Annotated in this window: 83 protein-coding genes (1 of these 83 running past the window's edge); 21 read left to right on the top strand and 62 right to left on the bottom strand. The window is 70.9% G+C overall.

All coding sequences use genetic code 11. The annotated features are described in order from the left end of the window. Positions 1 to 475 precede the first annotated feature (475 nt). Genes AB0H93_RS27415 through AB0H93_RS27405 form a run of 3 tightly spaced genes read right to left on the bottom strand, consistent with a single transcriptional unit; the run spans position 476 to position 3,340 of the window. The gene (locus tag AB0H93_RS27415) at positions 476 to 775 is read right to left on the bottom strand and encodes a hypothetical protein (protein WP_358576167.1); all 300 of its coding nucleotides are present in this window, start codon (positions 773 to 775) and stop codon (positions 476 to 478) included. Further along, complete coding sequence (locus AB0H93_RS27410) at positions 762 to 2,069, bottom strand: acyclic terpene utilization AtuA family protein (RefSeq protein ID WP_358576165.1); 1,308 nt, start codon at positions 2,067 to 2,069, stop codon at positions 762 to 764. The genes AB0H93_RS27415 and AB0H93_RS27410 overlap by 14 nt, the downstream gene beginning before the upstream one ends. Continuing rightward, entirely contained in the window at positions 2,069 to 3,340 is a 1,272-nt protein-coding gene (locus AB0H93_RS27405) for a citrate:proton symporter (protein ID WP_358576164.1), read from the bottom strand. The genes AB0H93_RS27410 and AB0H93_RS27405 overlap by 1 nt, the downstream gene beginning before the upstream one ends. A 91-nt stretch (positions 3,341 to 3,431) precedes the next feature. Between AB0H93_RS27405 and AB0H93_RS27400 the strand changes: the two genes are divergently transcribed. Further along, positions 3,432 to 4,355, top strand: a complete 924-nt coding sequence (locus AB0H93_RS27400) for a LysR family transcriptional regulator (RefSeq protein WP_358576163.1) — start codon at positions 3,432 to 3,434, stop codon at positions 4,353 to 4,355. Between the two features lie 12 nt (positions 4,356 to 4,367). Here the strand turns inward: AB0H93_RS27400 and AB0H93_RS27395 are convergent, their stop codons facing one another. From AB0H93_RS27395 to AB0H93_RS27385, 3 genes are all read right to left on the bottom strand, one after another. Then, positions 4,368 to 5,057 (bottom strand): demethylmenaquinone methyltransferase, encoded by a 690-nt coding sequence (locus AB0H93_RS27395; RefSeq protein ID WP_132492356.1) that lies wholly within the window; start codon positions 5,055 to 5,057, stop codon positions 4,368 to 4,370. Between the two features lie 104 nt (positions 5,058 to 5,161). Next, on the bottom strand, positions 5,162 to 5,650 hold the full coding sequence (locus AB0H93_RS27390; RefSeq protein WP_358576162.1) for a GNAT family N-acetyltransferase: 489 nt from the start codon (positions 5,648 to 5,650) through the stop codon (positions 5,162 to 5,164). 82 nt (positions 5,651 to 5,732) lie between these two features. Then, complete coding sequence (locus tag AB0H93_RS27385; RefSeq protein ID WP_358576161.1) at positions 5,733 to 6,857, bottom strand: glycosyltransferase family 1 protein; 1,125 nt, start codon at positions 6,855 to 6,857, stop codon at positions 5,733 to 5,735. A gap of 198 nt (positions 6,858 to 7,055) precedes the next feature. Between AB0H93_RS27385 and AB0H93_RS27380 the strand changes: the two genes are divergently transcribed. Continuing rightward, the gene (locus AB0H93_RS27380) at positions 7,056 to 7,916 is read left to right on the top strand and encodes an inositol monophosphatase (protein ID WP_358576160.1); all 861 of its coding nucleotides are present in this window, start codon (positions 7,056 to 7,058) and stop codon (positions 7,914 to 7,916) included. Positions 7,917 to 7,919: 3 nt separating this feature from the next. Here AB0H93_RS27380 and AB0H93_RS27375 read toward each other — a convergent pair whose 3' ends face one another. From AB0H93_RS27375 to AB0H93_RS27365, 3 genes are all read right to left on the bottom strand, one after another. Next, complete coding sequence (locus AB0H93_RS27375) at positions 7,920 to 8,516, bottom strand: hypothetical protein (RefSeq protein WP_358576159.1); 597 nt, start codon at positions 8,514 to 8,516, stop codon at positions 7,920 to 7,922. A 191-nt stretch (positions 8,517 to 8,707) separates the two neighbouring features. Further along, on the bottom strand, positions 8,708 to 9,583 hold the full coding sequence (gene paaC, locus AB0H93_RS27370) for a 1,2-phenylacetyl-CoA epoxidase subunit PaaC (RefSeq protein WP_358576158.1): 876 nt from the start codon (positions 9,581 to 9,583) through the stop codon (positions 8,708 to 8,710). Positions 9,584 to 9,759: 176 nt separating this feature from the next. After that, positions 9,760 to 10,257: a DUF3592 domain-containing protein gene (locus tag AB0H93_RS27365; RefSeq protein WP_358576157.1), complete on the bottom strand. Its 498-nt coding sequence runs from the start codon at positions 10,255 to 10,257 to the stop codon at positions 9,760 to 9,762. A gap of 88 nt (positions 10,258 to 10,345) precedes the next feature. Between AB0H93_RS27365 and AB0H93_RS27360 the strand changes: the two genes are divergently transcribed. Continuing rightward, positions 10,346 to 11,644: an isochorismate synthase gene (locus AB0H93_RS27360; RefSeq protein ID WP_358576156.1), complete on the top strand. Its 1,299-nt coding sequence runs from the start codon at positions 10,346 to 10,348 to the stop codon at positions 11,642 to 11,644. 4 nt (positions 11,645 to 11,648) lie between these two features. Here the strand turns inward: AB0H93_RS27360 and AB0H93_RS27355 are convergent, their stop codons facing one another. The 3 genes from AB0H93_RS27355 to menD form a co-directional block, all read right to left on the bottom strand. Further along, positions 11,649 to 13,148 carry a M1 family metallopeptidase gene (locus AB0H93_RS27355; RefSeq protein ID WP_358576154.1) on the bottom strand — a complete coding sequence of 500 codons (1,500 nt, stop codon included), beginning with the start codon at positions 13,146 to 13,148 and terminating at the stop codon, positions 11,649 to 11,651. A gap of 369 nt (positions 13,149 to 13,517) precedes the next feature. Further along, on the bottom strand, positions 13,518 to 14,138 hold the full coding sequence (locus tag AB0H93_RS27350) for a hypothetical protein (protein WP_358576153.1): 621 nt from the start codon (positions 14,136 to 14,138) through the stop codon (positions 13,518 to 13,520). A gap of 40 nt (positions 14,139 to 14,178) precedes the next feature. Continuing rightward, positions 14,179 to 15,849, bottom strand: a complete 1,671-nt coding sequence (gene menD / locus AB0H93_RS27345) for a 2-succinyl-5-enolpyruvyl-6-hydroxy-3-cyclohexene-1-carboxylic-acid synthase (protein ID WP_358576151.1) — start codon at positions 15,847 to 15,849, stop codon at positions 14,179 to 14,181. A gap of 134 nt (positions 15,850 to 15,983) precedes the next feature. Between menD and AB0H93_RS27340 the strand changes: the two genes are divergently transcribed. The 3 genes from AB0H93_RS27340 (at position 15,984) to AB0H93_RS27330 (ending at position 19,304) form a co-directional block, all read left to right on the top strand. Further along, complete coding sequence (locus AB0H93_RS27340; protein ID WP_132492376.1) at positions 15,984 to 16,907, top strand: 1,4-dihydroxy-2-naphthoyl-CoA synthase; 924 nt, start codon at positions 15,984 to 15,986, stop codon at positions 16,905 to 16,907. A 281-nt stretch (positions 16,908 to 17,188) separates the two neighbouring features. Continuing rightward, positions 17,189 to 18,379, top strand: coding sequence for an o-succinylbenzoate--CoA ligase (gene menE / locus AB0H93_RS27335; protein ID WP_358576150.1), 1,191 nt, complete (start codon positions 17,189 to 17,191; stop codon positions 18,377 to 18,379). Positions 18,380 to 18,431: 52 nt separating this feature from the next. Further along, a complete protein-coding gene (locus tag AB0H93_RS27330) occupies positions 18,432 to 19,304 on the top strand; it encodes a 1,4-dihydroxy-2-naphthoate polyprenyltransferase (RefSeq protein WP_358576149.1) in 873 nt (290 codons plus the stop codon). A 127-nt stretch (positions 19,305 to 19,431) separates the two neighbouring features. On the opposite strand, the gene AB0H93_RS27325 is transcribed toward AB0H93_RS27330, so the two are convergent. Genes AB0H93_RS27325 through AB0H93_RS27315 form a run of 3 tightly spaced genes read right to left on the bottom strand, consistent with a single transcriptional unit; the run spans position 19,432 to position 21,435 of the window. Beyond that, positions 19,432 to 19,998: a DUF3558 family protein gene (locus tag AB0H93_RS27325; protein ID WP_358576147.1), complete on the bottom strand. Its 567-nt coding sequence runs from the start codon at positions 19,996 to 19,998 to the stop codon at positions 19,432 to 19,434. A gap of 34 nt (positions 19,999 to 20,032) precedes the next feature. Beyond that, complete coding sequence (locus tag AB0H93_RS27320; protein ID WP_358576146.1) at positions 20,033 to 21,136, bottom strand: PLP-dependent cysteine synthase family protein; 1,104 nt, start codon at positions 21,134 to 21,136, stop codon at positions 20,033 to 20,035. Then, complete coding sequence (locus tag AB0H93_RS27315; RefSeq protein WP_358576145.1) at positions 21,133 to 21,435, bottom strand: DUF4229 domain-containing protein; 303 nt, start codon at positions 21,433 to 21,435, stop codon at positions 21,133 to 21,135. Before AB0H93_RS27315 ends, AB0H93_RS27320 begins: the two co-directional genes overlap by 4 nt. Positions 21,436 to 21,631: 196 nt before the next feature. Here AB0H93_RS27315 and AB0H93_RS27310 point away from each other — a divergent pair, with 196 nt between their 5' ends. Beyond that, entirely contained in the window at positions 21,632 to 21,856 is a 225-nt protein-coding gene (locus tag AB0H93_RS27310) for a BldC family transcriptional regulator (RefSeq protein ID WP_093269525.1), read from the top strand. 220 nt (positions 21,857 to 22,076) lie between these two features. Next, positions 22,077 to 22,268: a hypothetical protein gene (locus tag AB0H93_RS27305; RefSeq protein ID WP_358576143.1), complete on the top strand. Its 192-nt coding sequence runs from the start codon at positions 22,077 to 22,079 to the stop codon at positions 22,266 to 22,268. A gap of 43 nt (positions 22,269 to 22,311) precedes the next feature. On the opposite strand, the gene AB0H93_RS27300 is transcribed toward AB0H93_RS27305, so the two are convergent. The 15 genes from AB0H93_RS27300 to hemB form a co-directional block, all read right to left on the bottom strand. Next, entirely contained in the window at positions 22,312 to 23,907 is a 1,596-nt protein-coding gene (locus AB0H93_RS27300; RefSeq protein WP_358576142.1) for an AAA family ATPase, read from the bottom strand. A gap of 236 nt (positions 23,908 to 24,143) precedes the next feature. Then, positions 24,144 to 25,142, bottom strand: coding sequence for a c-type cytochrome biogenesis protein CcsB (gene ccsB, locus AB0H93_RS27295; RefSeq protein ID WP_358576141.1), 999 nt, complete (start codon positions 25,140 to 25,142; stop codon positions 24,144 to 24,146). After that, positions 25,142 to 26,764, bottom strand: a complete 1,623-nt coding sequence (locus AB0H93_RS27290; protein WP_358576139.1) for a cytochrome c biogenesis protein ResB — start codon at positions 26,762 to 26,764, stop codon at positions 25,142 to 25,144. Before AB0H93_RS27290 ends, ccsB begins: the two co-directional genes overlap by 1 nt. After that, entirely contained in the window at positions 26,764 to 27,546 is a 783-nt protein-coding gene (locus AB0H93_RS27285; protein ID WP_358576138.1) for a cytochrome c biogenesis CcdA family protein, read from the bottom strand. The genes AB0H93_RS27290 and AB0H93_RS27285 overlap by 1 nt, the downstream gene beginning before the upstream one ends. 266 nt (positions 27,547 to 27,812) lie before the next feature. After that, a complete protein-coding gene (locus tag AB0H93_RS27280; RefSeq protein ID WP_358576137.1) occupies positions 27,813 to 28,409 on the bottom strand; it encodes a TlpA disulfide reductase family protein in 597 nt (198 codons plus the stop codon). Continuing rightward, positions 28,406 to 29,041: a histidine phosphatase family protein gene (locus AB0H93_RS27275; protein WP_358576135.1), complete on the bottom strand. Its 636-nt coding sequence runs from the start codon at positions 29,039 to 29,041 to the stop codon at positions 28,406 to 28,408. The genes AB0H93_RS27280 and AB0H93_RS27275 overlap by 4 nt, the downstream gene beginning before the upstream one ends. Further along, positions 29,038 to 30,324 carry a glutamate-1-semialdehyde 2,1-aminomutase gene (gene hemL / locus AB0H93_RS27270; RefSeq protein ID WP_358576173.1) on the bottom strand — a complete coding sequence of 429 codons (1,287 nt, stop codon included), beginning with the start codon at positions 30,322 to 30,324 and terminating at the stop codon, positions 29,038 to 29,040. Before hemL ends, AB0H93_RS27275 begins: the two co-directional genes overlap by 4 nt. A gap of 97 nt (positions 30,325 to 30,421) precedes the next feature. Further along, positions 30,422 to 30,784, bottom strand: a complete 363-nt coding sequence (locus AB0H93_RS27265; RefSeq protein WP_358576133.1) for a hypothetical protein — start codon at positions 30,782 to 30,784, stop codon at positions 30,422 to 30,424. A 64-nt stretch (positions 30,785 to 30,848) separates the two neighbouring features. Then, complete coding sequence (locus AB0H93_RS27260) at positions 30,849 to 31,283, bottom strand: hypothetical protein (protein WP_358576132.1); 435 nt, start codon at positions 31,281 to 31,283, stop codon at positions 30,849 to 30,851. Then, complete coding sequence (locus AB0H93_RS27255; RefSeq protein WP_358576130.1) at positions 31,276 to 31,695, bottom strand: hypothetical protein; 420 nt, start codon at positions 31,693 to 31,695, stop codon at positions 31,276 to 31,278. Before AB0H93_RS27255 ends, AB0H93_RS27260 begins: the two co-directional genes overlap by 8 nt. Then, on the bottom strand, positions 31,695 to 32,366 hold the full coding sequence (locus tag AB0H93_RS27250; RefSeq protein WP_358576128.1) for a hypothetical protein: 672 nt from the start codon (positions 32,364 to 32,366) through the stop codon (positions 31,695 to 31,697). Before AB0H93_RS27250 ends, AB0H93_RS27255 begins: the two co-directional genes overlap by 1 nt. A gap of 393 nt (positions 32,367 to 32,759) precedes the next feature. Continuing rightward, positions 32,760 to 33,323: a hypothetical protein gene (locus tag AB0H93_RS27245; RefSeq protein ID WP_358576126.1), complete on the bottom strand. Its 564-nt coding sequence runs from the start codon at positions 33,321 to 33,323 to the stop codon at positions 32,760 to 32,762. 46 nt (positions 33,324 to 33,369) lie between these two features. Then, positions 33,370 to 33,885: a hypothetical protein gene (locus AB0H93_RS27240; RefSeq protein WP_358576124.1), complete on the bottom strand. Its 516-nt coding sequence runs from the start codon at positions 33,883 to 33,885 to the stop codon at positions 33,370 to 33,372. 40 nt (positions 33,886 to 33,925) lie between these two features. Further along, positions 33,926 to 34,516 carry a hypothetical protein gene (locus AB0H93_RS27235; RefSeq protein WP_358576123.1) on the bottom strand — a complete coding sequence of 197 codons (591 nt, stop codon included), beginning with the start codon at positions 34,514 to 34,516 and terminating at the stop codon, positions 33,926 to 33,928. Then, positions 34,513 to 35,496 carry a porphobilinogen synthase gene (gene hemB / locus AB0H93_RS27230; RefSeq protein WP_358576121.1) on the bottom strand — a complete coding sequence of 328 codons (984 nt, stop codon included), beginning with the start codon at positions 35,494 to 35,496 and terminating at the stop codon, positions 34,513 to 34,515. Before hemB ends, AB0H93_RS27235 begins: the two co-directional genes overlap by 4 nt. A 223-nt stretch (positions 35,497 to 35,719) precedes the next feature. Between hemB and AB0H93_RS27225 the strand changes: the two genes are divergently transcribed. Then, positions 35,720 to 37,384, top strand: coding sequence for a hypothetical protein (locus tag AB0H93_RS27225; RefSeq protein ID WP_358576120.1), 1,665 nt, complete (start codon positions 35,720 to 35,722; stop codon positions 37,382 to 37,384). 707 nt (positions 37,385 to 38,091) lie between these two features. Further along, positions 38,092 to 38,871 (top strand): trypsin-like serine protease, encoded by a 780-nt coding sequence (locus AB0H93_RS27220; protein ID WP_358576118.1) that lies wholly within the window; start codon positions 38,092 to 38,094, stop codon positions 38,869 to 38,871. A gap of 747 nt (positions 38,872 to 39,618) precedes the next feature. On the opposite strand, the gene AB0H93_RS27215 is transcribed toward AB0H93_RS27220, so the two are convergent. The 5 genes from AB0H93_RS27215 to AB0H93_RS27195 form a co-directional block, all read right to left on the bottom strand. Beyond that, positions 39,619 to 41,151, bottom strand: a complete 1,533-nt coding sequence (locus AB0H93_RS27215) for a bifunctional uroporphyrinogen-III C-methyltransferase/uroporphyrinogen-III synthase (protein ID WP_358576117.1) — start codon at positions 41,149 to 41,151, stop codon at positions 39,619 to 39,621. Positions 41,152 to 41,165: 14 nt separating this feature from the next. Next, positions 41,166 to 42,104 (bottom strand): hydroxymethylbilane synthase, encoded by a 939-nt coding sequence (gene hemC / locus AB0H93_RS27210; RefSeq protein ID WP_358576115.1) that lies wholly within the window; start codon positions 42,102 to 42,104, stop codon positions 41,166 to 41,168. Next, complete coding sequence (locus AB0H93_RS27205; RefSeq protein WP_358576113.1) at positions 42,101 to 43,486, bottom strand: glutamyl-tRNA reductase; 1,386 nt, start codon at positions 43,484 to 43,486, stop codon at positions 42,101 to 42,103. The genes hemC and AB0H93_RS27205 overlap by 4 nt, the downstream gene beginning before the upstream one ends. Further along, positions 43,483 to 44,337, bottom strand: coding sequence for a redox-sensing transcriptional repressor Rex (locus AB0H93_RS27200; protein ID WP_358576111.1), 855 nt, complete (start codon positions 44,335 to 44,337; stop codon positions 43,483 to 43,485). Before AB0H93_RS27200 ends, AB0H93_RS27205 begins: the two co-directional genes overlap by 4 nt. 393 nt (positions 44,338 to 44,730) lie before the next feature. Then, positions 44,731 to 44,967, bottom strand: coding sequence for a glutaredoxin family protein (locus tag AB0H93_RS27195; RefSeq protein WP_358576109.1), 237 nt, complete (start codon positions 44,965 to 44,967; stop codon positions 44,731 to 44,733). 361 nt (positions 44,968 to 45,328) lie between these two features. Between AB0H93_RS27195 and AB0H93_RS27190 the strand changes: the two genes are divergently transcribed. Both AB0H93_RS27190 and AB0H93_RS27185 read left to right on the top strand, forming a co-directional pair. Continuing rightward, the gene (locus AB0H93_RS27190; protein WP_358576107.1) at positions 45,329 to 45,973 is read left to right on the top strand and encodes a sigma-70 family RNA polymerase sigma factor; all 645 of its coding nucleotides are present in this window, start codon (positions 45,329 to 45,331) and stop codon (positions 45,971 to 45,973) included. Between the two features lie 261 nt (positions 45,974 to 46,234). After that, entirely contained in the window at positions 46,235 to 47,098 is an 864-nt protein-coding gene (locus AB0H93_RS27185; protein WP_235883984.1) for an HAD-IB family hydrolase, read from the top strand. 108 nt (positions 47,099 to 47,206) lie between these two features. On the opposite strand, the gene AB0H93_RS27180 is transcribed toward AB0H93_RS27185, so the two are convergent. The 8 genes from AB0H93_RS27180 to proC all read right to left on the bottom strand — a co-directional run bounded on the left by AB0H93_RS27180 (position 47,207) and on the right by proC (position 55,116). Next, the gene (locus AB0H93_RS27180; RefSeq protein ID WP_358576105.1) at positions 47,207 to 47,614 is read right to left on the bottom strand and encodes a VOC family protein; all 408 of its coding nucleotides are present in this window, start codon (positions 47,612 to 47,614) and stop codon (positions 47,207 to 47,209) included. Between the two features lie 165 nt (positions 47,615 to 47,779). Next, positions 47,780 to 48,367: an HdeD family acid-resistance protein gene (locus AB0H93_RS27175; RefSeq protein WP_358576103.1), complete on the bottom strand. Its 588-nt coding sequence runs from the start codon at positions 48,365 to 48,367 to the stop codon at positions 47,780 to 47,782. Between the two features lie 174 nt (positions 48,368 to 48,541). Continuing rightward, positions 48,542 to 51,073 carry an ATP-dependent Clp protease ATP-binding subunit gene (locus AB0H93_RS27170; RefSeq protein ID WP_358576101.1) on the bottom strand — a complete coding sequence of 844 codons (2,532 nt, stop codon included), beginning with the start codon at positions 51,071 to 51,073 and terminating at the stop codon, positions 48,542 to 48,544. Positions 51,074 to 51,305: 232 nt separating this feature from the next. Then, positions 51,306 to 52,220: a lysophospholipid acyltransferase family protein gene (locus AB0H93_RS27165; protein WP_358576099.1), complete on the bottom strand. Its 915-nt coding sequence runs from the start codon at positions 52,218 to 52,220 to the stop codon at positions 51,306 to 51,308. Between the two features lie 48 nt (positions 52,221 to 52,268). Continuing rightward, entirely contained in the window at positions 52,269 to 53,303 is a 1,035-nt protein-coding gene (locus tag AB0H93_RS27160; protein ID WP_358576097.1) for an NAD-dependent epimerase/dehydratase family protein, read from the bottom strand. 162 nt (positions 53,304 to 53,465) lie between these two features. Next, positions 53,466 to 53,567, bottom strand: coding sequence for an AURKAIP1/COX24 domain-containing protein (locus AB0H93_RS27155; protein WP_010241351.1), 102 nt, complete (start codon positions 53,565 to 53,567; stop codon positions 53,466 to 53,468). A 237-nt stretch (positions 53,568 to 53,804) separates the two neighbouring features. Next, positions 53,805 to 54,029, bottom strand: coding sequence for a helix-turn-helix domain-containing protein (locus AB0H93_RS27150; RefSeq protein WP_029535864.1), 225 nt, complete (start codon positions 54,027 to 54,029; stop codon positions 53,805 to 53,807). 265 nt (positions 54,030 to 54,294) lie between these two features. After that, complete coding sequence (proC, locus tag AB0H93_RS27145; protein ID WP_358576095.1) at positions 54,295 to 55,116, bottom strand: pyrroline-5-carboxylate reductase; 822 nt, start codon at positions 55,114 to 55,116, stop codon at positions 54,295 to 54,297. Between the two features lie 141 nt (positions 55,117 to 55,257). Between proC and AB0H93_RS27140 the strand changes: the two genes are divergently transcribed. Next, a complete protein-coding gene (locus AB0H93_RS27140; RefSeq protein ID WP_358576093.1) occupies positions 55,258 to 56,886 on the top strand; it encodes a long-chain fatty acid--CoA ligase in 1,629 nt (542 codons plus the stop codon). Positions 56,887 to 57,191: 305 nt separating this feature from the next. Here the strand turns inward: AB0H93_RS27140 and AB0H93_RS27135 are convergent, their stop codons facing one another. The 13 genes from AB0H93_RS27135 to AB0H93_RS27075 form a co-directional block, all read right to left on the bottom strand. Next, positions 57,192 to 57,980, bottom strand: a complete 789-nt coding sequence (locus tag AB0H93_RS27135) for a thioesterase family protein (RefSeq protein ID WP_358576092.1) — start codon at positions 57,978 to 57,980, stop codon at positions 57,192 to 57,194. Between the two features lie 184 nt (positions 57,981 to 58,164). Further along, positions 58,165 to 59,022 (bottom strand): sugar phosphate isomerase/epimerase family protein, encoded by an 858-nt coding sequence (locus tag AB0H93_RS27130; RefSeq protein WP_358576090.1) that lies wholly within the window; start codon positions 59,020 to 59,022, stop codon positions 58,165 to 58,167. A 49-nt stretch (positions 59,023 to 59,071) separates the two neighbouring features. Next, positions 59,072 to 60,217 carry a hypothetical protein gene (locus tag AB0H93_RS27125; protein ID WP_358576088.1) on the bottom strand — a complete coding sequence of 382 codons (1,146 nt, stop codon included), beginning with the start codon at positions 60,215 to 60,217 and terminating at the stop codon, positions 59,072 to 59,074. Then, on the bottom strand, positions 60,214 to 61,248 hold the full coding sequence (locus AB0H93_RS27120) for a Ppx/GppA phosphatase family protein (protein ID WP_358576086.1): 1,035 nt from the start codon (positions 61,246 to 61,248) through the stop codon (positions 60,214 to 60,216). The genes AB0H93_RS27125 and AB0H93_RS27120 overlap by 4 nt, the downstream gene beginning before the upstream one ends. 200 nt (positions 61,249 to 61,448) lie before the next feature. Further along, positions 61,449 to 62,486 carry a DUF418 domain-containing protein gene (locus AB0H93_RS27115; RefSeq protein ID WP_358576084.1) on the bottom strand — a complete coding sequence of 346 codons (1,038 nt, stop codon included), beginning with the start codon at positions 62,484 to 62,486 and terminating at the stop codon, positions 61,449 to 61,451. A gap of 177 nt (positions 62,487 to 62,663) precedes the next feature. Then, a complete protein-coding gene (locus AB0H93_RS27110; protein WP_010312341.1) occupies positions 62,664 to 63,344 on the bottom strand; it encodes a response regulator transcription factor in 681 nt (226 codons plus the stop codon). Continuing rightward, the gene (locus tag AB0H93_RS27105) at positions 63,341 to 64,582 is read right to left on the bottom strand and encodes an ATP-binding protein (RefSeq protein ID WP_358576082.1); all 1,242 of its coding nucleotides are present in this window, start codon (positions 64,580 to 64,582) and stop codon (positions 63,341 to 63,343) included. Before AB0H93_RS27105 ends, AB0H93_RS27110 begins: the two co-directional genes overlap by 4 nt. A 261-nt stretch (positions 64,583 to 64,843) precedes the next feature. Then, positions 64,844 to 65,587 carry a phosphoglyceromutase gene (locus AB0H93_RS27100; protein WP_358576080.1) on the bottom strand — a complete coding sequence of 248 codons (744 nt, stop codon included), beginning with the start codon at positions 65,585 to 65,587 and terminating at the stop codon, positions 64,844 to 64,846. Positions 65,588 to 65,645: 58 nt separating this feature from the next. Next, on the bottom strand, positions 65,646 to 66,077 hold the full coding sequence (locus AB0H93_RS27095; protein ID WP_358576078.1) for an OsmC family protein: 432 nt from the start codon (positions 66,075 to 66,077) through the stop codon (positions 65,646 to 65,648). 545 nt (positions 66,078 to 66,622) lie between these two features. Continuing rightward, positions 66,623 to 67,474, bottom strand: a complete 852-nt coding sequence (locus AB0H93_RS27090; protein WP_358576076.1) for a DUF4349 domain-containing protein — start codon at positions 67,472 to 67,474, stop codon at positions 66,623 to 66,625. 84 nt (positions 67,475 to 67,558) lie between these two features. Continuing rightward, a complete protein-coding gene (locus tag AB0H93_RS27085) occupies positions 67,559 to 68,071 on the bottom strand; it encodes a YbjN domain-containing protein (protein WP_358576074.1) in 513 nt (170 codons plus the stop codon). Then, complete coding sequence (mshA, locus tag AB0H93_RS27080; RefSeq protein WP_358576072.1) at positions 68,068 to 69,360, bottom strand: D-inositol-3-phosphate glycosyltransferase; 1,293 nt, start codon at positions 69,358 to 69,360, stop codon at positions 68,068 to 68,070. Before mshA ends, AB0H93_RS27085 begins: the two co-directional genes overlap by 4 nt. A 175-nt stretch (positions 69,361 to 69,535) precedes the next feature. Beyond that, entirely contained in the window at positions 69,536 to 70,909 is a 1,374-nt protein-coding gene (locus AB0H93_RS27075) for an MFS transporter (protein WP_358576070.1), read from the bottom strand. A 126-nt stretch (positions 70,910 to 71,035) separates the two neighbouring features. Between AB0H93_RS27075 and AB0H93_RS27070 the strand changes: the two genes are divergently transcribed. Beyond that, a complete protein-coding gene (locus tag AB0H93_RS27070) occupies positions 71,036 to 71,341 on the top strand; it encodes a helix-turn-helix transcriptional regulator (protein ID WP_358576068.1) in 306 nt (101 codons plus the stop codon). Between the two features lie 72 nt (positions 71,342 to 71,413). Here the strand turns inward: AB0H93_RS27070 and AB0H93_RS27065 are convergent, their stop codons facing one another. Next, positions 71,414 to 72,568 (bottom strand): Ig-like domain-containing protein, encoded by a 1,155-nt coding sequence (locus AB0H93_RS27065; RefSeq protein ID WP_358576066.1) that lies wholly within the window; start codon positions 72,566 to 72,568, stop codon positions 71,414 to 71,416. Between the two features lie 228 nt (positions 72,569 to 72,796). Between AB0H93_RS27065 and AB0H93_RS27060 the strand changes: the two genes are divergently transcribed. Beyond that, positions 72,797 to 73,546 (top strand): SDR family oxidoreductase, encoded by a 750-nt coding sequence (locus AB0H93_RS27060; RefSeq protein ID WP_358576064.1) that lies wholly within the window; start codon positions 72,797 to 72,799, stop codon positions 73,544 to 73,546. Between the two features lie 113 nt (positions 73,547 to 73,659). On the opposite strand, the gene AB0H93_RS27055 is transcribed toward AB0H93_RS27060, so the two are convergent. After that, positions 73,660 to 74,667 carry a hypothetical protein gene (locus tag AB0H93_RS27055; protein WP_358576062.1) on the bottom strand — a complete coding sequence of 336 codons (1,008 nt, stop codon included), beginning with the start codon at positions 74,665 to 74,667 and terminating at the stop codon, positions 73,660 to 73,662. 89 nt (positions 74,668 to 74,756) lie between these two features. Next, positions 74,757 to 75,917 (bottom strand): UDP-N-acetylmuramate dehydrogenase, encoded by a 1,161-nt coding sequence (locus AB0H93_RS27050; RefSeq protein ID WP_358576060.1) that lies wholly within the window; start codon positions 75,915 to 75,917, stop codon positions 74,757 to 74,759. A gap of 16 nt (positions 75,918 to 75,933) precedes the next feature. Between AB0H93_RS27050 and AB0H93_RS27045 the strand changes: the two genes are divergently transcribed. The 3 genes from AB0H93_RS27045 (at position 75,934) to AB0H93_RS27035 (ending at position 78,168) form a co-directional block, all read left to right on the top strand. Next, the gene (locus AB0H93_RS27045; RefSeq protein WP_358576058.1) at positions 75,934 to 76,452 is read left to right on the top strand and encodes a DUF2505 domain-containing protein; all 519 of its coding nucleotides are present in this window, start codon (positions 75,934 to 75,936) and stop codon (positions 76,450 to 76,452) included. Beyond that, a complete protein-coding gene (locus AB0H93_RS27040; RefSeq protein ID WP_358576172.1) occupies positions 76,449 to 77,300 on the top strand; it encodes a class I SAM-dependent methyltransferase in 852 nt (283 codons plus the stop codon). Before AB0H93_RS27045 ends, AB0H93_RS27040 begins: the two co-directional genes overlap by 4 nt. A 127-nt stretch (positions 77,301 to 77,427) precedes the next feature. Continuing rightward, entirely contained in the window at positions 77,428 to 78,168 is a 741-nt protein-coding gene (locus tag AB0H93_RS27035) for a maleylpyruvate isomerase N-terminal domain-containing protein (RefSeq protein WP_358576056.1), read from the top strand. Between the two features lie 13 nt (positions 78,169 to 78,181). Here the strand turns inward: AB0H93_RS27035 and AB0H93_RS27030 are convergent, their stop codons facing one another. Then, positions 78,182 to 79,732, bottom strand: coding sequence for an MFS transporter (locus tag AB0H93_RS27030; RefSeq protein WP_358576054.1), 1,551 nt, complete (start codon positions 79,730 to 79,732; stop codon positions 78,182 to 78,184). 82 nt (positions 79,733 to 79,814) lie between these two features. Between AB0H93_RS27030 and AB0H93_RS27025 the strand changes: the two genes are divergently transcribed. Both AB0H93_RS27025 and purU read left to right on the top strand, forming a co-directional pair. Next, positions 79,815 to 80,699, top strand: a complete 885-nt coding sequence (locus AB0H93_RS27025) for an AraC family transcriptional regulator (protein WP_358576052.1) — start codon at positions 79,815 to 79,817, stop codon at positions 80,697 to 80,699. Positions 80,700 to 80,868: 169 nt separating this feature from the next. Next, positions 80,869 to 81,741 (top strand): formyltetrahydrofolate deformylase, encoded by an 873-nt coding sequence (purU, locus tag AB0H93_RS27020; RefSeq protein ID WP_358576050.1) that lies wholly within the window; start codon positions 80,869 to 80,871, stop codon positions 81,739 to 81,741. A gap of 1 nt (position 81,742) precedes the next feature. Here purU and AB0H93_RS27015 read toward each other — a convergent pair whose 3' ends face one another. After that, complete coding sequence (locus AB0H93_RS27015; protein WP_358576048.1) at positions 81,743 to 81,922, bottom strand: hypothetical protein; 180 nt, start codon at positions 81,920 to 81,922, stop codon at positions 81,743 to 81,745. A gap of 105 nt (positions 81,923 to 82,027) precedes the next feature. Further along, a complete protein-coding gene (locus AB0H93_RS27010) occupies positions 82,028 to 82,558 on the bottom strand; it encodes a hypothetical protein (RefSeq protein ID WP_358576046.1) in 531 nt (176 codons plus the stop codon). A gap of 63 nt (positions 82,559 to 82,621) precedes the next feature. Between AB0H93_RS27010 and AB0H93_RS27005 the strand changes: the two genes are divergently transcribed. Further along, positions 82,622 to 82,669: the 5' portion of a MerR family transcriptional regulator gene (locus tag AB0H93_RS27005; RefSeq protein ID WP_358576044.1), read on the top strand. 312 nt of this gene lie beyond the right edge of the window; only the first 48 of its 360 coding nucleotides appear in the window; it begins with the start codon at positions 82,622 to 82,624; the stop codon falls past the right edge of the window.

Here is an 82,669-nt window from a genome sequence, read left to right as displayed (position 1 = left end):
ACACTAACCAAAACAGTCCGCTGTTGAGTTCTCAAAGAACACACCCACACCATCACCCCGACCCCTTATCAGGACCGCAGCTCCGGGGAGCATTTCCTCGTTTTCGCTTTCGTGTTTACCACTGTAGAGCATCGTGTTTTCCCGTGTCAAACCGGGGGGGTTCGCTTTCTCAACCGACCCAATTCGTTATCTTTCGGGACCACTTGGCTCTTCAGTTATCAACACGCGTAAGCGTTTCGCTTTATCAAGTCTTGCCTTTCGGGCTCGCCCACTCTACCACTCAGTCGTGGGAGCTTGGTTCGCGACCCCGCGTCAGGCTCGGCCCGGTTTTCCCGGCCCGTGTCGCGCTGACTTGGATAAATTTACACACCCCCGAAACACCCCTTGCAACCACCCCCCTTTAAACGCCTTGGAGGCTCATCAACAGGCCGTTCGTCTGCGAAAACAGGCTTGTCGCCACTCTCCATGCGCCTTCTCAGAGGACCAGCGACAGGAGACGGGAACTCAGGGACTTTCCGTGGGTGTCGAGGGCCAGCGATGTAGTCACCCCGCCGTCGAGCGCTTGACGGCAGGTGAACTGCAGCCCGCACAGGTTCGGGAGTTCGTAGCGCAGCACCTCGCCCCGGATGTGACCGGCGAGGTGTTCTCGGACCCGTTCCGCCGTGACCTCCCGGACCAAGAGGAGGAAGTCGTCGTCGCGATAGGGGAACAGCGACAGCGTCGAGGTGTCCCCCTTGTCGCCGGCCCGGCAATGGGCGATTTCATGCAGCAGCATCGTCGGCCTCCAGCACCGTCACCCGCGTCTCGACGTCCGACCGGGGAATGAGCGCCGACACGATGCCGATCACCTCGCGGACCTCGGCGCGAACACCGCCGCCGCCCGCCGGCCCGTTCGTGTAGAGCGCTTCGACCTCGTGGCACACGACGTCGGCCGCCGTCGGATCCGGTGCCATCGCCGCCACCCGCAGGCGGCACTCATCCGTCGGCTCGCCTGAGTCCTCGAGCGCGCCGAGGACTTCCGCTCTGATGCGCAGTCCGGTGCCGCGCAGCCTGGTGGTGACCACATCCGCTGCCAACCGCGCCCGGCCGGCGGCGTTCGGCCCCGCATAGCTGATGCCGCACTCCGCTCGGTACCCGGCGCGGTAGCCGACGCTCACCTTCAACTCGGCCGGGCGGGCCTGACCGGCGGCGCCGCTGATGCGGACCCGGTCGGCGCCGGTCTGCTCCGCGCGCACCGGGCGGAAGTCCAGCACCACGTCGGGAGTGCGGTAGCCGGTCGGGTCGGTCACCTCGTAGAGCAGCTGCTCGCGCACCGTCGCCGTGGAGACGACGCCTCCGGTGCCCGCGAGCTTGCCGATGGTCGCAGTGCCGTCCGATGCCACTTCCGCGAACGGGAACCCCAGCTCCGCCAGGTCCGGCACGTCCTTCACCCCGGGGTCGGCGAAGTAGCCGCCGGTCACCTGCCCCGCGCACTCCAGGACGTGCCCGACGAGCGTCCCCGCCGCGATCCGCGGCCAGTCGTCGAGCTCCCAGCCCAGCCGGTGCGCCAGCGGCGCGACGAACAGCGACGGATCAGCGACCCGACCGGTCAGCACCACGTTCGCCCCGGTGTCCAGCGCCGGAAGCAGCGCGTCCGCGCCCAGGTAGGCGTTCGCGGAGACGACCGCGCCGTGGTCGGCGAGCGGGACCCCGTCCTCCAGCGCCGGAAGCCGCAGGTCGAGCCGGTCCAGCACGTCGTCCCCGGTGACCACTGCGATCTTGCCGCGCACGCCCAGGTCCACCAGCAGGTCACGGGTGACCTCACCCGCCGCCAAGGGATTCGCCGCGCCCATGTTCGTCACCACCCGCACGCCGTGCGCGCCGGCGATCGGCAGCAGCCGCTCGAAGCGCGCACGCAACCGCGGGTCGTAGCCGACCGCCGGGTCGCGCAGCTTCCGCTGCTGGCCGAGCGCGATGGTGCGTTCTGCCAGGCATTCCAGGACCAGGTCGTCCAGGCCGGCCCGCGCCGCGAGGTCCACCGCCGGTCCGATCCGGTCGCCGGCGAACCCGGCTCCGCTGCCGATGCGCATCACAGCACCCCCGTGACCAGCGCGACCGCGGTCATCACCAGCGTCGTGCCGAACGCCCACTTGAAGATGAACCGCTGGTGGTCGCCGAGGTCGACCTTGCTCATCCCGAGCAGGATGAACGTCGAGGCGGTCAGCGGGCTGAGCGGGAAACCGGTGGTCATCTGGCCGAGGATCGCGGCCCGCCCGATGGCGGCCGGATCGCCGCCGAGCGCCGCGGTGGTCTCGGCGAGCACCGGTACCACGCCGTAGTAGTACGCGTCCGGGGTGAACACCAGGCTGAACGGCATGCTGGTGATCGCGGTCGCCACCGGCAGCAGCCCGGCGGCGGAGTCCGGGATGACCGACACCAGGCTCTCGGCCATCGCCTTGATCATCCCGGTGCCGGTCATGATCCCGGTGAACACTCCGGCGGCGAAGATCACCGCGACGACCAGCACCACGTTGTACGCGTGCTTGGTCAGCAGTTCTTGCTGGCCCTGCCAGGACGGCCGGTTGATCAGCAGCGCCGCCAGGAAGGCCAGCAGGAAGAGCACTTCCAGGTCCGCGAGCTGGGCGAGCAGGCACACGACGAGCACCAGCGTCAGGGCCGCGTTGGTCCAGTACCGCACCCGGTCGGCCCCGGTCGGACGGGCGCGGTCCGCGACCGCCACCTCGATGACGCCGAGCCGCTTCCGCTCCGCACGGCCGATCAGGTAGGCCGCCAGCAGCACCCAGAGGATTCCGGCCAGCATCGCGGGGAGCACCGGGAGGAACAGCTGGCTGCTGTCCAGCTTCAGCGCGGCCATCGCCCGTGCCGTGGGGCCACCCCACGGCACCATGTTCATCACGCCCGCGGCCAGGCAGATCACGCCCGCCAGCACGATGCGCCGCATGCCCAACCGCTGGTAGATCGGCAGCAGCGCGGACACCGCGATGAGGAACGTCGACGCGCCGTCGCCGTCGAGCGCGACGAGCAGCGTGAGCAGCGCCGTGCCCAGCGTGATCTTCAGCGGGTCGCCCTTGGCCCAGCGCAGGATGCGGGTCACCGCCGGGTCGAACAGCCCGGCGTCGACCATCAGGCTGAAGTAGAGCACCGCGAACGTGATCATGATGGCCACCGGTGCGACGGTGATCAGGCCGTCGGCGATCAGCGAGCCGAGCCGGCCGCCGAAGCCGCTCGCCACCGCGGCGGCGATGGGCACCAGGGTCAGTGCGAAGAGCACCGAAACGCGTCGGGACAGCACCAGGGCCAGGAAGACCCCGATGGTCAGGAACCCACTCGCGGCGAGCATGCAGCACCTCCGTTGCCGAACGGACGTACTGTGATCCGCGTCGCTCATGCACGTCAAGCAAGGGTTACTGATAGATTAATGCGCTGTGGGCATGGATCTGACGCTTCAGCAGCTCCGGCTGGTGCTCGCCGTGCACGACGCCGGCAGCTTCACGCTCGCCGGCGATCAGCTCCACCTGGCGCAGTCGTCGATGAGCCGCACCGTCCGCGAGGTGGAGCGCAAGCTCGGCATCACGCTGTTCGAACGCACCACGCGGAACCTGGTCATCACGCCGGAGGGCAGCGAGTTCTGCCGGGTGGCGCGGCGCGTGGTCGAGTCCTTCGACGCCGGGATCAACCACTTCGAGGGGTTCCTGGCCGGCAGCCGCGGCCGGGTGCGGATCGCGGCGCTGCCGTCGCTGGCGGCGATCCTGCTGCCGCCCGTGGCCTCCGCCTACCGGGCGGCGCACCCCGAGGTCGAACTGTCCATTGAGGACGGCATGTCGGACGAGGTGCTGCAGCGGGTCCGTAGCGGCGCGGTCGACCTGGCCGTCACAGTGGTGCCCGAACCGCTGCCGGACCTGCAGGTCCATCCGATCGCGACCGACCGGTTCTGCTGCGTTTTCCCGCCGTCGCACCGGTTTTCCGAACGCCAGCGGCTCGACTGGGCGGACCTCGCCGACCAGCCGCACATCGCCTTCGACCCGACCAGCAGCATCCGGCAGCACGCCGAACGCGCCTTCGCCGCCGCGCGGGTGAGCCCGGACGTCGTGCTGGAATCGCGGAACATCACCACCGTCGCGGGGCTGGTGGCGGCCGGGCTCGGCGTAGCGGTGATGCCCGGGTTGGTGCTGCCGCTGGTCCAGTTCGCCGGGCTCGAACACCGGGCGCTCGGCGGCCCCGAAGTCCGCCGCCGCATCGCCGTGGTCCGCGACCCGCACCGCCCGCTCGCCGCGGCATCGGAAGCGTTCATGACCGCGATCGGCCAGGGCCAGCACTCAGCCGAGGCCGCGCCGCCGGAGACGATCTGGCTCTGAAGCCGCGAGGGATCAGGAGGGCTTGACCGCGCGGTGGACGGCGACGACACCGCTGGTGAGGTTGCGCCACTGCACGCCGCTCCAGCCGCTCTCGGCGATCAGCTCCGCCAGCGCGCGCTGGTCCGGCCACTCGCGGATGGACTCCGCGAGGTAGACGTAGGCGTCCGGGTTGGACGACACCGCTCGGGCGATCGGCGGCAGGGCCCGCATCAGGTAGTTCATGTAGATCGTCCGGAACGGCTGCCAGGTGGGTGTCGAGAACTCGCACACCACCAGCCGACCGCCGGGACGCACCACCCGCAGCATCTCCCGCAGGCCGGCGGCCGTGTCGACCAGGTTCCGCAGCCCGAACGAGATCGTCGCGGCGTCGAAGGATTCGTCGGCGAACGGCAGCCGGAGCGCGTCGGCCGCGACCATCGGCACGCCTCGATCCCGGCCGACCGACAGCATGCCCAGCGAGAAGTCCGCGGCCACGCACCACGCGCCGGAACGGGCGAACTCCACCGTCGACACGCCGCTGCCCGCCGCCAGGTCGAGCACCCGCTCGCCCGGCTTCGGAGCCAGAGCCCGCCGGGTCACTTCCCGCCAGCGCCGGTCCTGTCCGAAGGACAGCACCGTGTTGGTCAGGTCGTACCTGCGCGCGACGCCGTCGAACATCGCGGCGACCTCGTGAGGCTTCTTGTCCAAACCGGCCCGAGACACACCCGAAGAGTACGTGGCGGGATCAGCGAGATCACCAGCACGCCCATGTAGTCCGCATTGCGGAATTCCTATTCCATCCCCCTTCCCTCGATGCCTGGCCACGCTCAGGAACCGGACCGCAACTCGATTCGCAGGCACTCCCTGAACTGCCCTGTCTTCTCGGGGTGCGGCTCCCGCCGCCCCACCGGACGGAATCCGACGCGCTCGTAGAAACGCCGGGCAGCCGAGTTCCCGTCGAAGACCCACAACGCCACGGAGGTCGCACCCCTGCTCCGCGACCACGCCAAGACCGCATCGACCAGGACTTCCGCGACGCCCTCGCCCCGCCACGCCCGGTCGACCCACATCGCCTCGAGCCGGTACTCCGCCCGGGTCGGCGTCGGCACCGCCGAGACGACACCCACGGCCTCCTGCCCAGCCCAGGCCACGAACCACGGGCCGCGGGCGAGCCGCTCCCGCCAGAACGCCATCGGCCGCGCCCGCTCACCATCCAAAGTGGATCCGAACGCGACGGGGTCCGCCGCGAGCGCACGCAGTCGCACCTCCCGCAAGGCGGCCAGCTCGCCGTCGACCACCTGACGCACGGAGATCACGACACTCATGATGAACGGGAGAAGCGTTGTGGCGCAACGGATTTATTGCACCGGGCGATGGGTTCGCCGACGATCCGGCCCGTCAGGCGGCCAAGGGCTCCACGCGCGTCGCAACCTCGGAGTAGTGCCCGATCAGCTGCTGGCACAGCGCGGGCCAAGTCCGCCCAGCGACGGCGACACGCGCTGCCTCGCCGAACCCCGCCCGCAGCTCCGGATCGCGCAACTCCGCGACGGCGGCGCGCAGCGCATCCGCGTGCACAGCAGGATCTTCGGCCGGCAGCAGGTAACCCGTGCGGCCGTGGTCGACGAGATCCCGGGGCCCGCCGGCATCCGGGGCGACAACCGGCACGCCCGAAGCCATCGCCTCCTGAACCGCCTGGCAGAACGTCTCGTGCGGCCCGGTGTGCACGAAAACGTCCAGGCTCGCGTAGATCCGTGCCAGCTCGTCGCCGGTCCGCTGCCCGAGGAAAGCCGCACCCGGCAGCGCCGCACCGAGGTTCTGGCGTTCCGGACCGTCACCCACGACGACGAGCCGCACGCCCGGCATTCCGCCCAGCGCCGCCAGCCGCTCGATGCGCTTCTCCGGCGCCAACCGCCCGACGTACCCGACGAGCAGCTCGCCGTTCGGCGCCAACTCGCGGTGCAGATCCGGATCCCGGCGATGCGGCGAGAACCGGTCGGTGTCCACGCCCCGCCCCCACCGGTGAACGCGCGGAACTCCGTGCTCCCGCAACGTTTCCACGGCCCACGTCGACGGGGCCAACGTCCGGTCGGCGGCACCGTGCAGGCGGCGGATCCAGCGCCACGCGGCGCGGGCGGTCAGGCCCAGGCCGTACGACTCGGCGAAGCCCGCGACATCGGTCTGGTAAACGGCAACGGTCGGGACGCCGATCCGCCTGGCAGCAGCCAGGCCGCGCGCCCCGACGATGAACGGCGACGCCAGATGCACTACATCCGGGCGGAATTCCTGCAACCCGCGCAGCAACCGGCGCGTCGGGAAGCCGATCGGCAACGATGAGACCAGCGGCAGGTCCATCGCGGGCAGCCGGATCACCGGGAAACCCGCGTACTCCTCCGGGCCCGCTCCCGGCGCGATCACCAGCGCCGCATCACCCCGTCGCCGCAAGTGCTCCAGCACTCGCAGCACGGAATTCGTCACCCCGTTGATTTGCGGCAGGAAGCTCTCGGTCACGATCGCTATGCGCACGCGGCACACCGTGACGGCCCGGACCGGCGAACAGTCGACCGCAACGTGACGGCACCGCCAACGCCAACCGAAGAGCACGCCAACTCGCCGACCGGACCACTCGCCGCGTGCGGCAACTCGCAATCGTGACCTGTAACTCCACAACCGGTCACCTGAGTGTTGCGCTCCAGTCACCCACCGCACGGAGCCTGGGACGGCATGACGGTCCTGCCCTCCCCGCCCGCGCAGATCGACCCCGCCCTGGTTTCGCGGGCGTTCGAAGTCGCCGGCCGACTCGCGAACGATGCCGCTGACGTGATCATCGCGACCGCGGGCCGGGGAGCGCGCCCCGAGCCCACCGAATCGCCGTTCGACTGGGTCACCGACACCGGCCGCACCCTCGAACGGCACACCCGCCGGATCCTCGCCGACGAGTTCCCCGGAATCCCGGTGTTCGGCGAGGAATTCGACGCCGCGCCCACCACCGTCGCAGAGCACTGGGCCGCTCGCGCCGGTTCCGCGCGGTTCCGCTGGTCGGTCGACCCGGTCGACGGCACCGCCAACTACGTGGCGGGCCTGCCCTGGTGCGCCTACAGCCTGGCCATGCTCGACGAGCACGGGCCGGTCGTCGGGGTGGTCGCCGATCCCTACCGCACGCAGATCTACGCCGCGGCCCGCGGCCGCGGCATGCGCGCCAACGGCACCCCGGTTCGGTTGCCCGTGCAAGGCGAAGCGCGCGGCGGCATCGTGTGCACGGAGCTGACCAAGAACGGGCCGTGGCGCGGCATGGACCGGTTCATCACGAACGCCGCGAGCGCCCAGGTCGGGGTCCGGCTGCTGGGCTCGCCGGCGCTGGCCATCACCCAGGTCGCACTCGGCCACGCGATCGCCGCGGTCCTCGACTCGTACGAGGAGTGGGACGTCGCTGGTGCGCTCGCGCTGGCCACCGAATCCGGCGCCACCGTGCTGGACCGCCGCGGCGGCACGACCGCGCTCCCACTGGACGGGCTGCTGGTGGCCGCGCCCGGCGTCGCCGCCGATGTGCACGACTGGTGGCGGCAGGCCACCGAACGGAGCTGATCGTCAGGCGGCCGTCATCAGCGCGCGGGCGGGAGCCGAACCCGGGGGCGGACCGAACACCGCCGACATCGGCCGCAGCAGCGGGAACTGATCGCGCAGCACCAACACCTGCTCGTGGACCCGGCTGAGATCGGGGGCGGCGACCAGTTCCACGACCGCCTCCAGCACGTGATCGGTGACCATCCCGAACCTGGCGACGGCGTCGTCGAGCTGGCTCTGCACCCGGCCCACCACGGCGTCGTCCCGCGACTCGCTGCCCTCCAGGCCGCGCCCCAGCTCGGAAAGCGCCCGAACGTTCGGCAATTCCGCGTCCATCCGCCGGACCACCGTCTGCAACTGGTGCCGGGCCTGCGTCGAGGACACCGCGTCGACGGCCCGAGCGGCTCGGTACACCGCCTGCTCGCACCGCTGGACCTCGTTCAGCCACTTGTCCGGCAGGGGCGACGGGGACGCGACCGACTGCGTGGCGGGCGGCACAACAGCGGATCCGGCAGTCGCCTTGGCTCTCCGCCTCCGGGCGCAGAAGACGGCCGACATCACCCCAGCCCCGCACGCTCCCGCGATCAAGGCGACGAGCACCTGCACCCAGATTCCGTCCATGTCGAGTTGTGTCCTTCCGCTTCGCCGAAGAGGCATCCGAACCGGTGTCCCGCCCGCGGTCACCGGTCCGACGTTGTCGACCGGACCGAAGTTCCCGAGCGCCCCCCAGATCACTTTGCGCCTGCCAGGCCCCGGAGTTCTTGGGGGAAAGTACTCAATCTGATCGCCTGTGCCGCAGCTCTCGGGCCTGATCAGAGCTGCGCTGCGGATCTGGCCAGGTACTGCATGTCGGCGAGCAGGAATTCCATGCCGCCGGTGTGCTCCCCGTCGCGGCCGCCGGGCCGGACGAACCCGCCGAACTCCGTCGGGTCCGGCCGCTCCAGGCGGGCCACCGAGAGCACCTCGTCCAGCACCTCGCTCACCTCGCCGCGCACCACCGCCGGATCGACCGCGCAGCCGGCATCCGCCAGCCGGGCCTCGACCGGGTGCGGCGTGAACAGCTCGCCGGTCATCGGCCACACCCGCTGGAACCCGCCCGTCATGCGCCGCGCCGAGGCGGCGTTCGCATCGCCGAGGCGGATGACCCACTGCGCGGCGTGGTCGCGGTGCCTCCTCAGGCCCGCGAGGGACCGTGCGGCCAAGGTGGCCAACACGGCGTCCCGGCTCCGCATCAGCCGTTCGAACACCGCCACCCGCCACGCGGTGTACAGCAGCAGTCGCGCGACGGTGGCCGAGAAGCCGCCGTCCTGCCCAGGCCCGCAGTCGATCTCGACCAACCGCACGTTGCGGAACTCCGCGGCGGTCCGGAAGTACGCGAGACTGTCCTCGCCCCGCCCTGCGCCTTCGACCTCACCCGCGCGGTGCAGCAGGATCCTGGCTTCTCCCAAGAGATCGAGCGCAATTGCGCCGAGCGCCGCGGCCTCTTCCAGCTCCGGGGCACGGACTCCCCACTCGGACAACCGGTGCGACAGGACCAGCGCATCGTCGCCGAGCATCAGGCAGTACTGCGCGAGGTCCAGAGCGGACACACCATCCGGAACTGAGCGATCCACAGTGGACATTGAAGGTGCGCCGAGCACCCACTGCTGCACATCCGACGCACTGGACTGCACTTCAGAAGTGTTCATGGCGACCTCGCAGACGCGGGCCAGCGGCCGGTCGGCACGAGCGGACCGCTTCCCCCACGAGCAGGCCCACATCGGTAGTGCGAATCCGCCGCTAGCCCCCTTACGGCGGGGAAACCAGTGTCACACCACCCGACCGGATTAGGGAAGCCTGATCAGCGGCACAAGGGCCCAAGGACTCACCGCGCGGTCGGCCGCCGGAGCAGCCAGTACACCGGCAGCAGCACCGCCCACAGCACGGCGAGCGAGCTGGACACCGGCAGCAGTGAAAGGGTCATGTTGCGGCCGGCCACGCGCACCAGATCCGGGTTCCGCGAGTCGTACTCGACCCGGACCAGCTGCCCGGCCTGCAAGTCGGCCGGGTAGAGCACGCCGTTCGGCGGGATGTAGACGCGGCCCTCATCTGTGTTGAAGCGCACTACGGTCCGGGTCAGCGAGGTGTCCACCACCTCGGCCACCGCTTCGCCCTTGGACTCCTCGATGGTCCGGTCGTTGATGAAGCACGCACCAACGATGGACAGCCCCATCACGGTCAGCAGCAGGCCGAACACCAGCACGCCTCGCGCCGCACGCACTCGTCCCCGACGACGGGGCGGCACCGCAACCGGCTGGTCACCGTCCGTACTGGTCTCGGTCACCGAGTCGGCCGCGTTCTGCGCCACCGCATCGCTCGCCACGGTGACCGATTGTAGGCACCCCGTCGACGGCCACGCGCATGCCTTCGGTGCCGCCCACCTGTTGGCGAGCGACGCATACCCTCCAGGAGTGGCGACTACACCCAGGCTGCTGACGGCGCGAACCCGAAGGCTCGAAGCGGGCGACCCCCGATACGACCGGCCCCTGCTGGAACTCCTGCCGAGCGACGCCGTGCTCAGCTGGGTCCGCGACGGCTCCGGGCTCGTCGGCTGGGGCTGCGCGGCCCGCCTGGACGTTGCCGGTCCCGACCGCTTCAACCGGGCCGACGACTGGTGGCGAGAGCTCTGTCACCAGTTCGAGGTCGACGACTCGGTCGGGCTGCCCGGCTGCGGTCCGGTGGCGTTCGCCAGCCTGGCCTTCGCCGACGACCCCGGGCACTCGGTGCTGATCGTTCCCGAGGTCGTCATCGGGCAACGGGACGGCGTGCGCTGGATCACCACGATCGGCGACGGCTCCACCGAACAGCCGCCGGTCGAGCCCGTGCACCCGCCCGGCACGGTGTCCTACAGCGACGGGCAGCTGTCCGCGACCGGCTACCGCCAGGCCGTGGCCGAGGCCGTGCACCGCATGCGGCGAACCGGCGACCTGGACAAGATCGTGCTCGCCCACGACCTGCTGGCCAGCACCTCCGAGCCGCTCGACGCCCGGTTCCTGCTGAACAACCTCGCCGCCCGGTACCCGACCTGCTGGACGTTCGCAGTGGACGGCCTCGTCGGCGCCACTCCCGAGCTGCTGCTCGAACGCGAGGGATACGAGGTGCGGTCCCAGGTGCTGGCCGGCACGGTTTGGCCGCGCGAAGGCCACACCACCGAGCAGCTCGCCGCCGAGTTGATGGCCTCCGCGAAGAACCGCAGCGAACACGCCTACGCGGCGGAGTCGCTGGCGGTTCGCCTCCGCCCCTTCTGCAGCGACCTCACGGTGCAGAACGAGCCGGAGGTCCTCCGCCTGCGCAATGTCCTGCACCTCGCGACGAACGTCGAAGGCAAGATCAGCGATAGCGGCACTCGCGATGGCGCCGCAACGCTGCTGCGCATGGTCGCCGCGGTGCATCCCACGGCCGCGGTCGGAGGAACCCCGACCGATGACGCCGTGCGAGCGATCAGCGAGCTGGAAGGGATGGACCGGGGGCGCTACGCGGGTCCGGTCGGCTGGCTGGACGGCAGCGGCAACGGCGAGTTCGCCGTGGCGCTTCGCTGCGCCCAAGTGGAAACCGCCGCCGCACCCGGCACCGAGGCCGAGCGCGGCGGCGGCAGGATCCGCCTGTTCGCCGGGTGCGGAATCGTCCCCGAATCCGACCCCGACCAAGAGGTCGCGGAGGCGGAAGCGAAGCTGCTCCCGGTCCGCGAAGCCCTCGAAGGCGTCCGCTAGCGAATCAGTGGTCGTGCAGCAGGGCGTGGGTGCGGTCGATCTCCGCCACGGCCTTCGGCGGCGCCACCGCAACGCGGGTCGCGCTCACCGGCACGCCCGTCGCCTCGCCGACCGGCGGCCTGCCCTTGGTGAACAACCAGGTGTTGAACAGCTCGTCGAGCTGCTTGCCGGAGCGCTGCTCGGCGAGCGCGATGAACTCCTCGATCGTGCCGGTGGAGTAGCGCTTCTCCGACACCCAGGTCCGGATGATGTCGAGCAGGGCCTCATCACCGACCACGTTCCGCAGGGCCTGCACGGTCATCGCGCCCCGGTCGTAGACCGCGTCGCTGAACACTTCCTCTGCGCCGGGCTCGCCCGGCAGGACCTGCCAGAACGGGTCGTCGGCCGGGTGGGACGCGTAGTAGTGGTCGAACAGCTCCTGCGCGGTACCGGTGCCCTTCGCCTCCGACCAGAACCACTCCGCGTAGGACGCGAAGCCCTCGTTCAGCCAGATGTTGCGCCAGGTGTCCACCGACACCGAGTCGCCGAACCACTGGTGCGCGTTCTCGTGCACGACCACCGAGGTGTTCGCCCCGTTCCGGAAGAACAGATGGCTGTAGGTCGGCCGGGTCTGGTTCTCCAGCGCGAAGTTCAGCCCCTCCGAAGAGACCAGGCCACCCTGCGCCTCGAACGGGTAGTCACCGAGCAGCCCGGTGAGGAACTCCACGACCTCCGGGGTGCGCTCGACGCTGGCCTTCGCCGGGCCTGCGAACTCGCCGAGGTTGTCGGAGTACGCGGTGACGAGCGGCTGCCCGAACGCGCCGGTCTTGGTGCTGATCTCGTACTGCCCGACGCCGATGAACGCCAGGTAGGTGGCGGTCGGCTTGGTCGTGCGCCACTGCCAGGTGGTCCAGCCCGCGAGGCTGGCGGTCTTGGTGTTCACGCCGTTGGACACCACCTCGGTGCCGTCCGGCACCGCGACGGAGACGTCGAAGGTCGCCTTGTCCCTGGGGTGGTCGTTGCTCGGGAACCACCAGGCGGCGATCTCCGGCTCGCCGACCGCGAGCGCACCGTCGGAGGTGCGGATCCACGGCTTCAGGCCATCCACCTCGACCGTCGACGGCACGCCCTCGTACTCGACGACGAAGGTCGCGAGGCTCCCCTCGGGCAGCGCCTCCGACGGCGTCACCGTCAGCTCCGAGCCGTCCTGCGCGAACTGCGCGGGCGCGCCGTTGACCCGCACCGACTTGGTGGGCAGCGCGAAGTCCAGGTTGAACGCCGTCAGGTTCTGCGTCGGCTTCGCGACGATCGTCGTGGTGCCCTGCAGATGGTCGTCCGCGGGCTGGTACCGCAGCTGGATGTCGTAGTGCGAGACGTCGTATCCACCGTTGCCGTAACCGGGGAAGTAGTCGTCTCCCGCACCGGGAGCCCCCGGTCCGTCACTGCCGGCCAACGCCGGTGTGGCGAGCAGAGCCGTTGCGCAGCACGCCGCCGCCGTGGCTCGCAGGCCGTGTCGTCGAAACACCTGCCACCTCCTCGAACATCATGGTCGCTAGGAGAGTAAGGAGGCTCCCATCGACCAGGCATGTTTTCGGATCACAGGTTTTTCCCACAGTGCAGCGAAAATCCGCGAACGAATGCGGCGGGAGCACCGGCGACGGCCGACCGACCGCCCCGATCTGCGGATAAATACCCACCTTTCGAGCGACACCGGTCGCCCCGGCCTCGCCCGACGAACGTGTGACGGCGATCGCCCCGACTGCAGGGGCGATCGAATCCCGAGCGGTGAGAACACCGGTGCGCAGCCGGAACAGCCGTGCTAGGTGCCCCGGAAGCTTCCGTCTTGGGGCGACGATGTCCCAGGGCCCGCCCGCACAACCGACCACCGCAGGTTTCACATGTCGCGCGGACACCGACGATTCACGACGCGCTCAGAACCCTCCGGATGGCTGGAAAGCCAGCGCGCATAGCGGTGTCGGAGCACGTCACGTTCGGCGGTGATGGGAAGCAGGACGTCCGAGCCGCCGTCGTAGGGATGGTGAATCCGCTCCAGGGACGAATCGGCGATCATGACCCCTCCGCTGACGTCGTCGGCAACGGAACGGAGCAGGTCGTCGACAGCGCAGCGCCGCCACACGATCCGGCTGGCGAACAGGTGGGTGTAGGAGACGAAGTCGGGATCGGTCTCGTCCGGGTTGTTGCGCACGGAGGTCCAATGGCGTGCGTCGGGCTGCAACCGCGCCTGCTCGTCGGGCCGTTCACCCGGCTCAGGGCTATCCGACCAGTCACAGGTGATGAGGTAGACCTCGTGACCGGTGAACAACTCGTCCAGGATCGTGTTGTACCGGTCGAGCAAGGTCCTGTACTCGTCGGCGGTGTCGGGATACCGCTTCGACCCCGGCAAGCTGTGGAACCGGACCCACCGATCCCGATAGGCGTGCTTCAACTCGTGGGCCAGCGGAGGGCACTGCGGCCAGCGTCGTTTCCAGAGCCTCAGGAGATCGCCACCAGACACCCGGGCACGATATCCCGCAAACTGCAGGCAAGCCCTGCCGTCAGCCGAGCAGTGCCGTGCGAACTGCGGCCAGCAAGCGCTGGTGCACCGAACGCAGCGCGGTGCGATCCGCCCGCACCTCGACGACGCGCAGGCCCGGCCGCCACTGCAGGGCATCGGTGAGCTCGGATCGCTCGCGCACCAGCACGTGGTCGACACCGTGCGCCGCGCAGAGCTTGCCGATGTCGGTTCCGTGCGGCGTGGCGAAGACCCGCTCGAAGGCCTCCTGGTGCTCGGGGCTTCCCTGTTCCAGCAAGGCGAAGATGCCGCCGCCGTCGTCGTTGAGCACGACGATCGTCAAGTCCGGCCGCTGTTCGTACGGCCCCAGCATCAATCCGTTGCTGTCGTGCAGGAAAGTCAGGTCGCCCAGGAGCGCGTACGCCGGCTGGCCGTGCGCGACCGCGGCGCCGATCGCGGTCGACACCGTGCCGTCGATGCCGGCCACGCCCCGGTTCCGGTGCACGACCACATCGGACCGCTGCCGCGCGGCCAACGCGACATCGCGGCTCGGGTTCGACGAACCCAGGACCAACAGCGCCTGTTCCGGCAACGCATCGACGACCTCGCGCGCCACCGCGGCGCCGCTCGGCCAGCGCTCCAGGTCGAGTGCGGCGTGCAGTGCCTCGGACGCCTTCTGGTCGGCGTGCTGCCACGCGGTGAGCCACTCGGGATCGGCATCTCCCGGCGCGGCACCGAAAGTCTCCGCAACCTCCCGCAAGTTGTGCGCCGGAGCCGCCCAGTCCACCCCTCCGTGCGCGAGCAGCACCTCCACGCCGGTATCCGCCAGCAATCGCTGGACCTGCCGGAAAACCGTCGGGCGACCGACGCACAGCACCTGCTCGGGACGGTGCTCCTGCATGAACTCGGGCAGGTTCAGCAGCCACATCCCGGTGCTGATCGCCGCCGAGCCACCGACACCCACGCCACCGGATTCCGCCAACACCGGCCAGCCGTGCCGATCGCCCCACTCGCCGGCTTTCTCGGCACCCCAGTCGGCGACGAGCACGAGTCCGCGCCGAGCACGCACCCGGGACAGTTCGCTCGGTGCCTGACCTCGCTGGGAGACCTCCGTCCACCGTGCATCGTCCGGGCGGCCGGCCAGCGACTCGCACCACTGCTCGTCCCCGTCCGGCACCAGTGGCTCCCGGAACGGGATGTTCAGGTGCACCGGGCCGCCTCGCCCGCCGCCGTCCGCGGCGTGCCAGGCCCGGCACATCTGGCTTCGCCAGTACGCGTTCTGCCCCGGTCGGCTCTCGGCGACCGCGAGCTCGTCGAACATCCGGACCTCGGCGCCGAACAGCCGGTGCTGATCGATGGTCTGGTTGGCACCGGCCGCGCGCAGCTCCGGCGGCCGGTCCGCGGTCAGCACGATCAGCGGGACACCCGAGTGGTATGCCTCACTGACCGCAGGATGCAGGTTCGTCGCTGCGGTACCGGAAGTGCAGACCACCACGACCGGCGACTGCGTCTGCGACGCCAGTCCTAACGCGAGAAAACCCGCGCTGCGCTCGTCGATGCGAACGTGCAGTCGTAACCGCTCTGCGTGCGCGGCTCGGTACAGTGCGTAAGACAGAGGTGCGTTGCGGGACCCCGGGGAGAGCACCACCTGCCGCACCCCGTTGCGGACGAGCTCGTCGACGATGACCTCAGCCTGGGCCGTGGACGGATTCAACCGATCACCTCTGAACATCGCTTGCGAACTCCGGCCGAGGGGGCCATGGTCCCTCTCGCCCTCGTTCGCGCAAGCGCCGGGCAGCTGCGGGGAGGCCCCCGCGCTGAACGCCTGCTGCGCCTATTGTCCCAGGTGTGCAGAATCCCCGTGTCTCTGAGCTGTTCGATCCGGCTTTGTGGGAGCCCGTGGCGGGCTTCGACTTCACCGACATCACGTATCACCGCTGCGTCGAGGACGGCCCCGGGAAAGGCACCGTGCGCATCGCGTTCGACCGCCCGGACGTCCGGAACGCCTTCCGCCCGCACACCGTCGACGAGCTGTACCGCGCCCTGGACCACGCGCGCATGACCAGCGACGTCGGCTGCGTGCTGATCACCGGCAACGGCCCCTCCACCAAGGACGGCGGCTGGGCCTTCTGCTCCGGCGGTGATCAGCGGATCCGCGGCCGTTCCGGGTACCAGTACGCCGACGGTGAGACCTCCGACACGGTCGACCCGGCCCGCGCCGGGCGGCTGCACATCCTCGAGGTGCAGCGGCTGATCCGATTCATGCCGAAGATCGTCATCGCGGTCGTGCCGGGCTGGGCCGCCGGCGGCGGGCACAGCCTGCACGTCGTGTGCGATCTCACGCTCGCCAGCGCCGAGCACGCCCGCTTCAAGCAGACCGACGCCGACGTCGGCAGCTTCGACGGCGGCTTCGGCTCTGCCTACCTCGCCCGCCAGGTCGGCCAGAAGTTCGCCCGCGAGATCTTCTTCCTGGGGCGGCCCTACACGGCCGAGCAGGCGCACCAGATGGGCATGGTCAACGCGGTCGTCCCGCACGACGAGCTGGAGGCCACCGCGCTGCAGTGGTCCCGCGAGATCAACGGCAAGTCCCCGACCGCGCAGCGCATGCTCAAGTACGCGTTCAACGCCATCGACGACGGACTGGTCGGCCAGCAGCTGTTCGCCGGCGAGACCACCCGCCTCGCCTACATGACCGACGAGGCCGTCGAGGGGCGCGACTCGTTCCTGCAGAAGCGGACCCCGGACTGGTCCGCCTTCCCCTGGTACTTCTGAGCCGCCGGGACCGGTTCCGGGCGGGCCCGCACCGCTTGCTCCGGCGCGGAACCGGTCTCGTCCACCATCGCCCGCAGGCCACCGGCCGAAGAGGTCCGCCAGCAGGTCGGCCGGGCACACCAGCACGATCAGAACCATCATTTCCTCGACTCCTTCCAAGCGCGTACCAATTTCATCGGCCGATCATTCGAACACTTGATCGCTAGAACAGGTGATCGAGTGTCGAAGTTCTCGCCGCGGCCGCGCGGACCCCGAGGCCGGTGCTCCCCGACAATGGGCAGATGCCGAACGCCCGCGACCTGCAGCCACTTCCCGTGCCACCCGGATCCGGGGCATTGGCCGTGCTACCTGCGCTGACGCGGGCACTGCACGGTGACGGGCCGGCGCTGCTGCCGGTCGCCGCCGGAGACGCGCCGGAGTCCCGCCGACTCGTCGCCGCCCTCGCCGACGGCGCACCGCTGACCACCGCCGAGGACCACCCCGACGACCCGACGGCGCTGGTCATAGCCACCTCCGGCTCCACCGGCACCCCGAAGGGCGTGCTGCTCCCGGCGTCGGCGCTGCGCGCCTCCGCCGAAGCCACCCACCGCCGCCTCGGCGGCCCCGGCAACTGGCTGCTGGCGATGCCCGCTCACCACGTCGCTGGCATCCAGGTCCTGGTACGGGCACTGCTGGCGGGCACCGACCCGCACGCCGTCGACACCTCTGCCGGGTTCCGCCCCGACGAGTTCGCGGCGGCGGCCCGGCACGTACTCGCCACAGATGGCCCGCACTACACGGCCCTGGTGCCAACACAGCTGTCCCGGCTGCTCGACGCGGGCGGGGATGGCCTTGCCGCGCTGCGGAAATTCGACGCGGTGCTGCTCGGCGGCGCCGCCACACCACCGGCCTTGCTGCGCCGGGCCCAGGACTCCGGCGTGCGGGTCACCACGACGTACGGGATGAGCGAGACCTCTGGCGGCTGCGTCTACGACGGACGGCCGCTGGACGTCGCGAAGGTCCACGTCGACGGGGCGACCGGGCCGATCCTGCTGGCCGGACCGATGCGGGCCAGGGGATATCGGCATCAGCCCGATGCGCCGGCGTTCGCCGACGGCTGGTTCCACACCGGCGACCTGGGCCGGTGGCACGACGACCGGCTGGAAGTCCTGGGCCGCGCCGACGACATGATCATCAGCGGCGGGGTCAACGTGGCACCGCTGCCGGTCGAGCGGGTCCTCACGGAACAGCCAGGAGTCCGCGAGGCGTGCGTGCTAGGCGTGCCCGACCAGGAATGGGGGCAGGCGGTGGTCGCCGCAGTCGTGCCCGCGGATCCGGCCGCCCCGCCGGCCGAGGACGCGCTCCGGGCCACGGTGCGCGAGCGGCTCGGCGCGGCTGCCGCGCCGAAGCGCATCGCCTTCCTCCCCGAGCTGCCGCTGCGCGGGCCTGGGAAGCCGGATCGGCGCGCGCTGGCGGCACTGCTCGTTTCCTGAATCCGGGGAGGCTCTCGCCGACGGTCCTCGCGGGTGCGCGAAGATGGCTCACATGGCGACTGTCGCTCAATGGATCGAAGGCGCTCGCATCCGCACCTTTCCGAATGCGATCGCACCAGTGCTCGCCGGCACCGGCGCGGCGGCGGGGATCGACGGGTTCGAGCCCGTGACCGCGGTCCTGGCGCTGCTCGTCTCCATGCTGCTGATCATCGGGGTCAACTTCGCCAACGACTACTCCGACGGCATCCGCGGCACCGACGACGACCGGGTCGGCCCGTTCCGACTGGTCGGTTCGGGTTCGGCGAGGCCGAGCGCGGTGCGCGCGGCGGCCTGGACCTGCTTCGGGCTCGCGGCCGTCGCCGGACTCGGCGTTGTCATCCTAAGTGGACATTGGTGGCTGCTGGCCGTCGGCGCGCTCTGCATCGCCGGGGCCTGGTACTACACCGGCGGCAAACGCCCTTACGGCTACGCGGGTCTCGGCGAGCTCGCCGTGTTCATCTTCTTCGGCCTGGTCGCGGTGCTGGGCACGATGTACGTGCAGTCCGACACGATCTCGGGCTCCGGCATCGGCGCCGCAGTGGGCATCGGATCCCTGTCCAGCGCGGTCCTGGTGGCCAACAACCTCCGCGACATCCCGTCCGACCGCGTCACCGGCAAGCGCACCCTCGCGGTGCTGCTCGGCGATCGCGACACCCGCACGCTCTACGTCGCGCTGACGCTCGTCCCGTTCCTGATCACGGTCCTGATCGGGCTGCGGAACTCCTGGGCGTTGCTCGGTTTCCTCGCCTTGCCGCTGCTCATCGTGCCGTTGCGCGCGGTGGCAGGCGGCTCTCAGGGACGCGCCCTGATCCCAGCGCTGCGCGACACGGGCTTCGCCATGCTGGCGTGGGCGATCCTGACCGGCGTCGCCGTCGCCATCGGCTGACGCGGACGGTCGCTCGGGAGCTCGTTCCCGAACCGGCTGATGTGGCGCGAACGGCCTGTTCGCCTCGATAGACGAGGTGGACAGGCCGTTTGCTTCAACCGCATCGGCTAGAGACTCGGGGAACCGGTCACACCACGACGGCCGCGAGCACGTACTCCGCGACGAGCTCGGCCTTCTCGCACTGGTCAGTACTCGCTTCGCCGGCCGTCACCGAGACCTGCAGCGTCGCGCCCGCCACGCCGGCGAACACGGTGCAGTCGCTCGCACGCATGATCCGGGTGCCGCGAACGGAACCCAGCTGGACCTCGTCGCGGCCGAGCGTCGCGAAGCCCTCAGGCTGGGCGCCGATCAGCACGGAACGCCCGCCCGAACTGGCCTGGAAGCTGCAGCCGCGCACGGGCGGATCGAAGCCGATCTCCCGGAACTCCCCGCGTTCCACCGGAAACGCCAGGGCGCTCAGCTCCTCCCGCTCGACCAGGCCGCAGAGCTGGTCGGCGGGCAGATCGGCGAGCCGTTTCTGCTGTTCCGGCGGCACTTTCCGGGTGATCGACGGGCTCGCGGATTCCGTCGCGGACTCCTCGGCCGAAGTGGTCGGCGTCGGCGGTGCGGAGGTCGGCGGTGCCTGCTCTCCCGACGTGCAACCGGCCACCACGCCGAGCAACGCGACCGCGGACAGCCAACCCCAACGCCTCACCGACACACCAACCTTCCTGCGCGGGCTCCCGCGTTCAGTCTGCCCGGAACTCGCCGGTGGCGTGGAAGCGGTCCAGCACCGCGGTCGGCGCGGTCAGGTCCAGGCCGCGCTCGGCGACCCAGGCGTCGTCGTAGTAGGTGTGCGTGTAGCGCTCGCCGCCGTCGCAGAGCAGCGTCACGATGCTGCCGCTGCGCCCCTGCTGGATCAGCTCCGAAACCAGGACGAAGACGCCCCACAGGTTGGTTCCGGTGGAGCCGCCCACGCGCCGCCCCAGCAACTTCTCGACCCAGCGGATCGTGGCGATCGACGCCGCGTCCGGCACCTTGATCATCCGGTCGATCGCCTGGCCGACGAACGAGGGCTCCACCCGCGGCCGCCCGATGCCTTCGATCAGCGAACCGGAGTCGCTGGTGCGGTTCGGGTCGCCGTCCCGCCAGGCGTCGAAGAACACGGAGTTCCCCGGATCCACGACGGCCAGCCTCGTGTTGTGCAGGCGGTAGCGCAGGTAGCGCCCGATCGTCGCGCTGGTGCCGCCGGTGCCCGCACCGACCACCACCCACGCCGGCTCGGCGTGCGGTTCGAGCGCGAGCTGCTCGAAGATCGATTCGGCGATGTTGTTGTTGCCGCGCCAGTCGGTGGCCCGCTCGGCGTGCGTGAACTGGTCCATGAAGTGGCCGTCGAGCTCGGCGGCCAGCCGGCGGGACTCGTCGTAGATCGCGCCCGGCTCGTCCACGAAGTGGCAGCGACCGCCGTGCCACTCGATGAGCGACACCTTCTCCCGGCTGGTGGATCTGGGCATCACCGCGATGAACGGCAGCCCGAGCAGGCGCGCGAAGTAGGCCTCGGACACCGCCGTGGATCCCGACGAAGCCTCGATCACCGGTGTGTTCTCAGTCACCCATCCGTTGCAGATCGCGTACAGGAACAGCGATCGGGCCAGCCGGTGCTTGAGCGAACCAGTCGGATGTGTTGACTCGTCCTTGAGGTAAAGATCGATGCCCCACTCCGCGGGCAGCGGAAAACGCAGCAGGTGGGTGTCCGCGCTGCGGTTCGCGTCGGCCTCGATGATCCGCACGGCTTCGCTTGTCCAGCCGCGGGTTCGAGCGCAGGAGCGGTCGATGTCGGAGTTGTCGATCACTGCACGTCCGCGGTTCGCTCGCCGCGCAGCTGGGCGCGCAGTTCGGCGCGGCGCGCCCCGCGTTCGGCCATCCCGGCCGCGACCTTGCGACGCAGGCCGCCGAAGACGAGCAGCGACAACGGCATCGCCACCACGACGGCCACCGCGAGCGCGACCAGCACGGGAACGTGCACAAGGACCAGCAGCGCAGTGACTGCGGCCACCAGTCCCAGCCTGGCAAGGGTGTAGAGCGTGATGTCGCGCGTGAGGTTCGGCTGCGCGCCCTGGTCCGAGGTTGGGGCTTTCTGCTGTTCCTGCACGTCATCCAGGGTAGAGCAAGACGAGCCGTGCCCGGCCGGGCACCTTCCGGCCGCGCCGCCGCGGGCGCCCGAAGCGCCGTTTTCGTCCCTTACCTTCCCTTTACCTAAACCCAAATGTTCGAGTACCTGACCATCGAGGTGCCAGGATGCGACCGGAATGCCCGAAAACCCACTACTCGCAACGTGGAGGTCACCTGTGACCGCGACGACCCAGCAGCCTCGCCAGAACGGTCAGGAGCAGCTCCTCACCCCCGGTGAGGTCGCTGCGCTCTTCCGGGTCGATCCCAAGACCGTGACCCGGTGGGCGACCGCCGGCCGGATCGGTTCCATCCGCACCCCCGGCGGCCACCGCCGCTTCCGGGAGTCCGAGGTCCGCACCCTGCTGGCCGAGCTGACCAACGACGTCAACCGGTCGGTCTGAGCGGCGATCGGTGCGCCGAGCCGACGCCTCGGCCGTCGGCCAGCGCCCCGCCACCGAGGACCTGAAGATCGCCGGCGGTCCCAGCGACCGCCGATCCAGGTGGCGCCTCGCCCCTCAGCGAGGCGCCACCTGGATCCGTCTGCGATGACACCACCTGCGACGACGACAACCACGCCCGGGATTGGCTAATCTCGAGGCGGAACAGTTGGAGGTGGCCACGATGATCTACGTTCTGGCAGCGATCGGTGCGCTCACCATCGCCGTGCTGATGTGGAAGGCCTTCGGCCCCCAGGCGACCGGGGAGGCCCGACGGCGGCCCCGGCAGGCGCCGATCGCACCGGACGACGATCCCGATTTCCTGCGCCGGATCAGCGAGCAGCAGCGCAAGCAGCGCCGCAGCGAAGACGACTGAGCACGGCGTCGGGGCGGGCGGCGGCGCCCACCCCGACCGGCCGTCAGCCCCGGTTGCGGCCGGAAGCCTGCGGGAAGTCGTCGGCCACGATCGCCGCCAGCTCCAGCAGCGCCATCCGGGTGGGCATCTCGAGCTGGTCCAGCTCCACCTCCGCACCCTCTTCCAGGTGCGGATCGAACGGGATCTTCGAAACCGCGCGGCAGCGCGCCCCGAAGTGCGCGGCCAGCTTGTCCACGTCGACCTTGCCGGACCCCGGGCGAACCGAGTTGATCACGGCGACGGACCGGGCCACCAGATCGCCGTACCCGTGCGCGTCCAGCCAGTCCAATGTGGCCGAGGCGCTGCGCGCCCCGTCGATCGAGCTGGACGACACGATGACCAGCGAGTCGGCCATGTCCAGCACGCCCTTCATAGCGGAGTGCATCAGGCCGGTGCCGCAGTCGGTCAGCACCACGTTGTAGAAGTGCTCCAGCAACGTGACGGTGCGCCGGTAGTCGTCCTCGCTGAACGCCTCGGAAACGGCTGGATCCTGTTCGCTGGCGAGGATTTCCAGCCTGCTCGGCCCCTGCGAGGTGTACGAGCGGACGTCGCTGTACTTGCGGATCCGGTGCGCATCGCGGAGCAGGTGCCGCACGGTCGCGGTGGTCTCCAGCGGGATCTTCTGGCTCAGCGTGCCGCGGTCCGGGTTCGCGTCGACGGCGATCACCCGGTCGCCGCGCAGCGAGGAGAAGGTGGAGCCGAGCGTGGCGGTGGTGGTGGTCTTGCCCACGCCGCCCTTGAGGCTCAGCATCGCGATCTTGTAGCAGCCTTGCAGCGGCTGGTTGATCCGGGCGATCAGCTCGCGCCGCCGCCGGTCGGCCGGGCCCTCGCCGAAGTTCACGGTCTTGCCGCTGGCCACGTAGACGGCCTTGCGCCAACCCGACTGGGGTGACCGTTTGGTCGGCCGGAGCAGCTGAGCGGACGAGAGGTCCTGGCCGAACGGCTGATCCCCGCCGCCCGCGGGCTGGGCAGCCTGGGGGTATGACGAATACGACTGCTGCGGGCCCGGTTGCGACCCGCCCTGCTGGTTCTGCTGCGGGTACGGGCCGGACGGCCCACCGGACACCGGCTGGTACGGCCCGGACGGTCCTCCAGAAACTGGCGGATACGGCCCGGACGCTCCACCCGAAACCGGCGGGAAGGGTCCGGAAGGTCCGCCGGAAACCGGGTAGGGACCCGACTGCCCTCCTGGCACCTGGTGCGGACCCGAGGCGTTCGGCTGGTGGTGCGGGCCGGAAACCGTCGGGTCGCCGTACTGCGGGCTCGCCGGGAACTGCTGCGGGCCGGACTGGCTCGGGTCGGCGTACTGCGGCTGCGCTGTGGCGCCGCCCGGCGCACCGCCCGGGTAGTACGGCTGCGGGGCGTCGCCGACCGCGTACTGGCGGGGTTGCTCGGCCTGCGACGGATCGACGTACGACGGCGTCGGGTGTTCGGCGGGATGCGGTTGTCCCGGCGAGGTCTCCGGGTCGGCGTACTGCCCCTCCGTCGCCGCTCCGTTCCCGCTGCCCGTGGATTGCGGCTCGGCGATCGCACCGTCGGCCTGCGTCGCGGCGGTGCCCGTCTCGCGCCGCGCTTCGGGCTCTTCGTACTGTCCGGTCACCGTTGCCGTCCCTCCAACAATCGAGTCGCGCCCTGCCGGACCGAATCGAGATCTCCCCGTCTCCGCAAGGCACGGTAGTCCCAGATATACCCACAAGTCACCGGGGGTGTCCGGTCGGCTCCGCAAACGATCACCGCCCGCCGAACCTGGCTTGTGCAGGTGGCGGGCGGTGTTCCGGGAATTGCGGTCGCAGCGGCCGGTTTTCGTCCCCGCCCCGGTCGGGGCGGATCACCGGCTCACAGTCCAGCGTACGAGTGAAGCCCCGCGACGACGATGTTGATGAAGAACAGGTTGAAGATCATGACGGCCAGACCCAGGATGTTGATCCACGCCGACCGGACGCCCCGCCAACCGGCCGTGGCCCGGGCGTGCAGGTACGCGGCGTAGACGACCCACGCGATGAACGAGCAGGTCTCCTTCGGGTCCCAGCCCCAGAACCGGCCCCAGGCGGCCTCGGCCCAGATCGCGCCCGCGACGATCGCGAACGTCCAGACCGGGAAGATGATCACCGTGGCGCGGTAGGCCATCCGGTCCAGCGCCTGGCTGGTCGGCAGCCGGGGGCCGAACTTGGCCAGCTTCAGCGGGTTGTTCTCGTACCGGGACCGCAGCAGGTACAGGACGCTGGCCACACCGGCGAAGAGCAGCACGCCGCTGGAGACGATCGCCGCCGCGACGTGGATCACGATCCAGTACGACTGCAGCGCCGGCTGCAGCGGCGCGGCCTGGGCGTAGAGCACGGTGCCGGACAGGAACAGCAGCAGGATGACCGGCAGCATCAGGAAACCGCCGAGCCCACGCAGCTGCGTCGGGGTGGCTTCGCGCCGCTCCGCGCGCATCTGCCGGAACAGCACGATGACCCAGGCGACCACCGCCGCCAGGCAGATCGCCGAGCCGAACTCGTACATGTTGCCCCACGGCACCCGGCCGGTGGCGAAACCGCGAAGCAGGAGGGAGGCCGCGTGGACCAACGCGCCGAGCACGGTCATGGCGACGGCCATGCCGCCGAGCCGCTCGCTCAGCGGGCGCTTCGCCGGGGTCTCCACGTGCCCGATCGTCGGCGTCGCGGTAGCCCCACCACCGGCGTTGACCAGGGCCGACTCCTTCTTTCGGGCGCCCGCCCCGGTCCTGCCGTAGGCGAACTCCGCGAAGTACAGCAGCATCGCGGCGATGTAGACGACCACGGATGTGGCGTACGCCATGTCGCTGTAGGTCGACAGCGTCTGATTGACCGGCATCAGCTCTTCCTTTCGCGCGCGGGCCCAGCGACCGCGCGTGACTCCGGCGAGTGGTCGACGCCCGTGCCGAGGAGCTCGGCGGCCAGCCTGGTGAACTCCTCGCCATAACCGGCCTGGTCGGTGCGGGCGAGTCCGCCGATTTCGACAACGGTACGCGCGGAACCGGGTTCGTCCGGTTCCGGGTTCGGCACGACGCGGACCCACACGCGGCGACGCTTGATGGTCAGCGAGGTGCCGATGCCGAAGATGATCGCGATGGCGAAGCCGAGCACCCACGGCTGGAACGGGTCGTGCGAGACCTGCAGGTTGGCCCAGCGCTTGACCGCGTCGAAGCGGACCTTGGTGCCGTCGTCGAGGGTGATGTCCTCGCCGAGGCGCAGGTTCTCTCGGGCGACCCGCTCGAGCCTGCCCTGATCCACCATGGACTGGTCGACGCCGAAGATCGACTGGCCACGACCGGAGTCGAGGCCGAGGTCGCCGCGCAGCACGTCCACGGCGACGGTCGGGTCCAGCAGCTCCGGGAAGCCGGAGCTCAGCACCTTGCCGTCGAAGGTGGCGGTAGGCGCGAACAGGCCGGTGATCGCGAGCTGCTTCTGGCGTCGCTGCACGTCGTCCTGCACGCCCGGCGGGTCGAACTTGGTGGCGCCCTGCGAGAGCATCGTCTGCACGGAAACCGGCTGCCACTGGATGATCCCGGTGCGCTGCTGGCCGTCGGGGAACGTCACCGTGAACTGCGGGGCGTACCCGTTGCCGGTCAGGTAGACGCGGTCGCCCGCGATGCGCAGCGGGTGGTTGACCTGCAGCAGGTACGGCTGCCAGGTGTTGGTGTCGAGGTCGTCATCGACCTGGTACTGCATGTCCACGCGGAAGCTCTCGACCTGCCCGGACGGGAGGTACTGCACGTCGAAGTCGTTGACGCGCACGCAGAACGGGTTGAGCTGGGTGCCGTCGACGGTGAGCCCGGCGCGGAAGGAGTCGTAGTTGTAGGTGCCGGCGTTGCAGAACTCGGAGCCGTTGGCCACCACGATGACCTGGCCTTCGTAGCCGTACAGCTTGCCGCCCGCGACGCTGATGAGCATGCCCACCAGGGCGAAGTGGAAGACGAGGTTGCCGATCTCGCGCAGGAAGCCGCGCTCGGCGCTGATGGACCGCCCGCCGTCGGCCTCCTCGCGCTCGACCATGCGCCAGCGGCGCAGCCGCTTGCGGGCGGAGGTCATGACCTCGTCGACCGAGGCGTCGAGGGTGGCCTTCTCGTAGTGCGGCATCCGGGCGAGGTTGCGCGGCGTCCGGACCGGCTTGCTGCGCCACTGCTTGTAGTACTCCCAGCAGCGCGGCAGCAGGCAGCCGATCAGCGAGATGAACAGCAGCACGTAGATGGAGGCGAACCAGACGGAGCTGAACACCTCGAACGCGCCGAGCTTGTCCAGGATCGGCGCCAGCGTCGGGTAATCACCGAAGTAGCGGTCCACTTCGGACTGGTTGAGCGAGCGCTGCGGGATCAGCGCGCCGGGCAACGAGGCGAGCGCGAGCAGGAACAGCAGCACCAGCGCGGTGCGCATCGAGGTCAGCCCGCGCCACGTGTTGCGCAGGAACGCCAGGGTGCTCTTGAGGAATCCGGGCATCAGATCAGCGTTTCGAAACCGGCGATCGGCTCACGCAGCACTGCGATCAGCTCTCCCCACAAACCGGTGACGAGCAGGAGGCCCACCACGATCAGCAACACACCGCCCGCGATCTGGATGGCCCGGGCCCGGCGGCGCAACCACCCGGTGCTCCGGATGGCCCACCGGGCACCCAGCGCGAGCAGCACGAACGGCATCCCCAGACCCAAGCAGTACGCGGCGACCAGCAGGACTCCTCGGACCGCGGTGCCGGTGGTCGCGTCGGTGGCGATGGCGATGGAGGTCACGCCCGCCAGCGTCGGCCCGAGGCACGGGGTCCAGCCCAGGCCGAACACGGCGCCCAGCAGCGGCGCGCCCCAGATCCCGGCCCTGGGCACCCGGTGGATGCGCAGGTCGCGCTGGAGCGCGGGCACCAACCCGACGAACACGAGGCCCATCGCGATCGTGACCACGCCGCCGATCCGCTGCAGCAGCAATTCGTTCGCCAGCAGCGCGTCGGACAGTCCGAGCAGCAACAACGTCCCGGACGCGAACACCACGGTGAACCCGGCCACGAAGAGCAGGGCCGCTCCGGCAACCCGCCAACGCCCGCGGCGGCTCTGTTCGGCTTCCGCGACGTTCACCGGCGGAGCGTCGGCGCCGACGACACCGGCCAAGTAGGCCAGGTATCCGGGCACCAGCGGCACCACGCAGGGCGAGGCGAAGCTGATCGCCCCGGCGAGCGCTGCGATCGCCGCCGCGAACAGCAGCGGTCCGGTCGCGGCGAGCTCGGTGGGGTTCACACCTCGAGGGTAGGAAAGTCAAGAGGGCGATCTACCACCGGGCTCGGTGAACCGGCCCACATCTTTCCTGGTGAACGCATTGCGCAGGCACGAAGCTGGCTCACCAGGGCCTAAAGTCCCGCGTTTTCAGGACCACCACCAGCCCCTTCCGAACCGCCGTGAGGCGAGCATCACCACCAGGCCCCGGCACGTGCTTCAGCGCTCGGCCCGCCGTTTTCGCGCGAAAACGGCGCCCACACCACCGGCATCCCTACGCGGAACGCGGCTCAGCGCGGTTCGGCGGCGACCTTCTGCACCTCGGGGAGCAGTTCGCTCTCCAGCATCTCGGTCAGGAAGACCGCCGCGACCCGGTGCTGCCGGTCGAGCACGATCGTGGCCGGCACGGTGCTGCGCGGGAACTGCCGCAGCGCCAGCAGCGTGCGGCCCGCCGGATCGAAGATCGACGGGTAGGTCAGGCCCCGGTCGCGGTGGAAGTCCGCGGCGGCCGACTGGCTGTCCCGCACGTTGATGCCGAGCACCTGGACGCCCTGGGCGGCGGTCTTGTCCTGCACCGCCTGCAGGTCGTCGGCCTCCGACCGGCACGGCCCGCACCACGAGCCCCAGATGTTCAGGACCACGACCTGGTCCTTGAAGTCGTCCAGCCCGATCTGCTTGCCCGGTTCCAGGAGGCTGTCACCGGACATCCCGCTGACCCGGCCGCGCTGCTCCGGCGGGTAGAAGATGCGGGTCTGCCCGCCGGGCGAGACGAAGGTGAACTCACCGCCGCCGCCCTGCGACACCGCGTCGTCGCCCTGCGTCGCACATCCAGCGACCAGCGCCAACGCCGCCGCGACCAGCCCGAACCGCACCAACAGTCGTTTCATGCCCCTGTCACCTTCGGATCGGTCTCACCGGCCGGTTCGACGTAGGCGATCCGCACCAGTTCCTCGCCGCGGAACACCAGGCTGGTCAGCGACGCCAGCGAGCACTGCCGCCGCCGCGGGTCGTGCCACATCGGCTTGCCCTCGAGGAACCGGCGCAGCGTCCAGATCGGCAGCTGGTGCGAAACGCACACCGCCTCGCGGCCGGCCGCCGCCGACCGGGCCCGGTGCGCTGCGCCCAGCATGCGGTGCGCGATCTCGAGGTACGGCTCGCCCCACGACGGCCGCAGCGGGTTCCAGAGCTTCGGCCAGTGCTTCGGCGACCGCAGCGCACCGTCGCCGACCGAGACCTTCAGGCCTTCGAAGCGGTTGTCGGCTTCGATGAGCCGGGCGTCGGTCGCCACGTCGAGCTGGAACGTCGTGCCGATCGGCATGGCCGTCTGCTGCGCGCGCTGCAGCGGCGAAGCGACGACGTGGGCGACGTCGCGCCCGGCCAGGAACTCCGCGACGACCTTCGCCTGCTGCTCTCCCCGGTCCGACAGCCGGTACCCCGGCAGCCGCCCGTAGAGGACGCCGTCGGGGTTGTGCACCTCGCCGTGGCGCAGGAAGTGCACCACCGTCTTCTCGCCGGTCATGCGTCCGCCCCCGGGGCGATGGCCGCGGCTGCGGCGCGGGCCGCGTGCGGCAGCGCTTCGGCGATCACTTCGAATGCCGCTTCGTCCATCGCCGCGTTGACGAACCAGGATTCGAACGCGCTCGGCGGCGCGTAGACGCCGCGCCTGAGCAGTTCGTGGAAGAACGGCGGGAACCGCCAGACCTGCTGGGCCTGCGCCTGCTCGTAGTTGTGCACCGGCGTCTCGCTGAAGAAGACGCTGACCATGTTCGCCGCGAAGGCGACCTGGTGCGGCACACCCTCGGCGGTCAGCGCCGCGCCGAACAGGTCGCCGAGCCGCTTGCTGTTGCGGTCCAGCGCCGCGTAGACCTTGGCGTCGGCGGCGCGCAGGTTTGCCAGCCCGGCAGCGACGGCGACGGGGTTCCCGGACAGCGTGCCCGCCTGGTAGACCGGCCCGGACGGGGCGAGGCGGGCCATGATCTCGGCGCGACCGCCGAAGGCGGCCGCGGGCAGCCCGCCGGACATCACCTTCCCGAACGTGTAGAGATCGCCGGCGACGCCGTCGACGCCGAACCAGCCGGCCGCGGAGACCCGGAAACCGGTCATGACCTCGTCCATGATCAGCAGCGCCCCGGCGGCGCTGGTGATCTCCCGCAGCCCGGCGTTGAAACCGGGCAGCGGCGCGACCGCGCCCATGTTGCCCGCCGCGGCCTCGGTGATCACGCAAGCGATCTCGTCGCCCTGCTCGGCGAAGACCTGCCGCACGGCGTCGAGGTCGTTGTACGGCAGCACGATGGTGTCCGCCGCCTGCGCACCGGTGACGCCCGGCGAGGTCGGCAGCCCCAGCGTGGCGACCCCGGAGCCGGCGCTGGCCAGCAGCGCGTCGACGTGGCCGTGGTAGCAGCCGGCGAACTTGACGATCTTCTGGCGGCCGGTGAACCCGCGGGCCAGCCGCACGGCGCTCATCGTCGCCTCGGTGCCCGAGTTGACCAGCCGGACCTGCTCGACCGGCTCGACGCGGTCGATGATCTCCTGCGCGAGGTCGATCTCACCGGCGCCCGGGGTGCCGAAGGAAAGGCCGTGCGAAGCGGCTTCCTGCACGGCACGGACCACGTCGGGATGCGCGTGGCCGTTGATCATCGGGCCCCAGGAGGACACCAGGTCCACGTACCGGTTGCCGTCGGCGTCCCACAGGTAGGCGCCTTCGCCGCGGACCATGAAGCGGGGCGTGCCGCCGACCGAGTGGAACGCCCGGACCGGCGAGTTGACGCCGCCCGGGGTCACCGCGAGGGCGCGCTCGAACAGCTGCCGCGACCGCGGAGCCGGATCGTCGTTCGAATTCGATGCGGGGTTCGCAGAAGCTGTCACGTCACCAGTCTGACAGGCGCGGCGAAGTGACCGGTCACACCCCGTTCGACTCCCGGCGGCGGGCCCGCAACGCCAGCACCAGCTGGCGGATCGCGTCGAGCAGCAGCAGCCCGGTCAGGGTCGCGGCGCCGACCGCGGCGGCCAGCCAGCTCCCGATCGACCTGGTGACGACGTCGACGGCGCCCGCCGGCCCCGGCAGGTAGATCGTCACCGTCCCCTGCCGCCACGACCACCAGGCGGCGAGCACTAGTCCCACCGCCACAACCAGCTCGATCCCGGCCACGGCGGCCCTCCAGGGCTGGTTCAGCCCGGCCGAGCCGGTCGGCGCATCGGCGTGCTCGACGTCGTCGTCGCTGAGTCGCGGCCCGGAGGCTGGCCACGGTTCGGGAGTCGTCACGCGAAGAAGCGTCTCATGACCGACCGTGCACGCCGCAAACCAGCGGCCTACCGGCGACGCGCGGTCACTGCTCCACGAGCCGGGCGAGCGCCGACGACAGCGCTTCGGGGTCCTTCGCCCAGGCCAGGACCACCTCGTCGGGTTCGAGCCGGAGCGGGACCTCGCCGGTTCCCTTCGGGACCGTCCAGCTCCCGCCGAGCACCCGCGCCCCCACCGGCGCGCCCACGTCGGTGACCGCCGCGATGCGGCCGACCTCGAGTTCTTCCCGTCCCAGCACCAGCTGCGCGGGCGTCAGCCGCACCGAGACGAGCCGGCGGCGGCCGTACACCCAGATCGCGGCGGCCACCGCGAGCCCACCGCCGACCAGCCCCCAGAGCGGCGCGTTCACCGGGCCCGGCGTCAACGCTTCGACACCGAGTCCGAGCAGCGCGAACGCCGGCCCCCACAGCACCGGCCACCAACTGCTGCCGCGCTCCGAGTACAGCACCGGTTCAGTCATGCTCACCCGTCAGCCAGTCCGTGCTCGGGCGCCGCCACATGAGCACCGCGGCGGCCGCGCCGAGGATCAGCACGATCACGTTCACGCTGAACACCGCCCCGGTGCCCAACAGCATCAGCAGGTGCACGACCGCGAACCCCGACAGCACGCCGCGAGCCCACGCGCGCCGCCCGAACATCAACGCCCCCAGCACCAGGTAGGCCGCCACCAGCACCGCTGCGATTCCGGTGTTCACCAGGAGCAACTGCTGCGCGCGGTCGGCCGCGTCCGCAGGCGTGGCCTGGTCCTGCGCGATCAACCGCCCCGCCAGGTCGCCGCGCCCGACCCACATCAGCGCGGACTGCAACGCCAGGACGAGCGCCACCACCCACCACAGGACGATGGCGAGGCGCAGTGGTCGCGGCGAATCCATCAGAACCGGCTCGCCGCCTTGAAGTACCAGTTCGACGGCTTCAGGTAGACCAGCGCGGTGAACACGAGCATCCCCACCAGGCCGAGCCCGGTCTGGCTGTAGGACAACGCGAAGAACGAGCCGGGCAGCTGCCGCTCGTCCAGGTCGCCGGTCATCGTCATGCTGCCGCCCTGGATCAGGCTGATGACGCCGACCAGCATCCAGATGCCGGCGAGGACCGTGAGCGTGATCCGCGCCCAGTTCTTCCCGGCCCGCATCTTGAAGCCGAAGAGGATCCACAGCCCGGTCAGGATCAGGTAGATGATCGTGAGGACCACGAAGAAGAACAGCAGGAAGCCGTTGGCGATGGACGCGAGCTGCCGGTCGATGTCCGAGTCACCGGTGGTGCCGGCGATGGAGTCGTTCACGAAGCCCTGCAGCATCAGGTAGCTCAGCACGGAGAGGACCGTGGCGACCAGCGGCACGACGACCGCGATCCAGAACGCGATCTCGACGGTGATGGGCCGCTGGAACGCCGCCAGCTCCTGCGCCGGCACTGGCGGCGCCGCGAACGGATTCGACTGCGGGTACTGCGAAAACCCGCCCTGCGGGTATTGCTGCGGAAAACCGCCGGAGGGAGTCCCGCCGTGCGGGTACCCACCTTGTTGCCAAGGATTTTGCGGTGGAGTCACGCGGCAAACAGTATGAACAGGGCAGACCTGCTGTCCACTTGGTTGGTCAAACTCACCTGCCTGCCATCAGCTTGATGTAGTCGTTCGACGGCTTCAGGAACACCAGGAGCGTGAACAGCACCGGCGTGACGAACGCCAGGAGGTGCCGGGCGCGGGCGGCTTCGCCCCGAGCGGCGGCTGCTGCGGGTGCCCGAACTGGGCCTGCTGCGGATAGCCCGGCTGCGGCTGGAACTGCTGCGGGTTGGGTCCCTGCGGCGGCCAAGGGTTCTGCGGCGACGTCACCCGCCGACCGTAATGCAGGTGATCAGCCGGGCGGGCCGACTTCGGGGACATTCGGGCGCCGGACGGCCACGCCCACGAGCAGGGCGGGGCCGTCCACGTCGCCCGCCGGACTCACCTGCCCTGCGCGGCCTTGAAGTAGTCGTTCGACGGCTTCAGGAAGACCAGCACGAGGAACAGCACCGTCGTCACGATCACGAGGAACATCTGGACCATGCCGATGATCACGGTCGGCTGGCTGATGGCCTCCCCGAAGTCGCCGCCGACCGCCAGGAAGAACGAGACGATCGAGTACACGTCGTAGAGCAGCCAGAGCACGGCCAGGACCACCAGCGCGATCCGCGCCCAACCGCGCCCGCGGCGCATCACCAGCGAGAAGACGATCCAGAGGATGGCGCACACCACCGCGGCGACGGTGAAGAAGGCGTTGACCGCCAGGACCGACCAGGTGCTCTCCAGGTAGTCGCTGAGCATGACGAGCAGGACCACGAAGCTGATGACGCTCAGCACCGCGGACAGCGGCGGCACCACCAGGCCGAGGATGCTCGCGAAGTTCACGGTGCCGGGCAGGCGCGGCTTCCCGCCGGGCATCTGCTGCGGATGGCCCATGGGCACCTGCGGATAGCCCGCGTGCTGCGGGTTCGGGTTCTGCTGCCAGGGGTTCTGCGGCGACGTCACCCGAAAACACTAATACGCGGACCATCCCGACGTATCGGAAACGTGCTCAGCGGTGTCGGCCGTGCTGGAAGTACTGGTTCGACGGCGCGAGGTACGCGAAGACGATGGTCGCCGCCACGGCCAGCAGCTGCAGCAGGGACAGCAGCGAGGCCACGATGCCGCCGCCGGCCACCGACGGGATCGTCAGCAGGATCCACACCGCGCCGATCACCGTGATGACGACCCGGGCCCAGTTCCGCCCGCGGCGCATGAAGAACAGGAACATGATCCACAACGCCGCGATGGCCACCACGATCACGACCACCATCACCAGCACCGCGTTGTAGATGCTGCGCGCCTGGTCCATCGTGATCGGCTGGCCCTGCGCAGCGGTCTCCTCCAGCACCGCCTGCAGTTCGGCGTCGGACACCAGCAGGAACGACGCCGCCAGCATCGCGAAGCCCACCACCACGCTGGCGATCCCCGACCAGAAGGCGTAGTCGATCGTGGTCGGCCGCCACGGCCCGGACAGCTCGTGGCCGGGCACCTGCGGGTCGCGCTCTGGTTCCTGCGGCGGTGTCACCTGCTCCAGGTTAGGAATTGCGGAGCCCGCCGTCCAGGCATTATGACCAACCGTTACCCTGTCGCCCCGTTGCGTTACCGGGGCGGCGGCTGCGCACCGCGTAGAAGAACCGGTTCGCCTCCGGGCGGTACATGAACACGATCGCGGCGATCTGGACGACCATCACGACCAGCGAGAACGCGACGTCCGCACCGGTGATCCCGACGCCGGTCAGCTCGCGGATCAGCGCCCCGCCGACCAGCGAGACGGTGAGCACCGTGATCAGCGCGTTGAAGATCCCGAAGCCACCGAAAACGGTGAGCACGACGCGCGCCCAGTTGCGGCCTTCCAGCATCCGCCGGGACAGCATCAGGTACACCAGCAGGATCAGCGCCTTGAGCAGGAACGTGAACATGATCCCGCTGTTGGCCGCGGCCTCCAGGTCCTGCGTGGTCATGGTCGGCTGGATGTGGCGCAGTTCGGCGATCAGCTTGGGCCGGTCGAGGAGCTGGACGAACGCCTGCACGACGCCGAGCAGCACCGATCCGAGCCACAGCCACTTCGCCGTCTGCAGCGCCTGCGGCGCCGACGGTGGCTCCGGCTCGGGTACCGGTCGGCCGAACGCGTCCACCCGCTGCCCCAGGTCCGTCATGCCCGCGCGTCCCGCAGCCAGCGCGCGGCTTCGGCCGCCCAGTAGGTCAGGACGATGTCGGCGCCGGCCCGCCGGATCGAGGTCAGGGTTTCCAGCACGGTGCGCTGCCGGTCCAGCCAGCCGTTGGCGACCGCGGCCTCGATCATCGAGTACTCGCCGGACACCTGGTAGGCGGCCACCGGCACGTCGGCCACGCCGGCGATGTCGCGCAGCACGTCCAGGTAGGACATCGCGGGCTTGACCATCACCATGTCGGCGCCCTCGGCGAGGTCCAGGTCGGCCTCGCGCAGCGCCTCGCGGCCGTTGGCCGGGTCCTGCTGGTAGGTCTTGCGGTCGCCCGTGAGCTGCGAGTCCACCGCTTCGCGGAACGGGCCGAAGAAGGCGGAGGCGTACTTCGCCGAGTAGGCCAGGATCGAGGTGTCGCCGAAGCCGGTCGCGTCGAGCGAGTCGCGGATCACGCCGACCTGGCCGTCCATCATGCCGCTCGGGCCCACCACGTGCGCCCCGGACTGGGCCTGGACCACGGCCATCTCGCCGTAGATCTGCAGCGTGCGGTCGTTGTCGACGTTGCCGTCCTCGTCCAGGACGCCGCAGTGCCCGTGGTCGGTGAACTCGTCCAGGCACAGGTCGGCCATCAGCACGGTGTCGTCGCCGAGCTCGGAGTGCAGGTCGCGCAGCGCGACGTTGAGGATGCCGTCCGGGTCGACCGCGCCGGAGCCCTCGGCGTCGTGCGTGGTCGGCACGCCGAAGAGCATCAGCCCGCCGACACCGGCGTTGACGGCGTCGACCGCGGCCTTGCGCAGCGAGTCACGGCTGTGCTGCACGACGCCGGGCATCGACGCGATCGGCACCGGTTCGGTCGCGCCCTCGCGAACGAACATCGGAAGCACCAGGTGGCGGGGCTCCACGGAGGTCTCGGAAACCAGTCGGCGCAGCGCGGGGTTGCGACGCAGTCGGCGCGGACGGTGCGAGGGGTACATGACAGCGGCTCCCCAAACAGGCTCGGCGGGGTGACACCACGAGCCTAGCGATCCGACAGAACGGACGAGCCGAGGGCTCGGCCTGGCCCCGCCAACCGCCCAGCCTTGAGCGCGTCGGGGAAACCGCGCGCCGACCGGCCATTCCCCGCCAAAACCCGGTTCCGCGCGCCTGGCGATTGCTAGCTTCCACACATCTGTTCGACCAGCTGCACAGGAGCAGGACTTGACCGCTCGGCCGTCTCGCCTGGTCGCGATACTCGCGGCTCCCGGCGACATCTCCTTCCACGACGCGACAGATCTGCGGCTGCTCGCCGCGATGACCGAGGAGGACCGCGCCGAACTGCGGGCGGTCGCCCGGTCCGGCACGGGCTGGGACCGGACGTTCGCCGCCGTGGCTCTCGCTCGCCTTCGGGACGAGGCCGCCGGCGATCTGCTCGCCGACCTGGTGGCCGACCCCGCTTGCTGGGAGGACACCGCGGTCGCCCTCCGGATCGGCGCGGACGAGTCCGGGTCGGCGGCGCTCGCCGAGCACGAAGATCTGCTCACCCCGTGGCTGCTGGAAATGCTGGGCTCCGACGACGAGGCGCTGCACCGAAGCGCCGCCGCCACGCTCGGCATCCTCCGCATCGCGGCGGTTGGGCCACGGCTGCTGCGGCTGGCGGAGTCGGCGATCGACGAACTGCCGAGCAGCGAGGAACGCACTTCGACCGCTTGGGTCCTCCTGAACGCCGCCGCCGAAACCTGGCCCAGCCGCGAGGTGGCCGACCAGGTGCGCCGGTGGCTGGACCTGCCGATCGACCACGCGCAGTGGCCTGCGGATGCGCTGACGACGATAGCCGCGAGGGCCGAGCCGGGAGCTTACGAATGGGCTCTGGAACGGTGCGCGGACCGGCTCATGAACGGCTACACCCGGTACACAGTGGACGCTTTGACCAGCCGAGGCATGGAAAGCCTGCCGCTGCTGGAGAAAGTGGCGCTGGAATCACCGCACCAGGAAGCGGCGGCCATGGCCCTGCAGGCCATCGCGGTGCTGGACCCCGGTCTCGCCGAACGCCATGCCCGGGAGCAGTGGCAGCGGTTCCCGGAGGGCGCGATCGAGGTGCTCAGCGAGCGCTACCGCGGAACGGCCGATCCCGAAGTCGCTGAGCTGGTGGTGCGGATCGTCGGGAAGACGGCGCGGCGATCCCCGTGGGAGTTCTGCGATGCGCTGGTCCGGATCGGCGGGCCCATCGCGATGGCGGCCGCCACCCGGGCCGTCGAGAAGCTCGCCGAACGCGACCAGTACGACGAGGACCTGCCCCGCCTCCGAAGCCTGGTCACGAACGCCGCATCGGCCCGCGACCTCGCGGCAGAGCTGACCGGTCTCGGCCTGGTGCCGGAGTGGGCGGCGGAGGCCGCGGACGAGCTGGCCCCCGGTCCGGTGTCCCCGTACGACCTGCTGCTGGCGGTGTTCGAGCGGGCGGGCCGTTCGGTCGAATTCGAGGTGGATTCCGGGTTCTACCCGCCGGGCTACGCCGACCTCCTGGCCGAGTTCGTCGAGGCCTCTGGCGGCGCCGTCGAGGTCTCGGACGCCGAGCTGGTCGTCCTCGATGCCGACGGCGACACCGCCGAGATCGACGACATCGAGGAAGAGGAGATCGAGGGGTTCCGCTTCTCCTTCACCCACCGCGGTTCGTCGCACTCCTGGGAGACCGAGGACAACGGCGACTACCTCGACATCGAGGTGACCGCCGGGATGGCCCACGCCCTGCGCCCGGCCGACCCGAGCGACCCGCGCCGGTTCGTCGAGGTCGGGAACGAATCGACCACTTACCTCTTCGCCGACCCCGAAAAGCTGACCGAGTTCTGCAAGCGCAACGGCATCGACGAGGTCTTCAGGGGCGAGTGAGTTCCTGCAGGCGTCCGCGAGGCAGTCGCGCCGGCAGATGAACTCGTGCCCGCCCACGTACTCGGTCAGCGACGCGCGCTGACCGTGCGCCGGGGCGGTCGCGTCCACGCCGGTGTCGACGACGGCGACGGTCACGCCCGCGCCGTTCGCGTGCCGCCACGCCCGGTCCGGGCGGAGTCTGGCCTGCGCCCGCGGGATGCCATTTGTTCCTCTGTGGACGGTGCGCGGTAGCCCTGATTCGCCGTCAGGGTATGGGTGATCGGCGGCAGCTCGGGCGCGGCGAGCGCAGCGGGTGCCGACACCGCAGTCCACTTGGCACGAAATCGCACGCTCCCGAAGCTATGCGCTGCCGAGAGCAAAAGAGGACCCGGCCCCGGCGGGAAACCCGCACCAACCGGGGCGCGGGTAACGACGCGCTCACGAGTTCGTGAGGGACCTCCCGGAAACTCGCCAATCAGCTTGCCGTCCCCGTCGCAGTTGATGTTGGCTCCGCAACCGGACCAATGTGAACAAGAGCCCGCGCGGATCGGAAACGGCGGGGCGCTGCGGTGGAGTCGGCGACGGGAAAGCGGCGAGGCCGCTTCCGCGCACCCCCGCGATCGGCCCCGCCGCGGGTTCGCGGCGCCCACCCCTCCGGGGTCGAGGCGGCCGCTGAGATCCCGCTGCGCAAGCCGATCTGCGCGCTCTCCAGGATTCGGAGGATTGCCGTGTTACGAGTACTGCGGCCCAAGGTGATCGCCGGGGTCGTCGCCGCTGCCGCCGCCGTCGGGGTGGGCGTGGCGGTGTCCGTGCCCGCTGGTGCGGTGGCCAACGCCCGGGACGCCGCGGACGGCACCTTCCCGTTCGCCGTGAAGTTCCTGATGACCGACATCCCCAAGCCCGACGGCAGCAAGTACGACAGCGCCTGCTCGGGCGCGCTGATCGATCCGCAGTGGGTGATCACCGCCGGGCACTGCTTCCACGACGTCGACCGCAAGCCGGTCAGCGGCCCCACCCCGTACCCGACGACCGCGATCGTGGGGCGCACCGACGACGCCGACGAGGACGAGGGCCACGAGGTGGAGGTGGTGGAGGTCCGGCAGTCGCCGGTGAACGACGTCGCGGTCGTCCGGCTCGCCGAGCCGATCGACGACGTGCGGCCCCTGGCCCTGCGCTCGACGCCGCCCCGTCCCGGGGAAACCCTGGCGCTGGCCGGCTGGGGCCAGGAGTCCGCCGCAGCGACCGAGCCCGCCACCCACCTGCAGGTCGGCAAGGTCCAGGTGCACGACGTGCAGGACGCCATCACGACCGTCACCGGCAGCTGGCCGAGCCCCGACACCAGCGCCTGCCCCACCGACTCCGGGGCGCCCTACTTCGAGAACCGCGGCCCCGGTGCGGACGCGCTGGTGTCGGTCGAGAGCGGCGGGCCGGAATGCCCGCACGCCCAGCCGGAGATCACGTCCAGAGTGGACGTCATCGCCGACTGGATCCAGGAGCAGATCGACTAGCGCCGCGCCCAGCAAGGCCCCGCCAGCGTGAGCGCAGGGGCGACGATTTCGCGGGAAATGTGCGTTCACCCGGGTGCTGGTCAATTTCCCCACCGCGCGGTGCTGCTGTCGGTCTCGGACCTGGGGCCCCGACGGTGGGCGTGTTCACCGCGTCCGTCGGCGGCACCTACCTGGCGCGGCTGCTGCTCCGGGGCCAGCCGCCGGGGCCGCTCGTAACCCCCACCGATCCGCAATTTCAATGGAAATCAGACCTCTGATTTCCATTGAAATTGCGGAAGTTGTCCACAGGTGTCGGTGTGTCGTGGGGCGACGCGCCGGTGGTCCGCAACTTCCATTGAAATTGCGGAGGTCGTCCACCGGCGACCGGCCCTGAGCTCAGCCGCGCAGCGCGCGCACGACCTCGTCCAGCACGACTTGGACGCGACCTTCGCGTCCGCGCTCTTCTCGACCAGGTGGGGTGCGACGCCCTGCTGGCCGCGCGTGGAGGTGACGCCGACCGGCTTGAGGCCGAGGGTGAGCGCGCTTTCCAGGGTGGGCTCGCTCAACGTCACCCCGCCAGATGATCTCGGCCCCGAACCGCTGCCCCGGACGTCTGCGGTCGGCGTTTCCGCCGGCGACGAGCCGTGAGTGGTTTGGAGCGCTGTAGCAGCCCAAAACACTCACGCCCCCGGACACCGCTCCAGGTGCCCAGGCAAAGCAAAGGGCGCCTCCGACCGGATCGGTCGGAGGCGCCCTCCACTCGAGAAATCAGCTGCGGCGAGCCCGCTTGGCCTTGCGCGGCGGCGGCAGCGCGCCCTCCGCGCGGAGCCGGGCCGCGTGCTCGGCCAGCGCGTCCACCAGGTCCTCCACCCGCGGGATCTCCGGCTGGACGTCGACCCGCAGGCCGAACTCCTTCGCCGTCTCCGCGGTGTTCGGGCCGATGCACGCCACCAGCGTCCGGGCGTGCGGCTTGCCTGCGATGCCGACCAGGTTCCGGACGGTGGACGACGAGGTGAAGCACACCGCGTCGAACCCGCCGGTCTTGATCATCTCGCGGGTCTCGGCCGGCGGCGGCGCGGCGCGGACGGTGCGGTAGGCCGTCACGTCGTCGACCTCCCAGCCGCGCTCGCGCAGCCCGGCCGACAGCGTCTCGGTGGCGATGTCCGCCCGCGGCAGCAGCACCCGGTCGACCGGGTCGAGGATGTCGTCGTGCGGCGGGAAGTCCTGCAGCAGGCCCTCGCTGGACTGGTCACCGGAGGGCAGCAGCTCCGGGATGATCCCGAAGGAGCGGACCTTCTCCGCGGTGGCCTCGCCGACGCAGGCGATCTTCACGCCGGAGAACGCCCGGGCGTCCAGCCCGAACTCGCCGAACTTCTCCCACACCGCGCGGACCGCGTTCGCCGAGGTGAACACCACCCACTGGTAGCGGCCGTCGACCAGGCCCTTGACCGCGCGCTCCATCTGCGCGGGGCTGCGCGGCGGCTCGACGGAGATCGTCGGCACCTCGTGCGAGACGGCGCCGTGCGACCACAGCCGGTCGCTCATCACGCCGGCCTGCTCCTTGGTGCGCGGCACCAGGACCTTCCAGCCGTACAGGGCGCGCGACTCCCACCAGGACAGCTTGCCGCGCTCGGACACGATGTCGCCGATGGTCACCACCAGGTGGCCCTGCAGCTCACCCGCGTCGGCGGCCAGCGAGGCCAGCGTCGTGTCGATCGTGCGCTGCTGCACGGTGGTGCCGGAGGCGGTCACCGCCACGGCGGTCGTCGCCGGCCTGCCGTGCTCGACCAGGCGCGAGGCGGCCTCGGCCAAGTGGCTGCCGGTGGTGTGCAGCACCAACGCTCCGGGCACCGCGGCCAGCGATGCCCAGTCCACGTCGCCGCGGACATCGACCTCGGTGTGCACCGCGCCGAGCGCGACGCCGGCGTAGGCCGGAACCGCGCTGCCGCCGGCGACGCCGGGGATGATGTCGAAGGCGACGCCGGTCTTGGCGACCTCCTGGACCTCGCGGACCACCGCGTCGGCGGTCAGCGGGTCGCCCGCGACCAACCGCACCACGGTGCGGCCGATCGCGGCCTCGTTCGCCAGGTCCTTGGCCACGTCCGCCGGGTCGCCCACGGCGGGGCGGACCTCGGCGCCGTCGGCTGCCTGGCCGACGATGTCGGCGGGTACGTCCGGGTCGGTCACCAGCAGCGAAGCGCGGGTGATCACGTCCCGGCCCCGAACGGTGAGCAGTCCCGCGTCACCGGGACCGGAGCCCACGAAAGCAATCCGTCCGGGGGTCTTACGTGCTCGGGTCATCAGGGCACTCCCCATCAACTACTGCCAGGTCCGCTGAGCAAAGCGGCCCTGGCTTCCAGCAACTGGGCGGCCAACTCCCGGCCCAGCTGCTCGGCGGCGGTCGTCTCACCAGTGGCGGAGGCGCGCACCAACTGATCGTCGTCGGTCGCCACCACCCCTCGCACGGACAGCCGCAGCGCCACGCGCCCGTCCTCGTCGAGGTCATCCACCACTTCGGCCAGCGCGCCGACCGGCGCGCTACAGCCCGCTTCGAGCGCGGACAACATGGCGCGCTCGGCGGCCACCGCGGCGCGGCTGGCCTGATCGTCCAAAACGGACTGCAGCAGGTGCTCGGTGTCCACGTCATCGACGCGGCATTCCACTGCGAGCGCACCCTGGGCGGGCGCGGGCAGCATCTGCAGTGGATCGAGCGTTTCCGTGATCACCGCAAGCCGGCCCACACGGGCCAGCCCGGCTCGGGCGAGCACGACGGCGTCCAGCTCACCGTCGGTCACCTTCCGCAGGCGGGTGTCCACATTGCCGCGGATGCTGCGCACCTCCAGCCCCAGGCCGAGGGCCCGGAGCTGGCTGGCGCGGCGCGGCGAACCGGTGCCCACAACGGACCCCGGGGGCAATTCGCCGAGCGTCAGACCGTCCCGTGCCACCAGCGCGTCCCGCGGGTCCTCCCGGACCGGGACAGCCGCCAGCGACAACCGGGGGTCCGGTTCGGTCGGCAGGTCTTTGAAGGAGTGCACCGCGACGTCCACCTCGCCGGCGGCCAGCGCTTCGCGCAGCGCCGAGGTGAACACGCCGACACCGATCTCGGCGATCGGCGCCATCGAGAGGTCGCCGGGGGTCTTCACGGTGACCAGCTGGGTCGGATAGCCCGCCTTCTCCAGCTCCTCGGCGACATTCGACGACTGCGCCATCGCCAGGGCGCTGCCGCGGGTGCCGATGCGGAGGGTCTTGTTCAACGGTCCTCACCGTCCTGTTCTGCTCGACCGCGCAGCCGCGCCTGGGCGACGGTGACCCCGCCGGGCAGGCTCTCGTCGGCCTGCGGGGTGCCGAGCACGGCAGTCGTCTGCGGATCGAGTTCGAAGAGCTCTCGGAGCGCGTCGGCGTACCCGGCACCGCCGGGCACCGACGCGAGTTGCTTGACCCGGACCGTCGGCGTGTGCAGGAGCTTGTCCACCACGCGACGGACGGTGCGCGCCAGTTCGTCGCGCACGTCGCCGTCCAGTTCAGGCAGCCGCGAGTCGAGTCGCAGCAATTCGCCGTCCACGACCTCGGCGGCGCGCTTGCGCAGCGCGGTCACGGTCGGAGTCACCTCGGCCGAGCGTTGCGCGGCGAGGTAGTTGCGCAGTTCCTCGGCGACGATCTGCGCGGCCCGCTCGGACTCGTTGCCGCCCTGCTTGTCCGACAGCCGCTGCTGCAGGCTCTCCAGGTCGACGACGGTCACGCCGGGCAGCCCGGCCACCTCGGGCGCGATGTCCCGGGGCAGGCCGAGGTCGCAGCACAGCAGCGGGCGGTCGTCGCGGACGGTCAGCGCCGCCGCGACCACGTCTTCGGTCACCACCGCGCCGATCGCGCCGGTGCAGGCCACCACCAGGTCGGCCGCGGCGATCGCGCTGCTGAGGTCCGTGAGGTCGGCGGTGCGGGCGGCGACGCCATCGGCGCGCAGCGACGAGGCCAGCCGTTCGCCGTTGGCCGCGGTGCGGTTGGCGATCACGACCTCGCCGATGCCCGCGCGCTTGAGCTGCGCGGAGGCCAGGCCGCCCATCGAGCCCGCGCCGACCACCAGCGCGCTGCGCCCGGCCAGGCCGTCGAGCGCGACCTCGGCGTCGGCGAGCGCCTCGGAGACCACCGACGCGCCTTCGGCGTCGATGCCGGTCTCGGAGTGCACCCGCTTGCCGACGCGCAGCGCCTGCTGCGCGAGCTCGTGCAGCGTCTTGCCGACGGTGCCGTTCTCGTCGGCGGTGCCGTAGGCCTGCCGTAGCTGGCCGAGGATCTGCGCCTCGCCGACGACCATCGAGTCCAGGCCCGCGGACACCGAGAACAGGTGCTCCACCGCGGCGCCCGCGTAGTAGACGTAGAGGTGATCGGCGAGCTCGCCGACCTCCGCACCCGCGTGCCGGGCGAGCACGGACGTCACGTCGTCCAGGCCGCCGTGGAAGGTCTCCGCGACCGCGTAGACCTCGACCCGGTTGCAGGTCGAGATGATGAACGCCTCGCAGATGTGCTCGCGCTGCAGCAGTTCGCCGAGGAGCTTGGGGACGTCATCGCCGCCGATCGCGACGCGCTCCAGCACCCGCACCGGGGCGCTGTGGTGGGAAATCCCGACGGTGAGCAGGTTCACAGCCGTTCCACCATCCTGTCCGCCGATTCGACCTCACCCGACACCCGATCGCCGCCGCCCGGCGGACCGATGTCCGCACCGTCCACATCGGATCGACCGGCTTCCGCCGCCGCTTCCTGCTGACGTCGGGCCACGTGAAACGACAGGATCTGCATCTCCACCGCCAGGTCGACCTTGCGCACCTCGACGTCTTCGGGGACCTGCAGCACGACGGGCGCGAAGTTCAGGATGCACGTAACGCCGCCGGCGACCAAACGGTCGCAGACCTCCTGGGCGCCCTGCACGGGCGTGGCGATGACGCCGATGGTGACCTCGCGGTCGGCGCACACCTCGACGATGTCGTCGATGTGGCTGACCGGGATGCCGCCGACCGGCACGCCGACCAGGTCCGGGTCGAGGTCGAACAGCGCGGAGACCGGGAAGCCGCGGCCGGGAAAGCCGCCGTAGTTGGCCAGCGCGTGGCCGAGGTTACCGATCCCGACCACCGCGACGCTGTGCTTGCGGGTCAGGCCCAGGGTGCGCTCGATCTGGCCGATGAGCACCGCGACCTCGTAGCCGACGCCGCGGGTGCCGTAGGAACCGATGTAGGAGAGGTCCTTGCGCAGCTTCGCGGAGTTGACCCCGGCGACGACGGCCAGCTCGTCGCTGGAGACCGTGCCCACGTTCTGCTCGGAGAGGGTGGAAAGGGCCCGCAGGTAGACCGCGAGCCGGGCGACGGCGGCTTCCGGGATCGCCCTGGCGCGCTCCCGAGCCGCGGGGACCTCGATCGCCGGCGACTGCTTGGAGTCGGTCCGGGAATCGGCCTCGGCCTGCCCGTCACCGTCCTGCACGTCCGCTCCGTGGGCCGTCACGCTGGATCTCCCTCGCCCTACCTGCTGCTTTGGCCTGCCCGCCCGTCCGCACCCGGGGGCGCGGCGGTCGTCGCCCACTTCCCGGCATCACTGCACGGGCTGGGGGCTCCGACACCGGCCGGGCTGCCGACCGGCTACCCCGGCGTCATCCGCGAACGCCGCCGGCATCCGACGGCTCGACACCTGATCCGCTGATCCACACCGAGAATCCGGCGACCCGACCCGTACACCGTAACTAATTTGTGAACGCATGCACAAAGTCGCAGGGCCGGACTCCGCCGGAGGCGCAAGCCTTCCCCGCCATCATTGCCGATAGCCCCCCGACGTGCCAAAACGCGTGGTCTGGAGCACGTGACGGCGGCAACCCGCGCCGACACCGGGCAAGATCACGGTTCAGCGGGCCAGGGCCCGGCGGAAGCGGTCCTCCTCGACCTTCCAGTAGCCGTGCTCGACTCCATCGATCAAGATCACCGGGACCCGGTCGCCGAACTCCGCGCGCAGTTCCGGGTCGGCGTCCACGTCCTGCGCAGACCACGGCACGTCGAGCTCTGCGCAGATCCGCCGCACGTCGGAGATCGCGTCCGCGCAGGAGTGGCAACCCTCGCGGGTCATCACCGTCACCTCGTGCATGCCTTCGCTCCAGGGAGAAATTCGGGCCGACTTCGCGGCCTCCAAGGTACCCAGCGGACCGGAGGGCGGCGCGACACCGACCGCGCTGGTCAAGTGTCCAAAATCACCTGTCGGAGTTAGGCGTCGCGCCGCAGTTGAACACGCTGCGCAACCAGACCGTCACCGAGTAACACTACCTACTTCCGAGTAACAACACGTATGCTGCTGCTCCAACGCCCACGCCCCCGGCGTCACCAGGCCGTCGGAGCCCCGTCGGCAGGCCGGAGGCGGGTGTCCGCCGGACACCGCGACATGACACCGGCACCGGTGCGTCCCACCTGCACCACGCCGGTCCGCCAACGACGGCAGGAGGTCGCAAGAGATGAGCAGCCCGAAGACGCTCGCACCCCCCGCCCCGGCCGCACCCTTCCGCAGCGTCGACGCCCCGGTCGCCCGACCGGTGCCCCGGCCGGGCACCGAGAGCTGGGCGTACGTCAGCGCCGCGCAGCAGGGCGACAACGACGCCTTCGGCCACCTCTACGACGAGTACGCCCAGATCGTCTACCGGTACGTGCTGTTCCGGGTCAGCGACCACTGCCTGGCCGAGGACATCACCAGCGAGACGTTCCTGCGCGCGCTGCGCCGGATCGCCTCCATCAGCTACCAGGGCCGCGACGTGGCGGCCTGGTTCATCACCATCGCCAAGAACCTCATCCTCGACCACATCAAGTCCAGCCGGAACCGGCTGGAGATCCCCACCTCCGACGTCACCGACAACCTGCCGGTCGGCCGGACGCACTTCGGCCCCGAACAGCACGTGCTCACCGAGGCGACCCACCGGGAGCTGCTCAGCTGCGTCCGGCAGCTCAACCCCGACCAGCGGGAATGCATCCGGCTGCGGTTCCTGCAGGGCCTGTCGGTGACCGAGACGGCGGCCGCGATGCAGCGCAACGAGGGGGCGGTCAAAGCCCTCCAGCACCGCGCGATCCGCCGGCTTGCGCAACTGCTGCCCGACGACCTCCGCTGACCTCCCGCCGCGATTCCGGCGGAAACCGGAGGCCCGGTTTCCGCCGGAATCGCGGACCACCACGCCACGGCGGAGGTGCACAAGTTCGGTTGCGGCCAGGTCTTAAGCTAGAGGCCTGCTGAGCCGGTTCGGCCCGGGTCGGCAAGACCTGGAACTTCGCACGACAACACCGGAGGACCCCCGGGAGGCGCGGCGGTGCCGACACGTCAAGGCTCAGCCGATGGCGCGGACCAGAGCTCGCGCGCGCTCGGCTCCGATCCGATCGACAGCGCGAAGGTGGCCGGCCGCGCGTCCGCCGAGGCCGCCGTCGCCGCCGCACCGGTCCCGGACGGCTCGCTGGCCACCCCGCCCGATCTCACCGCCGCGGCGTTCTTCGACGTCGACAACACGATGATGATGGGCGCCTCGCTGTTCCACTTCGCCCGCGGGCTCGCCGCCCGCAAGTTCCTCACCGCCACCGACCTGGCCGGGTTCGCCTGGCAGCAGCTGAAGTTCCGGGTCGGCGGCCGGGAGAACCCGCAGGACATGCAGGCCAGCCGGGAGCAGGCGCTGTCGTTCGTGGCCGGCCGCAAGGTCTCGGAGCTGGTGGAGCTCAGCGAGGAGATCTACGACGAGCTGATGGCGGACCGGATCTGGGCGGGCACCCGGGCGCTGGCCCAGATGCACCTCGACGCGGGCCAGCGGGTGTGGCTGGTGACGGCGACCCCGGTGGAGCTGGCGCAGATCATCGCGCGGCGGCTCGGGCTGACCGGCGCGCTGGGCACGGTCGCGGAGAGCTCCGACGGCGTGTACACGGGCCGGCTGGTCGGCGAGATGCTGCACGGGCGCGCGAAGGCGCACGCGGTGCGGGCGATGGCCGCCAGCGAAGGCCTGGACCTGCGCCGCTGCACGGCTTACTCGGACTCGGCCAACGACATCCCGATGCTGTCGGCGGTGGGCACGGCGGTGGCCGTCAACCCGGACCAGCGCCTGCGCGACATCGCCCGGGCCCGCGGCTGGGAGGTCCGGGACTTCCGGACGGGCCGCAAGGCGGCGCGGATCGGCCTGAACTCGATCATGGGGGCCAGCGCCATCGCGGGAGCGGTAGCGGCCGGCCTCGCCTACCGCCGCCGCGACCGGTCGTGAGCGATCCTTCCGGTTCTCACCGGCTTCAGCGCTCACGACCCGTCGGAAGCGCCACCGACGGCTCGTGAGCGATTGATCCGGAACGACCGCTCACGAGACCTGCGCAGGTCACGAGCCGGCGATGTTCACCATCCAGCCGATGCCGAACCGGTCCACGCACATCCCGAACGTGTCGCCCCACATCTGCTTCTCCAGCGGGACCGCCACCGTGCCCGCCTCCGCCAGCTTCGCCCAGTAGCCGCGCAGCTCGTCCTCCGAGTCACCGCTGACGCTCACCGAGATGTTGGTGCCCGGCTTGTGCTCCATGCCGGGCGGCGTGTCGGAGGCCATGAGCGTGAAACCGCTGTCGGTCTCGAGCATCGCGTGCATGACCTTGTCCGCGCTGCTCGGATCCGGGGCGCCGAACTCACCGAAGGTGCTCATAGTCAGGTTGCCGCCGAACACGCTCTTGTAGAACTCCATCGCCTGCCGGGCGTCGCCGTCGAAGCTGATGTACGGGTTGAGCCGGGAACTCATCGGATTCTCCCCACCGGTAGCGGATTGGACTCGGCGAAAGCATGACCGCGCGCACCGACGGCGGCCACGCGAAAACCGGGCCGGTGCGGTGGCATCCCCGCCCACCGCACCGGCCCGTCCGAAGGCCGGGCGCGCCCCTCCCGCTCGCGCGTCCGGTCATCGGCGTCATCCGGACGCGGTGACCCGTTTCGCGGCGGAGCGGATCCGGAACGCGGTGATGATCTCCACGATGCCGAGGACGACCAACCAGATCCCGCCGAACAGGACCAGCAGCGCCACCGACGCCAGCGGCGACACCATCAGCACGATCCCCGCCAGGGCCGTGACGATGCCCATGAAGATCTGCCAGCCGCGCGCGGGCATCGCCCGGTCGGCTATCGACGCGGTCGTCTGGGTGACGCCGCGGAACAGCCAGCCGATGCCGATCCACAGGCCCAGGAACAGGATCGACTGCATCTCGCCCCGGAAGCACAGCAGGCCCAGCAGGATCGACAGCGCGCCGCTGATGAACGCCAGCACCCTGATCGCCGCCGTCACGTGCGTGCCGAACGCCGCGACGATCTGCAGCACGCCGCTGACCAGCAGGTAGACGCCGAACAGCACGCCGATGACGATCAGCGTCGCCCGCGGCCAGACCAGCGCCAGCACGCCGACGACCAGTGAGCAGAGGCCCACGACGAGCACGGACTGCCAGGCCAGCTTCGCCAGCCGGTCGGTCACCGCCAGGGTCGGACCATCCGAAGGGCTACTCATGATCCATCCTTCCCACGGGATTCGAACCGGCGCACTTCCGGACCGCCCAGACCACCACTCCGGGTGGCTTCGCCGCGTTCGGCCGGGAAACGGCGATTCCGGGTGTTGTGGAAGCCGTCCCGGGCGTGGCGGTTTCGCGCGAAACCGCCACGTTGAACGAGCTCCCCACCGAGCTCAGACCTTGCTCGATTCGGGCGCCTTGCCCCCGGCCTGCTGCGGGACGTCCGCTTCGTGCGGCCGGGCCAGGGTGCAGATCAGCTCGTCGTCCTCGATCGAGGCGAGGATCGTGTCACCCGGCTGGACCTCGCCGCGCAGCAGCAGCTTGGAGATCCGGTTGTCCAGTTGCGTCTGGATGGTGCGCAGCAGCGGCCGCGCCCCGAACTCCGGCTTGAACCCGCGCCGGGTCAGCCACTTCTTGGCCGCCTCGGTGACCTCCAGGTCGATCTCCTGGGCGCGCAGCAGGCGGCGGCTGCGATCCAGCATCAGGTCGACGATCCGCGCCAGGTCGTCCTCGGTCAGCCGGTGGAAGACGATCGTCTCGTCGATGCGGTTGAGGAACTCCGGCGCGAACCTCGCGTGCAGGTCGTCCATCAGCTCGTCGCGGATGCCGTCCACGTCGCCCTCGTGGGCCAGGATCCGCTGGGCGCCCACGTTGCTCGTCATGATCACCACGGTGTTGCGGAAGTCCACGGTGCGGCCCTGGGCGTCGGTCAGCCGGCCGTCGTCGAGCACCTGCAGCAGCGTGTTGAACACGTCCCGGTGCGCCTTCTCGATCTCGTCGAACAGCAGCACGCTGTAGGGCTGCCTGCGGACCTTCTCGGTCAGCTGCCCGGCCTCCTCGTAGCCGACGTAGCCGGGCGGGGCGCCGACCAGCCGGGACACGGTGTGCTTCTCCTGGAACTCGCTCATGTCGAAGCGGATCAGCTTGTGCTCGTCGCCGAACATCAGCTCCGCGAGCGCCTTCGCCAGCTCGGTCTTGCCGACGCCGGTCGGCCCCAGGAACAGGAACGACCCGATGGGCCGGTCCGGGTGCGCCATCCCGGCCCGGTTGCGGCGGACCGCCTCCGCCACCGCCAGGACCGCCTCGTCCTGGCCGACGACCCGCTCGTGCAGGGCCTCCTCCAGCCGCAGCAGGCGGTGCTTCTCGTCCTCGGTCAGCTGCGCGACGGGAATGCCGGTGCGCTTGGACAGCACCTCCGCGATGTCCTGGGTCGTCACGTCCGCGACGCCTTCGCGCCGCTCGGTGATCCCGGCAATCTCCCCTTCCAGGTCCTCGATCTGCTCCTTGAGCTCGCGGGCCCGGTCGTAGTCCTCGGCGTCGACGGCCTGGTCCTTCTCGCGGCGTAGCTTGGCCATCCGGTCCTTGCGCTCCCGGACGTCGCCGCTGCGGCTGACCGACCGCAGCCGCACCCGCGCGCCCGCCTGGTCCATCAGGTCGATGGCCTTGTCCGGCAGGAAGCGGTCGCTGATGTAGCGGTCGGAGAGGGCGGCGGCCGAGGAGAGCGCCTCGTCGGAGAAGCGGACGCCGTGGTGCGCCTCGTAGGAGTCGCGCAAGCCCTGCAGGATCTGGATGGTCTCCTCGACGGTGGGCTCCGCGATCAGGACCGGCTGGAACCGGCGTTCCAGCGCGGCGTCCTTCTCCACGTGCTTGCGGTACTCGTCGATCGTGGTGGCCCCGATGACGTGCAGTTCTCCCCGGGACAGCGCGGGTTTGAGGATGTTGCCCGCGTCCATGCTGCTCTCGCCGCCGGCCCCGGCGCCGACGATGGTGTGCATCTCGTCGATGAACAGGATCACCGAGCCCTCGGCGGCGCGGACCTCGTCGATCACCTTCTTCAGCCGCTGCTCGAACTCGCCGCGGTACTGCGCGCCGGCCACCAGGCCGGTCATGTCGAGCGCGAGAACCCGCTTGTCCTGCAGGGTTTCCGGGACGTCGCCGGCGATGACGCGCTGCGCCAGCCCCTCGACGATCGCGGTCTTGCCGACGCCGGGCTCGCCGATGAGCACGGGATTGTTCTTGCTGCGCCGGGAAAGGATCTCCACGGTCTGCTCGATCTCGTCGGCGCGCCCGACGACCAGGTCCAGCTTGCCCGCGCGGGCCTCTTCGGTGAGGTCCCGGCTGTACTCGTCCAGCGTCGGGGTGTCGCTGCCCGCGGTCGTCGGGATGTTGTCGGTGGTCGCGGCGCGGTCGACCCGGTCGCGGAGCTTGCGGGTGTTGATCTCGTAGGAGTCCAGCAGCTTGACCGCCGCCGAGTCCGGATCGCCGAGCAGGGCGGCCAGGATGTGCTCGGGCCCGATGTAGGACTTCTCCGCCGCCTGGGACCGCGCGTGCGCGCCGATCAGCGCGCGCTTCGCGGCGGGCGTCAGCCCCGGGGTCGCCGAGGGCTCGGCGCTGGCGCCGGGCAGCACCTCGGCGATCCGCGAGGCGAGGTGGTCCGGCTCCGCCCCGGCCTGGACCAGCAGGCTGCGGGACGGTTCCACCTGCGTCGCCGCCCACAGCAGGTGTTCGGTGTCCAGGTCGTCGCTGCCGTCCTGCTTCGCGCGCTCGGACGCCTTGCCGATCAGCTCGGTGGCGGATTCGCTGAGCAGCCGGCCGATCGGCACTCGCTGCACCGCGGGCGGCGACGTCATCGGCGACATGCCGAAGAACCTGTTGAGCAGATCCGCGAAGGGATCTTGGGGGCCGAAGGCCGAGGGGTAGCTCATCACGCACCGTCCGCTTCGTCTGGTAGCTGTCCGGATTTCCGCGTTCGAGCTCACGGAAAAAGCACGTTCACCAGCACAAATAGAACAACGGACGGCCCGGTCCGCAACGCGGCACCGACCCGACGACCGCCTTACAATCCCTGGCCCCGGCCCCCGCAACGCCAGTTTCAATTGAAACTGGCAACCACCGACGCACTCACCAGGTTGAACCCAGTTTCAATTGAAACTGCGGTCAGCCGAGGAAGACGTTGGTGCGTTGGGAGAGCAGGCGGTAGAGGGTCTGCTGGATGATCTCGCGGACCTGGTCGCTGAGGCTGAACACCAGCATCGGGTCGTCCGCCGCGCCTTCCGGGAACGACGAGGTCTCGATCGGCTCGCCGAACTCGATGTACCACTTCGACGGCAGCGGCACCGCCCCCAGCAGCCCGAAGTGCGGGAAGAACGGCGTGACCGGGAAGTACGGCACCCCGAGCAGCCGCGCCAGCGGCTTGATGTCCGCCAGCTTCGGGTAGATCTCCTCGGCGCCGACGATCGAGCAGGGCACGATCGGCGCGCCGGTGCGCAACGCGGCCGAGACGAACCCGCCGCGCCCGAAACGCTGCAGCTTGTACCGGTCCTTGAACGACTTCCCGATGCCCTTGAAGCCCTCCGGCCACACCCCGACCAGCTCGCCGTTGGTCAGCAACCGCTCCGCGTCCGGGTTGCAGGCCAGCGTGTGCCCGGCCTTGCGGGCCAGCGGGCCGAGCACCGGCATCGAGAACACCAGGTCGGCGCCGAGCATCCGCAGGTGCCGGGGCGCCTGGAGGTGGTCGTGCAGCGCGACCGTGGTCATCAGCGCGTCCCACGGCAGCGTGCCGGAGTGGTTGGCCACCACCAGCGCGCCGCGGTCGACGGGCACGTGGTGGCCGCCGATCACCTCGACCCGGAACCACTTCTCGTAGACCGGTCGCAGGAGCCGGAGGAAAACCTCGTCGGTCAGCTCCTGGTCGAAGCCGAACTCGTCGACCTGGTAGTCGCCGAGCAACCGCCGACGGGCGAACGCCAGCGCGTCGATGACGGCGTCCTCCCAGCCCGGTTCCGGCGGTTTCGCGGCCTTCAGCTGCTCCCGGTCCGCCGCGCGCAGCGGGATCACCTGCGCATCCGCCATCACGCCCCCGCACCCGGTCGGGCGCGACCGTCGCTCATGCCGCCTCCGTCACCGCAGCTTCGCCAGCAGGTCCCCGGCGCCGCGCTCCAGCGCCAGGATGTTCTCCTTGTCGACCACCGGCCGCAGGCCCCGGCCGCGCACGAAGTCGTCGAACGCCTGCTGGGTGGTCCAGCGCGGGGTGAACCCGAACTCCTCGCGGAGCCTCGTGGTGTCCAGCACCCGGCCGAAGTTGAGGTAGCGCAGCTGCTCCGGCGAGAAGTCGACCAGCCGGGCGCTGCGGAAGAACTGGGCCAGCGGCAGCACCGCCGTGCTCGGCAGCGGCATCGCGACGCGCCCGGCGCGCCGGATCGCCTGCGAGAGCATCAGCACGCCGTCACCGGCCACGTTGAACACGCCGGGCCGGTCCACCATCGTCGCCCGCTCCAGCACCGCCAGCGCGTCCTCGGAGTGCAGCATCTGCAGCCGCGCGTCGAACCCGAGCACGGTCGGCACCACCGGCAGCGCGAAGTAGCGGGCCAGCACGGCGTCGATGCGCGGGCCGATCAGATTGCTGAACCGCAGCGTGGTGATGTCCACGTCGGGCCGCCGCCGGCCGAAGCCGCGCACGTAGCCCTCGATCTCCACCGCGTCCTTTGCGTAGCCGGACGACGGCAGGTCCTTGGGCTCCATCTCCTCGGTGAACACAGCCGGGTCCCGCGAGCTCGACCCGTAGACCGCGCAGGTCGACCGGACCACCACCTTGCGCACCAGCGGCGACTGCTGGCAGGCGGCCAGCAGCTGCATGGTGCCGATGACGTTCATCTCCTTCGTCGTGGCCCGTCCGCCGGGCCCGGAGTGGGAGTTGACCGCCGCGTGCACCACGGTGTCGACCTGGGCATTCGCGATGACCTTGCTGATCAGCGGGTTCCGGATGTCGGCGCGGACGAACTCGGTGCGCCCCATCCGCCGCAGCAGATCGCGGCCGGGCTGCACGGTGTCCACGCCGAGGACCCGCTGAACCGAGGGATCGGCCGCCAGTCGCGCGGCGAGGTGCCCGCCCAGGAACCGGCTGACCCCCGTCACCAGCACGACATTCGGGCCCACTGTGCCTCCCTGCGCTCTCCGGCACGCTCGCCGACTGCGATGCTACCGCCGAATGCGCCGCTCACCGCGGCGTTCGGGTTACCGGAACGAGTCGGCCGCGCGCACCGGACCCACCCGCAAAAAACAACCGCCGCCGACCATCGGCCGGCGGCGGTGCGCAGGTCACTTGCCCAACTTGCGACGCTGAACGCGCGTCTTGCGGAGCAGCTTGCGGTGCTTCTTCTTGGACATGCGCTTACGGCGCTTCTTGATGACCGAGCCCATGCGGACTCCTTCACTCTTGACGGCAGTTCGAACGTCTCCCGCACCGGTGCAGCCGCATGAGCACGCACACCTGGCACGACCAACCCAAAACTTTACCCGCAGGTCTCGAGGCCTTCCGCCGTGGTCCTCGAAACGCCGCCGGGCACCGCCGCCCGGGCGCGCGAGCCGTCCGGGCCGCCATCGGCCGCCCGTCGGGCTCGCGGCCGGTCACCTGCGCAAACAGTCGGCCGGGCGGGTTCAGCCCGCGTTGTAGTAGGCGCTTTCCAGGTACGCGTGGACGTCCTTCTCGGCGACCCGAAACGAACGCCCCACCCGTGCTGCGGGCAGCTCGCCCGCGTGCACGAGCCGGTAGACCGTCATCTTCGACACCCGCATCAGCTTTGCGACCTCTGCGACGGTGAGGAACCGCACCTGACCCATGCTCGGTGGCGCCTGTTGGCTGGGTTCGGAGTTAGCAGACATGCTTCACCGTGCCCTTCAGCACGTGTCGCGCCGTCGGCTTCCCCTCCGACGGAAACCTCACGCACGTGCTCTATCGAGAGTAGCGGGACACACGGGACACCTGCGATGGACGAACGTCCCCCTTGGCCCTGAGTAGTTCGCACCACCTCGCGCTCGAAGCGATGAGGTCGCGCGGCGCGGATGGCGATTTCGGGCGAAATCGGCACCCGCCAGGCGTGGGGACCGCCGATTTCGCCCGAAATCGGCGCCGTACGAAGACCGGCCGTCAGGCGGGTTCGTCGGTCTCGTGGGCCTTGCCGAGCTCGACGGACCGGTCGCGGGCCGCTTCGATGGCGTCGATGAGCGCCGCGCGCACGCCGTGCTTCTCCAGCTCGCGGATGCCCGCGATGGTCGTGCCCGCCGGGGAGGTGACCGCCTCGCGCAGCATCACCGGGTGGCCGCCGCCCTCGCGCAGCATCGCCGCCGCCCCGACCGCGGACTGGACGATCAGGTCCGCGGCGGTGGCCCGCGGGATGCCCAGCAGGATGCCGGCGTCGATCATGGCTTCGACCAGGTAGAAGAAGTACGCCGGGCCCGAGCCGGACAGCGCCGTCACCGCGTCCTGCTGGCTCTCGGGCACTCGCGCGACCTTGCCGACGCTGCCGAGCAGGTCCTCGACCAGCGCCAGGTCTGCGTCCGAGGCGTGCGCGCCGCCGGAGATCGCGCTCATCGCCTCGCCGACCAGCATCGGGGTGTTCGGCATCACCCGGACGACCGCGGTGCTCTCGGGCAACCGGCGCTCGAACAGCTTTGTCGGCAGGCCCGCGCACAGCGACACCACGAGCTTGCCGCTGGGCAGGTTCGGCGCCATCTCGTCCAGCAACGGCTCGATGTCCTGCGGCTTGACGGCGACGACGATGACGTCCGCGCGCTGCACGGCACCGGCCACGTCGGTGTGCGTGATGCCGTAGGTCTTGGTCAGCTCCTCGGCGCGCGTCGGGAACCGCTCGGTGAACAGCAGGTCCGACGGGGCGCGCCCCGCCTTCAGCAGCCCCGACAGCAGGGATTCCCCGATCTTTCCGGCTCCGAGTACGGCGATCGTCGTCATGCCGCTCAGGGTGCCAGACCACGCTGCGTGGCCGACCCTCCCGAAGGTCGATTTCAGCCGCTACTGTGTCTGCCACCACAGCGCCCGCCACGGCCGAGCGATCTTTCGCGCCTGAATGACCAGCCCAAAGGAGCTCTGATCATGTTCAGCACGATGCAGGACGGCCCGCTCTCGATCGCTCGGATCCTCCAGCAGGGCAGCGGGCCGCACGGCGCGTCCGCGGAAGTCGTGACCTGGACCGGCGACGGGGCGCGGCGCCGCAGCTTCGCGGAGGTGGGCCGCCGGACCGCGCAGCTGGCGCACGCGCTGCGCGGCCTCGGCGTGACCGGCGACGAGCGCGTCGGCACGTTCATGTGGAACAACTCCGAGCACCTTGAGGCGTACTTCGCGGTTCCATCGATGGGCGCTGTGCTGCACACCCTGAACATCCGGTTGTTCCCCGAGCAGCTCGTCTACGTCGCCAACCACGCCGAGGACCAGGTCGTGCTGGTCGACGGGACGCTGCTGCCGCTGTTCCAGAAGTTGCTGCCCGAGCTGAAGACGGTGCGGCACGTGATCGTCACCGGCGGCGCCAAGGCCGCGCTGGAGGCGCCGTCCGGGGTGGCGGTGCACGACTACGAGGAACTGCTGGCCGGGCAGCCGGAGGAGTTCGACTGGCCGGAGATCGACGAACGCTCGGCCGCCGCCATGTGCTACACCTCCGGCACCACCGCCAACCCGAAGGGCGTCGTCTACTCGCACCGGTCGATCTACCTGCACTCGATGCAGGTGTGCATGACCGACGGGATGGCCCTGTCGCAGGCGGACCGGTCGCTGGCCGTGGTGCCGATGTTCCACGCGATGTCGTGGGGCCTGCCGTACGCGGCGTTCATGGTCGGCGCGTCGATGATCATGCCGGACCGGTTCCTGCAGCCCGAACCGCTGCTGAAGATGATCGAGGCGGAGCGCCCGACGATGGCCGCGGCGGTGCCGACGATCTGGCAGGGCGTGCTGCAGCACCTCGAGGCCGACCCGCACGACGTGTCCTCGCTGCGCGAGGTCGTGGTCGGCGGCGCGGCGTGCCCGCCGTCGCTGATGAAGGCGTTCGACGAGAAGTACAACATCTCGGTGCTGCACGCCTGGGGCATGACCGAGACGTCGCCGCTGGGCAGCGTGGCCCGGGCGCCGGAAGGCGTCACCGACGAGCAGCGCTGGACCTACCGCGCCAGCCAGGGGCGCCTGCCCGCCGGCGTGCAGGGCCGGCTGGTCGGCGACGACGGCGCGGTGCTGCCGTGGGACGGCGAGAGCGTCGGCGAGCTGGAGGTCCGCGGGCCGTGGATCGCCGGGGCGTACTACGGCGACGACGATCCGGAGAAGTTCCACGACGGCTGGCTGCGCACCGGGGACGTGGGGTTCATCACGCCGGACGGGTTCGTGCAGCTGACGGACCGGGCCAAGGACGTGATCAAGTCGGGCGGCGAGTGGATCTCGTCGGTCGACCTGGAGAACAAGGTGATGGGGCACCCGGCGGTGGCCGAGGCGATGGTCATCGGCGTGCCGGACGAGAAGTGGTCCGAGCGACCGCTGGTCGCGGTGGTGCTCCGCGACGGTCAGCAGGTGGACGCGGCCGAGCTGCGCGACTTCCTCGCGGGCGAGGTGGCGAAGTGGCAGGTGCCGGAGTACTGGACGTTCATCCCGGAAGCGCCGAAGACCAGCGTCGGCAAGTTCGACAAGAAGCGCCTCCGCAAGCAGCACGCCGACGGCGGCCTCGACGTCACCCGCCTCACCTGACCCCCACCCCGTCCCCGGCCGCAGGCCCGGCCCCGGCCCCGCCGCAGAGCACGGGATCCGGGGCCCGGGTTGTCCGCAGAGCACGGGATCCGGGGCCCGGGTCCGGGGTCCGGGTCGTCCCCGCAGGGCACGGGGTCCGGGATCCGGGTCGTCCGCAATTTCAATGGAAATCAGAGGTCCGATTTCCATTGAAATTGCGCTAGTTGTCCGCAACCTCCGGTGTGTCGGGGTCCGACACACCGGAGGTCCGCAGTTTCCATTGAAACTGGAGGACCAGTTTCAATGGAAACTGTGGGGAGGCCGGGTCAGGGGGACAGGGCGAGTTGGCGGGCCTGGCAGATCAGGCGGCCGACCGAGTCGATCACCATGACGTCCTCGTCGAACCACTGGCCGTGCACCGCGCGGCAGTCCACCACCATCCGCAGCCAGCCGTTCGCCGGCTGAGCCCGCAGCAGGGCGGTGAGCTGCACCGTCGGCGCCCAGCCGAACCGGCCGAGGTTCAGCGTCACCGGCACCGTCAGGTCGCCCGCGACCAGCCCGAACAGCAGGTCGGGCTGCGCCTCGCGGGGCTTGGCCCACAGCCGCAGCCGCGGCTCGCCGGTGCCGCCGTTGAGGAAGTCCGCGGTGCTCGCGTCCAGCCGCATGTCGCAGACCCGGGCCAGCGCGAAGAACTTCCGGGCCTCGGTGGCGGCGAGGTCGATCGCGGTCGACGGCGGGTTCACCGGCATGTCGGGCAGATCCGACCACTCGGGCTCCGACTCGGGCACCTTGCCGAGGGTGGCCGTGGCTTCCACGCAGACCTGGCCGCTCTGCTCCAGCTGCGCGCGGGCGGCCGTCACCGTCTTGCCTGCCTTGAGCACCTCGGTCCGGACCAGCACCGGGCCGACCCGGGGCGGGCGCAGGTACTGGGCGCTGATCGAAAGCGGCGCGAGCCCGGTCACGTCGCCGAGGGCGCGGGCCATCAGCGCGAGCAGGTAGCCGCCGTGCGGACGTTCTCCGACGGCCCAGTCGGGATGCAGGTTGGCGACGAAGGTGCCATCGCCGAGCGGGCGCACCGAAGTGGCCGCCGCGAAGGGATCCAGGACCTCCGTCACGTGCGGTCCAGCGGTCGGAAGCGCTCGGCGACCGATGCGCGCAACGAGTTCATGGTCACTGATTCTAGTGACCTTCGGAGAAGTTGATCACTAGGCATCGGTTAGCCGCGCCGGCCGCCCGCGCGCGGTTTTTGCGGGCTATCGCATGGAAAACCGCGCCCGGACCCTGACCAGGAGAAACCGGTCAGCCCGCGCGCAGCGGCTCCAGGTGCAGCCGGGCGAACAGCAGCGCCTCGGACAGCAATGCCGCGCGCTGCTGGGGATTGCGCGCCTTGCGGGTGTTGATCTCCAGGACCACCGCGCCCTGGTAGCCGTCGGCGGCAAGCGCCTCGCACACCTCCGCGCACGGCTGGTTGCCCTGCCCCGGCACCAGGTGTTCGTCCCGCGGCGCTCCGGTGCCGTCCGCCAGGTGCACGTGCGCCAGGCCGTCCTTCATCCGCTTCAGCAGCTCGATGGCGTCCACGTGCGCCGCGGCGGCGTGCGACAGGTCGAGCGTGTAGTTGCGGTAGCCGACCTCCGTCGGGTCCGGCGAGGGCTTGAACGCCGACAGCCCGCTGCTCTTGCCGCCGCGCAACCGGTTCAGCGTGCTCGGCGGGCGCAGCGGGAACATGTTCTCCACGGCGATCGAGATCCCGCTGGTCTCCTCCAGCTCCGCGACCAGCTCGGTGAATCCCTCCGCGTAGCGGCGCTGCCAGCGGAACGGCGGGTGCACGACGACCGTCTGCGCGCCCAGCTCGCTGGCCACCACCACGGACCGCCGCAGCCGCTCCTCCGGCTCCGGCGACCAGACCCGCTGCGTGATCAGCAGGCACGGCGCGTGGACCGCCAGGATCGGCACGCCGTGCTGCTCGGAAAGCCGGTGCAGCGCCGAGACGTCCTGGCTGACCGCGTCCGCCCAGACCATCACCTCGACGCCGTCGAACCCGAGGTCCGCGGCCATCTCGAACGCCGCGCGCGCCGGCTGCGGCCACACCGACGCGCTGGACAGCCCGACCGGGATCCGGCCGGGTGCGTCCTCGCGCTGGGGCGGTTGCACTGTCATCGCCTGCCAAGCATGACCGACGGTGGATGGGTGGTCGTGCGCCGGTGCGTCACGAGTGGCTGAACAGCAGCAGTGCCGCCGGGGACACCGTGCAGAACAAGCCGACCAGCACCGCCAGCAGGATCGTCTGCAGATCGTTGGTGCGCAAGAACTTCCACGCGATGAACACGAGCAGACCGGTGATCACCAGCGCGGCGCCGAGCGCCGCGAGGGCGTTCGTGCCCCACAACCAGCGGAACCCGACCCAGACCAGCCCGCCGCCGACCAGGCCGCCGACGCCCTGCAGCACCAGCGTGCCCCACTCCTTGCCCGCGGAGACGGGCTCGTCATCGGGTTCGCCGTCGCGGTAGTCGTCCGCGTCCAGGCCCGCGGGCAGCTCGGGATCGTAGTCGTCCTCGGCGTACTCGGACTCGGGTTCGTCGTAGGAGTCGAAGTCGTACGGGTCCTCCGGCTCGTCCGGCGCTTCCTCCTCCTGCTGCTGCGCAGGCGCTGGTGCCGGTGCAGGCGCGGGCGGGTAGGCCAGCACCGCGGTGCCTTCCGGATCGGGCTCGGACTTGGCGGCCGCGACGCGCGGCAGCTGCTCCGTGAGCCCCTCCTGCGGAGTGGGCTTCGGCGGCGCCGGGGGCGCGTCCTGCTGCGGCGCCGGCCGCCGCAAGGCGGGCTGCTGGATCGTCGCCTCGGCATCGCCTTCCGGCGGAGCCGACGGGGGCGACGCCTTGCCCTTGCCCGCGCTGGTGAACCGCTGAGCCCAGTAGCCGGCGCCCGCTGCCTCCGCCGCTGGCTCCGATGCCGCGGGAGGCGCGGCGGGAGGCGGCGTGGCAGGTGCTGCAGGCGGTGGCGGAGCGGCAGGCTGCGGAGCGGCCGGAGGCTGCGGAGCGGGTGCTTGTGGAGCCGACTGCTGAGCCGCCGGAGGCTGCGGAGCGGGTGCTTGTGGAGCCTGCTGCTGGGCAGCAGGGTTCGGTGCGCCCGGACGGTGGCTGCGGCGCTGCGGCGGCTCGGCGTCCGGCGGCACGGCGCGCATCTGGCCGCTGTCCGACAGCACCCGCTCGATGATCGCCTGCGGCGCGGTTTCGGACGGGTCCTCGGCCCTGCGGCGCCGGCGGCGGGAACTCTTCTGCGAGCTGCCGCCGTATTCGGCCAGCAGCTCCGCAACGGTGCGCTGGGTGGGCTGATCGGCCCCGCTGTCCCGACTCATCGCTCCCACCGTGCCCCGTGCTGCGTCTGGCGTCCAGTTCCGTCCGCGGACCCCGACTCCGCGAGCCCCAGTGTTGCGCGGGCCTGAATGGCAGTGTGACTGTCTCCATTGGTGTGGTCCAGTCGTCGCAGGATCACACCCTCCCGCAGCGCCCAGGGGCAGATGTCGAGTTCCTTCAGCCCGAGCGCCCGCATGGCGGCCTCGGCCACCAGCGCGCCACCCACCAGCTGGTGCGCCCGCGCGCCGCTCACACCGTCGAGCGCGGCCAGGTCGGCCGACGACATGCGGGTGATGAACGCGAGCAGCTGCCGCAGGCCGGTCTCGGTCAGCGTGCGCGGCACCCGCGGTCCCGCCGAAGCGGGGGCCGCCCCGGTCAGCCTGGCCAGCGACCGGAACGTCTTCGAGCTGGCCACCGCGCGATCCGGACGCCCCAGCTTGCGGAAGCGCTTCGCGGTGGGCGCCAGCTGCCCCTGCAGCCAATCGCGCAGCTTCTTCACCTCGTCCTGGGTCGGCGGGTCGTGCAGCATCGTGCGCGCCAGCCGCCCGGCACCCAGCGGCACCGACACCGCCAGGTCCGGCTGCTCGTCGATGCCGACCGCCATCTCCAGCGAGCCGCCGCCGATGTCGAGCATCAGCAGGTTGCCCGCCGACCAGCCGTACCAGCGGCGGGCCGCCAGGAAGGTGAACCGGGCCTCGTCCTCGCCTGGCAGCACCTCCAACTCGATGCCGGTCTCGGCGCGCACCCGAGCCAGCACTTCGGCGGCGTTCTCCGCGTCGCGGATCGCCGAGGTCGCGAAGGCCATCAGCTCCTCGCAACCTGCGGCGATGGCAGCCTCCTGCGCGTCGGCGACGGTGCGGACGAGCTCCGCTGCGTCCTCCTCTGCGAGTCGGCCGCCGTGCGAGCCGATCCGCTCGGCCAGCCGCAGCACGGTCTTCTCCGATGTCATCGGGGTCGGATGGGCACCACGATGCGCGTCCACCACCAGCAGGTGGACCGTGTTGGATCCGACGTCGAGCACCCCTAGGCGCATGCCCGACAAATTACCGGCTGCGCACGCGGTCGGGGGCGAGGTGGGGCAGCAAACGGCCTACCAGCCCACCCCGCGCACGCCGCAGACCTGCCCAACCAGGGCATCAGTGCGCCAGGTCATGCGGCCAACATCACCCCTCGGACCTCGCCGTCGAGGTCGAGGCCCGAGAGGCCTGTCACGCTGAGTGCACACCGTTCGCCCTAGGCCGTTACCCGGCGGTTGGGGACGATGCTCCACCAGGTCGCGCAGCGCCAGACCCACTCCAGCGGGCCGTACCGGAAGCGGGCGAGCCACAGCCGGCTCCAGATGATCTGCACGAGGAGGATGCCGACGGCCAGCGCGATGAGCGCGCCGTACTCCGCCGACTCCCACAGCCCGACCAGGGGACCGAGCAGGAGGACCAGCAGCGTCGCGGTGACGTAGTTGGTCAGCGCCATCCGGCCCAGCGGTTCGAGCACCGCGGACAGCGCGCGGCGAGCCGGCGTCCGCATCAGCAGGAGCAGCCCGGTGGCGTAGGCGATGGCCATGAACAGCCCGGCCGCCGCCGACGAGTGCGTGAAGCCGGCGCTCAGGGGGTCCTGCTCCTGCAGCACCAGGAACCCGGCGGAGGCGATTACGGCCACCGCGAACACGATCGCGATCTGGCCACCGCGGCGGTGCAGCGTCGCGGGCAGCCCGCTCTGGGCGAGGGCGAAGCCGGTCAGCATCATGCCCGGGATCAGCGACGTGCCGCCGCTGGCGAGGATGGTCGCGGCGGCGATCAGGGCCGCGCCGATCGGCAGGTTCGCCCACCACGGCAGGAAGCTCATCGGCAGCAGCACGACCAGCCCCAAGATCGCGTACGGCAGCAGCGCCTCGCCCGGCTGGAGGAACTGGTGCAGGATGCCGAACCCGGCGAGCACGACCAGCCTGCGCAGGAACACCACGCGCGGATGCGCCGCGCGCTGGCCCGCGCTCGCCAGGAAGATCCCGAACCCGACGCCGAACAGCAGCGAGAAGATCGGGAAGAACCGCTGCTGGACGAACATGTCGAACACGTGCGGGATCGGCAGGACCTGGTAGTCCACCGTCCGGTCCATGTGCATCATCGGCGGGATGTTGACCAGGAGGATCCCGCACAACGCGAAGCCGCGCAGCACGTCGAGCTCGACGATGCGCCTGGCGGCGGGTTTGCCGGGCGGCGCAGCTGTGGCGGGCGGCGGAATCGCGGCGGGGGCGTTGGGGACCGGGTTGTTCACAGCTCAAGATTGCCCGCTCGCACCCCTGTTCGCCGATTGGCCGATCGGCCCTCCGACCTCGGTCGATCGGTCAGTCGTCGGCGACTCGCACTCGGCCGATCGGCGCGGAAGAGCCCCCGGTGCGGACCCCGAGGGGCCTGCTCCGGGGGCTCGATCGCACGGCGTCTCCGCCCGCGGCTAGCCCTCGAACTTGTAGCCGAGGCCGCGGACCGTGATCAGGTAGCGGGGGTCGGCCGGGTCGGGCTCGACCTTCGAGCGCAGGCGCTTGACGTGCACGTCCAGCGTCTTGGTGTCGCCGACGTAGTCGGCGCCCCACACCCGGTCGATGAGCTGGCCGCGGGTGAGCACCCGGCCGACGTTGCGCAGCAGGTATTCGAGCAGGTCGAACTCCTTCAGCGGCAGGTTGACGTCGGCGCCGTCCACGGTCACCACGTGGCGTTCCACGTCCATCCGCACCGGCCCGGCCGCCAGCACCTGCGGCTGCAGCTCCTCCGCCTCGCCGCGGCGGCGCAGCACCGCGCGCACCCGCGCGATCAGCTCCCGCGCCGAGTACGGCTTGGTGACGTAGTCGTCGGCGCCGAGCTCCAGGCCCACGACCTTGTCGATCTCGCTGTCCCGGGCGGTCACCATGATCACCGGGACCGACGAGCGCTGGCGCAGCTGCTTGCACACGTCCGTGCCGCTCATGCCCGGCAGCATCAGGTCCAGCAGCACGATGTCCGCGCCGTTGCGATCGAACTCGTCCAACGCCTCCGGGCCGTTGGCGGCGACCGCCGCCGTGAAGCCCTCCTTGCGCAGCAAGAAGGCAAGTGGGTCGGCGAAGGACTCCTCGTCCTCCACGATCAGCACCCTGGTCACCGGACTCCTCCCGTTTCGACGGCTGTGATCCCGTCCGCGCTCTCCGTCGCCGAGCGGGCGGCACTGCCCGCGCGATCCGCTGATGACACCGGCTCTGCTGCGGCCGGCTGGCCGTCGGTCGTGCCGTGCCTGGGCACCCGAAGTGTGAAGGTGGAGCCGGTGCCGGTGCGACTCCACAACTTGACCTCGCCGCCGTGGTTGGCGGCGACGTGCTTGACGATCGCCAGGCCCAGGCCCGTGCCGCCGGTGGCGCGGGATCGCGCCGGATCCACCCGGAAGAACCGCTCGAACACCCGCTCGTGGTACTCGGGCTCGATGCCGATGCCGCGGTCGGTGACCGCGATCTCCACGAAGTCGCCGGACAACCGGCGGCTGATCGACACCGGGCTGTCCGGCGGCGAGTACGAGATGGCGTTGTTGATCAGGTTGCTCAGCGCGGTCACCAGCAGCGTCCGGTCGCCGTCCAGCAGGTAGCCGGTGGGCTCGTCGACGGCGATCTCGATCCCGGCGGACTCGGAGGCCAGCCGGCAGCGGCCCAGCGCCTCCTCCACCACGGCGTCGACGCCGACCGTGGTCAGCTCGGGCAGCCGCTCCGCGCCCTGCAGCCGGGACAGCGCGATCAGCTCGGAGACCAGCGTCCCGAGCCGGGTCGACTCGTGCAGGATCTTGTTGGAGAACCGCCGCACCTCTTCGGCGTCGTCGGCGGCGTCCAGCACCGCCTCGGCGAGCAGCGCGAGCGCCCCGACGGGGGTCTTGAGCTCGTGGCTGACGTTCGCGACGAAGTCGCGCCGGGTGGCCTCCAGGCGGACCGAGTCGGACTCGTCGGCGGCGTCGACGACGCTGAAGCCGTCGCCGAGCGGGCGCACCTCGCCGAGCACCGCGGCCGGGCCGCTGCCGCGCAGCGCGGTGCCCGCGCGGTTGAGCGGGGAGAGGTCGACGGGCACGGATTCGCCGGTCAGCAGGGCCTGCTCGGCGGCCTTGCGGGCGCGCGGATCGGCCTGGTGGTCGCGGATGAGCCCGAGTTCGTCGGCCCGCGGGTTGTGCAGCACCACGTCGCCGAACTTGTTGAGCACGACCACGCCGCTGTCACTGGTGTGCACCAGCCGCTGAAGGAGGTCGGCGACGGTCGGGCCTTCGGGCTTGCCGCGGCGCCGGGATCCCCGAGCTGCGACGAAGCCGCCGATCGCGCCCAGTGCGAGCGCGCCGATGATCAGGGCGGTGTAGCCCAATGCGGTCACGCCAGCATCGTAAGCAAGCCGGGGTGGGGAAAGGCCAGTCTACGAGGGCGTTCCGTGATACCCGTGACACGAAAAGGGGGCTTCTTCACCTCGGCTTCACCCCCTGCTGGGAGCCAGTTCACGTAGCGCCCGGTCGACCGTCGCGCTCCGTTCGCCGCCTCGGCGACTATTCGCCATCCGCCACCCATCTAGGTGACGAGAGAGGGGCACCCGCACCAGGTTGCCCGGCGCCGGGTGCCCCTCGCTCTTGGGCCGATCGGGCTAGCGGCCCTGGTTCGCGACCGCCGCCGCGGCGGTGGCGGCGGCCTCCGGGTCGAGGTAGGTGCCGCCCGGGTTGGTGGGCTTGAGGTCGGCGTCGAGGTCGTAGCGCAGCGGGATGCCGGTCGGGATGTTCAGGCCCGCGATGTCGCCGTCAGAGATCCCGTCCAGGTGCTTCACCAGCGCGCGCAGCGAGTTGCCGTGCGCGGCGACCAGCACCGTGCGGCCGGCCCCCAGGTCCGGCACGATCGCCGACTCCCAGTACGGCAGCAGCCGGGCCACCACGTCCTTGAGGCACTCGGTGCGCGGGAGGTCGGCGCCGAGGCCGGCGTAGCGCGGATCGGCGTCCTGGCTGAACTCGCTGCCGAGCTCGATCTCCGGCGGCGGCGTGTCGTACGAGCGACGCCAGAGCATGAACTGGTCCTCGCCGTAGGCCTCGAGGGTCTGCTTCTTGTTCTTGCCCTGCAGCGCGCCGTAGTGGCGCTCGTTGAGCCGCCAGTCGCGACGAACCGGGATCCAGTGCCGGTCCGCGACGTCGAGGGCGATGTTCGCCGTCGAGATGGCGCGGCGCAGCAGCGAGGTGTGCAGCACGTCCGGCAGCACCCCGCTCTCGCGCAGCAGCTCACCGCCGCGCTTGGCCTCGGCCACGCCCTTCTCCGACAGCGGTACGTCCACCCAACCGGTGAACAGGTTCTCGGCGTTCCACGTGCTCTCACCGTGCCGCAGCAGCACCAGGGTCGAAGTCATGCCCCCAGGCTATATAAAGCCTGTTCGGGGCTCGCTTCGCGTGGCGGTGCGGGCCCGGTCAGTCGAGGGCGGCGTCGAGGGTGATGGTGGTTCCGGTGAGGGCCGCCGAGACCGGGCAGATCTCCTTGGCCTTCTGGGCCGTTCGGTCGAAGACGTCCGGCGCGATTCCCGGTACCTTCGCCCGCACGGTGAGCGCGATCCCGGTGATGGCGAAGCCGTCGCCGCGCGGGCCGAAGGCGACCTCGGCGCTGGTGTCGATCCGCTCCGGTGGCGTGCCCGCCGCGGTGAGCAGGCCGGAGAGCTGCATCGAGTAGCAGGCGGAGTGGGCCGCGGCGATCAGTTCCTCGGGGCTGGTGCGGCCGTCGGGCTCCTCGGCCCGGGACGCCCAGGTGACCGGGAACTGGCCGGCGTTGGACGAATCCAGAGTGACGGTGCCGGAGCCGCTCTTGAGGTCTCCGGTCCACTGCGTGGTGGCGTTGCGATCGGTCATCTCGCCGCTCCTCATCGGGTGCGCGGAGGCCGCTGCCCTCCGCCGGACCCACCCTCCCGCAGCACGCGGTGACCCGCAGTTTTGGTTGTGCTCTTCACCCGACAGTTATGTGATCACCGCAGCACCGTGACACGAAAGTGGCGACTGTCACTTTCGTGGGCAAACTGAGCACAGTTCGAACCCTTAGCGTTACTTTCAGTAGAAAACATCACACTAATGGAGTAATGCGGCGGGCTTGTGGCCGCTGCAGGACTCTGCGAAGTTGACAACGCTCTCCTTGAGATCGGCTCCCACGCACTCCCCGATCTCGTGAGAGCAAGTCCGCGGTTCGCATCCCCCATCGAACCGCGCCCCCGCCGGGCCCCGGGTGCCCCCCGCCCACCGGCCCGTCAGGCGGGACCCCCACGCGGGGCGGCTCGTGCTCGTGACTCCCCCTCTCTCCCGAGCCGCCCCGCGCGGTCTCTTCGGATTTCCAGACGCGTTCCGCGCAGCGGTGCGGGTGGCGGCCCCTCGCAGCCTTGCCAGGCCCGACGCTGATCCCAGGGTCAAATGCTGGTCTTGCGGAGGGCTTTGCGGCGGCGGCGCAGGAGCCAGGCCGCGGTTGCCGGCACCGCGAGCGCCACCGCGAACGGCAGCACCGCGCCGAAGGCCGTCAGCAGGAACGCGCCGATCTCGGACAGCGCCCGCCAGCCGCCGAAGAGCCCCGCCAGGAAGCCCGTGTCATCGTCGGCGACCGCGGCCGGGCGCTCCAGCCGCACCGTCACCGTGGCCAGCTCGACCTGGCCGGACAGCGTCGCTTCGCGCCGTTCGAGGGCGTCCAGTTCCGTTTCGCGCGAGGTCAGCTCGCTCTCGATCGACACGATCTCGTCGACCGTCGCGGCGCGGTCCATCAGCGCGCGCAACCGCTGCACGCTGGCCCGCTGGGAATCGATCCGGCTCCGCGTGTCCACCAGCTGGTCGGTGACGTCCTCGGCCTGCTGGCTGCGCGACGTGACCCGTCCCAGGCCCGACAGCTCGCCCAGCACCTGGTCCAGCCGATCCGCCGGAACCCGCATCGTCATCGTCGTGCCCGACCGGTAGGCGTCCTCCTGCTGGAGGTAGCCGCCCGCCCCCTCGCTGCGCCGCCGCACCTCGGCCGCGCCCCGCTCGACGTCGTCGACCTCGATGTCCAGCTCCGCCGTCCGGATCACCTCGCGCGCACCGGTCGCCGGGCTCTGCGCGTCGCCGGATGCCGTGTCGGTCGCGAAACCGCTGCCCGAGGTGCTGCGCTCCTTCGGAGCCGGCGCCACCGCGCGCGACTCCGAGACCGCCGAATCACCCGCCCCCGAGGAACACCCGCTCAACAGGCCGAGCGCGACCAGCGCCACGATCGGCCCGCGTAATCGCCGCTTGCCCATGCCGTTCTCCTCCGCATCGTCGTGAACACGGCGGAGACGGAGCGGGACGATCTTCCGGTTGCACCGATCGGGCGACGAACGCCGCTACGGCCGGTCGTGCAGGGGCTCGACCGGGCCGTCGCGCTCCACCAGCTGCCGGAACGGCTGGAGGTTCGCCAGGGACTCGCCGCGCGACTCGCGCCAGCCCCACTCGCGCCGGATGGCCGTGGCGAACCCGAGCTCCAGCAGGGTGTTGAAGTCGCCGTCGGCCGCCTCCAGGACCTGCCCGAGCACCCTGTCGAGCTCGTCGGCGGTCACCGCGTGCAGGCCGATCCGGCCGACCAGGTAGATGTCGCCGTTGCCGTCGATCGTGTAGTGCACGCCGTAGAGCCGGGCGTTGCGGTGCAGCAGGAACCGGTAGACGTCCTCGTGCGCCTCGTCGGGCTGCCGGCACACGAACGCCTCGACGACCAGGGCGTGCTCGGCCACGATGAGCCAGCAGTTGGTCTGCAACTTCTTGGTGCCGGGCAGCGTGACGAAGTACCGCCCCGCGCCCTTGGGCGCGTACTCCAGCCCACTCGCGTCCAATGTGGACTTGATGACCTCGTCGACGCTCACGCCGTGACCTCCCGGATGCGCAGCTGCGCGTGGAACGACATCTTCGCCTGCGCGTAGGCGTCGAGCAGGGCCTCGGTGGTGCGCTGCCACGAGAAGCGCGCTGCGTGCGCGGTGGTGTTTGCGGCCAGCCGAGCGCGCAGCCCCGGCTCCAGCATCGAGCCGAGCGCATCGGCCCACTGCCCGGCGCCGTGGCCGTCCACCAGCAGCCCGGACACCCCGTCGTCCACCGCGACCGGCAAGCCGCCGACGGCGGCCGCCACCACCGGTGTGCCGCAGGCCTGCGCCTCCAGCGCGACCAGCCCGAAGGACTCGTTGTAGCTCGGGACCGCCACGACGTCCGCCGCCCGGTACACATCGCGCAGCGCCGCCCCGCTGCGCGGCGGGAGGAAGCGCGCCACGTCGGTGATGCCCAGCTGCACGGCGAGTTCCTGCAGCGCCCGGGGACGCTCCAGCCCGCTGCCGGACGGGCCGCCGACCACCAGCACCACGAGGCGGTCGCGGATCTCCGGCCGACGGGCGAGCAGTTCCGCGGTCGCCCGCAGCAGCACGTCCGGGGCCTTCAGGGGCTGGATCCGGCCGACGAAGGCGAACACCACCGCGTCCGGCGGCAGGTCCAGGGCCGCCCGGGCGGCAGCGCGGCCGCCGGGGGTGAAGAGTTCCAGGTCGACGCCGGGCGGGATCGTCGCGACCGCGTCCCGATCGGCGCCGTAGCGTTCGATCAGGTCGGCGGCCTCGAACTCGGTGTTGGCCACCAGCATGTCCGCCTCGGCCACCACCTGCTCCTCGCCGAGCACCCGGCCCCGCGGCTCGGGGCTGTCGCCCTCGGCGAGGTTGGCGTTCTTGACCTTGGCGAGGGTGTGCGCCGTGTGCACCAGCGGCACGCCCCAGCGCTCCCGCGCCAGCCAGCCGACCTGCCCGGACAGCCAGTAGTGCGAGTGCACGATGTCGTAGTAGCCGGGCTCGTGGCGGGCCTCGACCCGCAGCGCGCCGGCGGCGAAGGCGCACAGCTGGGACGGCAGGTCGTTCTTGTCGAGCCCCTCGAAGGGGCCCGCGACCACGTTCCGGACCAGGACGCCGGGGGCCAGCTCCGCGATCGGCGGGATGTCCGAGGAGGTCGCCCTGGTGAAGATCTCGACCTCGGTGCCGAGCGCGGCGAGCCGCTTGGCGGTCTGCGCGACGTAGACGTTCATGCCCCCGGCGTCGCCGGTGCCGGGCTGCTCCAGCGGGGAGGTGTGCAACGAGAAGACGGCGGCGCGGCGCGGCCGCATGCGTAACGTGCTGGAAGTCATCTGCTGCCCATCGCAAGCCGAGCGGCCCGAATTTTTCGGGCCCGCGTCAAACCCCGACACCCGGCGCGGCGGAAACATTCCCGTCGCCGTACCGGAACACAGCCGGGGCCGACGTTCGACGCTACCGCTCAAGGGCCGCCGGACAGTCCTGCCAGGCGGCCCCGGGTGGCACTGCTCACACGTCGGCCGACCGGGCCGCGCGCAGCGCGAGCAACGCCCCGACGAGCGCGATCACCGCGGTGGCCGCGACCGCGGTGCGCAGCCCGTCTGCCGTGCTGGTGCCGGCGAGCGCGACCAGCAGCGCAAGCCCGACGGCGCCGCCGACCTGCTGCGCCGTCGACGCCATCCCGGACGCAACGCCCTGCTCGACCGGCGCCACGCCCGTGCCAGCCGCGATCCACATGCCGGTCCAGGTGAAGCCCTGCCCCAGGCTCAGCAGCACGATCCCGGGCAGCAGCGCGAGGTAGCCGTTCTGCTCGGACATCGCCAGCGCCACCGCGCCCATCCCGATCGCGCCCAGAACCAGCCCGGACGCCAGCGTCGCGCGGATCCCGAACCTGGCGATCAGCCGCTCGCCGGTGAGCGTGCCGACCGTGGTGACCAGCGTTTGCGGCAGGAACGCGAGCCCGGTCGCCAGCGCGCTGAAGCCGAGCACCTGCTGGAAGTGCAAGGTCAGGAAGTAGTACTGGATGCCGAAGGTGGCCATGAACACCGCGGTGATCGCCATCGCCCCGACCAGGCTGCGGTGGCGGAGCAGCCGCAGCGGCATCAGCGGGTCGCGGCTGCGGGCCTCGGTCCGCGCGAACACGACCAGCAGCACGGCGCCGAGGACGACGCCGATCAGGATGCTCGGGTCCGCCCACCCGACTTCCGGGCCCTGCACCAGCGCGAACACGACCGCGGTGACGCCGGCCGTGGCGGTCAGCGCGCCGAGCAGGTCGAAGCTGCGCCGCCGGTCGACCGGCCCGTCGGCGGCCAGCAGCGGGAACGCCGCCACCGCCCCGAGCAGCCCCAGCGGCACGTTGACCAGGAAGACCGACTCCCAGCCGAAGGCGTTCGTCAGCACGCCGCCGAGCAGGGAGCCCAGCGACAGACCGACGGCCGATGCGGCGCTCCAGACCGCCAGCGCCCGGTTGCGATCGCGGCCTTCGGCGAACGTCGTGTTGATCAGCGCCAGCGTCGCGGGGAACAGCAGCGCGCCGCCGAGCCCCTGAGCGGCGCGCGCCGCGATCAGCGGCCACGTCGCCGTGGCCAGCCCGCCGACCAGCGATCCGACGGCGTAGAGGGACATGCCCAGCACGAACATCCGGCGCCGGCCGAGCAGGTCGGCCGCGCGCCCGCCGAGCAGCAGGAAGCCGCCGAAGGCCACCGCGTAGCCGCTGACCACCCACTGCAGGGTCTGCGCGGAGAAGTCCAGCCCGGCCCCGATCTCGGGCAGCGCCACGAACACGATGTTGTAGTCCAACGCGATGATGAACTGCGAGAACGCCAGCAGGGCCAGGGTCAGGCCGAGGCGCGGTCGCGATCTGGTCTTGGCGGGATGGGCCACCAGGACTCCTTAGTTCGACAGTACGGGAACAGTCGTACAGTTCGACTGTTCGCCGATCTTCGAACAATTGGGGCGACGAGGTCAACGGCGGCGTGATCAGTACGACAGTTTGCGTACAATCGGCTCGTGGCGTTGAATCACCCGACACTCGAACAGATCCGGCTGCCGGAGGTGCTCACGGCGCTCGGGCACCCGGTGCGGCTGTCGATCGTCCGCGCGCTCGCCGACGGCGTGGAACGCCCCTGCGGCAGCCTGCCCTCGCCGGTGTCGAAGTCGACCATGACCCACCACTGGCGGGTGCTCCGCGAGAGCGGCGTGATCTACCAGCGGCCGGCGGGCCGCGAGATCTTCCTGACCCTGCGCTGCGCCGACCTCGACGAGAAGTTCCCCGGCGTCCTCACGGCGATCCTCGCCACCGACGCCGAGGACTGAACGCGAAGGGCCGCGAGTCTTCCGGGCCGCGGCGGCGACCCGAAGGGCTCACGGCCCCGTTCCAGCAGCAGCTCAGACCGCGGACTTCTTGGTCCACTGGTCCCAGTTGAGCAGCCAGTCGTAGACGTCGAACTGCGGCGGCATGGTGCTCGCCGAGCCCGTCACCTCGATCGGGTCGCCGAGCAGCGCGCTGTCGTAGTAGGCCTTCGCGTCGGCCGCGCTGAGGTTGATGCAGCCGTGCGAGTTGTTGACCTTGCCGAGCGCAGCGGCGTTCTCCTGGTTCTCGTGGATGAACTCGCCGTGGTTCGAGAACCGCGCCGCCCAGGTCTTGCGCACGTCGTGGTAGCCGTAACGGGGGTTGTCCATGATCTCCACCGGGCGCTTCTCCATGACGATGAACGTGCCGTTGGGCGTGTTGCGGCCCGGGTCGTACTCCTCGCCGTAGCTCGCCGCGTAGCTGGCCACCTGCTCGCCGTCGCGCATCACGACCAGCCGGTGGGTGCCCACCGCCGCCTTGACGATCTGCGCCCGGCCGATGTCGAACTCGGTGCTCAGGTCCGCCAGCCCGTAGGAACCCTGGCCGTAGGACTGGCCGTAGAGCTTGGCGTGCACGCTGACGTGGGTGTGCGCCGGCCAGTACTCCTTCGGCCGCCAGTCGACCTGCCGGTCCGACAGCCAGGCCCAGGAGCCTTCGACCGGCACCGAGGTCTGCACGGTCAGCGCCCGCTGGATCCCTGCCTTGTCCTGGACCGCCTCGTCGAACTTCACGCTGACCGGCATCGCGATGCCGACCTCGGCGTTGTCCGTCGGGTTGATCGTCGCGCGGATCGTCTTCTTCGGCTGCAGCGTGCTGAAGGCGCCCTGCACCGGCACCTGCTTGCCGTCCTCGCCGGTGACCTGGCCGGTCCAGGAGTAGCTCTTGCCGTAGCCGAGCGCCTCGGTGGCGTGCCAGTTCTTGCCGTCCCTGGACAGCTCGCCGGCGACCTGCTTGCCGTCGGCGTTGGTCAGCGCGATGGAGTCGAACCGGCCCCGATCCACGGTGGCCGTGATCGGCGCGGCCGGGTTGACCTCGCCCGCGTCAGCCCCCGGTTCGAAGGACACCTTGGCGACCGGATCCGCGGGTTTCTGCTCCTGCGGCGCGGACGCACCGCAGCCCGAAATCAGCAGCACCGCCGCCACAGCTCCCGCCAGCGCAGCCCACCTCGACCGCAGCTTGGAACCACTCACCTTCTGACCTCTATCCCCTTAGAGAATGTGCGCACGACCATCCGTTTTGCCCGGAATGCAACGGGACGGTCGCCGAAAAGTGACCCTTTATCCATAAGACGCCCGAAGGCGAAAAAAGATGTCTGGAACCCCCAGTGTGTCGTGTCACATCCGGCACGTCACATCAGCCCCGGCCGGACGTGGTCCGATGGACGCGGGCAATCGGCCGTCTCCCGGGAGGAAGAAGACGTGAGCACAAGTTCTGCAGGCCGCTGGGCCGTGGTCACCGGGGCGAGCTCCGGCATCGGCGCGGCCACCGCGCGCCACCTCGCCGCCGCGGGCTTCCACGTGGTGCTGGGCGCCCGGCGGCTCGAACGGCTGACCGCGCTCGCCGAGGAGATCGGCGGAACCGCGCTGCCGCTGGACGTCACCGACCCGGATTCGGTCGCCGCGTTCGTCGAGCAAGTGCCGGAATGCCACGTGCTGATCAACAACGCCGGCGGCGCGAAGGGCCTGGCCAAGATCGCCGAAGCCGACGAGGACGACTGGCGCTGGATGTGGGAGACCAACGTGCTCGGCACGCTCCGGGTCACCAAGGCGCTGCTGCCGAAGCTCGTCGCCTCGGGCGACGGGCACGTGGTGACGGTGACCTCGGTGGCGGCCTCCGAGGTCTACGACAACGGCGCGGGCTACACCTCGGCCAAGCACGCGCAGGGCGCGCTGCACCGCACGTTGCGGGGCGAGCTCCTGGGCGAGCCGGTGCGGTTCACCGAGATCGCGCCGGGCGCCGTGGAGACGGAGTTCTCCGAGGTGCGCTTCGGCGGCGACAAGGAGCGCGCGGCGGCGGTCTACCACGGCATCACGCCGCTGGTCGCGGACGACATCGCGGACATCATCGCGTTCGCGGTGACCCGCCCGGCCCACGTGAACCTGGACTTCATCTCCGTCAAACCCCGCGACCAGCACTCGGCCACCCGCATGCACCGCCGGACCGAGTGATCCCTTCCGGGTGACGGTCCGCAATTTCCATTGAAATCGAACCTCTGATTTCCATTGAAATTGCGGACCCGACCGGCCGGGGCCGATCGGGTCGGGGTAGGAGGGGCGTGGCGTCAGACTCGGATTCGCTGGGATTCGGTGCAGAGTTCCACGTCGAGTTCCGCCAGCACGTCCGCGATCGGGCTGGCGAAGCCGAACGCCCCGCCGCGGCTGCCCGCCACGTGCAGGCCGATGATCCGCCCGCCCGGATCGAGCACCGCCGCCCCGGCGTCGCCCGGCCCGCAGAACCGCAGGTCCGCGGCCGCGATCCGGATCTGCTCCCGCAGCACCCGGACGCCCAGGGCCTCGCCGTGATCGATCCGCACGGTCGCATCGATCGAGGTGACGACGCCGAGCGTGACGCCCGTGCCGAAGCCGTTCTTGCGGACCCGCTCGCCCGGGTACGCCGACGCGTGCCCGGTGACCGGGCCGATCCCGTCGACCACGCACGACGTCTCCGAACCCGGCGCGATCGCGACCGCGGCCGCGTCGACCCGGCCGGACAGCGCCGCCCGCGCCAGCTCGGTGTGCACCCGGCCGTCGTCCGGGTCCGCCATCCGGTCGCCCACCGCCCAGGCGTCGTCCAGGCAGGCCACGTCGAAGGTGGTCAGGCCCATCGTGACCACCGTCGGCGCGGTGCCGGTGACGATCGCCCCGAGCGTGCCGATGCGGCAGTACTCGCCGGCGCTCGGCACGGTCGGCGGCGCCAGGTGGACGGCCCGGCAGGGCGCTAATCCGCCGCCGGCCCGCACCACCCCGGAGCGGTCGCCGCGGCGCCGGCTCGGCACCATCGGCTCCTGCCGGGCGCAGTGGATGTGCTGCAGGACCGGCTGTTCCTCGATGACGTCGGTCGGGATGCCGAAGATGTCGCCCGGCACGCAGGTGCCCGGGACGAGCTGATCGCGCGGCCTCTTGCGGATCACCGAGACGACGATCGCCTGTTGACCGGTGGGCGCCCCGGCACGGTGCTTCACACCGATGTCGACAGCGGTCACCCAGGGCAGGTCCAGGAGCTGGTCCTCGACCGCCCGCTTGATCGGGCGTATGACCGCCCGATCCCTAAGCTCCCTGATGCTCAGCATGGTGGCCCCCTCCACCTACCCCATTTAACACTCAGGGTTACGCATCAGTCACGAAGAGTCACTCTTACGGCCGTTCGGCTCTTCGGCTGCTACAGCGAACAGTCCACCAACACGGGCTCGGGTGCCAGCGAAACGCCGAAGGCCACGCGTACCCCGTCCCGAACTTCACGCGCTAGAAGTAGCAGGTCGCGGGTCGTCGCGGCGCCGCGGTTGGTCAGCGCGAGGGTGTGCTTGGTGGACAGCCCCACCCGTCCGCCGGGGCCGGGGTGACCCTTGGCGAACCCGGCGCGCTCGATCAGCCACGCCGCGGACAGCTTGGTCCGGTCGCCGTCCGCCGGGTACTGCGGGATCCGCTGGTCCGGGCCGATCTCGGCGACGATCCGGGACAGCACCTCGGGCAGGTCGTCGGCCTCGACGATCGGGTTCGTGAAGAACGAACCGGCGCTCCAGGTGTCGTGGTCGGCCGGGTCGAGCACCATGCCCTTGCCGCGCCGCAGCGCCAGCACCGCTTCGCGGGCGGCGGCCACGTCGACCTGCCCGCCGGGCTCCACGCCGAGCGTGCGCGCGAGCTCGGCGTACCGGATCGGGGCCGACCGGCCGCCGTCGCGCAGCAGGAACCGGGCGCGCAGCACCACGGCCGTGTCGCTGTGCTTGAGCACGCTGGTCCGGTAGGCCAGCCCGAGCTCGTCGGCCGGGACCGTGCGCACGCGCCCGGTGGCGCGGTCCAGCAGGTCGACCGAGACCAGCAGCTCGGACACCTCGACGCCGTAGGCGCCGACGTTCTGCACCGGCGTCGCCCCGGTCAGGCCGGGGATGCCGGACAGGCATTCGAGCCCGCCCAGGCCCTGGCGGACCGTGTCGGCGACCACCTCGTCCCAGTCCTCGCCAGCCTCCGCCGTGAGCTGGACCAGCCCGTCGCCGACGCTGTCGTACTGGCGCCCCTTGGTGGCGATCCGCACCACATGCCCGGCGAAGCCCTCGTCCGCGACCACGACGTTCGAGCCGCCGCCCAGCACCAGCAGCCGCTGCCCGGCCGAATCCGCCGCCCGCACCGCGGCGGTCAGCTCGTCTGGGTGGTGCGCGACCACCAGGTCGGCCGCCGGGCCACCCAGCCGCAGCGTGGTGTAGCCGGCCAGCGACCGGCCGTCGGCGCCGTGCCCGACGGCGGTCCCGGCTGGGCGCGGATCCGACGGCCGAGTGTTGTCGCGCACTTCTTCGGCACCGGACATGGAGGGATTCACGGTTGCCAAAGGTAGCCTCCGCTGCATGGCACGCCGCATCGAGCACCGGAGCACCTCCGAGTGGCCCGCCGCCCGGGTGTACGAGGCGCTGATCGACAAGGACTACCTCACCGACCGGTTGGCGGAGATCGGCGGCGCCAGCGCGGCGCTGGTCCAGCACGTCAACACCGAGGACGGCGCGCGGTTCCAGCTGCGCCAGGGCGTGCACGCCGACTCGCTGCCGTCGGTGGCCCGCACGGTGGTCGGCGGGGACCTGACGATCGACCGCAGCGAATCGTGGCGGCGCGAGGAGGACGGGCACTACACCGGCGAGATCGCCGCCGAGGTCGCCGGCGCGCCCTGCTCGATCACCGGCTCGATGTGGCTGCGCGACCTGGCCGAACCGGCCGGAGCCGCGGTCAGCGAGTTCGTGGTGTCCGGGAGCGTGCGGGTGAACGTGCCGTTCCTGGGCGGCAAGCTGGAAGATCTGGTCGTCGACCAGGTGCAGAAGCTGCTGTCCGACGAGGAGCGCTTCACGACCGAGTGGCTGGCCCGCCGGGGATGAACTCGGCCCCGAAGAAGCGGGCGCCCCGGCTCGCCGCCGGTCGGGCCCGCGCCCTGGGCATGCCCACGCGCGGCACCACCAACCCGAACCGGCTGCGGCGCATCGACCGGTGGATCGCCGGCACGCAGTGGGTCGCCGACGCGCTGCGCAACGCGGCGGAGCCGGTCGTCATCGACCTCGGCTACGGCGCCACCCCGGTGACCACCGTGGAGCTGGCGGCCCGGCTGCGGCCGCTGCGCCCGGACGCGCGGGTGGTGGGCCTGGAGATCGACCCGGACCGGGTGGCGGCCGGCAAGCTCGTCGCCGATCCGCCCGCGCTGGAGTTCCGCCGCGGCGGGTTCGAGCTGGCCGGACTGGCCGCCGGGGTGCGCGACTTCCCGGGGCCCGCGCTGGTGCGGGCGTTGAACGTGCTGCGCCAGTACACCGAACCCGAGGCGTGGAAGGCGTGGGAGGAGCTGTGCTCCCGGCTGGCGCCCGACGGGTTGCTGGTGGAGGGCACCTGCGACGAGATCGGTCGGCGCTGCTGCTGGGTGACGCTGGACCGGGGCGGGCCGCGGACGCTGACGCTGGCCTGCCTGCCCGCCGACATCGAGCGGCCGTCGGACCTCGCCGAGCGGCTGCCGAAGACCTTGATCCACCGCAACGTGCCGGGCGAGAAGGTGCACGCGATGCTGGCCGAACTCGACGTGTGCTGGGCGAAGGCAGCCCCGATGGCCCCGTTCGGGCCGCGCGCCCGGTGGGCTCAGGCCGCGCAGTCGTTCGCGGAGCTGGGCTGGCCGGTGCTGGACCGGCGACGCCGGTGGCGGCTGGGCGAGCTCACCGTCGACTGGTCCGCGGTGGCGCCCTGAGCCGACGCGGTCGAGCGGGGTCCTGCCGAGGATGGATTCCGCGCACGCGCCCGGCTGCACAAGGACTTCCGCTGATCTCGCGGCCCGCCGGTGCCCGCGACGACGTCCGGATTCCTATTGTGGAGGCATGGCTAGCGACTTCTTGCACCGCGCATTCCGGGACCAGGCCGCTGCCTTCCGCAGCGCCGTGCTCCAGGCCGGACCGAACGCCGAGGTCTCGACCTGCCCCGGCTGGGACGTCCGCAAGCTGGTCCAGCACCTCGGGCAGGCCTACGGGAGGGCGGAGCTCTCCCTGCACCTGGAGCCGGGCAGCGAGCGCCCCGAGGACCTGCGGCCGCCGGCCGAGTTCGACGACGTGGTCGCCTGGTGGGACGAGCGGCTGGCGATCCTACTCCAGACACTGTCCACAATGGATCAGGACCGGCCCGTGCGGTCGCTCTTCCCCGGCGGCACCCCGAAGACCTGGACCCGGCGGATGGCGCACGAGACGGCGATCCACCGGCTCGACGCGGAGCACGCGCTCGCCGGGCTCGGCCCGGACCACGTGCACGACCTGATCTTCGACCCGGAGCTGGCGGCCGACGGCATCGACGAGTTCCTGACCGTGCTGCTGCCCCTGGGCGACTGGGCGGAGCAGGAGAGCGAGGGCAAGGTGCTCTTCCACGCTCCGGACGCGGGTCGCGCGTGGCTGGTCGAGTACCGGCCGGCCCGGCCGCCGCTGGCCGGGGCGCCGACCGACGCGGCGCTGGAGGTCGACGCGACGGTCGCGGGCACCGCGGACGCGGTGTTCCGGCGGGTCTGGGGCCGCCCGAGCACTGCCGTGGTCACCGGCGACGCCGCCCTCGCGGCCCTCGCCGCCGGGCGCTGACTACACACGGCGCTCACGCGGCGACAGTCGCGGCGGATTCGTCGGCCCCCTCCGCCTCGCCGATGCGGTCAACCCTCTTGAGCAGCGTCAACGTCAGCACCAGCAGCAAAGCGGCGAGGCATCCGCTGACGATCGCCACGGCCTGCAGGCCCGACGTGAAGCCCTCGCGCACAACGTCCGCGAGCGCGTCCCCACCGGGGAGGCGCTCGGCGATGGCGAGCCCACCGCCCAGGTTCCCGGCGACCTCGGCGACCAGATCGCCCGGAACCCCCTCGGGCGCCGACGTCCGCACCTGGTCGCGGTAGACGGCGGCCATGACGCTGCCGGTCGCCGCGACCCCGAAGGCCAGGCCGAGTTCGTAGCTGGTCTGCCCGACCGCGGACGCCTGGCCCGCCTTCTCCGGCGGGGCGGCGCCGACCGCGATGTTGGTGCCCAGCACGGTGATCGGCGCCAGCCCCGACATCATCGCGGTCACGCCGACCACCGCGGGCAGCACGCCGGAGGGGCCGGGCGGGAGCGTGGCGATCAGCGCGCAACCGACGATCGCGAGCACGGCGCCACCGGCGATCACGTGGGCCGGCCGCACCCGCCTGGCCAGCGCGGACGTCACCTGCGATCCGATCGCCAGCCCGGCGGCGGGCAGCACCATCAGCAACCCGGCAGGCAGCGGCGAAACCCCGGCGACGAGCTGGAAGTACTGCGGCACCAGGTATTCCACGCCGTTCATCGCGGCCAGGCCGACGAACAGCAGGACCAGCGCGGTGGCGAACGTCCGGTCGCCGAACAGGCGCAGGTCCAGCAGCGGGTTGTCGATCCCGCGCTGGCGGCGGACGAACAGCAGGCCGAAGACCACCGTCACCAGCAGAGCCGACAGCACCCAGCCGTCGACGCCGTACTCGCCGAAGTGCTTGATGGCGTAGACGAACGGCAGCAACGTCAGCAGGAGCAGCGGCATGCTGATCGCATCGAGTCTGCGGGCACCGGGATCGCCGGAGGCGGGAACCGCGATCGGCACGACGACGAACGCGAACACCATCACCGGCACCCCGATCAGGAAGACCGCGCCCCACCAGAAGCGCTCCAGCAGCACCCCGCTGAGCACCGGGCCGAGCGCGATGCCCGTCGACAGCGCGGTCACCCACATCGCGATGGCCCTGGCCCGCTGCCCGGGGTCGGCGAACATGTCGGAGATCAGCGCCAGCGTCGACGGGATGATGGCCGCGCCGGCCACCCCGAGGACCGCCCGAGCGGCGATCAGCGCGCCCGGGTCGGGCGCGAAGGCGGCGGCGATCGGCGCGACGCCGAAGACCGCGATGCCGCACAGCAGCAGCTTGCGCCTGCCGAAGCGGTCGCCGAGGTTGCCCGCGAGGACCAGCAGGCAGGCCATCGCGAAGCCGTAGCTGTCGTTGATCCACAGCAGCTCCGCGCTGGTGGGCCGCAGGTCGGCGGCCAGTTGCGGGGTGGCCAGCCACAGCACGCCGATGTCGGCGGCCAGCAGCAGGGTGGACAGCAGCAGGACGGCCAGGCCGATCCGGCGCCGAAGCCCGAACGTTCGTGAAGGCATGCGTCCCAGCCAACAGCCGCGGCGCCGGACTGTGGATGGCTGGAAGTCCGGGATCGATGTCTGCGCGTCTAAGCTGGCGGTCGTGGACGATGCGCTGTCGAGCCTGCTGCACGACGTCCGGTCCAGGGGCGCGCTCTTCGACCAGTCGATCCTCTGCCCGCCGTGGTCGCTGCGGTTCGCGGAGGAGGTCCCGCTCACCCTGCTGACGATGGTCAACGGCGAGGCCTGGGTGCTGCCGGGCGACGCCGAACCGGTTCACCTGCGCAAGCACGACGAGGCCATCGTCCTGGGCCCGAAGCCGTTCGCGGTCGCCGACTCCCCGGAGACCAGGCCGCTCGCGGCACACGTCGAGCCGCCGATGTGCGGCGCCGACCCGACCGGCTCGACAGTGCTGCTCAAGGGCACCTACCAGGTGCGGGGCAGCGTTTCGCAGCGGGTGCTGACCGCGTTGCCCCGCGTCGCCGTGATCCCCGCCGGGCCCGCCGGGTGCCCGACGCTCGACCTGATCATCGACGAGATCCGGCTGGACAAGCCCGGCCGCCAGGCGATCTTGGACCGCCTGCTCGACCTGCACCTGGTCGCCAGCCTGCGGGAATGGTTCGACCGGCCGGAATCGGGCGCACCGGCCTGGTACCGGGCGCACCACGACCCGCCGATCGGCCGCGCACTGGCGCTGATCCACGAGTCGCCGGAGCGCCCGTGGACGGTGGCACAGCTGGCCGCCGAGGCGGGCATGTCGCGGGCGGCGTTCGCGGAGCGGTTCCGCCGGCTGGTCGGCCAACCGCCCATGGCCTACCTCGCCGAGTGGCGCATCTGCCAGGCCGCCGACCTCCTGGCGCGGACCGATGCGACGGTCGACGCCATCGCCCGCCGGGTCGGGTACTCCAACGCCTACGCGCTCAGCGTCGCCTTCAAGCGCAGCCTCGGCATCCGCCCCAGCGAGCACCGGGCCGCCCTCGCCGGCTGACCGTGCTTGATTCGCCGTTCACGCCGATGGGCGAGGCGAAGAGGCCGTTCACTTCGTCCACCCGAGCCGGGCGCAGCACCCGACCAGGCGAAACGATGACTCCTAGTGGGCGTGACGCGGCTCGGCCTGTTGCCGGTACAGCCATTGCTACCTGCGATAATCACCGGCCGTGAGCCCTTCCGAACGTCGTTTCGTCATCAGCCTCGGGTGCCCGGACCGCACCGGGATCGTCGCCCGCATCGCGACCTTCATCGCCGAGCACGGCGGCTGGATCGTCGAGGCCGGCTACCACACCGACATCAACACCGGCTGGTTCTTCACCCGGCAGGAGGTCCGCGCGGACTCGCTGCCGTTCGGCATCGACGAGCTGCGCCGCCGGTTCACCGCCGTCGCCGACGAGCTCGGCAGCCGCACCGACTGGCGGGTGGCGGACACCGGCGAGCGGCGGCGCGTGGTGATCCTGGTGTCGAAGGAAGGCCACTGCCTGCACGACCTGCTCGGCCGCATCGGCTCCGGGGAGCTCGACGTCGACCTGCGCGCAGTGATCGGCAACCACCGGGACCTGGGCCCCATCACCGAGGCGCACGGCATCCCGTTCCACCACGTGCCGTTCGGCAAGGACCCGGACGCGAAGGCGGCGGCGTTCCGGGAGGTCCGGAAGCTGGTGGACGACCACGACCCGAACGCGATCGTGCTCGCCCGCTTCATGCAGGTGCTGCCGCCCGAGCTGTGCGAGGCGTGGGCCGGCCGGGCGCTGAACATCCACCACAGCTTCCTGCCGTCGTTCGCCGGCGCCCGCCCGTACCACCAGGCGTACGAGCGCGGTGTGAAGCTCATCGGCGCGACGTGCCACTACGTGACCGCGGAGCTCGACGCGGGACCGATCGTCGAGCAGGACGTGATCCGCGTGGACCACACCGACGACGTGACGGACATGGTCCGCAAGGGCCGGGACGCCGAGAAGCTCGTGCTGGCCCGGGGCCTGCGCGCGCACCTCGAAGACCGGGTCCTGGTCCACGGCCGCCGCACCGTCGTCTTCTGAGCTACTGAGGCGGGGCCGCCGGGTAGTCGGTGTAGCCCTCGGGGCCGTTCGTGTAGAGGCGGGTTTCGTCGATCTCGGCCAGCGGCGCCCCGGTGGCGATCCGGTGCGACAGGTCGGGGTTCGAGATGAAGAGCCGCCCGAAGGACACCAGGTCCGCGCGGCCCTCCTCGACCAGCGCCACCCCGGCCTCGGGCCTGGTGGGATGCCCGAACCCGGTGTTGCCGATCAGCGGTTCCGGTCCACCGTGGACGGAGGTCTCGCAGGGCCGGGTAGCGGCTGTTGTCGGTCAGGTGTAGGTACGCCAGGCCGAGGGGTTCGAGCGCGTCGACGAGCGCCCGGTACACCGGGCCGGGTCCGCCTCGACGAGCCCGGTCAGCGGATTTCCCGGCGACAGCCGGATTCCGACGCGGTGCGCGCCGATCGCGTCCGCCACCGCCTCTGCCACCTCGACGGCGAACCGGATCCGGCCGCGGCCGCCGTACCGGCCGGTTCGGATGTTGGTGTCGTCGGCGAGGAACTGGTGCAGCAGGTAGCTGTTCGCACCATGCAGCTCGACCTCGTCGAAACCCGCTGCCACGGCTTTTCGCGCAGCAGCATCGTGTTCGTCGATGGCCTGCGCGATGTCCACTGTGGTCATCTGGCGCGGTACCAGGGCTGGGACCTTGCCGTCGGCCGTGTGGAGTTCGAAGTCCGCGCGCACCGGCGACGGCGCGACCGGTCGCAGGTCGCCGAGGTTGTTGTCCGGATGGGCCAACCGGCCCGCGTGCATGAGCTGCGCGAAGATCCGGCCGCCTTCGCCGTGCACGGCGTCCGTCACCGCGCGCCAGCCCTAGACCTGTTCGGGGGAGACCAGACCGGGGCCGTGCAGCACGCTTTGACCTTGCACGCTCGGCCAAATCCCCTCGGTCACGATCAGCCCCGCGCCGGC

The organism is Saccharopolyspora sp. NPDC050642 (genome assembly GCF_040654735.1).
Lineage (GTDB): Bacteria > Actinomycetota > Actinomycetes > Mycobacteriales > Pseudonocardiaceae > Saccharopolyspora > Saccharopolyspora elongata.
Note: the sequence above shows the minus strand (reverse complement) of the source record. Positions and strands in the feature narration are given on the sequence as shown.

Excerpts from the sequence above, each read along its gene's own strand:
- AB0H93_RS27400 (WP_358576163.1), top strand. The coding sequence starts at position 3,432 with ATGGATCTGACGCTTCAGCAGCTCCGGCTGGTGCTCGCCGTGCACGAC.
- AB0H93_RS27030 (WP_358576054.1), bottom strand. The coding sequence starts at position 79,732 with ATGCCTTCACGAACGTTCGGGCTTCGGCGCCGGATCGGCCTGGCCGTC.
- AB0H93_RS27140 (WP_358576093.1), top strand. The coding sequence starts at position 55,258 with ATGTTCAGCACGATGCAGGACGGCCCGCTCTCGATCGCTCGGATCCTC.
- AB0H93_RS27330 (WP_358576149.1), top strand. The coding sequence starts at position 18,432 with ATGGCGACTGTCGCTCAATGGATCGAAGGCGCTCGCATCCGCACCTTT.
- AB0H93_RS27175 (WP_358576103.1), bottom strand. The coding sequence starts at position 48,367 with ATGAGTAGCCCTTCGGATGGTCCGACCCTGGCGGTGACCGACCGGCTG.
- menE (WP_358576150.1), top strand. The coding sequence starts at position 17,189 with ATGCCGAACGCCCGCGACCTGCAGCCACTTCCCGTGCCACCCGGATCC.
- AB0H93_RS27170 (WP_358576101.1), bottom strand. The coding sequence starts at position 51,073 with ATGAGCTACCCCTCGGCCTTCGGCCCCCAAGATCCCTTCGCGGATCTG.
- AB0H93_RS27130 (WP_358576090.1), bottom strand. The coding sequence starts at position 59,022 with ATGACAGTGCAACCGCCCCAGCGCGAGGACGCACCCGGCCGGATCCCG.
- AB0H93_RS27150 (WP_029535864.1), bottom strand. The coding sequence starts at position 54,029 with ATGTCTGCTAACTCCGAACCCAGCCAACAGGCGCCACCGAGCATGGGT.
- AB0H93_RS27035 (WP_358576056.1), top strand. The coding sequence starts at position 77,428 with ATGGCTAGCGACTTCTTGCACCGCGCATTCCGGGACCAGGCCGCTGCC.
- proC (WP_358576095.1), bottom strand. The coding sequence starts at position 55,116 with ATGACGACGATCGCCGTACTCGGAGCCGGAAAGATCGGGGAATCCCTG.
- AB0H93_RS27090 (WP_358576076.1), bottom strand. The coding sequence starts at position 67,474 with ATGGGCAAGCGGCGATTACGCGGGCCGATCGTGGCGCTGGTCGCGCTC.
- hemB (WP_358576121.1), bottom strand. The coding sequence starts at position 35,496 with ATGTACCCCTCGCACCGTCCGCGCCGACTGCGTCGCAACCCCGCGCTG.
- AB0H93_RS27100 (WP_358576080.1), bottom strand. The coding sequence starts at position 65,587 with ATGACTTCGACCCTGGTGCTGCTGCGGCACGGTGAGAGCACGTGGAAC.
- AB0H93_RS27375 (WP_358576159.1), bottom strand. The coding sequence starts at position 8,516 with ATGGACGGAATCTGGGTGCAGGTGCTCGTCGCCTTGATCGCGGGAGCG.
- AB0H93_RS27380 (WP_358576160.1), top strand. The coding sequence starts at position 7,056 with ATGACGGTCCTGCCCTCCCCGCCCGCGCAGATCGACCCCGCCCTGGTT.
- AB0H93_RS27125 (WP_358576088.1), bottom strand. The coding sequence starts at position 60,217 with ATGAGTCGGGACAGCGGGGCCGATCAGCCCACCCAGCGCACCGTTGCG.
- AB0H93_RS27235 (WP_358576123.1), bottom strand. The coding sequence starts at position 34,516 with ATGACGGACCTGGGGCAGCGGGTGGACGCGTTCGGCCGACCGGTACCC.
- AB0H93_RS27275 (WP_358576135.1), bottom strand. The coding sequence starts at position 29,041 with ATGACCGGCGAGAAGACGGTGGTGCACTTCCTGCGCCACGGCGAGGTG.
- AB0H93_RS27120 (WP_358576086.1), bottom strand. The coding sequence starts at position 61,248 with ATGCGCCTAGGGGTGCTCGACGTCGGATCCAACACGGTCCACCTGCTG.
- AB0H93_RS27305 (WP_358576143.1), top strand. The coding sequence starts at position 22,077 with ATGATCTACGTTCTGGCAGCGATCGGTGCGCTCACCATCGCCGTGCTG.
- ccsB (WP_358576141.1), bottom strand. The coding sequence starts at position 25,142 with ATGCCGGTCAATCAGACGCTGTCGACCTACAGCGACATGGCGTACGCC.
- AB0H93_RS27410 (WP_358576165.1), bottom strand. The coding sequence starts at position 2,069 with ATGCGCATCGGCAGCGGAGCCGGGTTCGCCGGCGACCGGATCGGACCG.
- AB0H93_RS27045 (WP_358576058.1), top strand. The coding sequence starts at position 75,934 with ATGGCACGCCGCATCGAGCACCGGAGCACCTCCGAGTGGCCCGCCGCC.
- mshA (WP_358576072.1), bottom strand. The coding sequence starts at position 69,360 with ATGACTTCCAGCACGTTACGCATGCGGCCGCGCCGCGCCGCCGTCTTC.
- AB0H93_RS27290 (WP_358576139.1), bottom strand. The coding sequence starts at position 26,764 with ATGCCCGGATTCCTCAAGAGCACCCTGGCGTTCCTGCGCAACACGTGG.
- AB0H93_RS27415 (WP_358576167.1), bottom strand. The coding sequence starts at position 775 with ATGCTGCTGCATGAAATCGCCCATTGCCGGGCCGGCGACAAGGGGGAC.
- AB0H93_RS27280 (WP_358576137.1), bottom strand. The coding sequence starts at position 28,409 with ATGAAACGACTGTTGGTGCGGTTCGGGCTGGTCGCGGCGGCGTTGGCG.
- AB0H93_RS27195 (WP_358576109.1), bottom strand. The coding sequence starts at position 44,967 with ATGCACGAGGTGACGGTGATGACCCGCGAGGGTTGCCACTCCTGCGCG.
- AB0H93_RS27180 (WP_358576105.1), bottom strand. The coding sequence starts at position 47,614 with ATGAGTTCCCGGCTCAACCCGTACATCAGCTTCGACGGCGACGCCCGG.
- AB0H93_RS27165 (WP_358576099.1), bottom strand. The coding sequence starts at position 52,220 with ATGGCGGATGCGCAGGTGATCCCGCTGCGCGCGGCGGACCGGGAGCAG.
- paaC (WP_358576158.1), bottom strand. The coding sequence starts at position 9,583 with ATGAACACTTCTGAAGTGCAGTCCAGTGCGTCGGATGTGCAGCAGTGG.
- AB0H93_RS27040 (WP_358576172.1), top strand. The coding sequence starts at position 76,449 with ATGAACTCGGCCCCGAAGAAGCGGGCGCCCCGGCTCGCCGCCGGTCGG.
- AB0H93_RS27255 (WP_358576130.1), bottom strand. The coding sequence starts at position 31,695 with ATGGATTCGCCGCGACCACTGCGCCTCGCCATCGTCCTGTGGTGGGTG.
- AB0H93_RS27190 (WP_358576107.1), top strand. The coding sequence starts at position 45,329 with ATGAGCAGCCCGAAGACGCTCGCACCCCCCGCCCCGGCCGCACCCTTC.
- AB0H93_RS27055 (WP_358576062.1), bottom strand. The coding sequence starts at position 74,667 with ATGCTGAGCATCAGGGAGCTTAGGGATCGGGCGGTCATACGCCCGATC.
- AB0H93_RS27405 (WP_358576164.1), bottom strand. The coding sequence starts at position 3,340 with ATGCTCGCCGCGAGTGGGTTCCTGACCATCGGGGTCTTCCTGGCCCTG.
- AB0H93_RS27155 (WP_010241351.1), bottom strand. The coding sequence starts at position 53,567 with ATGGGCTCGGTCATCAAGAAGCGCCGTAAGCGCATGTCCAAGAAGAAG.
- AB0H93_RS27095 (WP_358576078.1), bottom strand. The coding sequence starts at position 66,077 with ATGACCGATCGCAACGCCACCACGCAGTGGACCGGAGACCTCAAGAGC.
- AB0H93_RS27260 (WP_358576132.1), bottom strand. The coding sequence starts at position 31,283 with ATGACTGAACCGGTGCTGTACTCGGAGCGCGGCAGCAGTTGGTGGCCG.
- AB0H93_RS27215 (WP_358576117.1), bottom strand. The coding sequence starts at position 41,151 with ATGACCCGAGCACGTAAGACCCCCGGACGGATTGCTTTCGTGGGCTCC.